Genomic DNA, 115343 nt, shown 5'->3' with positions numbered 1-115343 from the left:
TGAAGTCACGCACAACTTGGGCCATGGCGGCCCAGAGCAATGAGGCAAGGTTCATGGATTTACTGACGGGCATTGGCCTGGAACAACTGCGAATGTGGATTTGGATTCTGGTCATTGGTTTCGCCGTGGTGGCGGGGCTATGGCGGCGGCGCCAGCTAGTGGCAGTCGCCCTGGCCTCGGTGCTCTTATTCGCCACTGCCAGTGCCGGTGCCGGGATCTATATCCTGAAGCGGCCAGGTGATCCGCGGTGGACCGTGGGCGAGCCTCCGGTGAATGCCCCTGATCTTTCCGGAATACCAATTGTGGGCAAGCAACTGGCTCCCGTGGAATCTGCATTGGAATCGATTGCCGGGGGAGTGAATTCCTTCTGGGAATTCAATCAGGCTCTGCCGGTGGCCCTCGACTTCTTTGAACGCAGCGGCTGGGCCCTGCTCGCGGCGATTCCGCTGATCATCGCCATGATGATCAAGACCTTCAGGGCTGCCAGCCGCCGCCGGAAGGAACTGAAGGACCTCAGTGGTACCGTGGCGCAACTTCAATCCGAGCTTGCCGCGATCAAAGGGAACTTGCCTGAGCAGGGTACTGCGGCCGTGGCTCCAGAACAGGGCAGCCAACGGGATAACGCGCGCACTCGTAGATCGCGCCGGGGCGAATGAACATTCATTAGCCAGACGCGAAACGGCGCCGGACCTGTCCTGCAATGCTGGACAAGACCGGCGCCGTTCCCTGCCACCCGAGTGAGCTGGGGTAACTAGGCCAACGTCGCGGTATCGATTACGAAGCGGTAGCGGACATCGGATGCCAGCACGCGCTCGTAAGCCTCATTGATTTGCGTGGCACCGATGACCTCGATCTCTGCGCCAATGCCATGCTGGGCACAGAAATCCAGCATCTCCTGGGTTTCCTCGATGCCGCCGATCTGCGAACCTGCGAAGGAACGGCGTCCCCCGATCAAGGCGAAGGCATTGACGGGCAACGGTTCTGCCGGAGCACCAACGTTAACCATGGTGCCGTTCACGCGCAGCAGTCCGAGGTAGGCACTGACGTCGATGGAAGCGCTGACGGTGTTGATGATCAGGTCGAAGTTCTTCTGCAGATCCTTGAAGGTGTTCTCATCGCTGGTGGCCCGGTAGTCGGTTGCGCCCAGCTTCAGCCCATCATCCTTCTTCTTCAGCGACTGCGACAGAACGGTGACCTCAGCGCCCATGGCACTGGCGATCTTGACCGCCATGTGGCCCAGGCCGCCGAGTCCCACGACGGCAATCTTCTTGCCCGGCCCTGCATCCCAGTGCCTCAGCGGGGAGAAGGTGGTGATGCCGGCGCAAAGCAGGGGCGCGGCAACATCCAGATCGATGCCTTCAGGAATGTTCAGGGCGAAGTTCGCGGCAACCACGACATGCGTGGCGTAGCCACCTTGGGTCATGCTGCCATCACGGTCAAGAGCACCGTAGGTACCAACACTCTGCTCGCAGAATTGCTGGTCTCCGGCAAGGCAGTTCTCGCATTCCATGCAGGAATTGACCATGCAGCCCACGCCAACGCGGTCGCCCACCTTGTGCTTGGTTACCTCTGACCCGACTTCGGCAACGATGCCGGCAATTTCGTGGCCCGGCACTAGCGGGTAGGTCTGGTTTCCCCACTCACCACGCACCGTGTGGATGTCGGAGTGGCATATTCCGGAGAACTTGATATCAATCAGGATGTCCTGCGGACCCACAGCACGTCGTTCGATCTGCGTCGGGATGAGTCCTTCAGTCGCAGATGGAGCTGCGTAGGCGTTGACCATAGTTGTCATCGGTGTATTTCCTTTAGTTGTCTGGGAAAAGGACACGCTCTGCGCTAGGCATCGCCGCCTACCGAGAATGAGTCGGCAGAACTGGCAAAAGTCGAGACAAAGGCAATCAATTTGTATCAGTGGCTTTCGAGTCCAACGCTACAACAGCTGAATCTTCTCGCGCCGTTCGAGAGTAATTTTTTATGCGAGCGTTCAATCACAGATAGGCATCAACTGGTTTCCACCGGAACGAAAGAACGGCTGTCGGAATGACGAAAATCGCCATTCCAACAGCCGCCCGAGTACCAGCCGCGGCTGGACTCCGTTAGCCGTGGTTTCCGCGACGGCGCATAGCCATTGCGATGCCACCAACAGCGATCAGCGCCAGAGCGAGTCCGCCGGCCGTAAGCAGGGCGCCATTTGCACCAGTGTCCGCCAGCTCATCGCGGTGGTCCTTCTGCCGATCTTCAGTCCCACTCGGAGCATCCTCGGTGGAGCTGGCAGTCGGAGTACTCTCCTGAGTAGGTTCCGCCGTTGGTTCCTCGGAGGAATCTTCACTAGGCTCCGATGATGGATCCTCGGATGGTTCGTCGCTTGGCGAAGGCGATTCTTCTGCGCGATCGTACAATCCGAACCATGCGGAGACGGTGACGTTCGGTTCCTCTGCTGCTGGGCCAGCCGCGGCAGCCTTTGCGCCGTCGCTGTTTTCTTCTTGCTGCTCGCCAGTCAGGTAGTAAGTACCTGCGGTAAGACTGGAAACTCTGGAGTCATTGATTACCAAGGTTTCACCGTCGATGTCGTAATCGACAGCCGAGAGAATAGCTGGCGTTCCGTCTGCTGCCACGTATTCCAAATCGAAACTGAAATTATCGCTGGACACGGTTGGGAATCCGGCAGGGATGTCGAAGCGCAAGGCGTCGGATCCTGCTTCAGAAAGCAAGACTCCCAAACGGTTATCGATGATCTTAGACTGCAGATTCAGGACACTCTCGCCGGATAGAAGCGCAGAAATGGTATTTCCATTCGAGTCCTCCACCGTGATCAGAATCTGGTTGAAGTCCTTGACGCTGCCGCCGAAGGAATCATCATCCTTGATAACAAGCTGTCCATCCTTCACGGTGCCTTTGATGGTCTGAGGTTCCGAACTTGGCGAAGTGCGGTAGGTGACGACTGCTTCTCCTTCTTCAACATCTGCGTTGACGTTGAATGCGTAAATTCCTTCAGCAGGATCAGACGTGTCGCTGTCGTAGGCTAGGTTTTCTTCGCCGGGAGCTACTTGGTCGCCGGACTCCGGAGCTACTGCTTCGGGAACTTCGGTCGGCTCAGTTGTTGGATCAGTAGTCGGTTCTACTGTTGGTTCAGCAGTTGGCTCGGCTGTCGGTTCCTCGGTCGGTTCTACTGTTGGTTCAGCAGTTGGCTCGGCTGTAGGTTCTTCCGTCGGTTCTACTGTTGGTTCGGACGTTGGTTCCTCGGTCGGTTCTACGGTTGGTTCAGTAGTCGGCTCCGTTGTTGGTTCCTCGGTTGGTTCAGTAGTCGGCTCTGGCTGCTTGCCATAAAGCCCCATGTATACCGATGCGTTTTGTTCGTCAGTGGTGCCGCGGAAAGTTACCTGATATCCATCGCCTTCGGCGAACTCGGAAAGTATTGGATCCGAGATGGTTAGTTGTCCGTCAGAGATTTCCACATCGGTCAGCTCGACGTCAATGAAACCTCCGTTGGGGGCGTCTGGGGCGTCGCTGTAGTAGTTGATGGATACAGTCGCCTGGCTAAGCCAGGAAGGACCAGAAGAACTATCGAAAGACCAAACTTCTGATCCAACTGGCAAAAACGGAACCGCGTACTCTTGCCCTACTTTGCTAGTGATCAGCGAGATGCCTTGTTCAGGAACGTAGGGGACTCCACCGTGGTGCACCATATCCGGCCCGGCGTCTGGCCCCGTTGAAACGCTGAAGGATACCTGTCGTGATTGTTTGGACCACGTACTGTAACCATCTGGCGAATCGAGTGGACCGTTGAGGACGACCTGGCCGTTTTCGTACTTGGCTTCTTGGATGCCGCCGGTGTTGGGCACGGAAGAAGCACTCAGCCACACTTCGTCGCCTGATGAGACCAAACCGTTGTTGTCAGTGAGCACGACTACGCCGTTTGCAGGATCGGATTCGTCATAGTTGAAGGTCCAGAATTCTTGTCCCTTATCAACGACGGTAAATTCGTCGTAGTTGTAGATAGGGTATGCGGCTTGCTCTCCAGCAACCTGGTTCGATGCGCTTTGCGTTGCGGCGACGGCCGGGGCATATATCGCAGTCCCGCTAGCAACACCGCCTAGCGCAAGGGATCCGGCTGCTACGACAGCTAGGGGCAGACGTGCTTTGCGCACGATGCTTTTTCGAGTCTGGTTCACGATATAGCCTTCAGAATCAAGAAGATGCGGGCAAATACTGAATCTGCGACATTGCAGACTAAGTCCCTAGCCAGTAGATCACGATTCAGTTACCCTTTCAACCAACAACTGGATTTTTAATATCCACCCTTGCTGGCGGGGTTACGTGGCAATCTTCCGCTCGAATGCCAAGGCAAGCAGGGTCATTGCCTGTCAGGGCGAAGATCAGCAACTCTCCGGTGCGGCGAGTCGAAAACCGGTTCAATGCCGTCATTTCTTCATCCTTCTTTCTTCATCCTTCTTGGAGTCATCGCCATGCTGGCGCAAAGCTTCCCTGTAATGGCCTGTACGGGCAATGCCAGCCATAAGGATTAGTTGTGCACTCGGGATGCGATACGTCCAAGGGCCGATGCTGGCGCGCGACGATCGTCGGGGAACTGCGTCTTTTGCCAATTCCCGGTAGGCTAGTACCTGGGTCTGCATGTTCTATGCGGGCCCCAAAAGAAAATAACTCCCAGGGCTGACTGACCGTTGGTCCCGACCGCCAGTTTCGCGGTCCTCGGTAGTGACTTTCGCTAGGGCAAATATGCGCCTCAGCGCGGGTCTCGATCGAAGACCAGATCTGGGTAGGGCCACACGGTTCGCTCATCCACCACGTGGGAGCGATCGAAAGGAGCACCCCCTTAATGGAGGGTCCAGAAATCCAATTCGCCGAAGCACAGATCGACAACGGTCGCTACGGCACCCGCACCATTCGCTTCGAAACCGGCCGCATTGCCAAGCAGGCTGCAGGTTCGGCAATGGTCTACATCGATGACGAGACCGCACTGCTCTCGGCAACTACCGCTGGCAAGCACCCACGCGAAGGCTTCGACTTCTTCCCACTGACCGTGGACGTTGAAGAGCGCATGTACGCAGCCGGCCGCATCCCAGGCAGCTTCTTCCGCCGCGAAGGCCGCCCATCGACCGAAGCCATCCTGGCTTGCCGCCTGATGGACCGCCCACTGCGCCCAGCCTTCGTCAAGGGCCTGCGCAACGAGGTCCAGGTTGTCGTCACCGTGCTGTCCATCGAGCCAGATGAGCTGTACGACGTCGTAGCGATCAACGCTTCGTCGATGTCCACCCAGCTTTCGGGCCTGCCATTCTCCGGCCCAATCGGCGGCGTTCGCGTTGCACTGGTTGATGACGGAAACGGCGCACAGTGGGTTGCCTTCCCACGCCACTCCGAGCTGAAGAACGCTGTCTTCAACATGGTTGTTGCCGGCCGTATCGCTGGCGACGACGTTGCCATCATGATGGTGGAAGCTGAAGCTACCGACAACGCTTGGGAACTGATCAAGGAACGCGGCGTCCAGGCTCCAACCGAAGAGGTTGTCGCTGAAGGCCTTGAGGCTGCGAAGCCATTCATCAAGGTCCTGTGCGAGGCCCAGGCCGACCTGGCTGCTCGCGCTGCCAAGGAAACCGTTGAATTCCCGGTCTTCCGCGATTACGAAGAAGATGCCTTCACCGCTGTCGAGGCTGCTGCTTCGACCCGCTTGACGGAGATCTACACCATCGCTGACAAGCAGGAGCGCGACAACGCTGCCAGCGCATACAAGGAAGAGATCGTTGCATCGCTGGCTGGCGAAGGCAACGCTTTCGCAGGCCGCGAGGGTGAAATCTCCAAGGCATTTGGCGCTGTTACCAAGCACATCGTGCGCCAGCGCATCCTGACCGACCAGATCCGCATCGACGGCCGCGGCCTTGCTGACATCCGCCAGCTCTCCGCCGAGGTCGAGGTTCTGCCTCGCGTTCACGGTTCGGCAATCTTCGAGCGTGGCGAAACCCAGATCATGGGCGTTACCACCTTGAACATGCTGAAGATGGAACAGCAGATCGACTCGCTGTCGCCAGTGAAGACCAAGCGCTACATGCACAACTACAACTTCCCTCCATACTCGACCGGTGAAACCGGCCGTGTTGGTTCGCCTAAGCGCCGCGAAATCGGCCACGGCGCACTGGCTGAGCGCGCACTGGTTCCGGTGCTGCCTAGCCGCGAGGAATTCCCATACGCAATCCGCCAGGTCTCCGAGGCTTTGGGCTCCAACGGCTCGACCTCCATGGGCTCGGTTTGCGCATCGACCCTGTCGCTGCTGAACGCTGGCGTGCCGCTGAAGGCCGCTGTTGCAGGCATCGCCATGGGCCTGGTTTCGGACACCGTAGACGGCGAAACCCGTTACGCTGCCCTGACCGATATCCTCGGTGCCGAAGATGCCATGGGCGACATGGACTTCAAGGTTGCAGGTACCTCCGAGTTCGTTACCGCGATCCAGCTGGACACCAAGCTGGATGGTATTCCGGCATCGGTTCTGGCCGCCGCGCTGACCCAGGCTCGCGAAGCACGCCTGCACATCCTGAACGTTCTGAACCAGGCTATCGACGCTCCGGATGAACTGAACGTCAATGCTCCACGAATCATCTCCGTGAAGATTCCAGTGGACAAGATCGGCGAGGTCATCGGCCCTAAGGGCAAGATGATCAACCAGATCCAGGAAGACACCGGCGCTGACATCTCGATCGAAGATGACGGCACCGTGCTGATCGGCGCAACCAACGGCGAGTCCGCTGAAGCTGCCCGCTCGGCCATCAACGCTATTGCCAACCCTCAGGTTCCTGAGGTCGGCGAGCGTTACCTGGGTACCGTCGTGAAGCTGACCACCTTCGGTGCGTTCGTTTCGCTGACCCCGGGCAAGGATGGCCTGCTGCACATCTCCGAGCTGCGCAAGATCAACGATGGCAAGCGTGTCGAGGACGTCGAAGACGTCGTCGGCGTTGGCCAGAAGCTGCAGGTGGAGATCACCAAGATTGATGACCGCGGCAAGCTGTCGCTGGCTCCAGTCGTCGAGGAAGAAGCTGAAGAAGCAGTTGCTGCTGAGTAGTCTTTAGATTCTTGCTGAAAACCCCGATTCGCTTGCCGAATCGGGGTTTTTGCTTATTCTTGCCCGGGAGCAGGTTCCTGCCAAAGTCTTTGACGGTCCTGGTTGGAGGCAAGACCTGATGACACAGCCAATTGGACTCTCGCAGATCTTCTTCAAGTTCCAAAGCGCGTGCCGCTTGGCGGAGAGAACCTATCGCGGGGGCTCACGCTTCCGAATCAAGAATCATCGGCAGTGCCTCGCGAGAAATTCTGCGCAAGGCATTTCCACTGCGCCGCTCTGTCCTTTCGGACGACCTTAGTGGAGTTTCTCAGGCGCTAGCTGCCAGCCTGATGCCCAGTACCTTGCGGGCCGCAGCTAGCGCCGGACAACACGTGCTGTACCCCATTGCCGCTTTCCAGCCACGTTGGCTTTGGGCGGAGGCAAGCACTGACCTTAACCAGATAAAACCATCTGGGTCAGTTGGACTGCGGAGAGTTGAACCAGCGGTCCTAGTGTCCAGAGTGAACTCGTCCCAGTTCGCTGAGGCGCAGAGCCGCAGGCGGGAAGACGCTGATACTCCTGATTCGATCGTTGGCAACCTAGGATAGAAACGAGGAATAGAAAAAGTAGCCGTAGCGCAAATGGAGGACGTTGAACCAGTGGATATCGGGGGAACGAAACTGCAGCATCAGAATCTGCTGGTGACGCTGTACGGCCTGTATGGCGAATCGGCCAGTGGCTCTTTCCCTGTTTCTATCATCGTCGAGATGTTCGATGCCTTGGGTATCAGGTCGCAAGCAATCCGCTCCACCATTTCACGGTTGAAAAGCCGCGGCGTGCTAATTAACGAACGCGCAGGGAACGAATCCCAGTACCAGCTCTCCGCCGAGGTTATGGACAGCTTCCGGAAGGACGACCAACGGATCTTTGCTCCTTCGCGTTCAACCTCAGGGGACTCCCTGGTGCTGGCTATTTTCTCGGTACCCGAGAGCGAGCGGAATCGCCGGTACGAACTGCGCACCGAGCTGGCTAGCTTGGGGTTCGGGATGGTCTCTGGAGGGGTGGCCGTGGGGCCGCATCTGGCATTCGAGCAGGCTAAGGTCCGCTTGGATGCGCGAGGATTGTCCAAGTACGTCGAGTTCTTCAAGGCTGACTACATGTCGCCTGCCGATATCCGGGACAAGGTTGCCCAATGGTGGGATCTTGAAGCACTGGACCAGCAGTACACCGACTTCCTCCAGTTGTATGTCGGCCGCTTAGGAACGTGGCAGCAACGGCTAGCTGATCCCGTCGAGTCAGCCGAGCAGCGCTCGGAACTGGAGCGGGCAGCTTTCGCCTTCTATATTCCGATGCTCACGCGCTGGCGGCGATTCCCTTATCGGGATCCGAATTTGCCCTTCGAATACCTGCCTGATGGGTGGAAAGCTCCGCAAGCCAAGAAGACCTTCCTGGCGTTGCACGCACTGCTATCCCCGCATGCGGAGCTATACGCGAGTCGGCTACTCGGCTCGCGCGTCGACTAGTACCTGCCGCATCCAGGTCTGCACGGCCTGCCAATGATGCTGCTGCGGGTCGATGATTTCAAAGTGATCCAGCGACCGGTGGATCATTTGTTCCGGCAGAACGTTTCCGGCCAGGGAATCCAGGTATTCCCGCGTGTGCTCCAGCGGTACCCGGTCGTCGTTGAACCCGTGGACCAAGAGCGTTGGCACTGAAGGCGGTGGAGCCTGGATTGGCGAAGCATCGTGGTAGATTGCCGGAATCCCGGCCGGAGAATCGCCGAAATATTCCATTGCTGCACCATCGCCGAGGGATTCTGCATGCACCTTGGAAGCATCGGTGACTGGAGCGAGGCCTACCACGGCATCGGCGAAATTGGAGTTCAGCAGCGCCAATTGACCGCCGACCGAATGTCCGATAAGAATAGCTGCCTCGGATTGGCCCTGGTATCGCAACGAGCTGCGCACGAGCTGGATTGCCGCGGCCACATCGAAAGATGGGGTGGGCCACGGGTGGTCCGGACCGCGCCGGTATTCCACGTTGGCCACGCTCCAGCCAGAGCGCAGCAAATCGTCAGCCATCGGTTGCATCACGCTGGCGGTGATCCGCTGGCGCCAGTAGCCGCCGTGGACCAGGACCGCAGTGCCCAGGGAAGGCTGTTTGAACGGGTGCGCCAGGATGAAATGCTGGTCGGGATGATCCCCGTACTTGAGCAACTCGGACTCTCGCGTATTTTGCGGCACTGCGCTTTTTCCTTCCATCCTGCGGCGGCCGGCAGGAGTATCCCTGCCGGCCACGTAGTAATTTCTGCCAATGCTAGTCTGCGCCGGGTACGGATCCCGGTGGCAGGAAGTCCACGTCACGCAGTGCTGAGAGGCGGACAACTTCCTCCGGGTCAGACAAGTTGTGAAGCTCATCGAAGAGCGTGGACAGTTGTCCCGAAGGGCTTACCCAAAAGAGCGATTTGCCCGGTGCGCCATCCTTGACGTAGTAGGCGTGAGGAAGTCCCATGGGCATGCGGACGGTATCGCCAGGCCCGGCCTTGAACCATTCGCCGTCCAGGTACAGGGTGTAAGTGCCTTCCATTATGTAAATGTGCTCATCTTGCTTAGGGTGCACGTGCGGAGGCACACCGGTTCCAGTGGGATCAAGGGAAAGCCATGCAAAGCTGCTGGAACTCTCGACCTTGGAGAGATAGGTGTGGCCGAGGACATTCCACGTCTTGTTGCCCATTGATTCACTGGCCAAAGTTATGCCCTTGGGCAGATCGCCCAGAATGATTTCTTGGCCTTGCTGCTGTTCCATGATGACTCCTTAGCGGGTAGATGGCTGGTGCGTCCAGCATGGCATGAATCACATTAGATATGCAATAGGTCTTGCGATCGCAAAATTCGGTGTATATGATTTCTATCACTTCGGCCTATGCTGCCGGACTCTTCACTACCCTCGCAATTCACGCATCGCGGTCGATGGGACCCGTTGCTGCACTCTACGAGTAAGGCACCAATGTGAATACCACTCAGGTAAAAGGAATGAGCGTCTACACGCTTGGCACCGGAGGCGGCCCGATCGTTTCCAGTTCCCGTGCTGGCACCAGCACGGCGATTAGGGTCGATGGGGCAACCTACGTGATTGACTGCGGCATGGGAAGCATCCGCAATTACCGGTCGCATGCCGAATGGGGCGAATTGCGCGCGGTGCTGCTGACCCATCACCACTCGGACCACATCTACGATCTCGGCGCCTATCTGGTGACCGGGTGGCAGGTCCCGGGGGAGTCTTTCGCCCGGCCTATCCAAGTTTTCGGCCCTGGACGTCCCAATCGCATCCCCGCCCTTGGCCCGGAGCACGAGCAGCAGATCGCTTCGCGCGTCGCCGAGCGGGAAATGACCAGCACCGAAGAAATCGTCGATGCGCTGCTGGACAAGGTCTTCTCCTCCGACGTGGTGATCCGCATGGCCGATGAAGGCCGCGACGAACCCCACGAATGGATCCAGTCGCAGAACATCCAGATCCCCGAGGCATCCGGGGCCTGCGCAGTTGAAAATCGCCACCCGGAAATGGAGCCCTTTGAGATCTACCGAGATGAGCTGGTGGCGATCTCCGCGATTCTGGTCGACCACCGCTTGTGCTTCCCGGCATTCGCCTTCCGGATCGACTCGCGCTACGGTTCCGTCGTGGTCTCCGGAGACACCGCCTACTCCGAGAACTGCATCAGGCTCGCCCGCGGAGCTGACTTGCTGCTGCATGAGGTCATCGATCTGCCTGGCATCCTGGCGACATTCCCGGACGGCCCGACGCGCGATGGCATCGAAGTGCATTTGCGTGAATCGCACACGCCGTACAGCGAGGTGGGCAAGGTCGCCGCGAAAGCCGAAGTCGGCGCGCTGGTGCTGCATCACATCGTTCCCAACACCCCCGGTGCCGCTGATCTGGAAGCTATGCTGGAGACCGCACGCGGTGATTTCGCGGGGAATGTATCCATCGCCGAGGACAATGACGTCTTCAGCATCGGCCCGGCGGCGCTGGAACTCTCCGCGGCCGATTCCAAGGGGAGCTTGGTATGAGTACGACACGGAATCTCGCGGACCACACCTTGCGTGCGGCCATTGCCAACGGCAAAATGAACCGGCGCGCCTGGATGGTGACCGGCATGCTGGTACTCTTCCAGATCGTGAACTTCGCCGACAAAGCTGTCCTGGGGCTCGTGGCTGATCCCGCCATGCGCGAACTCGGGTTGACTGCCGGTCAGTTCGGCTTCATCGGCAGCGCCTTCTTCTTCCTCTTCGCCATTGTCGGCGTTATTGTCGGCTTCCTGGCCGGAAAGGTATCCACCCGCTGGATCTTGCTGACCATGGGCATTGCCTGGGCAGTCCTGCAGTTCCCGATGCTCTTCGGCGGAGGCGCGGCAATCCTGCTGGTCACACGCATCCTGCTGGGTGGAGCCGAGGGGCCGGCGACCCCCATTTCGCTGCAGCATGCCCACGGCTGGTTCAATGCGAAGGAACGTGGGCTGCCCAGTAGCGTCATCGCTGCCGGTTCAACCCTGGGGCCGATCCTCGCGGCTCCTGCCCTTGCATGGATCATCGCCAACCCGGCCCTGGGCTGGCGCTGGGCCTTCGGTTTCCTGGGGATCTTCGGGCTGCTCTGGAGCGTAGCGTGGCTGCTTCTGGGCCGCGACGGCCCGTACAGCCATTCCACGGCGGGCAAGGCACAGGCGAAAGCCGGTGCCATCTCGTTGGCGGAGGACCAGCAGCAGGCTGGGCAGAAACCGGAACCGGTCGCCGAATTCGACCTGCAGGGCAAGGGGAGCATTGCGGATTCCTCCGATCTGCTGAAAATCGTGCCGATTCGACGAGTCCTGGGCTCGTGGATGTTCGTGGCAGCGGTGCTCGCAGGTGCCGGCTGCTTCTGGGCGCAGGGTTTCTTGACCACGTGGTCCCCGAAATATCTGGGATCCGTCGTTGCCCTGACACCGGAAATGATCGGTTTGGTCTCCACCTTCCCCTGGGTGATCGGCGCTATCGCGCTGCTGGTTTTGGGCTTCGGCTCCCGCTACTTGATGAAGCGCGGCGTGACGGTTCGCTGGGCCATGGGCGCCCTGTTCGGCGCAACGTTGCTGATTTCCGGGGTCTGCTTCTCGATCTTGCCCTTCCTCTCCGGCTACGCCGCCGTGGCGATGCTGACTCTCGGTGCCGGTACGGCAATGATCTATCCCTTGGCTCCCACGGCAATCGCCTTCAGCGTCTGCTCCAGGCAGCGCGCGGCCCTCATGGCCACGCTCACTGGACTGGCTTCGGTGGGCGGCGTGGTCGCTCCCGCAATGGTCGGTGGCCTGATGGACAGCGCGGGCTATATTCCCAGCCCTAAGGGCGTGGCTGACTCGGCGGAGATGGCCGAGTTGCTGGCTCAGGGCATGAATGCCTCATTCGGGATGATCGGAATCTACCTGGTTGTTGTTGGCATCTTCTGCGTCTTGATGCTCAATCCGGACCGGACAGCGCGCAAGCTGCAGACCAGCTTCACGTTCACCGGCTAGCCAAGATCGCCCCGGATCGAGCTGCAGGATCCCATCGGCCAAGTCGCAACGGCCGATGGGATTCTGCTGCACATGGCGATCCGCGGCCTAGCTCCTATGGATGCCGGTGGGAGTGATGGCGCAGGAAGCATGGCCGCACTCAGGGCAGGCATTCATGGAATGCGCTGCAATGCCTGCATGGCTGGTTCGCCTTTTGGAAAATCCCTTTGCATTCCACCCGGCCATCGTTTCCCCGGTGCCAGCGCACTTGCATTTCGCAAGTGCGATCTTGCCGGCAAGCGGACCCTTGACAGGCCTGGGGGTGCTGGAAAAGGATAAAACCGTGGCACACCGCTGTGCGCGGTGTGCCACGGTTCAGGACGTTCGTGCTGGAAGGTGCGCAGAGCCAGGGCTAATCGGATGCGAAGGCCTGCTTGGCCTTGGCAGATCGGGCAGCATCTGGTTTGATGCGTGGTGGAATCATCGCCACGGAAATGGCGGCGACTACGCCGACGATGGCGAAGAATACGAAATTGAACTCGAAGCTGATGCCCGAAGCCGCGATCCAGCCGCCGATGATGGGGCCGGAGATGGCGCCGATGCGGGCGAAGGACAATGCCCAGCCCGTGGCCGTGCCGCGCTGCGCGGCCGGGTAGTAATCGGCAATGTATCCGGTGAGAACCAGCGACGTGGAAATCGAGCCGATGCCGGCGAAGGCCACGAAGAACAGATTGACCAGCATAGTATTGGGGAACATCAGCAGGAGGATGCCTCCCGCACCGAGCAGGTAGAAAATCACCAGAATGGTCTTCTGCCCGTACTTGTCGGCGAGGAAGCCCAGGGCCAGTCCGCCGGCGGCTGAGGCGAGGGAGAAGACCAGCAGGAATGTTAGCGAGGAACCGAGGTTGTACCCTGCGCTGCGCATGATCTGCGGCAGCCAGGTATTCAAGCCGTAGACCAGGACCATGCCGCAGAATAGCGAGATCCAGAAGAAGATGGTTGATCGCAAGTACGTTGCGGAGAACATGGAAGCCATGACCTGGCGCCAGGGGGCCTTGCCGGTGCGAACCGGTGGCGCCACGGGCTCGTAATCGGGGATGCTGTGCCGGGCGGCCAGTGCTTTGGCTTCGCTGATCCGCCCCTTGGATACCAGATATTCAAGGGATTCGGGAAGCATCCAGGCAACTAAGGGAAGTAGAACTACAGGTAATGCGCCCACCGCGATAACCCCGCGCCAACCTATCGCGGGCAGAAGCGACATAGCGACCAAGGCAGCGGCGACGATTCCCAGGGAATAGCCTGAGTACATGATGCCGTAGTTAAGTGAGCGTTTCTTGGGTGGCGAATACTCGATGGTCAGCGCGGCGGCCACCGGGATGATGCCGCCCATACCCAGTCCGCCGATCAGCCTGAAGAGGCCGAATATCTCGGGAGTAGGAGCTAGCGCGGCACCGGCTTGGGTGATTGTGAAGACTAGCATGGCCAGCAGGAGCATGCGCTTACGGCCGATGATGTCGCTGAGCGTGCCGATGAACAGTGCGCCGAAGAGCATGCCCACCAACGCGTAGGCTCCGAGGCCGCCGAGCTCCATGGGACTCAGCGACCATTCCTTGTATTCGGCCAATGCCGGGAGCACTGCACCGAGCACGCCGACGTCGTAGCCTTCGGCCAGGATGGCCAGCCAGCAGGCGAAGAGCACCATTGAAGTGGTTCGTTTGGGGATTTTCCAATCCGCGGCTGCGGGGGATTTCGGCATTTGTTCAATCTCCTTGTGTGGGTAGGGCGGAGTTCTTGGAACACCAATAGGATTATCACGTTAAAGTGACGTGCGTTACAATAGCTATACACTTTTTAATTAGGGGGATCTTGATGCCTACATTCGCGGGAATGGACGAATCCGGGCAGTTGTTGCAGCAGCTCGCCGCAGACTTCATTGCGTCGGGAATCGCAGGAACGGCGTTGGAGCGAACCATTGAATGGGTTGATACCGATGCTGCGGGGCATCATCATAATTCAGCCATCTTGCGCTTCGTCGAGGCGGCCGAAGCCAAACTGTTTCGCGAGGCTGGCGCGGAGTCCTACTTCGCCATCTCGCCACGAGTCCGCCATGAGGTCGACTATCGGGCCAAGCTGTATTTCGGCCAAGCGGTGACCACCGCGATTCGCGTGGAGAAGGTCGGGGCCAATTCGATGTCATTCGGATTCAAGGTCTGGGGGAGTGCGCACCAAGGGCGCGGGTTCGCGCTGGCCGCTGAAGGCCGTTTCGTGACAGTGTGCGTTCCAGTTGGCGGTGAGTCATCTGCCCCCTGGCCCCGTGAAATCCTCGCTGGCATTGATGCTGGTTCCTGAGCGCGGCACCGCGCTCCGTGCGAGCTGGTGGATATATGCGCGAGCCAGGTTTGCGGAACTAGGTCTTCGCCCCTGGTTCTCCTTCGGGTGACCTGTTGGCTAGCAGAGGTGGTGCTGGTAGATTGAAGCTAATTCCGCGAATGTGACGACCGTCAGGATCTCTCTATCGTCGGAATGTGTCCTGGACCGTCTCTGCCCAAGGAGAAACAATGCCTGCTGCCGAAGAAACTTGCACGAGCGCGATATTGTCCGCTCTGGCCTCCGGGACTGTCCAAGTCCATGACCTGACTGCCCCGCTGTCGGACAGGACTCCAACCTTAGTACTGCCCGATCCGTTCTCGAACCTCATTGATTTCAGTCTCGAAGAGGTCTCGGCCTACAACGAGCCCGGACCATACTGGAAGCACCACAATATCCATACTGGTGAGCACATCGGAACGCATATAGATGCGCCGATCCACTGGATTTCGGGACGAGGAGGCAAGGACGTGTCGCAGATTGATCCGCAACGCCTGGTAGGTCCGGCCGTCGTGTTGGACTTCAGATCCTTAGCAGCAGATGATCCGGATGTTCTCATCGATGTGCACCATTTGGAAACGTGGCAATCGGAATATGGGCGGTTTCCTTCCAACGCGTGGCTGCTTTTCCGCACCGGATGGGAGCAATACGGTGATGACAGGACAGCTTTCCTGAATGTCGATGCCACCGGATCGCATACTCCCGGGTTTACTGCGGAGTGCGCCAGATACATCGCCGAGAAGCTGGACATTTCCGGCATCGGCGTGGAAACGGTGGGGATCGATTCCGGCAATGCCGGAGCACTGGAGCCGCCATTCCCCATGCATTACTTCCTGCTCGGTGCAGACAAATACGGGATCACCTCGCTGAAGAACTTGGACAAGCTGCCCGTGTTCGGAGCGATGCTAGTGGTTGCCCCTCTGCCCATAGTTGGCGGTACCGGCGCACCGACCCGGGTGCTGGCATTAGCGCCCCAAAACACCAAGAAAATGGAGGCACAATCGTGAACGTTGCTGAACTGGTCGGCAAGACGCTGGCAAACTTGGGCGTAGGGCACGCTTTCGGCGTGGTGGGAAGCGGGAACTTTGATGTCACGAATGCACTGATTGCCAACGGGGTGCCATATACCGCAGCGCGGCATGAGGGCGGCGCAGCAACGATGGCCGATGCCTACTCACGGACCAGCGGCCAGATCGGCGTGGTCTCGGTGCACCAGGGGTGCGGCCTGACCAACGCGGCCACCGGCATTGGAGAAGCCGCCAAGTCACGCACCCCGATGATCGTGCTGGCCGCCGAAGCCGCCCCGAGCGCCGTGTATTCGAACTTCGCCATGGACCAGGGCTCCTTCTCAACCTCCGTCTACGCCGTCTCCGAACGAATCCACAGCGCCCGCACGGCAGTGGCCGATACAGTTCGCGCCTACCGCAGAGCAGTGAACGACCGGCGGACGGTTGTACTGAACCTGCCATTGAACATCCAAGGGCTCGAAGCTCCTGAATCCCCGGTGGCAGCCGAGGTGGTTCCGGCGGAGCCGGTCCGCCCCTCGCGTGCCGCGGTGCGAGCGCTGGCGGTATTGATCGAAAATGCCCGGCGCCCGGTGTTCGTCGCAGGGCGCGGCGGACGCGGGGCCAAGGCCGAAATCCTGGCGCTGGCCCGGCACAGCGGGGCGCTGGTGGCGACCTCGGCGGTGGCCAAGGGCCTGTTCAACGACGAGGAATTCAGTCTCGGGATCTCCGGCGGGTTCTCGTCGCCGCTGGCCGCCGAGTTGATTGCTGGAGCAGATCTGATTGTGGGCTTTGGCTGCGCGCTGAACATGTGGACCATGCGCCACGGACGGCTCATTTCCGAGGGCACCAAGGTAGTGCAGGTGGACCTGGAAGAGTCCGCCCTGGGGGCGAACCGGCGCATCGACTTGGGCGTGATCGGCGACTCGGCGCAAAGCGCACGCGATGCGCTGGAATATCTTGAAACGCAGAAGATGCCGGCGCGCGAAGGCTACCGCACCTCCGCGGTGAGCTAGCAGATCGCCGAGGGGGCCAACTGGAGCCAGGTAGCCTACCGGGACCTGTCCACAGACGACCGCATCGATCCGCGAACTCTGACCAAGTCGCTGGATGAGCTGCTGCCGGCCGAGCGCATCGTCAGCGTGGACTCGGGCAACTTCATGGGATACCCGAGCCAGTTTCTCGCCGTTCCAGACGAGCACGGTTTCTGCTTTACCCAGGCGTTCCAGGCGATCGGCCTGGGGCTCTACACGGCCATCGGAGCGGCTTTGGCGCAGCCCGGGCGCTTGCCGGTGCTCGGCACCGGAGACGGCGGATTCCACATGGCCATCGCCGAACTGGATACCGCGGTTCGGCTGAAGCTGCCAATGGTGTGCATCGTCTACAACGATGCCGCCTACGGGGCGGAGGTACATCATTTCGGCGATACGGGTACGGCACCGAATATGGACTCGGTGACCTTCCCTGACACCGATTTCGCAGCCATCGGCCGCGGTTTCGGAGCCGATGGCATCACGGTGCGCAAGCTGGAGGATCTTGACGCGGTAGCCAGCTGGCTCGGCTCGGATCCCACGGGGCCGCTGGTCATCGACGCGAAAATCGCTTCGGACGGCGGTGCGTGGTGGCTAGCGGAGGCATTCAAGGGGCACTAGCCCAGCCCTGGAACCGCGATTGCTGGTGGGTGGCCCCGGTGCGGCGCATGGTGCGCTGCGCCGGGGCTCGCTTGCACCTTCAAGGCGTCGCTGATCTTTTCAGGCTCGCGCGGCTGGCTTGAGCCGCCAGTCTCCTCATTCCCGGTGCCTGGACCTGCCTGTGCCAGCTTCATGCGCTTGCGCATCAGGAAGTACAGGGCAGAGACGGTCAAGGCGAAGGGAATGCCGAACAGCAACGTCATGGAGAATTGCTCGGTGAACAAGGTCGTGACCAGCAACGCGGCCATCAGCTGCGCCCCGGCCGCGGATCCAGCGGGATAGTACGGCAGGCGGTATTTAAGCGGTGCTGCACTGCGCCGATGGGAACGGCGGAAGAACAAGTGCGTGATGAAGATCAGCATCCAGGCCATCATTGCGCCGAACATCGACAGCGCCATCATTATTGTGAAACCGGATTCTGGATTCGATGCGTAGATGATGGCGGCCACGGCGATTCCGCCAGCCGAGAGCAGCAGGGCGTTGACCGGCGCGCCGTTCTTCTTCAACTTACCCAAGCTGCTCGGAGCCTGCCCGCCGCGGGATAGAGAGAACATCATTCGCGTGGAGATGTACAGCTGCGAGTTCATGGCGGAGAGCGCGGCGATGATGACCACGAAATGGAGAGTGGAATCGGCAAACGGAATGCCGATCACCCGCATCACCGTGACGAACGGGCTGTCGCCTTCGAGGATCTCGCTGACCGGTGCGATGGCAAGGATCAGCGACAGGGTCAGGATGCAGAAGAGGAAGAGTCTGAACAAGGTCACCTTGAAGGCCTTCTTCGCTGCGACTTCGGGATTTTTTACCTCACCGGCTGCGACGGCGATCATTTCGATGCTCAGGTAGGAGAAGATCGCCACGACAACGGCAAACCAGACACCTTGGGCCCCGCCCATGAAGAATCCGGATTCCGCGGTGTAGTTCTGGAATCCGAAATCATTGCCCCTCTGGCCGAAGACCAGATAGGCAGCAAGCAGGATGAACGCGGCAATAGCGAATTCCTTGGTGGCGGAGAACCAGTATTCCAGTGTGCCGAAGGCTTTGACATTGAACATATTCACCCCGATCAGCAAGGCCGATAGGCCGATGATCCGCACCACTGCGGGCAAATCCGGGAACCACATTCGCATGCAGCCGCCCACCGCCGTGATTTCGGTGCCTACGGCCAGTACGAGGCAGGACCAGTACAGGTATTTGAGCAGGAACCCGGTGAATGGGTTGATGTAGTGCTCGGCGAAGGCGCCGAAGGAGCCGGTGGTCGGGTGCGCCAGGATCATCTCGGCCAACGCCCCCATGAGCAGCACGGCGATCTACCCGCCGATGGCGCCGCCAAACGCAATCATGCTCAGCTGGCGCGAAGTTAGCTCCTTCGACAGGCCGGCTTCTCGCTGTGCGATTTGATCCAGGGAAGATTTCATTGAATTATCCAAAGGTGGTTTGGTGGCCGATTTGGGATCCGAGCCGAGCCGCCAAGCGGTTCCCGTGCCCGGCAAAAAGCCGCAGGATCGGCAGCCCAAACAGGGCCGCCAATCCTGCGGCTGGCAGCAACAGCTAAGCGCTGGTTACCAAATTGGAGGTTTCGGATTTCCTGGCCGGAATCCAGCGCAGGTGCGTTTGCTCCTGCTCCTCGGCTTCCCGAACCAGCGAGAGCCGCGGGCGGACCGCGTCGGTGCGGGCGGCGGGCGGCTTGCGGCGGCCGGCCTTGAAGGGCAGCGGCCAGGTTGCGCCGTCACCGCTATAGTCCTGCTCGGCGGCTGCCTGCAAGGTCCACTGCGGGTTGTACAGGTGGGTGCGGCCCAGTGCCACCAGGTCCGCTCGGCCTGCGAGCAGGATCGAGTTCACGTCGTCGTAGGAGGATACCGCGCCCACCGCGATCACCGAGACCCCTGCCTGGGCAGCGACCTGGTTGCGGATCTTGTCGGCGAACGGCGTCTGGTAGCTGCGCCCGAAAGCCGGCTTCTCGTCCTTCACGATCTGCCCCGACGAGACATCGATGAACTGGGCGCCGTGGGCGATGAAGGCCCGGGCGATGTCCACGGCATCTTCTTCGGTATTCCCGCCTGGCGACCAGTCGGTAGCCGAGATGCGCACGCCGATGGTCTTGCTTGCCGGCCAGGCTTCGCGGACCGCATCCAGGACCTCAAGCGGGTAGCGCAGCCGGTTCTCCAAGCCTCCGCCGTATTCGTCGGTGCGCTGATTGGACAGCGGCGAAAGGAAGGAAGAGAGCAAGTAGCCGTGGGCCATATGCACTTCCAGCACGTCGAATCCTGCCTCATCGGCGCGGCGTGCCGCGGCGGCGAACTGCTCGCGCACCTCGTCCATCTGCGCACGGTCCATTTCCACCGGCACATGGCAGCCTTCGCCATAGGGCAGTGCGCTGGGAGCGAGCACATCCCAGTTGCCTTCTTGCAGCGGCTGGTCGATGCCTTCCCACATCAGCTTCGTCGAACCCTTGCGACCCGAGTGGCCGAGCTGGGCGCCGATCTTGGCGTTCGAATTGCCGTGCACGTAGTCGGTCACGCGCTTCCAGGCAGCGGCCTGCTCATCGGTGTACAGGCCAGTGCAGCCCGGGGTGATGCGGCCGATATCGGAAACGCAGACCATTTCGGTCATCACCAGCCCGGCCCCTCCCATGGCCTTGGAGCCCAGATGGACCAGGTGGAAGTCCCCGGGCACCCCGTCGGTGGCCGAGTACATGTCCATGGACGAAACCACCACGCGGTTGGCCAGCTCGGTGTTGCCGAGCCTATGCGGCTGGAACATCGCCGGTGCAACGGAAGGTGAAGCGTTGAGCCGGGCGAAGTTCTCATCGACCTGCTGAGCGAATCCGGTATCCCGCAGCTTCAGGTTCTCGTAGGTGATGCGCCGGGAGCGGGTGAGCAAGTTGAAGCAGAACTGCACCGGGTCCTGGTCCTTGTACTGCCCGATGTTCTCGAACCATTCCAGCGAGGCCTGGGCCGCGCGCTGGGTGGATTCGACCACTGGGCGGCGCTCGGTCTCGTAGGCGGCCAGCGCCGAATCAACCTCGGCATGCTCATGCAGGCAGGCAGCCAGGGCCAGAGCGTCCTCCATGGCCAGCTTGGTGCCCGAGCCGATGGAGAAGTGGGCAGTGTGCGCGGCATCGCCCAGCAGGACGATGTTCCCATGGCGCCAGTTCTCGTTGCGCACCGTGGTGAAGTTGATCCACTTGGAGTTGTTAGTCAGCACCTGGTATCCGGCCAGTTCCTCGGCGAAGATCCCGGCCACCTTGTCCACCGACTTCTGGTCGCTCACGCCCGGGCCGAAGACCTCGTCCTCGGTCTCGTCGAATCCGGCCGCACGCCAGACGTCTTCGTGCATTTCCACGATGAAGGTCGAACCCTCGTCCGAGTACGGGTAGCCGTGGATCTGCATGGTTCCGGCATCGGTTTCCTTGACAAAGAACTTGAAGGCCTCGAAGACCTGGTCGGTGCCCAGCCACATGTACTTCGAGGTCCGCGGATCAAGGGAGGGCTTGAAGGAGTCCGCGTACTTGGTTCGCACCGCGGAGTTCAGCCCGTCAGCGGCCAGCACCAGGTCGTACTCGTCCGCCAGCTGCTCCACATCCGGGGCAACGGTGGAGAAGCGCACATCCACGCCCAGTTCGATGCAGCGGCGCTGCAGCAGCTGGAGCAGTTCCTTGCGGCTCATGGCCGCGAAGCCCTGGCCGCCCACGGTGTGCATCTGGCCGCGGAAGTGGATGTCGATATCGCTCCAGCGGGCGAAGCGCCGGGACATGTATTCGGCCACCACCGGATCGGCGTTGCCGATGCCGCCCAGGGTCTCATCGGAGAACACCACGCCGAAGCCGAAGGTGTCCGATGCGGCATTGCGTTCCCACACGGTGACATCGTGGTTCTCATCCAGCTGCTTCATCAGAGCCGCGAAGTACAGGCCGCCAGGGCCGCCGCCGATAACTGCAATCTTCATGGTGTGTCCTTTCATCAGCCCCGGAGGGCGATTGGGCCGGGGCCCGAAAAATATCTGGGGAGTTTATGCGACCGGGGAGCCGTTGAAGGCCTCGCGCAGCTTGAAATGCTGCAGCTTGCCGCTGGGATTGCGAGGCAGCTCGGTGACAAAGCGGATTTCCCGCGGGTACTTGTACGGGGCAATCGTGGCTTTGACGAAGTCCTGCAATTCCTTGGCCTTCGCCTCATCGGCTTCGGCGCCTTCGACCAGAACCACGAACGCGCAGACGATTGATCCGCGGTTCGGATCCGGGCGGGCGACCACCGCGTTTTCCAGCACATCGGGATGCTGGTCCAGGGCTTGCTCGACTTCCGGGCCGCCGATGTTATATCCGGAAGAGACGATCATGTTGTCGCTGCGCGCCTGGTAGGTGAAGAAACCGTCCTCGTCCCGGGAGAAGATGTCCCCGGTGATGTTCCAGCCGCTTTCGACGTAATTGCGCTGCCTCGGGTCATCGAGATAGCGGCAGCCGGTCGGCCCGATAACCGCCAGGCGCCCCGGCTCGTTGGCCGCGGCTTCGTTGCCCTCGGTATCCAGCACCGTGGCGCGGAAACCGGGAATGGCCTTGCCTGTGGTTCCCGGCTTGATGTCCTTGCCGGCGGCGGAGACGAACACGTGCAGCATTTCGGTGGAACCGATGCCGTTGACCAGTTCCAGCCCGGTTGCCTCCCTGACCTGGTGCCAGGTGTCGGCAGGCAGGTGCTCGCCGGCGGAGACCGCCACGCGCAGGGGCCTGAGCAGGTCGGCCTTGCCGTTCTTCAAGATGGCCCGGTAGGCGGTGGGGGCGGTGAACAGGATGGTTGCCCCGGCCGCGTGGGACTGCTCGGCCAATTGAACCGGGGTGGCGCGTTCGGTCAGCAGCGAGCTGGCGCCGAAGCGGAAGGGGAAGACCACTAGCCCGCCCAGTCCGAAGGTGAAAGCCAGCGGCGGGGAACCGGCGAAGACATCGTCCTTGGTGGGTTCCAGGATGTAGCGGGCAAAAGTGTCCGCATTGGCCAGGATGTCCCGGTGGAAATGCATGGTGATCTTAGGGACGCCAGTGGTTCCCGAAGTCGGTCCCAGCAATGCCACATCATCTGCGGCTGTGGCCACCGCGGTGAATTCGCCGGATTTGCCTGCTGCCTGCTGGGCCAGATCGTCGCGGGACGTGCCGCCGTAGCTGATGACCGGATAGCCGCCGCCGCTGGCCTTGAGCGCGTCCTCGGCGAAGCGGTAGTCGGTGATTAGCGCCACCGGGCCGGTCAGCGTGGCCAGCTTGGAGATTTCCGCAGCGCGCAGGGCAGCCATCGTGGTGACCACAACACCGCCGGCCTTGATCACTCCGAGCCAGCAAGCTACCAGCCATGCGTTGTTCGGACCGCGCAGCATTACCCGGTTGCCCGGCACCAAGCCATAGTCCTCGACCAGCACCTGGGCTACCTGGTTGGCCCGCTTGAGCAGCTGCCCGTAGCTCAGGCTGGTGCCATCCGGGGCCAGCAGCGCCGTGCGCTGGGCGCCGAACTTCTCGACGGACTGGTCGATCAGCACTTCGGCGGCATTGAGCCGGTCCGGGTACTGCAGCTCGGGCAAGGTGAATTCCAGCGTCGGCCACAATTCGGGGGATGGAAGATGGTCGCGGGTAAAGCTATCGACATGTGCAGAAGGTGAAAGTTCCATAAGGCAACTCCGTTGGCAGGTTCGGTGGGAAGTCCTAGTTGGCGTTCCGCCCGGGGCGGATCATTCCTTCTTGGGCTACGGTGGCCAGCAGCTTGCCATCGCGGGCATAGAAGCGCCCGATGGCCAGTCCGCGGTTGTCCTGGCTCGAAATGGCTTCCTGAGCGTAAAGCACCCAGTCGTCCATGCGCCCCTCGCGATGGAACCACATGGAATGGTCCAAGCTGGCGGTCACCAGGCCCTCATCGCCCCAGCTCAGCCCGAGGCCGCGCATGATCGGCTCCAGGATGGTGTAATCGCAGACATAGGCCAAGGCCGCCTTCTGAATCACCGCATCATCGGGCAGCGGTGAGAAGGCCCGGATCCAGACCGCTTGGCTGCCGGACTTTTCGCGCTCGCCGGGAAGGTAGATGGCTTCGGGAACATGGCGCATGTCGAAGCTGCGGCCGCCGGCCCAGTACTTGGCGGCGTCGCCCTCCACGCCCTGCAGGGCCTCGGCGGCGCTGGCCAGGGACTGCGGATCCAGATCCAGCGAAGCGCCGGGGGCATCGAGCGCGAATTCGGCCCCGTCTTCCGGAACGTGGAAAGAGCCTAGCGCGCAGTAGACCGGCTTGCCGTTCTGGAAGGCGCGCACCTGGCGGGTGGAATAGCCGCGGCCATCGCGCAGGTGCTCCACCTCGTAGCGGACCGGCTGGTGCATATCCACTGGCCGCAGGAAGTAGGAGTGCATGGAGTGCAGGCTGCGGTCGGTGCCTACCGACTTCATCAGTGACAGGGCGCCCTGGGCAACCATGTCGCCGCCGTAGGCCTTGGGCCAAGGCACGTACTGCGGGGTGGCGGTGAAAGCCTGGTCGAAGACTTCGGCATCGCATTCGGCCAGGTTGATGGCGTCCAGGAAGACCTGGGCGGACAATGCTGTGGTGCTCATGCTCGACGGTATCCTTCCAAGGATTCGTCGGCGACATCGGGCAGGTTGACCACGATGTTCTCCGGGGTCCGGGCGGTGAGCCACACCAGTTCCTCGGTGACCGACATGTTGGCCTCTACATGGGGCATGAATGGAGGGACGAAGACCCAGTCACCGGCCTTCATATCGGCGTACTGCTCGTAGTTCTCGCCGAAGTAGATCCGGCCGTGGCCGCGCAGCACGTAGCCGCCGGTTTCCGCTTCGCCATGGTGATGGGGCAGGGAACGGTAGCCCGGGACATTGGAGACTTGGCCGAACCAGATCTTGGTCGCGGGGGTGTGCTGGATGCTGACTCCCGAGACGCGGATGCAGTCCCCGGACTGGGCGGTGTTGGTGTCCTCGGATCCTGCCCGGGTGACTACGGGGACAACCTGGCCATTTTCCGAGGCATAGATCGAATTGTCGCCTTCGGTGCGGTAGGTTATGGGTGCTTCGGTCATGGTGTGCTCCTTCAATTTCGGTAGAGGGATGTTGCTGATGGTCATTGGGACAGGGCCGGGCTGTTCACTCGGAGCCGGAACCTGTTGGAGAGGATGCCGATGCCAGGGATTTCGGTTTCGAGCCGGTCCCCGTCAGCGAGGAAGCGAGGCGGAACCATGCCCATTCCGACTCCGCCGGGGGTCCCGGTCAGCACGATGTCCCCGGCACGCAGCGTGGTGAATTCGGAAATGTAGCTGACCAGCCGCGCCGCGGAGAACACCAGCGTCGAGGTGTTGCCGCGTTGCACTTCCTCGCCGTTGATGCGGCAGATGACCTCCGCGCCGGCCACCGGGTCGATCTCATCTGCCGTGGCCAGCACGGGACCCAGGGGAGTGGTGCCGTCGAAGGCCTTGCCTTGGAACCACTGCAAGGTCCGGCGCTGCCAGTCGCGCATCGAGATGTCGTTGGCTACCGTGTACCCGGCAATTGCGGACTGGGCTTCCTCCAGGGATGCCGAGGATGCATCTGATCCGAGCACCACTGCCAGTTCGGCTTCCCAATCCACATTGGATGAGGAAGCACTGCATATCTCGGCATCGGGATCAGCCAGGGTATCGGCGTACTTGGCGAACAATGTGGGATATTCGGGCAGTTCCCTTCCCATTTCCAGGATGTGGTCGCTGTAGTTCAGCCCGCAGCAGATCACCTTGGCGGGCGCTGGCAGCGGATTAAGCTGCCGGGCCTGCTCCGCGGGGATAAGATCGCCTGCGGTACTGGATTCCAGGGCTTCGGAGGCGATTGCTTTCCAGTCCTGGTGCTTGAGGAACTCGCTGAGATCGCCAGCTGGCAGGGGCAGATATCCCTGATCGGTCTGGATTGCCGCCAGGCTCTTCCCGCCGGCGTGGATCGTTGCGAGTTTCATGTGTGGATTCCCTTTGTCAGTTGGGTGAAAAGCTATGTGTCGACTTTTTTACCGCCGTCACGTAAGCTCAATGTAGCACGCATCACAAAGATGGCGCTAGAGCCAATTGGGGCAAATTTCATGCACCCGGTACAAGGAGTAGGAAATGACTGAAACCAAGTTGCACCGCAACGAGACAATCAACCCCGCATCCATGGCGAAGCCCTCTGGCTATGCCCACGGAGTCAAGGCGGGGGATACGGTCTACCTCGGCGGGCAAACCGCTCTGGACAAGGATATGAAGATCGTGCCCGGCGGCATCGTGGAACAGTTCAAGCAGGCATTCTCCAACGTGCTGACCACCTTGGTTGAAGCCGGGGGCCGCCCCGAGGACCTGACCAGCGTGACCATTTACTTGACCGATGTGGATGATTACATGGCCCATGGCAGGGAAATCGGGCGCCTTTGGCGCGAGATGGCCGGTTCGGAATATCCTGCGATGGCAGGGATCGGGGTAAGCCGGCTTTGGCAGCAGGAAGCCTTGATTGAAATCCAGGGCGTGGCTGTCATCCAGGACCGCAACTAGTCCCTGGATGCGGAACAGGGCTGCGAAACCAATTGGTTTCGCAGCCCTGTTCCTATCGGTCGAGGCGCAAAGATCAGCGTTGCTCGCCGATCACCCGCTGCACATGGCGCGAAGCCAGTGGCGACAGCAGCGTATGCAGGTCCTTGAACAGCGCTTCAGCCTTCAACGCGTTCCAATCCTCCGGGAGCAGCTCGGCCGGCAGCCCGGGATCGGAATAGGGGAATCGGCGCCACTGGGTAAGCAGGACCAGATGGTCCGCGAAGCCCTGGGCATCGATCTCAGGGCTGTGCTGCGTGCCGGCGCGTTCCTTCCAGAATTCCAACCGTCCCTGGTTCTCCTTCAGGAATTCGGAGTACATAGCTTCCAGGGTCCCTAAATCCCACCAGGAATCCAGGTTCTCGCGCAGCTGCGCGCCGCCGATGTGCTCGGCCAGGAAGAACTCGAAGTACTTGTCCAGGCCGTGCCGGGCGAAGTAGGCCAAGGCAGGATCCTTGGCATGTTCCGGTGCAATCCAGAGCCCGGGGACCACCGAACCGAAACCCATGCGCACCAGGGAGGAACGGATCTTGTGCCGGATGTTGCGCTGGGTTTCGGGGACCGTGAAGGTTGCCAGCAGCCAGCGGTCTTCGGCCGTTGCGCGGCGTGGATGGAAAATCCGCTCGTCGCCTTCGGCAAAGGTGGTCAGCACCGATTCGGACAACGAGTATCCGTTGCGACCGCGGACTTGCACGCTTTCGATGATGCCGCGCTTCTTCAATCGGGAAATCGAGGAACGAGTGCCTGCAGGCTCGACTCCCACGTCCTGCATCAGGGATATGATTGCCGCCACCTGCAAGGCGCCGCCGTGCTGGCGGGCATGCATGCCGAAAAGCGAAACGATCAGCTGGTGGTGGCGGGGCATGGAGAGCTCTGCTGCACCGACGTGTGGTTTTGCCTGTGCTGTCATGGAACAATCTCCGTTCGCTGCTGGTGTTTCAATTCTAGAGCTAACCTTCGGTGGAAGGTCCCGGCGGCAGTCTGCTACCCCAGGTGCTTGTCGTAGAACTCGCGCAGCTGGACGCTCTTCTGCTTGGCGATATCATCCCATTCGTCGATCGACGCCGAATCATCCGCGTAATCGGAAGGGATCTTGAAGATCTGCAGCGGCACGTTGAAGCGTTGGCAGATGCTTGCGTAGGCGTAGCCTTCCATATCGACCAACGAAGCGCCCAAGGACTTGATGTGGATACGCTGTTCGTCATTCGAGACGAACACATCGCCGGTAGCCATGGTGACCTGGAAATCAGGAAGCAGGATTGGACCGGTAGGGTCCACATCTACCGAGGGCAGCGGGAAATCATGCTGGATCAGTTTGGTGATCTGGTAAATGGTGTCCAAGCTCGGACGGTCTTCACCGGCATGGCCAACAACGCCAGCGGTGCCAAGCACGACGACGTTTTCGATGTTGCCTTCAGCAAGCGCGCCAGCCAAGGCTACCGACGCATTGACCTTGCCAACACCGGAAATCAGGTGCTCGACATCTGCAAAGGCTACGGCTTCGTCTGCATGCGCAAAGACGAGCAAGGACTTCTGGTCCGACATGAACTTCCCCTCTAAAGAAATCAGTTCGGGGATTGCTGCCCCGAACGTCCTAAGAAGTCTATCGGTTACCTCCCGCGATATACTCTCGATTCGCCAGACGGTGAGCAGATAGACTTTGCCTATGAGTGATATTGAACTTGCTGAAGTTGAAAGCTTTGCACTGGACCACACCAAGGTCAAGGCGCCGTATGTGCGCAAGATCGGGGTTGAGCACGGTCCCAAGGGAGACGCCATCTCCAACTACGACATCCGATTAGTACAGCCAAACCACGGTGAGATTCCCACGGCAGGTTTGCACACCATCGAGCACACCATGGCTGGTCTGCTGCGTACCCGCATCGATGGCCTGATCGATTTCTCGCCATTTGGCTGCCGCACCGGCTTCCATATGATCTTGTGGGGCGAGCCAACCCCAGAGGTCGTCGCCGCCGCCATCAAGAGTTCGCTGGAAGATATCGCGGAGAAGGTTACCTGGGAAGATGTTCCAGGAACCGAAGCCGTAAGCTGTGGCAACTACCGCGACCATTCCCTGCACTCTGCTCGCGAGTGGGCCAAGGTCGTCTTGGAGCAGGGCATCAGCCTTGATGCGTTCGATCGTTCCAAGCTTGCCTGAGCAATAGCTTGAGATCTGGAAATCCCGTGTGTTCCGTTTGGAACGTGCGGGATTTTCTTGCTTTGTTGTCCCTTCGCCGAAAGGAAATGATGGCCGCCGATTCGCCAACTTGCAGGATCCCGTCGGTAGCATGGAGACTATGCGCAGAGTTCACTTCTTAGCTGCAGCACTGCGCGCCGTGGCATTAGCTATCAGCGGATGCGAGAATTTCGATGCGGCTAGGACATCTAATATCGGCGAGGAATGCCAGTCGGCAATTCAAAAGCAGAACGAAGCCTGGTCTGATCATGAAACGCCGCAAATTAAGATTAGCGAAGCAGAGAAAATGGCGCTCAATGCTTGCAAGAACCTCGATGAGTGGAGCACTGCCGTCTCCTATAATCCCGGATCAATGGGATATCCGGAATTGAGCACAGAAAATGCAGCGAACACTGTTTATCTAGCCTGCGCTTCAAGTGACCCAGGACGGCAGACCCCAGTGTGCGCTGACGCCGAGAAACGCGGATATCTCGACGCAACTTAGCCCACCAACCGAGCTAGTGAGTATTGCCGCAGTCGCGGTCCGATCGCGTAATTTCCCAGAATGTGATGGCTCCGTCACCACTGAGCTATTGCTTTCAAACCGCGGTTCTATGGGAGAATGAAAGACAGTGTACTTAGCTTGAAATGGCTATTCTCGACGACTTAAGGACGTATATTCGTGGCCATGATTCCATTGCCGTTGCATTCGGTGGAGACCACGCAGTTTTCTCCGATTGACCCGGCGGACCCGACGTTGGTCCACCGAGGCGAAGGCGGCTCTGAAGTCCGGCGCAGCATCCTGCCCGGTGGCGTACGAGTCCTGACAGAAGCGATGCCCGGACAGCGGTCCACCACAGTGGGCTTCTGGGTACCGGTCGGTTCCCGCGACGAGGAATCAGGGCACTTCGGCTCCACGCACTTCCTGGAGCACCTGCTGTTCAAGGGCACTGCCAAGCGCACTGCCTTGGAAATCGCCCAGTCCTTCGATGCCGTGGGCGGCGAATCAAACGCAGCCACCGCCAAGGAATCGACCTGCTATTACGCCCGCGTCCTGGACACGGAGCTGCCAATGGCCCTTGAGGTCATCGCCGACATGGTTACCTCTGCAGTTATCGACCCGCAGGAATTGGAACAGGAACGCGGGGTGATCATCGAAGAGCTGGCCATGGATGCAGATGACGCGATGGATGTCGCCCACGAGCGGTTCGTTGCCAATGTCTTGGGCGATCACCCATTGGGACGTCCCATTGGAGGAACTCCTGAAGAGATCATGGAGATCTCCCGCGAGGCAGTCATGGAGCACTATCGTGCGCACTACCGCCCAAGCGAGTTGATTGTTACTGCCGCCGGATCCCTGGAGCACGACAAGCTGTGCGAGCTGCTTCTCAAGGCGCTGACCGAAGCAGGCTGGGAACTGGACCCGATGGCTGTGCCAGAACCACGCCGCATGGGTGAACCAGCGCAGATCACTTCGAAGGCCGGGCTGGAAGTAATCAACCGTCCGGGCGAGCAAGCCAACATCATCATGGGATGCTCCGGCATCACCGGACATGATGACCGCCGTCAGGTTCTCGCAGTGCTGAACGCTGTTCTCGGCGGCGGCATGAGCTCAAGGTTGTTCCAGGAAATTCGCGAGAAGCGTGGACTGGTGTACTCGACCTACTCCTTCTCCGCCGCCTACACCGATGCCGGCTACTTTGGCATGTACGCGGGCTGCGCCCCGGCTAAGGCTGCTCAGGTTATCGGGCTGCTGGGGGCCGAGCTTGATCGGTTGGCCAAGGACGGCATCACCGAAACTGAATTGGCGCAGGCCAAGGGCCAGCTATCTGGTGGAACGGTGCTGGCTCTGGAGGATCCAGGAAGCCGCATGTCCCGTTTGGGCCGGGCAGAAATGATTACCGGAGAATTCCAGGACATCGACGAAGCACTGTCTCGCGTCAATGCCGTCACGGCCCAGGAAGTTCAGGATCTGGCCCAGGAACTGGCCTCCAAGGATCGAGTGATCACCGTGGTGGGACCGTTTGAAAGTGAAGCCGACTTGGGCCTCTAGAGCTGGGTGCCGTGCCCCTGGAATCGAATCCGAGGATTTCGGTTCCAGGAGCATAACCGTTTTCTCTTGGTCATGCCGCGGCATCTACTAGCGCTGCAAGCTCGGGCGCATGAGAGAAATTGAACCCATGCGCACCCTGATGCATGACGGTGAGCTTGGCTTGCGGTGTTCTTGCGACCAGGCGAAGACCGAACTCGGGTGGAGACAGCGGATCCCGGGTGCCGCACACGACATCAATCGGGCAGTGCACCGTACGGAGCAAATCAACGGTGGAGTAGTCCAGCATCTGGGCGCAGCTTTTGGCCCACCACGGGATGCCGCAGCGCAAGTAATCGACGAGCAATATTGCCTTCACCGAGTTCAACTCGTGCGGGAAATCTTCAAAGAGCCGGCGGGCCTGCCTGAACAGCGTCGCTTCACGGTCGTTGACCGCAGGAGCCGCAATGACCAGGTGCTTGACCAGATCCGGCCACGCGCGAGCTAGCTCAATGGAAACCTGCGCGCCCATGGAATGCCCGAGGACGATAGCGTTCTCAACCTTCAGCTCGCGCAACGCCAATGCTACTTCGTGCGCGAAACGCGGTACGGTCACCGGGCGGCCATCATCCAGATTCTTGCCGTGGCCTGGAAGCTCGGGAACGATCACTCGATACTTCTTAGCCAAGATGTTGGCCAGCGGAGTGAAATAGCGGCTGGATGCTCCGAGACCATGAATCAGCACCACGTCGGGGCCATGGCCCGCGACACGAACCGAAAGCCTGGTCCTGAGGGATTCGGGCAATTGCCCAAAATAATCGTGGCGCACGCCAGCCTTTCATCGTGCGAAAAGTGCGCACACACTATCGGTAGGGAAAATCGGCACGCTCACCTGAAATGGCGAGACAGGCAAATAGGAATTAACCGCCCGCCCCGGTCGAATGCTGGGTAATAGCGGAACGAAGGTCTTCCGGGAAGAGCTCCTTCACGCCTTCCTCGTACTTGGAACCGTCATCTGGACGGCGCAGTTCCTGCCCGTCAATGCGGAATGGGAAGGCATCTGCCTGGGCAGCGGTGTCCGCCGCGTCCTGGCTATCGGGTGCGCAAGTAGCCCAGCCGTAGGTAGTGGAGTCCTCGATACGGAAAACCTCAACCTGGCAAGTCGGCGAATCGATGACCGTTCCCTGTTCTTGGACGACATCAATAATAGTTGCTCGCTCGTCATCGGAGAGGGTAATCGGTTCATCGCCTGAACCGCAGGAAGTGATTGCAAAGGCCGCGACAAGCGTTGCGCCGATGCCGAAACCAAAGCGCTTAATTTTATGACCCATGGCCCTGCTTACTACTTGGAGACTCCTGACACATATTTTTCCCCTATTTGCTAGGCAAAACAAGTTGGGCTGGCCGTAGGGAGCAAGCAGAAGCAAATATCTGGGAACTCGCCTCAGGGTATTCGCTGCAAAACTCGCGTGGGATCACGTAATCGTTGGCAAGGCAGGTGCCTGCAGGGCGATAGGCTTAAGCCCATGAGTGCACAGATCAAGGTGGCCGTGCTCGGCGCGGCCGGACGAATGGGCTCGGAAGCGGTCAAGGCCGTAACTGAGGCTGCAGACATGGAATTGGTAGCAAGCTTGGGAAGAGGCGACGATTTGTCGCAGATCCTTGAAGCCGGAGCAACGCACATCGTTGACCTTTCTGTGCCGGCATCCACCGAGGCCAATGTGCATTTTGCCGTCGAGAACGGGCTTCATGCAGTGGTTGGCACCACTGGCTGGGATGATGATCGCCGCGCGAATTTGGAAGGGCTGCTGGGCAAGCATCCGCAGGCAGGTGTGCTGATTGCGCCCAACTTCGCCCTGGGCTCGGTGCTCGCCAGCGCTTTCGCGGCTACGGCCGCCAAGTACTTCGAATCCGTAGAGATCATTGAGTTGCACCATCCGAATAAGGTGGACGCGCCTAGCGGCACCGCGGTGCGTACCGCTGAACTGATCGCGAAGTCGCGTGAAGCCGCTGGAGTCCCCGCGAGCCCGGACGCTACCGAGACCCAGCTCGATGGCGCCCGTGGCGCAGTCGTCGATGGAATCAACGTTCATTCGGTACGCCTGCGCGGCCTCGTAGCCCACCAGGAAGTGCTCTTTGGCGGCCCGGGGGAGCAGTTCACCTTGCGCCATGATTCCTTCGACCGTGCCTCGTTCATGCCAGGCGTTCTCCTGGGCCTGCGTACTGTTGGCTCCCGCCCGGGCCTGACCTATGGCCTTGATGGCTTCCTGGAGCTGGGCCAGTGAAAACGAAACTTTGGGTAGGCGGCATTCTGCTGCTGTTCGCGCTGTACATTGGAATGACCTTCACCCAGGCGATCCGTCTGCTGAAAACCGGGGAACTGGTCGCGCAGGTCATGGGCATTGCAATCCTGGTTATTCCTGCACTGTGCGTCTGGATCCTCATTCGCGAGGTGCTCTTCGGGCTGCGCACTGAGAAAATGGGCAAGTCCTTGGCCGCCTCAGGTGAGCTGCCAGAGGATCTTCCCCGCATGCCGTCGGGACGTTTCCTCCGTTCGGCCGCCGACGCTGATTTCCCTATCCATCAGCAGGATGTGGAAGAGAACCCGGAATCATGGAAATCCTGGTACCGTCTGGCACTGGCGTATGAAGCCTGCGGTGACAAGCCGCGCGCCCGCAAATCCATGCGTACTGCGATCGAATTCTGGCGAGCAGACCAGAAGGTCAGCCAGTAATTGCATAAAACAGCATCATGATGATGGCCCGGACTCACGAGAGTCCGGGTCATCGCTCTAGAACTTGCCCTTCGTTTCGGGGGTGCTGTCGGCTCCGCTAAACACCCGGACGCCATATTCCAAAGGGCCAGAGGCCTTGCTGAAGCCAAGCCAAATTCCGAAGACGGCCGTCGTTGCACAGAGAACCCACCAAATGGCCATTGGGTCCAAGTGGTCTTTCAGCGCCGGCAGCAAGATGATGTGCCCTGCATACAGGGTCAGCGGGGCCCGGCCGGCGCCGGCCAGAATCCGGCCGAGCGCACCCAGCCGACCAATGATCAGCTGGAACAGGCCGATGATAGCGACAGCGCAGGCGGCGTTGTGCAGCGTTGAGAGCGAAGAATTGCTGTGACCGGTCGGCAGCCAGAGATAGGCTGGATTGTCCAGGAACGGATCCAGATTGGCGCCCGGCAAACGCCCGGTGGTGATCATTGTGGGAACGAGGGATAACTCCAGGCCCAGTTCACGGGCTATGAGCCCGGCATTTTGCATGCTCACCGAATGGCCCACCCATTGGGTTGCCGCCGCGATAATCGAACCGCCCAATGCAAGCAGGCTCGCAGTCCTCGTGCTGTGCAGGTTGCATCTTGCGATGGCTATTCCAAGAAGGCCGAAACCGAACCAGACCATCAATGGGTAGTATCCGGTGACCGTTAGATCCTTGAGGAGCAGTTGCGGGGTGAGAATGTCGCCGAAGCTCGGATTATGGCCCAGCGAGTCCGCAATCCAGTTGCTGGCCAGCGGTCGCCAAAGAACCGGCATAAGCAGCAGCCAAAGGGCCGAGACTACCCAAATGGTTATTCTCGACAGCTTCAGCGCCAGTGGAAGCAATAGAAACAGTAGCCCATAGTGGACAAGAATGACCGCGATGGCTTCATTTACTGACCCAATTGCCATTCCGAGCACGGCAATAATTAATGCTCTCAGCACAAGGACTGAGTAAACCTTAGGGTGGGAAAAGCCCTTTCGAGCCAAGGATTTCGAGAGCAGAACCAGGGATAAACCCGCGAGCACCATGAACAGGACAGATGCTCGGCCGGAGGCGAAAGTCCCGGTAAATGTTGGGGAGTAGGCGGGTGCGCCGCTGGTTTCATAGAGCGCGAAAACGTGCGCGGCGAACATCCCGAGGATGGCGGCAAGCCGTGCCGCGTCCACGCCCAGCAACCGCTGGGAACTACCCAAATCGTTCATGGAATCATCGCACCACGAATTGCGCGGGGGATGCCAATGCAACATGCGCGAGTGTAGATTTAATGCCATGGCTACAAGTGCAATTGATAATCAGGCATACCCGTTCGGTACCGTGCTGACCGCTATGGTCACGCCCTTCGATGAAGCGGGTGAAGTCGATTACGCGATGGCTGCCAAACTGGCAACGAAGCTGGTTGACGATGGCTGCGACGGACTGGTCGTCACCGGCACCACCGGCGAGACCTCGACCCTGACCGATGAAGAGAACATCGAGATGTTCCGTACCGTCGCCGAGGCGGTGGGGGACCGTGCCGCAGTGCTGGCCGGTTCCACTACCAACGACACCCGTCACTCCATCAAGCTCTCGCTGGCTGCCAAGGAAGCGGGCGTAGACGGTGTGCTGTTGACCACCCCCTACTACAACAAGCCAAGCCAGGCCGGCGTCATCGCCCACGTCGAGGCCATCGCCGAAGCCGTTGAGCTGCCCATCATGCTCTACGACATCCCGGGACGCACCGGCATCGCGCTGGCGCCCGAGACCATCATTGAGCTGTCCAGGATTCCTCAGGTCATTGCGCTGAAGGACGCCAAGGCGGATTACCAGTCCACCACCACCGTGCTGGCCACAACCGATCTGCACGTGTACTCCGGCGACGATGGGCTGACTTTGCCGCTGATGGCGGCAGGTGCTGTCGGCGTGGTTTCGGTCACCGCTCACGTTGCGGCCGCTAAGTACCGTACGCTTGTTAATGCAATGCATGCAGGAGATCTGGCGACTGCACGCACCACACACTTTGAGCTGGACGCGATCCAGCGCGGCATCATGGGCCACATTCAGGGCGCCGTGGCCGCAAAATATGGACTTCACTGGCAGGGTGTCCTGCCGAACACCGTCGTCCGACTGCCGCTGTTGGCACCGTCGGACGCAGAGCTCGATGCCATCCGCGCGGACCTACGTGAAGGTGGATGGGATCTGTAACGAAAGGGACTAACCACATATGACTGAGAGTTCAGTAGGCAAGGCTGACGCTGCGCGTATGCAGACTCCGGCGAAGCTGAAGAAGGGAACAATGCGAATTGTTCCCCTCGGCGGCTTGGGCGAGGTCGGCCGAAACATGACCGTTTTCGAACTCAACGGGAAACTGTTGATCATCGACTGCGGCGTGCTCTTCCCCGAGGAGCACCAGCCTGGCGTGGATCTGATCCTGCCAGACTTCTCCTACATCAAGGACCGCTTGGACGACGTGGTGGGCCTCGTGCTGACCCACGGCCACGAGGACCACATCGGTGCTGTTCCGTACCTGTTGCGCCTGCGCGAAGACATCCCTTTGTACGGGTCGAAGCTGACCCTGGCCTTCGTCGAAGCAAAGCTGGCAGAACACCGCATCAAGGCCAACACCAATATCGTGGTGGAGGGCGAGATCGCGCAGGTTGGCAACTTCGAATGCGAGTTCGTAGCTGTGAACCACTCGATCCCGGATGCCTTGGCAGTATTCCTGCGCACCGAAGCCGGTACCGTGCTGCACACCGGCGACTTCAAGATGGACCAGCTGCCACTTGACGGCCGCATCACCGACCTGCGCCACTTCGCGCGCCTGGGCGAGGAAGGCGTGGACTTGTTCCTGCCGGACTCCACCAACGCCGAAGTTCCGGGCTTCACCGTTGCCGAACGCGAAATCGGCCCGGTACTCGAGGCCAAGTTCGCGCGCGCCCGCCGCCGCATCATCGTCGCTTCGTTCTCCTCGCACGTCCACCGCGTGCAGCAGGTTCTGGACGCCGCAGCGGTGCACGGCCGCAAGGTGGCCTTCATCGGCCGCTCGATGGTGCGCAATATGGGCATCGCCGAACGCTTGGGCTACCTCGAAGTGCCACAGGGTGTCCTGGTCGACCTGAAGCAGATCGATTCGCTGCCAGACCACAAGGTCGTGCTGATGTCCACCGGTTCGCAGGGCGAGCCGATGGCTGCACTGTCCCGCATGGCCAACGGCGAGCACAAGGTCCAGATCAACCCGGGCGACACCGTCATCCTGGCCTCCAGCCTGATCCCGGGCAACGAGAACTCGGTCTTCCGCGTGATCAACGGCCTGATGCGCTTGGGCGCCGAGGTCATCCACAAGGGCATGGCCAAGGTCCACGTTTCCGGTCACGCATCGGCTGGCGAATTGCTCTACTGCTACAACATCCTGCGCCCGAAGAACGTGCTTCCGGTGCACGGCGAAACCCGCCACCTGATTGCCAACGGCCGCCTGGCCGCGCAGGCCGGTGTCCCGGAGGACAACGTGCTGCTGGCAGACGACGGCTCGGTCATCGACATGAAGGACGGCGTTGCAAAGCTCGTTGGCCAGGTCGAATGCGGCTACGTCTACGTTGACGGTTCCAAGGTCGGCACCATCACCGATGATGACCTGAAGGACCGCGTCACCCTGGGTGAAGAAGGCTTCATCTCGGTCATCACCGTGATCAACCGCCAGAACGGCACGATCATCTCCGGCCCGGACATCCACGCACGTGGTGTAGCCGAAGAGGACTCGGTCTTCAACGAGATCAAGCCGAAGATCGCAGCTGCGATTATGGAAGCGGTGGGCAACAACCCGAACCACTCCACGCACCAGCTGCAGCAGATCACGCGCCGCGTTATCGGCTCGTGGGTATCGCGCAAGCTGCGTCGCCGCCCAATGATCGTTCCTGTAGTGCTCGAAGCCTAGGCTTCCAAAAATATTGCCTCGAACCAATTAAGGTTCGAGGCAATATTTTTATGGGAAATCAAGCGCAAGGCATGCACCACAGCTCAAGCGTCAGCCAAAGAAGCCCAGGTATGCAGGACTTGGCGAGTCATCGAGCTCGATTGCCGGGGCGGGACTTTGCAGCAGGATTTGCCCTGTTTGCGCGTCTACTACGACGACCGAATCCCACTGGTCCATATCGATCTGCTCCAGCACCTCGCCGGTGCGGGCTTCCATGGACACTGAGCTGTCCCAATCACCGGATGGGGCGACGTCTTGCTGGCCAGCGAGTGCCGGTGATGAGAGTGCCAGGGCGCCAACGATTAAGGTTGCCGTCGCGATGCCAATTGTGCGTATGCGCAAGGTCTTCTCCCAATGCAGTAAAGATGATTTTCACTGACTCTACCGATGTTCCCGAAGGAAACCGGGAACCACCACGCAGCCTGAAACTGGCTATTTCCCGGACATCTGGTGCTGTCACAGCACTTTTAAGGCAGAATTGGGCTCAACGCCAGCTCAAGGAGACGGAATATGCCCGGGCATCACCCAATGGGTTGGATCGAAGCCGCTGTGGAGGAATGTGCATGATTGAGTTCGATAAAGTTTCCAAGCACTATCCAGATGGCACCGTTGCCGTCAAGGATTTCAGCCTGCAAATTCCGGCCCACCGCACCACTGTCTTCGTCGGTTCCTCAGGCTGCGGCAAGACAACATTGCTGCGGATGATCAACCGCATGGTTGATCCGAGCAGCGGTACGCTCCGTATCGACGGCGAGGACATCGCCAGCAAGCCGGCGGTGGGCCTGCGCCGCAGCATCGGCTACGTGATGCAGAACTCCGGCCTGCTGCCTCATTTCACTGTCGCACAGAACATTGCGACCGTGCCGCGGCTCATGGGTGAAACGAGCAAGGCATCACGAGCGCGTGCCTTGGAACTGATGGGCACGGTTGGGCTGGCCGGCTCCATGGCCGACAGGTATCCGCATCAGCTCTCTGGAGGCCAGCAGCAACGCGTTGGCGTGGCACGCGGGTTGGCCGCCGATCCGAACATCCTGCTCATGGACGAGCCCTTCGGCGCCGTGGACCCTATCGTTCGCGCCGAGCTGCAAGAAGAATTGCTTCGTCTCCAAAGAGAACTCGATAAGACCATAGTCTTTGTCACCCACGATATTGATGAAGCCTTCCTCCTGGGGGACCAGGTGGTAATTCTGGCGGCGGGCGCACAGAAGCTCCAGGTCGGCAGCCCCAGCGAGATCATTGAAAATCCAGCCAATGATTTTGTCGCCTCCTTCATTGGTGCGCAGCGTGGGGCACGGGCGCTGAGCTTGAAGCAGACGGAGCACGGAACCGTCCTGGTTGATGCGCAAGGCCGGACTCAAGGCAAGCTGGTCGAGGATGGGTCTGTCCAGTGAACTGGGTCCTGGAAAATCTCGGACTCATTGGTTCGCTATCGCTGGAGCACCTGCGCCAGTCCCTGATAGCAATCATTCTCGGATTCATCCTGTCGATTCCGCTGGGTTGGGTGGCCTGGCGCTACAAACTGGTGCGCGGCCCGGTCGTGAGCATCACCGGATTGCTCTACACGATCCCTTCGCTGGCTCTGCTGATGATCCTGCCCGTACTCACCGGGATGAGCGCGATCAGCGAAGCCAATCTCATTCTCGCCTTGGCGATCTATGCGATAGCGATCATGGTGCGCAGCGTGGTCGATGGGCTGAACTCGGTGGACCCGGCAACCAGGTCGGCCGCAACTGCCATGGGCTACGGATCGGCACGCCGCTTCTTCGCTGTTGACCTTCCCTTGGCCGGTCCCGTAGTTCTGGCTGGTCTGCGAGTGACAGCGGTCAGCACCATCTCGCTGGCAACCGTCGGCATCCTGGTCGGGGTAACCAACTTGGGCTACCTGTTCACCAACGGTCTGCAGCGTCGCATCATTGAAGAAGTCCTGGCGGGGATCATCGCGGTGGCAGCGATCGCGTTGCTCGTTGACCTGTTGTTGCTCCTGGCCGGCCGTTGGCTGATGCCTTGGGCTGCTACGAGCACCAGGCAAAAACGAACTGCAGCGCAGCCATCCACGCAGAAGGTGTCCTCATGAATCTGATTTCCGATGCGCTGGCGTGGATCTTCGCTCCCGAGCAGTGGCAGGGCGATGGGGGACTGGCTAGCTTGCTGGGGCAGCACTTGCTGTTCACGGTGGCTGCTGTGCTGATTGCTAGCGCGATTGCCATCCCTGCGGGATGGGCCATTGGGCATACGGGGCGAGGAAGGGAATTGGCCGTCGGGCTGGCCGGCGTTGCGCGTGCGGTGCCATCCTTCGGACTGCTGATTCTGCTGGTGCTGCTTCTGGGAGTTCTGCACAAGCCAGAAGCGGCCATGCTGACCTTCGTCGTGCTGGCAATTCCATCACTGCTGGCCGGAGCCTATACCGGCTTCGAAGCAATTGACCGCAAGACCATCGATGCTGCCCGGGCCATGGGGATGACCGAATGGCAGATCCTTGTCAAGGTCGAGATCCCACTGGGACTTGCGCTGCTCGTAGGCGGGATCCGCTCCGCAGTGCTACAAGTGGTCGCCACCGTTACTGTTGCCGCCTACGTGAATCTCGGCGGCCTGGGATTGCCCATCATCACCGGCCTGAACCTGCGGCGCTTCGACATGGTCCTGGGCGGCGCCTTGATGGTTGCCGCGCTGGCCTTGGTGCTGGATTTGGCATTTGCCATCGCCCAGAAAGCGGCTGTACCCCACGGGCTGGGCGTGCCCTCGAAGAAGAAGAAAACTTACCAAGATACCGATGACTCAATCACCCGCGAAAGGGAAATGTCATGAGAACCAAGAAGATATTGTCCACGAGTGCTCTCGTGCTGGCCGGAAGCCTCGCACTCGCTGGATGCTCCGGTGCGGATCCGTTGGCCACCGAAAGCGATGCCACCCGGGAGGGTGGGGAAGCGATCGTTGTCGGTTCGCAGGCCTACTATTCCAATGAAATCGTTGCTGAGATCTATGCCCAGGCGCTTGAGGGAGCCGGCATGGAGGTGGAACGGAAATTCAGCATCGGGCAGCGCGATGCCTACATGCCCCAGCTGGAAGACGGCAGTATTGATGTCTTCCCTGAATACACCGGCAACCTGCTGCAGTTCTACAAGGAAGACACCGAAGCACGCTCCGCCGATGAGGTGTACAGCGAGCTGAAGGAATCCTTGCCGGAATCATTGGCCGTGCTCGAAGCCGCGCCAGCTTCGGATCAGGACTCCTACACGGTGACCAAGGAATTCGCTGAAGCCAATAAGCTTGCGAGCATCGAGGATTTGGCCGGCATTTCCGAACCCTTGACCGTGGGCGGCCCGCCTGAATTGGCGCAACGCCCCTATGGACCCAAGGGCTTGGAGAGCGCATATGGCGTCAAGGCCGAATTCTCGGCAACTGGCGACACGACCGTTGAAGACCTGGCCGCCGGCACGGTGAATGTCGCCAACGTCTTTACCGCGGATCCGCGGATCCAGACGGAGGACTTGGTAGTCCTTGAAGACCCGAAGTCGCTATTCCTGGCATCGAATGTGGTGCCATTGGTGGCCGCTGATCAATCCGGGGAATTGGCAGAAGTCCTGAATCCGGTCAGCGAAAAACTGACAGCGCAGGTTCTGGTGGACCTCAACGTGCAGAGCACCGTGGACAAGAAGTCTGCCGCCGACATCGCTTCGGCATGGCTGACTTCCGAGGGGCTGTAGCCCGGCAAGCCAGCATCAGAACATAGCTTCACCGCAGCCGCACCGCCCACGCAATGACGGGCAGTGCGGCTGCTTTTCCTTGTCCGGAAACGGCAGCGGCTTGGCTGAGGGGTATTCCGTGGCTTGCTCGTTTTGACAATTGATAATGATTCTCATTAGTGTTTAGCACTGTTGGCAGAGGAGCTCGCCGGATCTCGGCGGCCGAGGCCTGCCCGCCATGAATGGAGCACTGATAGATGAAAAAACTCAATCCCTGGAAGTTGGCCGTGCCGGTTGCCATCCTGGCCCTAGCCACCGGATGCGGCGCGCCAGCCGGATCTGCCAGCGGTGCACCGCAGGGCACCGGCGCCAAGAGCATTTCCCTGGACAGTTGCGGAAGGCAGGTCGTCTTCGACAAGGCGCCGGACAGCGTTCTTGCAGTCGGGTCGGAAGCCCCGGCCCTGCTGGCCGCCGCTGGAGCGGGAGACAAGCTCACGCACTACGCAGGCAGCTGGCAGGTGCCTTTCGACGAAGAAACCATGGCGGCAGTGCGCAACGCGGAGCGGATTACCGAGGACTCGCATGATGTCTCCTACGAAATGATCCTGGACTCGGGAGCAGACGTGGTGATCGGCACCGATATCGCTGCTGGAATCGATCTCGACTCGTTGGCTGAACGCCTGGAAAGCGCCGGAGTGAAGATGCTGACCGTCAGTGGATATTGCGCCGGATTCGAGGATCGATCCACCGGCGGGCTGAGCGGCTTCGACCAGATCTACAAGGACGTCCAGTCCTACGGCCAGCTCTTCGGCACCGAGCAGGCGGCCGAGGACTCCGTGCAGCAGATGCGAGCACGCGTCGAGCAAGCCGCGCGCAGCGTCAAGCAGGAAAGCCAGCAGCGCGGGATGCCGCTGTACGTGCCCACCGCAGGCACCTTGGGATCCTACGGCCATGAATCGCTGGTTGCCGAGCAGATGGAACTGCTTGGCCTTCAGAACGTCTTCAACGACGTGCCCAAGCGCTACTTCGAGCCCTCCACCGAAGAACTCGTGAACAGCGGCGCCGACAAGGTCTTCGCCATGTACCTCCCGACAGGCTCCTCGAACTTGGAAACCGACCAGCAGGTCATCGAGGCGCTGCGCGACCGCCCCGAATTGGCCGGATTGCCCGCCATCGAGCAGGACAGCGCCATCGTGCCGCTGAACTACTACTATTCCTCGCCCGGTCCGCTGGCAGTGGACGGGGTCGAGCTGATCGCCGACCGGCTGGCCCGTTGATGAGCCAGCCAGCGGCGCTGCGCCGGCAAGCGGCCTCATCGCGCCGCGTGGCCCGCCCGGGGCACGGACGCGGCCCCAACCGCGGCCTGGTCCGGGGCGCCACCCCCGTGGAATTCGTCAAGCTCAGTCCGGCATCGAATACCACCGTGCTGGTGACCAGCCGGCACCCCGCGGCGCACTACCGCAGCATCGCTGACCGGCTGCTGCGCGCCGAGCATGTGCACGCCGAGCAAGTCGGGTTCATCCTGCCTCCCAGCTCGCCCCGGGCCCAGGCCCGGCTGCACATGGCCGGTGGCGAATTCTGCGCCAATGCCGCGTTGTCGCTGGCCGCGCTGCAGGCCGCGCGCCGCGCCCGCAGCGGCCCGCTTGAGCTGCTGATCGAAGCCTCCGGCGCCGCGCAGCTGCTGGGCTGCCGGGTCGAGCCGGCCGGTGCCGCCTACCGCTGCCAGCTGAAGATGCCCTGGCCGCTGCGCATCGACCCGTACCCGTTCCCGGGCGTCGCCGGCGCCGGGCTGGTGCGCTACGCCGATGCGGTGCATCTGGTCGCCGAATGCGACGTCTCGGATCCCCAGCTGCGCGGGCATGCGCAGCAGCTGGCCCTGGATCTGGGCGCCAGCGAGGCGGTGTCCGTCGTGGGCATCATGCTCTACGATCCGGCCCGCGGGCAGCTGGCCCCGCTGGTCAGCGTCCCGGCGCTGGGCAGCCTCATCTGGGAGGGCAGCTGCGGCTCGGGAAGCGCCGCGCTGGGCGCCTACCTGGCAGCGAAAACCGGGGCTCCGGTCAATGCCAGCGTGAAACAGCCCGGAGGCACCGTGCAGGTGCACGCCGATGGCAGCCGCGCCAAGACCACCGCGCTGCAGATCAGCACCGAAGTAAGCATCGTGGCCGAAGGGACTGCATATATCCATGACTGAAACACCACTGGCCACCCAGGCCGCCGCCGCCGGCCTGGCCGGCGTGCTGCACGGCTACCTCGGACGGTTCGCCGAAGCCGCCCGAGACTACGACGGATCGACGCGGCACGCGGCGGCGCTCGAAGAGCTGCTGGCCGGCTATGCGCAGCTGGTCACCGACCCGGCCAATGAACCGGGCTATGCCCAGATGGCCGCCACCGACCAGGGCACGGCGCTGGTGGCGGCGCTGCGCACCGAATCGGCGCGCTGCGTCGCAGTCATCGAGAAGTACCGGGCGCTGCGCCTGCTCGAAGGCCGCAGCGGAGCCGAGGGCTACTTCGCCAACATCGAATCGTGCATCGCCGGGGAATTCGGCGCCGTCGCCCCGGACTCCAGCTCCAAGGTGCTGCTGGTCGGTTCGGGTTCCTTCCCGATGACCCTGCTGAACCTGGCCTCGCGCACCGGGGCCAGCGCCGTGGGGATCGACATCGATCCCGAAGCGCTGGAGCTGGGCCGCCGGGTCGTGGCGCAGCTGGGGCAGGGCCTGGACATCGGCCTGCAGGGCGATCAAATCCACCAGCTGGACTTCCTGCCGCAGGCCACGCACATCGTCTTCAGCTCCACGGTGGCCGTGAAATACGAGCTGCTGCACCAGCTGCACGCGCGCACCCGGCAGGACGTAGTGGTCGCGATGCGCTTCGGCGACGGGCTGAAGTCGCTGTTCAACTACCCGATGCAACCAGTGGACCCCCGGCGGTGGCAGCTGGACGGAACGATCCGCCAGCCCGGGCAGGTCTTCGACATCGCGCTGTAAACCAAGGCGCGCACGAGAACGGAAAGCAATTAGCCCATGGATGAACTGGGAAATATCCTCATTGCCGGAACCGGACCGGTTGCGGTGCAAAGCGCCGTGCTGCTCGGGGCGCTGCCCGGGGAACTGGGCATTGCCGGGCGCGCCTCGCAGCGCTGCGCCGCCTTCTTCGACGCGGTGGAGGCCAACGCCGGCACCGCCCGCGTCCAGGTGCAAAACCCCTCCCATGCCGCACTGGCCGGGCAGGTGCGCATCGAGCACCGCTACCGCGGCTACCAGCAGGTGCGCGGCGGCTGGGACACCCTGGTACTGGCGGCCACCGCCGACGCCTACCTGCCGGTGCTGCGCGAACTGCCGCCGGGGGTGCTCGCATCGCTGGCGCGGATCGTGCTGCTCTCGCCCACGCTGGGCTCGGCGGCACTGGTGCGCGAATTCGCCCGCCGCAGCGGCGCCGACCCGGAAATCATCAGCTTCTCCAGCTATCTGGGGGACACCCGGCAGGTGGAGGGGACCGGCGGAGCGCTGGTGCTGACCGCCGGCGCCAAGGCCCGCATCTACGCCGGCTCCATTGGCGGGGCCACGCCCGCGCTGCAGCGTCTGCGTGCGGTGCATGCCGCAGCCGGCACCGAAGTGCAGCTGGCGGGATCGCCGGTTGAAGCCGAGGCGCGGAACATGTCGCTGTACGTGCATCCGGCCCTGTTCTTCAACGAGCTGGCGCTGCGCGCGGTCTTCGCTCCCGCCCCGCCCGTCCAGTACGTCTACAAGCTCTATCCCGAAGGCCCGGTCACCCCGGCGCTGATCCACTCCATGGCCGAGGCCTGGCGGGAACTGTCGGCCATCACCGCCGCACTGGGCGGCCAGCCGGTCAACCTGCTGGCCTTCATGCTCGATGACGGGTATCCGGTGCACCCCCAGAGCATCGACCCGGGGAAAGCGGCCAGCTTCGAGCAGCTGCCGGCCATCGAGCAGGAGTACCTGCTCTACGTGCGCTACGCCTCGCTGCTCATCGACCCCTTCTCGCAGCCCGACGCGCAGGGCCGCTACTTCGACTTCTCGGCCATCGCCTTCCGCCCGGTCTTCCGCGATGACCAGGGCCAGTGGGATGTGCCGCGGATGCCCAAGGAAGACTACTACCGCACCAGGATCATCGCCGGCCTGGCCCGGGAACTGGCCGTGGCCTGCCCGATGATCGACGCGCTGCTCGCCGCCTACGAAGACGCCCTGGTGCAAGCGGCCTCGGCCCGGGAGGGCCAGGGCTGCTCGCCGGCCTTCGCGGTGCAGGATTTCGCCGAGGACCTGGCCATGATCAGCGCCGGAATCGGGAGTGCGGCATGAGCCAGCCAGAAGTCGAAACAGCGCAGCAGCTGCCCAGCGAACGGCGCATCATCGCCGAGATCTGGCCGGCGCTGCTGGCCTCGGCGCTGGGCCTGCTGCCCTTCACGGTGCTGAGCACCTTCCTGGTGCCCATCGCCGACTGGGCCGGGGCCGGCTATGCCGAAACCGGCACCCTGCGCGGGCTGGCCGGCGTCGGCGCGGTGCTCGCCGGGGTTGCGCTGGCCCCGCTGATCGGGCGCATCGCCCCGGGCACCGTCGCCGCCGCGGCGCTGGGGCTGATGGGCGCCGCCGCCATCGCGGGGACCTTCTCGGGCCTGGCGGCACTGGCAGTTTTCTGCCTGGCCACCGGGGTGTCCAACGCGCTGCTCTACCCGGCGCTGTCCACCGCGGCCGCGGACCGCTTCGGCACCACCCCGGCCGCGGGCCGGGCAGCCACCTTGGTGATGACGGCCCAGACCCTGGCCTCCACGATCGGCGCGCCGCTGCTGGTGCTGCCGGCGATGTTCTGGGGCTGGCAGGGAAACCTGGTCGCCATCGCCGCCATCAGCATCGCCCTGATCCCGGCGGTGCTGCGCTACGGCCGCCACGGCGCCGGGCACTGCGCCGCAGACCCGGCTCCGGCTCCAGCCCGGCTGGGCTACCTGGCTGCCTTCCGCACCCTGGCCGGCGTGCCCGGAGCCCGGGCGCTGCTGCTGGTCTCCTTCGGCCGCGCCGGCGCCTTCATGGGGCACCTGGCCTTCCTGGCCCCGCTGTACGCGGAGAAGTTCGCGCTGACCGCCAGCTGGTTCGCGTTCATCTGGTCGGTCAGCGGCGGAGCCTTCTTCCTGGGGCACCTGCTGGCCGGGCGGATGCTCAACGCCGGGGATTCGCAGCGGCGCACCCGTGCGGTGATGGTTTTCAGCCTGGGCATTTCGCTGGTGGCGCTGTTCGGCGTCTACCTCTCACCGGTGCTGCCGCTGGCGGTGGCCGGCACGGCGCTGCTTTCGGCCAGCCACGCGGTGGTCGCGGCCGCCGTGATGAGCCTGCTGGTGAGCCGTTGCACGCAGGTGCGCGGCACCGCGCTGAGCCTGAACGCGGCCGGCATGTCCCTGGGCCTGTTCCTGGGCACAGCGGCCTCCGGAGCGGCGCTGGCCACCGCCGGATACCTGGCCGCCGCGGCCGTGCTTGGCGCATTGACCCTGATTGCGCTGGGTGCCGCACTGGGCCTGCGCACCGATTCCATTGGCGAAACCCCCGAAAGGCAACCATGACCCCGTTGGAACCTGCATTGCGAGAACCCCGGGAACCGCTGGCCTGCGCCGGCGATGACCTGGACCATGACCGGCGGGCCCGGCACACCTGGCTGTGGATCGCCGGGCTGCTGGCCGCGCTGCTGGCCACCTTGCCGGTGGCCGTAGGGCTCGGCCCGGTGTCCATCGAGCCGGGCGCCGTGCTGCAGATCCTCAAGGCGCACCTTTCCGGGATATCCGCACATGGCGCGTTCAGCGCCTCCGATGAGTCCATCGTCCTGCTGCTGCGCGTACCGCGGGTGCTGCTGGGTGCCGCCGTCGGGGCCGGGCTGGCCCTGGCCGGGGTGGCGCTGCAGGCGCTGACCCGCAACATCCTGGCCGAACCCTACCTGCTGGGCGTGACCTCCGGGGCCTCCACGCTCTCGGCGGCCGCGATCCTCTTCGGCGCCACCGCCGGCATCGGCACGGCCTCGCTGGCGACGAGCGCCTTTGCCGGCGCGCTGGCCGCCGGGATCTTCGTCTACCTGCTGGCGCGGGTCGGTTCGGAGATGACGTCCACCCGGCTGGTGCTGGCCGGGGTGTCCGTGGGCTATGTGCTGCACGCGCTCACCTCGCTGCTGATCTTCGCTTCGGATGATCCCAATGCGGGCCGTTCGGTGCTTTTCTGGACGCTGGGTTCACTGGCGCAGGCGACCGGGCAATCGGCAATGATCACCTGGATCGTGGTGCTCGGGACCGCCACGCTGCTGGCTTATTGGTCGCGGCCGCTGGACGCGCTGGCCATCGGCGATGGCACCGCGCAAGCGCTGGGAATATCTCCGGCCAAGCTGCGTGCGGCCGTCATGGTGGTGACCGCGGTGTGCGTGGGCGCGCTGGTCGCGTCCTCCGGCGGCATCGGATTCGTCGGGCTGGTGATTCCGCACGTAGCCCGGCTGTGCGTCGGTGCCACGCACCGCACCCTGATTCCGGTAGCCGCTCTGCTCGGCGCGATCTTCCTGGTCTGGGCCGATGTGCTGGCCCGGACGGCCATGGCACCGCAGGAATTGCCGCTGGGAATCGTCACCGCATTGCTCGGCGCCCCGCTGCTGTTCGCGCTGGTCCGCAAGCTCAATGCGGCCCAATAGGAACCAAGGACCTGGAAGAAGGCAAGAACCATGATTACTGCTACAGATATTTCGGTGGGCTATGGCGGAAAGCTGGTCATTGAATCGGCGGGGCTGCAGGCCGGCCCCGGGGAAGTGGTGGGGCTGATCGGCCCCAACGGCAGCGGCAAGTCCACCCTGCTGCGCACGCTCTATGCGGCGCTGCGGCCCACGGCAGGGCTGGTGCTCGTGGACGAACGCCCCGTCACCGAGCTGCGCGGCAACGAACTGGCCCGCAGGATTGCCGTCGTGGCCCAGGAAACACCGAGCGAACTGCCGGTCAGTGTCGCCGAAATGGTGCTCCTGGGCAGGGTTGCGCACCGCAAGGCGCTGGCCGCCTTTGCCCGCGAGGACCACCAGGCAGTTGCCTCGGCATTGTCCCGGGTCGGCGCCCGGCACTTGGCCGACCGCCGCTACTCGACCCTGTCCGGCGGCGAAAAGCAGCGCGTGCTGGTTGCCCGGACACTGGCCCAGCAGGCCGAGCACCTGCTACTGGATGAACCCACCAACCACCTGGATATCCGCTACCAGCATGAGCTGCTGCGCATGGTCGGGGAACTGGGAACCACCACGGTGGTGGTGCTGCACGATTTGAACCTGGCCGCCCGCTACTGCAGCAAGCTGGTCATGCTGGCCAACGGCGGGGTCATCGCTTCGGGGACGCCCCAGGAGGTGCTGAAACCTGAACTTCTGCTGCAGGTCTACGGGATCCATGCGCAGCCGGTGCTCGTGAACGGCATCGTGCAACTGGTCTTCAGCCTGGCAGATGAGCCAGCACTGCAACATAGTGGCAGTCCAGTGCCCGGATGATAGCCTGCCCGGTAGGCAAGCAATGGCCAAGCGCCTGCCTGCCGTGCCCCAGCATTGACCGTGAAAGGTACCACTGCCATGACGAATTCCGCCGCAATCGAGGCAGACAAGCACTACGATCTGATCATCCTCGGCACAGGTTCTGGCAACTCCATTCCGGGTCCAGAATTCGATGGAAAATCCATTGCCATCATCGAGAAGGGCGCTTTCGGCGGTACCTGCCTGAATGTCGGCTGCATCCCCACCAAGATGTATGTCTACGCCGCAGACGTCGCCCTGGAAACCAGGCAAGCGGCAAGGCTCGGAATCGATGCCCAGGTCAATTCCGTGGACTGGCCAGGCATCGTGAGCAGGGTCTTCGATAAGCGCATCGATCCCATTGCCCAGGGCGGCGAAGACTACCGCCGTGGCGGGCAGACACCGAATATCGACGTCTACGACCAGCACGCGCGTTTTGTCGGCGAGCGCACGCTGCGTACCGGGCAGGGAACAGAAGCCAGGACCATCAGCGCGGACCAGATTGTCCTGGCCGCCGGTTCACGCCCCTTCATTCCGCAGGAAATCATCGATTCGGGCGTGGCCTTCCACACCAACGAGGACATCATGCGCTTGGCCCGCCAGCCCAAGTCCATCGTGATCATCGGCGGCGGCTACATTGCCATGGAGTTCGCCCACGTTTTCGAAGCACTGGGCACCAAGGTCACCATCCTGGCCCGCTCCGAACTCATGCGCCAGCTGGATGCCGATCTGCGCGAGCCATTCAACCAGATGGCCGCAGAACGCTATGACGTTCGCAAGGGCAGGACCGTGATCAGTGCCGTGCAGGAGCCCGACGGGGTAGCACTGACCCTGGATGACGGCTCCACCGCCAGTGCAGAAGTGCTGCTCGTGGCCACGGGGCGCATCCCCAACGGCGACCAGCTGGATCTGGACCGTGCGGGCATCGACTCCGAGGACGGACGGGTCAGCGTGGACGAATACGGCCGTTCGACGTCTGCCGAGGGCATCTGGGCGCTGGGCGATATTTCCTCGCCCTTCTTGCTCAAGCATGTGGCCAACGCGGAAATGCGCGCGGTGCGCCACAACCTGCTGAACCCGCAGAACATGAAGAAGATGCCGCATGAGCACGTGCCGGCGGCGGTCTTCACCCACCCGCAGATCGCCTACGTCGGAATGACCGAGGAAGAAGCCCGCGAGGCCGGGCATGCCATTACCGCCAAGGTGCAGAAGTACGGGGATGTGGCCTACGGCTGGGCGATGGAAGACAGCACCGGTATCGCAAAGCTCATCGCTGATAGGGAAACCGGCAAGCTGCTGGGCGCGCACTACATGGGACCGCAAGCTTCAACGCTGATCCAGCAGATGATTACGGTCATGGCCTTCGGACTGGATGTGCGCGAGGTCGCCACGCAGCAGTACTGGATCCACCCGGCCTTGCCGGAGGTCACCGAGAACGCATTGCTCGGCCTGGACTTCTCCTAGCGGCGGTTTTTCGGACCGGCGGCGAACGGATGATAGCTGGCAGCAGAACCCGAAAGGCAGTAGCAAATAGCGCCTGTTCGTCCTAGGGTGGAGCCATGAATGGGAAAACTTCAAGGACCGTGGCCTCGATGACCCGAAGCATGTTCGCGATCGCTGCCGGGGCAGGCATGGTCCTGGGGATGCTGGCGGTGCTCTGGATGTTCTGGCCGATCCGCGAGAACGGCTATGGCGGCAGCCTGGGCGATCTGGGCCTCCCGCTGGCATACGGCGCGGTTGCCGGAGTGCTGATGGGGCTTGTCTGCTGCAGCGGTGCGTATGCGGCCATTGAGATCCAGGCCATGGGGAACCAGCCGGCCACAGCTGCCAGGCAATCGGCCGCTGCCGGAATCGGCGCGGTCCTCGCGGCACTGCTTCCGGCGTTGGCCATAGCCGCGCTGGGCCTGGGCGAAATCGATCCGGCCCCGTTCCTAGGCGCGGCCCTGGGGTTCCTGGCAGTGTGCTTTGCCTCGGGCTTCGCCATCCGGGCTGGGCTCAACCGCTGCGCGGCCCGCGGCTGAGGCCATCCGGGCTCCGCGGCCAGGCGCTGGCTGGCTACTGGCTGGAAGCTGCTGGCAGTGCAGGGCGTGCTGTGGCACTTTTGGAAGCGGGCGCTTGGCCCAAGCGCCCGGCACGAAAGCAGACCAGGAGTGCAAATGAAGTTCAAGAGCCATCTCGCCGCATGCGCCGTGGCCGGCCTGCTGGCCGGGGCGGTGGGGCTGGCCGGAATCCCGGGGGCCCACGCCAGCGGCACGACCTACACCCAAGAGGTCTCCAGCGCCGCTACCTGCGCCATGATGGAAACCGCCACGGTGGATGCCTTCAAGACGTCCGGGTACGAAGTCGGCAGCCACGCCTGCCTGGGAGGCAATGGCCGCTACATCTTGGTGATCGAGTACTCGCAATAGTTCCCGGGCGCCACGTGACGATTATCTAGCTGCTGGCGCATCCCGTGCAGACGTGTAAATTCGGGGTGCATCCAGCCGGGGGCGATACCCTTGGAGTATGGCCCCACGTACCCAGTCTCAGGGGACGAAGAAGACCGCGGCGCGCAAACCCAAGGCGCCTGGCTCCTCGTCCTCCAAGAAAACGCCCGAGAACCCGGATGCGGAACTCGCCCTGCCGCTGCGCGCAATACGCAGCGTGTGGATGGGCATTGCCCGGATCTTCGGAGGCGCATTCCGCCGCATCGGCGGAACCGTCAAGCCTGACTACGAGCTGCGCCGCGACGGCACCGGACTGTTCCTCGCGCTGATCTCGATGATCGTCGCGATCATCGAATGGTGGGGCCTGCGCGATGCGGGCTGGTTCGGCACCGGCGTGCACGCGGTCGCCGGCGGCACCCTGGGCTTCATGGCCGTGCTGCTGCCGGTGATCTTGTTCATCGGCGCCTTCCGGCTCTTCCGCTACCCGGAGGCGGTCACCGCGAACAACCGCATCGGCATCGGCCTGCTGATCATGACGCTCTCCGGCTCGTCCATCGCCTCGCTGGCCAACGGCTCGCCAGCGGTCTCCGACGATTTCCAGGCCCTCTGGAATGCCGGCGGCATGGCCGGTTCCATCCTGGGCACCCCGCTGGGCCTGCTGATCTCGGTCCCGGGCGCCATGGCCGTGTTCATCTTCCTGGTGGTCATGTCCATCCTGATCGTCACCGCCACGCCATTTACGCAGATCCCTTCGCGCGTGCGTTCGGGCTACAACCGCCTGCTCGGCCAGGACCCGGACGCACCCCGTGCCGCCCGCCCCACGGCCGCAGTGGAACTTGATCCAGCCGGCGAGGACCATGACCAGTCCTACCTCTACCCGCAGGACGAGGCTCCGGCCCCCGCTGCCAGGAAGAAGAAGCCCGGCTTCTTCGAACGCCGGGCCGCGGCCGCCCGCAAGGTCACCGAGGTCTACGACGTGGACGGCGGCGAGCACGCTGAACGCCCCGGCGATGTCGCCTACGACAAGGCGGTCATCGGCCAGGATGATCCTGCCGAGCAGTCCACCGGCGCGATGCCTGCCGTCAACCGCAACTCCGGCAAGATCTTCGACGCCGACGAGGCCGCCACCCAGGCCATCGCCCGCCCGGACTTCGAGTCCGCCGCCGCCCCGGCCCAGGAAGACACCGCCACGGTGGCCATCACGAAGCCCTCCGGTCCTCCGCCTGGGGTCAAGCGCCCGACCAAGGCCGAATCCGAGATGGCCGAGATCATGGCCAATATCGGGCTCAAGGCCGAACCCGAGGCCACCACCTCCGCGATGGACCAGGTCTCCTCGCGCGCCGCCGGGCTCGCCGCATCCCCGCAGGCCCCGATCCCCGCGCGCAGCGAGCAGCTGCAGCTGTCCGGGGATGTCACCTACACCCTGCCCGAGGAGCACTACCTTCCTGCTGGCCCGCCGGCCAAGGAAGCCTCCGAGGCCAACCAGGTGGTAGTCGATGCGCTGACCAACACCCTGCAGCAGTTCAAGGTCGACGCCAAGGTCACCGGGTTCTCCCGCGGGCCCACGGTGACCCGCTACGAGATCGAGCTGGCTCCGGGCACCAAGGTGGAGAAGGTCACCGCGCTGTCCAAGAACATCTCCTACGCGGTGGCTTCCTCGGATGTGCGCATCCTCTCGCCGATTCCGGGCAAGTCCGCCATCGGCATCGAGATCCCGAATACCGACAAGGAAGTCGTGGCGCTGGGCGATGTGCTGCGCAGCTCCAATGCCCGCAAGACCGAGCACCCGATGGTGATGGGCGTGGGCAAGGACGTGGAAGGCGGCTTCGTCGTGGCCAACCTGGCCAAGATGCCGCACCTGCTGGTGGCAGGCGCCACCGGCGCGGGCAAGTCCTCGTTCGTGAACTCGATGATCACCTCGATCCTGATGCGCTCCACCCCGGACGAGGTGCGCATGGTCATGGTCGACCCCAAGCGCGTGGAGCTGACCGCCTACGAAGGCGTGCCGCACCTGATCACCCCGATCATCACCAACCCGAAGAAGGCCGCCGAGGCACTGGGCTGGGTGGTCCGCGAAATGGACACCCGCTACGACGATCTGGCCAACTTCGGTTTCAAGCACATCGACGACTTCAACAAGGCGGTCAAGGCTGGCAAGGTGCACCCTCCGGAGGGTTCCAAGCGCGTGCTCAAGCCCTACCCGTACCTGCTGGTGATCGTCGATGAGCTCGCCGACTTGATGATGGTCGCCCCGCGCGATGTCGAAGAGTCCATCGTGCGCATCACCCAGCTGGCGCGTGCCGCCGGCATCCACCTGGTGCTGGCCACCCAGCGCCCCTCGGTGGATGTGGTCACCGGCTTGATCAAGGCCAACGTGCCCTCGCGCATGGCCTTCGCGACCTCATCGGTCACTGACTCCCGCGTGGTCCTGGACCAGCCCGGGGCCGAGAAGCTGCTGGGCCAGGGCGACGCCCTGTTCCTGCCGATGGGCACCTCCAAGCCGATGCGCGTGCAGGGCGCCTGGGTGACCGAATCCGAAATCCACCGCGTGGTCGAGCACGTCAAGAGCCAGCTGAAGCCCGAGTACCGGGAAGACGTGATCCCGGCTGCCGAGAAGAAGAAGCAGATCGATGAGGACATCGGAGACGATCTGGATCTGCTGCTGCAGGCTACCGAGCTCGTGGTCACCAGCCAGTTCGGCTCCACCTCGATGCTGCAGCGCAAGCTGCGCGTGGGCTTCGCCAAGGCCGGACGCCTGATGGACCTGATGGAATCGCGGGGCGTGGTCGGCCCTTCCGAGGGCTCCAAGGCCCGCGATGTGCTGATCCAGCCCGATGACCTGCCCATGGTCCTGGCCGCGATGCGCGGCGATGACCCGGCGACCAGCACCCCGTCGGCCACCGAGGCCGCGCTGGTGGCCGAAGCCAACGTGAACCACGCCGAGCCGGTCACCGACTATGCCGAGGACCTGGTTGCCAAGGATCTGGAAGATCGCCCGCAAGCCGTCGACTACTTCGATGGCTCCGACGAACCTGGCGAAGACGCCTGGGACCTGACAGGAAGAAACTGAAACCCATGAGCGAGCAAGCTGGCCGCAGTGCCCAGCCACCGGTACCGACGCTGAACATCGCCAACGTGCTCACTACCATCCGCATCATCATGGTGCCTTTCTTCGTCTGGGCCCTGATGGCCGATAACCACGAGCAAGGCCTGTGGCGCTGCGTCGCGCTGGGACTTTTCGTGGTGGCCATGTATACCGACAAGCTCGACGGGGACCTGGCGCGTAGCCGCGGGCTGGTCACCAACTTCGGCAAGATCGCGGACCCGATCGCCGACAAGCTGCTCACCGGTTCGGCGCTGGTTTGCTTCTCGATCCTGGCCGAGCTGCCTTGGTGGGTCACCATCGTGATCCTGGTGCGCGAATGGGGCATCACCTTGCTGCGCGTGGTGGTCATCCGCTACGGCGTGATTGCCGCGAATATGGGCGGCAAGATCAAGACCGTGCTGCAGGCCATCGTGATCGGCCTGTACCTGCTGCCCTACACCCACACCATCGACTGGCTGGGCACCGTGGCGTGGTACCTGATGCTGCTGACTCTGGCCGTCACCGTGGTCACCGGACTGGAATACCTGGTCAAGGCCGGCCAGCTGGCAGCCGCGGCCAAGAAGCAGAAGTAGGGCCGGCACCATGAAGCCCCAGGCACCCGAGGTGATCGCCAAGGCCATTGAAGGCGATGTGCAGCTGGCTACGGCCGAATCGCTGACCGCTGGCATGATTGCCGCGCGCCTGGCCGAGGTGCCCGGCGCCTCGGCGGTGCTGCGCGGGGGAGTTGTCAGCTATTCCTCGGCGGTGAAGTCATCGCTGCTGGGCGTCGACGAGATGCTGCTTGCCTCCCACGGATCGGTGCATCCCGAGGTTGCCCGGCAGATGGCCGTAGGGGCGCAGCGTGCCTGCGGTGCAGACGCGGCGATTTCTGCAACCGGGGTCGCTGGACCGGACCCGCACGATGGCAAGGCGGTGGGAACCGTGTATATTGGGTGGGCCATGGGCGCTGACTCGGGATCCGAAGTCCACCACTTCGTGGGAGACCGGGCACAGATCCGCGAGCAGAGCACCCTGGCGGCACTTCACCAGTTCGCTGCCATCTTGGATAAAGCTTCTTCACAGTAAGACGCGAAATACTCTTCTTCCCGAGATGTTACGCAAAAATCACGGCAAATGTGGCGTAGGTCGCATTTAAGTGATTAGGGTGAATGTACGGGAACAAAATCGTATGACCTGTCGTTGTACGAATTGCAGGGCCGCAAGGATGGCCCCCGTATTTGATTAGATCTTCGAGATGGACCTAGGAGCAGAGGCTAAATTCATGGTCAAGCAACCCGTAACTGTCAATGGTGTCGTCCGTTGGCGCGATATGGGAGAAGCCCATATGGTCCAGCCCGAGAAGGAGGAGCACAAAATGGTAGTACTCCGTCATGAAATCGGCGATGTTCTGCGCGACGTCCGTCAGCGCCAGGGACGTACCCTTCGCGAGGTTTCGCATAGCGCACGTGTTTCCCTTGGCTACCTGTCCGAGGTTGAGCGTGGCCAGAAGGAAGCCTCTTCGGAGCTGCTCTCCTCGATCTGCGTGGCACTGGAAATCCCATTGTCCCTGATGCTCCGTGAAGTATCCGAGCGCGTTGCCCTGGCAGAGGGCATTGCTATCCCGGATACCGTTCCTACGGATATGGCCAACGAGTTTGCAGCCAAGAGCGGCAACAAGCCATTGGCCTCGGTCTAGAACCAAATTTTTTAGGGCTACCGCTACTCAGTAATCGAGACCGCCGGCAGCCGTGCAAGGAGCCTGCGCGAAATGCGTGGGCTCCTTGCCTATGCGTGGGAGAATAATTAGGTGAAAATCAGCGATTTCTGGCGCAACATGGAAAACGAGTTCGGCGCGCGGTACTCCCACGTGCTGGCCGATTCCATGGCCCTTACCGAACTTGGCAGCCTTACCGCCGCGCAGGCGCTGGACAAGGGCGTCAAGCCCAAGCAGATTTGGGAAGCCCTGTGCAGGGCGCAAGATATTCCGGCCGAACGCTGGCTTGGCGTGGATATCGAGCCGAAGGAATCGTAGCGATTCCGTTCGAAAGTCCCGGCACTGGATCTTCGAACATGCCGTGTTGAATTTCGAACACCTGTTCGGATAGGGTTATCCTGGAAGCAACGCAGGAAACTGCACCAAGAACTTAAGCACTGAGACTGTCCACACTTGAGGGCTATCGGAGTCCAAAGTGTCGGTGGGCAAGCATACTGTCTATTGCAGGACAAAATTCATGAGCAAGTACGTAGCAGGCTTGCAAGAGCAAAGGTGAACCATGGCAGCAAAAAATGATCGGGAAAAGGCGCTAGAGGCTGTCCTGGGCCAAATCGACAAGGCCTACGGCAAGGGCTCGGTCATGCGCCTGGGCGATGAAACCCGTGCACCCATTGAAGTAATTCCTACCGGTTCGGTTGCCTTGGATGTCGCCCTTGGCATTGGCGGCCTGCCACGCGGCCGCGTGGTGGAAATCTACGGCCCTGAGTCCTCGGGTAAAACCACGGTTGCCCTGCATGCAGTCGCCAGCGCGCAGAAGGCCGGCGGCGTTGCGGCATTCATCGATGCTGAGCACGCGCTTGATCCGGAATACGCCAAGAAGCTGGGCGTCGACACCGACGCACTGCTGGTCTCCCAGCCGGATACCGGTGAGCAGGCCCTGGAAATCATGGATATGCTCGTGGGCTCCGGCGCGCTGGATATCATCGTCATCGACTCCGTGGCAGCACTGGTTCCACGCGCCGAAATCGAAGGCGAAATGGGTGACAGCCATGTCGGCCTGCAGGCCCGCTTGATGTCCCAGGCTCTGCGCAAGATCACCGGCCGCCTCTCGGCCTCGAAGACTACCGCAATCTTCATCAACCAGCTGCGTGAAAAGATTGGCGTCTTCTTCGGCAGCCCGGAAACCACCACTGGTGGCAAGGCGCTGAAGTTCTACGCGTCGGTCCGCATCGACATCCGCCGCATTGAGACCCTGAAAGAGGGCACCAACGCGGTCGGCAACCGCACCCGCTGCAAGGTCGTCAAGAACAAGATGGCTCCTCCTTTCAAGCAGGCTGAGTTCGACATCCTGTACGGCCACGGCATCTCCCGCGAAGGTTCGCTCATCGATATGGGTGTCGAGCACAACCTGGTCAAGAAGTCCGGCGCCTGGTTCACCTACGACGGGGACCAGCTGGGCCAGGGCAAGGAAAACGCCCGCCGCTTCCTGCGCGACAACCCGGATCTGGCCGACGAACTCGAGCGCCAGATCTTGCAGAAGCTCGGCGTTCTGCCACAGGAAGAAGTTGAAGAAGACGAGACCGAACTGCGAGTCGTCGAGGGCGATAAGTAGTGGCCCCAGGCTTCCAGCGACGTAGCGTCCGACCCGGAAAGAATTCCGGGTCGGACGCTACGTCCGTTTCCAAAGAGTTCCAAGGGGATCCCGAGGACATGCCGGACTGGGCAAAACCCAGCCCGGAAGAAGTGGAAGCACAAGCGGCTGAGGAATCAGCTAGGCGGGAACGCGCCGCCCGGCGCGCCGCAACCCCAGCCATGCCAGCGGGCAGCACCTCCCGCACCATTGCCAGCTTCCCGGAGGAATCCAGGAAACCGGGCAGTGTTGAAGAGCTGCGTGCGGCGATGGAACAGATTGTTGCCGCGCCCGCACCGGCCAAACCCTCGAAGCAGGAACGCCGCGAAGCACGCGAAGCGAGAAAAGCGGCGCGCGAAGCCGGGGAGCCCGAAGAGCTCAGCGATGACCAGTGGCGGGAGAAGGCGCGTGGCATTTTGCTGCGCCAGCTCACAGCCAGCGACAAGACCGCGAAACAGCTCAAGGACAAGCTTCTTGACAACCAATGCCCTGAGGATATCGCTGATGAAGTCATCGACCGGTATGCCGAGATCAATCTCGTTGATGATGAACGCTTTGCGAAATCGTGGGTAGTTGCCCGCGCGCGCTCGCGCGGATTGGCCCGTGGGGCGATCAAGCGCGAGCTGCGCACCAAGGGCGTGGACGACGAACTGGCCGCTGAAGCGCTTGAGCAAATTGATGATGAGGCCGAGGAGCAGCGGGCCCGTGAACTGGTTCGCGCGAAACTTCGCCCGGAATCCATGGGCGCAGATCGGGATAGGGCATTACGCCGACTAGTAGGGATGCTGGGGCGTAAAGGCTACAACGGCGGCTTGGCCTTCAAGGTCGCGCGCGAAGAATGGGAAGAGCGCTTCGGTAGCCGCTACTAATTGCGCTTCGGATCCTGGGCAGGTGCTTTGCTGCGGCGTCCAAGCCAATCATCAATGCCCTGGTATGCCCATAGGATCAAGGCGGCGATCCCGGCAAGCACCGAGCCAACACCGATATTGAACAGCAGGTCATCGGTCTCGTGGTCCATCGGCGGGAGGAGGCCGATGGCGATCGGGATGGCGAAAAGGAAAAGCGCGGATAATCCGGCCATCCAGATATGGAAGACCTTCATGCCGCGTGACAAGCGCAATGGGCGGGATTTCTCGGGTTCCGGCTGAGGGCGGGGCGAATGGTTTTCCACGGAAATCTCTCTCATAGGCCGAATTGGCTAGTAGATAGTCTAATTCAATCCTAACCCTTCCGAGGGAAGCGGTGAATCCGACGATTAGCGGGCACGCGCTGCGAACAGCACGCAGGAGCGCGTCCCAGGGTCACCTGTATTTCAGCAGTACCCAATCTTCGGTAATCTTGAAGAGTGACTGAGCAACATACCTTGAGCAACATCGGCAGTGGAGAACTACCCCGTACCTATGAAGTACGTACCTTCGGCTGCCAAATGAACGTGCACGATTCCGAGCGGCTCTCCGGTCTCCTGGAAGATGCGGGCCTAAGCCGCAAATCCGAAGAGCTGGCCGAAGAAGCAGCCGACGTTGTCGTCTTCAATACCTGCGCAGTGCGTGAAAACGCAGACAACAAGCTCTATGGGCATCTGGGCCTGCTGAAGAACCTGAAGGCCGAACGCCCCAATATGCAAATTGCTGTCGGCGGGTGCCTTGCCCAGAAGGACCGGGACACCATCGTCAAGAAAGCCCCATGGGTAGACGTGGTGTTCGGCACGCACAATATCGGTTCGTTGCCTACGCTGCTGGCCCGCTCGCGCCACAACCAGGAGGCGCAGCTGGAGATCCTGGAATCACTGGATGTCTTCCCATCCACCTTGCCGACCCGGCGCGAATCCGTGTACGCAGGCTGGGTCTCCATTTCCGTGGGTTGCAACAATACCTGCACCTTCTGCATCGTCCCATCCTTGCGCGGCAAGGAGCGCGATCGCCGCCCGGGCGAGATCCTCGCCGAAATCCAGGCCCTGGTCGATGATGGGGCCATCGAAGTGACCCTGCTGGGCCAGAACGTGAATTCCTACGGCGTGGAATTCGGAGACCGCTTGGCCTTCGGCAAGTTGCTGCGCGCTTGCGGCGAAATAGAAGGACTCGAACGCGTGCGCTTCACCAGCCCGCACCCAGCGGCCTTCACCGACGACGTCATCGATGCCATGGCCGAGACCCCGAACGTGATGCCGCAGCTGCACATGCCGCTGCAGTCCGGCTCGGACAGGGTCCTCAAGGAAATGCGCCGCTCCTACCGGTCCAAGAAATTCCTGGGCATCCTGGAAAAGGTTCGCGAACGCATCCCGCATGCGGCAATCACCACCGACATCATCGTTGGCTTCCCGGGCGAAACCGAAGAGGACTTCCAAGCCACGCTCGACGTGGTTGAAGCGTCGCGATTCTCCTCGGCATTCACCTTCCAGTATTCCAAGCGGCCGGGCACACCGGCAGCCGAACTTGAAGACCAGCTTCCCAAGGCCGTCGTCCAGGAACGCTACGAGCGCCTGACCGCGCTCCAGGACCGCATTGCCAAGGAAGAGAATGCGAAGCAGCTGGGCCGTACCGTAGAAGTGATGGCCACCGAGCAGTCCGGACGCAAGTCCGGGGAAACCCGGCGCCTGTCCGGACGCTCGCAGGACCAGCGCCTGGTGCACTTCTCTGTGCCTGACGGAGCCCAAGCCCCGCGCCCAGGCGATCTGGTCACCCTGCCCATTACCGAAGTGGCATCATTCCACCTGATTTCCGATCCCACCGCTGACCAGTACTCCCTGCGCCGTTCGCGTGCCGGGGATGCCTGGGACCGTGCCCAAGCCGAAAGCTGCGGGGTACCTTCCCCAGCTGCGAACGGTTCCATCGGCCGCACGAGCTTGGGCATGCCAACCTTGAAAGTGCGTAGCTAAGTACATGACCAATTCGAAGCTGCCGGTCATCGCCATCGTCGGGCCCACCGGCACCGGCAAGTCAGATTTGGCTATTGCCCTGGCCCGGGAACTGGGCGGGGAAATCGTCAATTCAGATGCCCTGCAGTTCTACCGCGGCATGGATATCGGCACCGCGAAGCTGCCGGTGGATGAACGTGGCGGCATCGAGCATCATTTGCTCGACACCATGGCCATCACCGAGGAAGCGTCCGTCGCGGCCTTCCAAGCCCAAGCCCGCGACCACTTCGCCCGAATCCGGGCCCGCGGCAAGATTCCGGTGATGGTCGGCGGCTCTGGACTGTATGTGCGCGCAGCACTTGACGTCATCGATTTCCCGCCGACGGATCCCGGGGTCAGGAAACGGCTGGAGGCTGAGGTCGAGGCCGAAGGCGACGGACCCCTGCGCCGCCGATTGGCCGAGGTGGACCCGGTGTCAGCTGGGCGCAACCTGGATTTGCGCCGCGCGATCCGGGCCCTTGAAGTCTACGAGATTTCCGGACGGGCCTTCAGCTCTTTCATGCCGCAACGCGAGTATGCCGCACCGGCAATCCAGATCGGTTTGAACTATGACCGGCATGCATTGCACGAAGCCCTGGAGGCCCGCGTGCACAAGATGGATGCCATGGGATTAGCCGAAGAAGTCGCAGGACTTCTTGAACAAGGATTACGCGAAGGCAAGACCGCTTCGCGTGCCATCGGGTACCAGCAGTACATTGACTACTTGGATGGGCAGATTACCCGAGCCGAAGCCATCGACCAGACGATCATCGCCACGCGCAAGTTCGCGCGACGGCAAATCACCTGGTTCAATGCAGACCAGCGGGTCAACTGGCTGAACCCGATCGAACCGGGACTGCTGGAAAAAACGCTGAAGATCATTGGCTAGCCAATATACGCAGGAAAACTCTAGGAGCATAGATGTACCGCACCGAACTAGGACAGCTGGCTGGACAACATTTTGCCAAGGGCCACGCAACCGGCAACGACTTCGTACTGGTTGCAGACCCTGAATCAAAGCTCGACATCACCGCCGAACAGGTAGCGGCCCTGTGCCATCGCCGCTTCGGCATTGGCGGCGACGGGCTCATCCGTGCCGTGCCAACCTCCAAGGTTCCGGGATACGAAGAGCAGTTCCTGGAGAACCCCAAGGCCTACTGGTTCATGGATTACCGGAATAACGACGGTTCCATCGCCGAAATGTGCGGCAATGGCGTGCGTGCCTTCGCGCACTACCTGATTGCCGAGGGTCTGGTGAGCCTCCAGGTGGGGCAAAGCTTCCAGATCGGCAGCCGTGCAGGGGTCAAGGAAATTACCCGACTGGTCGATGGCTACGCAGTGAACCTGGGTCCTTGGGGCCTGATCTTCGAGCAGGACGCGGCCGAAAAATCCGTGGACTCCATGGTCAAGCCGCGTGGCTGGGAACAGGCCCTGCCTGCCTTGAGCATCACCATGGGCAACCCGCACACCGTTGTGGCGTTGCCCGATGCCCGAATGCTCGAAGAATTGGACCTGTTCCAGGCACCAGAGGTATCTCCCGTTCCTGCCCACGGCACCAACGTGGAATTCGTGGTTCCATCCGAACCGCTGATTGAAGAAGACGGAGTTGCCCAGGTCCAGATGCGCGTCCATGAACGCGGGGTAGGAGAGACCCTCTCTTGCGGTACCGGTGCCTGCGCGGCTGCGGCTGCCGTACGCTACTGGGCGCGCAGCACCGCGCTGATCAACCAGTGGGCTGTTGCGGTGCCAGGCGGCGTGGTCGGCGTTGAATTCCGCGGCAATGCAAGCGGTGGAGAAGATACGATCCTCAGCGGCCCCGCGGATCTGGTGGCACGCGGGGTCCTCGGTGCGCAGTAGAACTGAACCGGTTCTTCGCAGAACCGCAGATTGGCTCGGCTAGCCAATCTGCGGTTTGCCTTCGGTCCTCTAGGCCGGGCGCGCTACCTTCAGCACGCGGAAGGCCTTGGCGGTCGCTTCGCGGGTGATCTTCCATTCCGAGGGAAGCTGCTCAACCAGCCACTTCTGCAACGAGTCACTGCCAAGGTTCTTCTGCACCACCATCCAGGCCTCGCCGCCCGGGGCCAAACGCGGCAACCACAGCATCAGCAGCTCATGCAGGGCATCCTTGCCGATGCGAATGGGCGGGTTGGACCAGATGGTGTCGAATTCCAGGTTCGGATCCACGGATTCAGGAGTGCCGACAACAACGTTGGACAAGCCCAACGCCGTGGCGTTCAAGCGGGCCAGATCGATGGAACGCTCATTGACGTCGACGCCGTAGACCTCGGACTGCGGGGACTGCTCGGCAGCGGCCAAGGTGATGGGCCCCCAGCCGCACCCGATATCCAGGATGCGTCCACGAGGGGCCGGGACGTACTGCAGCAATACCGCTGTGCCCTTATCCAGCCCGGCAGGGGAGAAAATGCCGGAGGCCGTCTGCACTTTGCGCAGCGAGCCATTGAGCTCGACTTCGATGGTGCGACGTTCGTCTGCCGAGGCCGGGCTGGCGGTGAAGTAGTGATCCGAGGTCATAGGCAAAGTTTATCGCCCAGTACGGTTACCCCAAAGAACAGGGTCGCCAACGTGAGCAAAGCGATATAGGCACGACGCGATATCACTGATAGAGTTTTCCCTATGACTTTCATTTTCGTCTAATACGTAATCCTCTTGGTTACCCGCGATTCCACGAGCTGGCCGTGCACTTCTTGCGCGCCCACCTGCATGAATCAGCAGACAGCAAAGTCATTTCCCCTTCTTGGCAGTTCTTCTTTTTGGAACCCCGCATTCGCCTTTGCTCACCGGTAACCATGCATTCACCTGTCTGCTCATAGACCTTTACTCCTTGCAAAGGACCACGAATGTTTGATGAACCAACCGAAACTGAACGCGCCACGTCGCAAAGTGGGGCCTACCCGCACTATTCTGGAAAGCGAAGTACTTCTAAGGAGACCATGACTAACTCCGAGTCACACGAGCACGATTCGGCATCTATGGATGATGCCCAGATCCAGGCCGCCATCGATCGAATCCTCGCAGCCGACGATGCGCAGAGCCCGCAGGTCCAGCACTTCGGCGAAGAAGAGAGTTCCATCTTCGCCGGGCAAGCCTCTGCACTGAACCGTTTTTCCTCCGGCCTCACCCATTTCGACGGGGACCAGGAAGACTTGGACGACCGCCGTGCGCTGCGCCGTGTCGCAGGCCTGTCCACGGAACTGGAAGACGTCACCGAAGTCGAGTACCGCCAGTTGCGCCTGGAACGCGTTGTGCTGGCTGGCATCTGGAGCGACGGCACCGTCACCGACGCCGAGAATTCCCTGCGTGAGCTCGCCGCTTTGGCGGAGACCGCTGGCTCGGAGGTCCTGGACGGGCTGGTGCAGCGCCGCAGCAAGCCGGACCCCTCGACTTTCCTCGGCTCGGGCAAGGCTGAAGAGCTGCGCGGAATTGTTGCTTCCACTGGTGCCGATACCGTGGTTGTCGATGCAGAGCTGGCTCCTTCGCAGCGTCGCGCCTTGGAGGATATCGTCAAGGTCAAGGTGATCGACCGCACCAGCCTGATCCTGGATATCTTTGCGCAGCATGCCCAGTCGCGAGAGGGCAAGGCGCAGGTTGAACTGGCCCAGCTCGAATACCTGCTGCCGCGCCTTCGCGGTTGGGGAGAATCGATGTCCCGCCAGGCCGGTGGCCGCGTGGGTGCCGCCGGTGGCGGTATCGGTTCGCGTGGACCGGGTGAAACCAAGATTGAAATGGACCGCCGCCGCATTCGCGACCGCATGGCGAAGCTGCGCCGCGAGATCAAGGCCATGAAGCCTGCGCGCGAAGCCAAGCGTGCCAACCGCAAGCGCAATGAGGTTCCGGCCGTAGCTATTGCCGGCTACACCAACGCTGGCAAGTCATCGCTGCTTAACCGACTGACCAACGCCGGTGTGCTGGTGGAGAACGCGCTGTTCGCTACCCTGGACCCGACCGTTCGCCAGTCGGCGACCGAAGACGGGCTGACCTACACCCTGGCCGATACCGTGGGATTCGTTTCCAACCTTCCGACCCAGCTGGTGGAAGCCTTCCGTTCCACTTTGGAGGAAATCGCCGATTCGGATCTCATCCTGCACGTCGTTGACGGGTCCCATCCGGATCCCGAAGGGCAGATCCAGGCCGTGCGTACCGTGCTCGGCGAAGTCGACGCGTTGAACATCCCAGAGATCATCGTGGTGAATAAGGCCGATGTGGCTGATCCGTTCGTTATCGAACGCATCCGCAACAAGGAATCCAACACCGTGGTTGTCTCTGCGCATACCGGTGAAGGCATCCAGGAGCTGCTGGAAAAGATCAGCTCCTCGATTCCACGCCCCGGAGTCCAGCTTGAGGTACTCATTCCCTACAACCGGGGGGATTTGATCGCCAAGCTGCATCAGAGCGAATCCGAGATCCTGGAAAGCGAACACCTGGAGGAGGGCACCCGGCTGATCGTCAAGGTGCGCGATTCCTTTGCTGCAGAGTTGGAGACCTTCAACCTTCATGGATAAGCAAGAGCAGGCCCTGGGGCTCCTGGAGGCCGCGGTCACTTCCATGGGCGGCGCCATGCGCACCGGCCAGCAGGAAATGGTCAAGCACGTGGTCAGCGCGTTGGAAGACGAGAAGCATTTGCTGGTGCAGGCCGGTACCGGAACGGGCAAGTCCATGGGCTACCTGATTCCGGCACTGGCCCACGCGCAAACCAGCGCCAAGCCAGTGATCGTCTCCACCGCGACATTGGCGCTGCAATCGCAGATTGTCGGCCGTGACGTACCGCGATTACTCGACTCGCTCAAGGGCAAGCTCTCGCGCCCGATGGATGTCGCGCTGCTCAAGGGGCGCTCGAACTACCTGTGCCAGTACAAGCTCGGCGGCGGATACCCGGATGACGAAGGCACTCTTTTTTCCATGGACGAGCCGGCAATACCTGCCGGCACCACTTACTCGCCGCTGGCTAGCGAAGTAATGAAACTGCGTGAATGGGCCGAAGAGACCGACACCGGTGACCGCGATGAACTGGTGCCCGGGGTTAGTGACAAGGCGTGGAAGCAGGTCTCGGTTTCGGCCATGGAGTGCCTCGGCTCGCAGAAGTGCCCGATGGCGGACGAATGCTTCTCGGAAATGGCGCGTGCCCGTGCCGCCGAGTCCGACGTGGTCATTACGAACCATGCGCTGCTGGCGGTTTCGGCCTTCGAGGGGCTTTCGGTTCTCCCGGACTTCGAAGTAGCGATCATCGATGAGGCCCACGAACTGCAAGATCGCGTGACCAGCTCGGTTTCGGGCGCGCTCTCCTCGCGCATGGTGCTTACCGCCGCTGGCGGTGCCAAGCGCCATTGCGGTATCAATGCGGATGAGATGGTCAAGGCCGCAAACCGCCTGGAAAAGTCGTTGACCGGGTTGCCGACAGGCTTGCTGGAACATGGTCTGCGCGAAGACATGGGCATTGCCCTGAACGACATCGTGGAGCAGGCCCGGCTGGCTCTGGCGCTGTCCAAGCCCGAAGCCAACGCACCGGCCGATGGCGGCCGCCAGACTGCCCGCTCCCAGCTGCAGGCAGTGATGGATGATGCGATTCGCATGCTCGAATCCGAAGAACGCCGCGAGGTCCTGTACACCACCCGTCCGCGGGAGTTTGTCGAAGGCCGGGGCTACGTCGAGGCCGATGAAAGCCAGCCGGCAACCTTGAACGTGGCACCGTTGTCGGTGGCCGGCAAGTTGCGCGAGGGCCTCTTCGACGGGCGCACGGTCGTATTGACCAGCGCCACCTTGGCCGTTGGCTCGCAGTTCGACTCGGTAGCAGGCTCCTTGGGCCTGATGGGCGCCGGCGCTCCATCATGGACCGGCGTAGATGTTGGCAGCCCTTTCGATTACCCCAAGCAGGGCATCCTCTACGTGGCCAAGCACCTGCCCAAGCCAGGACGCCAACTGGCGGCGGAGACGCTGGATGAGATCGAAGATCTCATCAAGGCCTCCGGTGGCGGCGCCTTGGCGCTGTTCACTTCCAAGCGTTCCGCCGAGGAAGCGGCAAGCATCTTGCGCGAGCGCTTGGACGTGGAAATCTTGTGCCAGGGTGAAGCCAGCATGAAGTCGCTGGTCGAACAGTTCAGCAGCGAACGCGACACCTGCCTGTTTGGAACCATGACCTTGTGGCAGGGCGTGGACGTGCCAGGCGATTCTTGCAGGCTGGTCATCATCGACAAGATTCCTTTCCCGCGCCCGGATGATCCTATCTCCAAGGCCCGTTCCGAGGACGTGGCCAAGCATGGCGGCAATGGCTTCATGCAGGTTGCCGCCACCCATGCGGCGATTCGCCTGGCCCAGGGCGCTGGGCGCTTGATTCGTTCGGTCGGGGATAAGGGCGTTGTGGCGATCCTTGATTCGCGCATGGCCACGGCGCGGTATGGCAGCTTCTTGAAAGCTACCCTGCCGCCGATGTGGCCGACTGTCGATAAGAAGGTCATCACTGGTGTTCTCAAGCGTTTGAACCCGGGCGGGAAATAGCCGCAGCCAGAATGTGAACTTGAGCTGTCCTTCGGGACAGCTCAAGTTCTTTAACCGGTACCAGCATGATGCTTCCAGATGCACTAAGGTCTGTGACAAGAACTGATGAAGCTCGAATCGGAAGGCACCATGGAGTCCATGCAGGAATTGGCGCACCAAGCCGCGATCGACACCCACCAGCGGTTCGGGCATCGCCTCATGGGGTTGCCCGGAACGTGGATTGGGCAGAGCTACAGCAAAGCGCATCGGTTGCGCGACGGAAGCATGCTCAGCAATCTCAATGGTTTCGCGCACCCGCTTGCGGAGTGGAACTATTGGTGGCAGGCGCACTATCTGGATGCCATCATCGATGAGGGCCGCTCGTACTGGGACGAAGGCAACGAACACCGGGCGCGCGAAGCGCTTGCCCGGGCCAACGGCTTATTGCGCGGCATTCGAATTCGAAACTTCGGGATCTTGCCCAACTACTTCTTCGACGACATGGCTTGGCTTGCCCTGGCCTGCGGCCGCCTGTCAGAGTTCACCCAGCTGGCGATGGGACACAGGAGCCGTCCTGCCGAGGCGGCAGTTAGGACGCTGGGACGGCAGCTCCATGCCGGCATGGATGGGGTGCTGGACGGCGGCCTGTACTGGTCCAGAAAGCGGGATTTCAAGAACACGCCAGCCAATGCGCCGGCGGCACTGTTCTTTGCCCGTACCGGGGAGAAAGAGACCGCGCGAGAGCTTCTCCAGTGGCTGGAAAAGAATCTGTTCAGCGTGGAGCGAGGACTGTATCTGGACGGACTGCGGTTGACCACGCAGGGGCACACCGTGGAACCAGCGGTCTACACCTATAACCAGGGCCTGGTTCTCGGGGCATTGCTTGAGCTTGGCGAGCCTGCTGATCTGGCTCACGCTCAAGTACTGATCGATGCCACCACGAAATCGCTGTCAACTGCTGCCGGGGTCCTCTCGTTCAACAGCGGGGGAGACGGCAACCTGTTCGCGGGGATACTCTGCCGATATCTTGCCCTCGCCGGTAATGATGTCCGCTTGGAAGCCCGGAGCCGGGAGCAGGCCAGAAGGCTGGTCATGGCAACGGCGCGCCATCTGGCTGACCAGGAACCACGCCGGCTTTCGGCGGCAATCCAACGCTGGATGATCTTCTCGGCGGCCGCTCAATTCGAGTTGAACGCCGGCCAATAGCGGGTTAAACGAGAATTGCGCTGGTGCCGAGCACCAGCGCAATGACCGTACGTATTCTAGAGAGAGCGCATCACCGAGACGACGCGTCCCATGATCGTTGCGGCATCACCCAAAATTGGTTCGTAGCGCGAGTTCTGCGGAAGCAGCCAGGTATGCCCGTCACGCTGCCGGAAAGTCTTTACCGTGGCTTCCTCATCGAGCAGGGCAGCTACGATGTCGCCGTTGTCCGCCGTCTGCTGGCGGCGGACAACTACCCAGTCGCCATCGCAAATCGCAGCGTCAACCATTGAATCGCCGGAAACCTTGAGCATGAACAGTTCGCCGTGGCCTACGAGCTGACGAGGCAACGAGAAAACATCCTCGACGGACTGTTCGGCAAGGATCGGACCGCCGGCAGCGATACGGCCAACCAGGGGAACCATGGTGGTGTCAGCGGAAGTGCTCAATTCAATGATCTTGGCGTCTTCGCTGGCATCTGGCTCGACCGGCTTCGAAACTTCGGCCTTCTCGGCGTCTTCGGCCAGCTGCAGAGGCAGCAGGATTTCCATTGCGCGCGGACGGCGTGGATCTCGACGGATATAGCCGAGCTTTTCCAGCTGGCTCAGCTGGTGGGTGACGCTCGAAAGGCTCTTGAGCCCCACTGCGTCACCAATCTCACGCATCGATGGTGGATAACCGTTCTTGCCGATTGACCGCTGGATCGTCTCCAGGATCTTCTTTTGGCGAATCGTCAGCGAACGTGCATTCGATCGGGGAGTGCGTTGTGAAGCTGACATGAGATTTTGCCTTCCCTAGCAATCATTCGAAAGTTCGTAAGTCCAAACTGTCGGCGCTAGATGGTGAGATGTTTTCATTGCTCGTCTACTTCGAAATCTTAGTAGATAAGCGAGCTTCTTTCAAAGATTTGTTCGAAAACTTCTGGACAAGTTCCGCAAACCTCTGTTAGAACAGATATACGAGGTTCGAACAAGTTTTCGAATCTATGCTTTCGAATACAAATTCGCATCACTTGAATTTCTTGAGGAGACAAAGTCATGGCAACCGTCGCACTTGACTCAAATCAGACCCAGGCACCACTGAAGATCCGCATCAACCGTCGCGGATGGGCCGTGCTTGTGGGTATGCCCATTTTCGCACTCACCATCGCCGCAGCTTTCTTCATCTCCATGTTTGCCTCTGACGCGCATGCCGCAGCCGATACTCCTGTTGGAGTCGGAACCGTTGATGTCACCGTTATTCCAGGGGATACGCTGTGGAGCCTGGCCCGGGATTACGCCACCGGTTACGACGTGACCTCGGCAGTGGGCCACATCGCCGAACTCAATGCCCTGACCGGCAGCGAAATCCAGGTCGGCGAAACCCTCTCGATTCCGGTCCTTGCCGGCTAGCTTCCCCAGCCTGCTTCGAGTTTGTTACCTGTGGCCGTAGCGGATTCACCGGCAGGCGCGCTGCACACGTAGACTTGATGCGTGAATGACCGCAGTGAACTTTTGAGTCAGCTGCCCTTGCGTGAGAATCTCCGCGGGCTATCCCCTTATGGCGCACCACAAATTGACGTGCCCATCCAGCTGAACGTCAACGAGAACACCCATCCGTTGCCACCGACAGTCGTCGATGCCATTGCCCAAGAGGTGGCCAAGGCGGCGGCAACGTTGAACAGGTATCCGGACCGCGAGTTCACCGAGCTTCGCGAACTCCTAGCCGATTACCTCGGCCACTCGCTCACCAAGGACAATATCTGGGCCGCTAACGGTTCCAATGAAATCCTGCAGCAAATCCTGCAAGCCTTTGGCGGCCCCGGCCGTGCCGTGATGAGCTTCGGCCCTACCTACTCCATGTACCCGCTGCTTGCCAGTGGTACTGACACGAAATATATCGCCGGTGAACGCGCCGCAGATTTCACCTTGTCCGCCGATTCCGCAGCCGCACAGGTTCGCGAGCACAAGCCGAACATCGTTTTCCTTTGCTCTCCGAATAACCCCACCGGCACGGCCCTTGGCCTTGACGTCATCACCGCGGTATATGAAGCCATGAGCGAGCATAACGGCATGGTGATCGTGGATGAGGCGTACGCCGAGTTCTCCTTGGCCAGCACCACCTCGGCGCTGAGCCTGCTCGAAGGCCGCCAGCGGCTGATCGTCTCGCGCACCATGTCCAAGGCTTTCGGTCTGGCCGGTGCGCGCGTAGGCTACCTGGCCGCTGCGCCAGAAGTCACCGATGCCATCCGCTTGGTGCGACTGCCGTACCACCTGTCGGCAGTGACCCAGGCAACCGCCATCGCGGCCTTGAAGAACATCGAGTTGCTGTTGGCCCAGGTCGAGGACATCAAGTCCCAGCGGGACCGCATCGTCGCGCGCCTGAAGGAACTTGGCCTCAAGCCATCGGTCTCCGACTCCAACTTCGTCTTCTTCGGTGGCGTCGAAGACCCCCACAAGATTTGGGAAGGCCTGTTGGAAGCCGGCATCATCATCCGCGACAATGGAATCCCGGGAACCTTGCGTGTTACGGCAGGAACCGAATCGGAAACCACAGCCTTCTTGGAACGACTTGCCGAACTGCTCGGCTCGCAGAAGTAATCAAAGACAAGCGAAGGAAGACATGTCTGCCGAATTGATTGGCGCACGTCGCGCCCGCATGGAACGCGTGACCAGCGAATCGTCCGTATTCGTTGAACTGGACCTCGATGGCACCGGTGTCTCTGAGATCAGCACCTCGGTGCCGTTCTACGACCACATGCTGACTGCGCTATCCAAGCATTCGCTCATCGATCTCACCGTGCGTGCCACCGGCGATACCCACATCGACGTTCACCACACCGTCGAGGACACCGCGATCACCATTGGCGAAGTACTGCGCGTGGCACTGGGCAACAAGGCCGGCATCCGCCGCTTCGGCACCTCCTACGCTCCACTGGACGAAGCCCTGTCCCGTTCGGTAGTCGATGTGTCTGGCCGGCCATACCTCGTGCACTCGGGCGAGCCTGCGGGCCAGGAATACCACCTGATCGGTGGTCACTTCACCGGTTCGATGACCCGTCACGTCTTCGAAGCCATCACTTTCCACGCACAGATCTGCGCTCACATCGAGGTGCTCTCGGGTCGCGACCCGCACCATATCGTTGAAGCGCAGTTCAAGTCCTTCGCGCGCGCCTTGCGCGAAGCGGTAGAGCGCGATGAGCGCATGGGCGACAAGATCCCATCCACGAAGGGTGCACTGTAAGTGGAAAAGAAAACAGTAGTTGTCCTGGATTATGGTTCCGGCAACGTCCGCTCCGCTGTGCGCGCTTTGGAAGCCGCCGGCGCTGAAGTGGAACTGACCGCAGATCCGAAGAAGATCGTGGCCGCCGACGGCCTGGTAGTCCCCGGTGTTGGCGCCTACGCCTCGGTCATGGAGCAGCTGGCCAAAACCGGTTCCCTGCGCTGGATCGGTCGCCGCATCGCCGGTGGCCTGCCGGTTTTGGGTATCTGCGTGGGACACCAGGTCTTCTTTGAAGAAGGCGTGGAACACGGTGTGAAAACCGAAGGCATTGGCGAATGGCCGGGCAAGGTTGAACGCCTGCAGTCGGATGTCATCCCGCACATGGGCTGGAACACGGTACGCCCGCCGGAAGGATCCAAGCTGTTCGCCGGCATCGAGGGTGAACGTTTCTACTTCGTGCACTCCTACGCTGTTCAGAAGTGGGAATTCGACGTAACCCAGCCAGCGATGACTCCGCCACAGGTGACCTGGTCGACGCACGGAACGCCCTTCGTGGCCGCCGTCGAGAACGGCCCGCTATCGGCAGTGCAGTTCCACCCGGAGAAGTCCGGGGACGCTGGCGCGCAGCTGCTTCGCAACTGGTTGGGGACGCTCTAGGCATGTGGACCCTCATTTTGGGCGTTGTCGGGGCCTTCCTGATTGGCGGAGCCATTTCGCTGAAGAGCCAGAAGGCCCATATCTCATGGATCATCGCGCTGTGGGTACTTGCAGGCCTGAGCCTGATCGCAGCCTGGTCCTTGACCTACTAATCACATTACTTCTTCACTAAGGACATCATGAGCGAGCAACCAATCCTCGAACTTTTGCCTGCAGTAGATATCGCTGGCGGACAGGCAGTGCGCCTGGTCCAGGGCGAAGCCGGTTCCGAGACCGGATACGGCGACCCGCTGGAAGCTGCGCTCTCCTGGCAGAACGCCGGCGCTGAATGGCTGCACCTGGTCGACCTGGACGCAGCCTTTGACCGTGGCAGCAATGTTGAGATTGTCCAGCGCATTGCCAAGGAACTGGATATCAAGGTCGAGCTCTCCGGCGGTATCCGCGATGACGCTTCACTTGACCGGGCCCTGGAATTCGGCGCTACCCGCGTCAACCTCGGAACCGCCGCGCTGGAGAACCCGGAATGGACCAAGCAGGCCATTGCCCGCCACGGCGACAAGATCGCCGTGGGCATGGACGTGCGCGGAACCACCTTGTCCGGCCACGGCTGGACCAAGGACGGAGGCGACCTGTGGGATGTTCTGGCCCGCCTCGAAGATGCCGGATGCGCCCGATACGTCGTCACCGACGTGACCAAGGACGGCACCCTGCGCGGACCGAACGTTGAACTATTGCGCGAAATCGCTGCCAAGACCAGCAAGCCGATTGTCGCCTCGGGCGGCATCTCCTCGCTCGAAGATCTCCGGGTCTTGCGCGAGCTGGTTCCAGAAGGCATCGAAGGAGCCATCATGGGCAAGGCGCTGTACTCGGGCCAATTCACCTTGCAAGAAGCGCTCGATGTAGCAGGTCGCCGCTAGGCCCCATGCTGCAGCAGGGAAAGACGATTCAGAAGCTCGCGCTTTTGAATCGTCTTTTTTATTCGTGAAAGCGGATCCCTGTCTTTCCCTCCTCGGGCCCGCGACTGCGCGCAGGTGCTGGGAAAGAAATCTGAAATCATCGGATAGGGGTGTCCAAGCTCATGACTGCAGTTTTGAAACTTCCCTCCAACAACCCCGAAACCACCGATAGCATGGAGCTATGAGTACCGAGCAACCTGAATCTGCACCCAAACGCCACCTGCCGGGACATATTGTCGCTGCACTGGCGCAGGCAGGCTCTAGCACCGACTCTGCCGGTCAGGACTGGGAAGGCCGGGACCTGAGCGGTGAAGGCAACCCCCTGCATAATTTCGACAAGGACGACGGCAAGCCCGACGCCAACGTCGTTGCCGCACTGGCGGCCTTGCGCGATGGCAGCGCAGGGGAGGGCGAGGTGCACAAATCCTTGTCCGAAGCACGCGTTTTCGTTGCGGTGGTAGCCCAGCTCGGCGAAGAAGCCATGACGGAACACGGCTTCGCATCCGACAAGGAAGCCGATATGGCGCTGGTGAAGATCAAGGCTCCAGATGGCCGCATGGCCCTGCCGATCTTCACGACCGTCGAACGATTGCAGGCTTGGCACAAGGAAGCTCGACCAGTGGCGGTTTACGCCCCGCGGGCGGCCCTCTCGGCAGTCAGCGAGGAATGCCAGCTGCTGGTGCTCGATCCCGGAGGCGAATTCACCTTCGTGCTTCGACGACCGGGGGTCTGGAACCTGGCCAAGCAGATCGACTGGATTCCGAGCTATCAGAACCAGCAGGTCGCCAACCTGGTGCAGGATGCAACCGAAGGCTTTGGCCAGTTGCAGACCGTCAAGGTTGCCCCGGGCAGGGGAGTCGGCTCACGCAGCAAGGACGGGCAAGTGGTCCTTGGCGGAGGTCCCGGACCGGAACTGAACTTGCAGTTTGTTTTTGCTCCCGGAACGAGCGAGAACGACGCTCGCGAGACGACTCGCGCAATCCACGGACGTTTGTCCCAAAACACCGAATTCACTGAAGCAGTGGATTCCCTCGAACTCAGTTTGCACAGCGCGCCGAACTAAACCGGCGGGCTCCTTTCGACCAGACAAGGAACTTTCCGGGCATGAAAAGCTATTGGCAGATTTTGCGTCAACCGCAGATCTCACTTCTGTTGCTGATTGGCATGATTGCCCGACTTCCGCACTCCGCATTGAGCATGCTGCTGCTCCTGCACCTGGTGAACAACCTCGGCCAATCCTGGGTTTCGGCCGGTCTGGTCACGGCCGTCATGACCTTGGGCATCGCCATTGGCGCCCCGTGGCGCGGTGCCCGCGTAGATGTCTGGGGATTGCGCCGCGCGATGATCCCATCGGTGATCGTCGAAACACTCGTCTGGTGCACGGTGCCGCATGTTCCACTGGTCTGGGTGTACCCGCTGGCCTTCATCGGCGGACTCTTCGCGCTACCGGTCTTCTCCGTGGTGCGTACCGCGCTGGGCATCATGACCACCGGCGAACAACGCCGTACCGCCTTCGCCTTGGATGCAACCGCCACCGAACTGGTGTTCATCGTCGGACCTGCAAGCGCCGGCATTGTCGCCACCCAGATCAGCAGCGTCATTGGATTGAGCGTTATCGGCGTGACCTCGACGGTTGCCGGGTTGGCGCTGATGATCCTGAATCCGCCAACGCGCAGCGATGATCCCAAGGCGATCGCCTCGCGGGCCAACGTGCACGAGGAACGCTTGGGCGCGGAGGCCAGCTTCATTGCGGCCGCGCCGATGGGTGTACCCGAAGTCGAGGGCGAGCTGATCGCAGCCGGCATGAAGTCTGCCCGCGCCCGCATCAAGCAGCGTGGCCGCAACTTCAAGAACCGTTTCAACTGGGTCAGCGCCTCGGTGCTGGCAGTATTCATTGCCGCGGCCGGAGCAGGCATGCTGCTCACCGGCACAGAAGTGGCCATCGTGGCCGAACTGGACGCGTCGGCGCAGAGCCACCAACTGGGTCTGGTGTTCTTCTTCTGGTGCGGAGCCTCGCTGGTCGGCGGCCTGATCTACGGGTCGATGAAGCGGGTTATTTCTCCACTGGTGCTGCTGCTGAGCATGGCCGTGCTGACGATCCCCATGTACTTCGCGTGGGATACCTGGTCATTGGCGCTGTTTTCCGCACTCCCCGGCTTCCTGTGCGCGCCAACGCTGTCGGCGGCCTCTGAGTGGCTCACCGACTTGGTGGCCGAAAAGCGTCGCGGCGAAGCCATGGGCTGGTATGGCTCTGCGATGACCGCTGGCACCGCGTTGGGATCGCCGATCACCGGCATATTCGTCGACAACCTCGGACCCGCCCCGGCCTTCCTTGGCATCGGCGCGATGGCTGCAGTGGTCGTGGTGATTGCCCTGATCGCCCAGCAGATCCGCCGCCGCGTTCGCCGCGCCCGCCGCCGTCGCCTGGAAACGATCGCCTAGGCTCGTGGAGCTGCCCTGAGCCGCGAGTACATGTACATGTCCCTGCGTGCGGTGCCCACCTGTTCCCAGCTGCGCAGCAACCCTTCACGCTGGAAGCCGCACGCTTCAGCGGCCCGCCACGACCCCTCGTTCCACGGCTCCACGTAGAGCTCGATCCGGTCGATTCCCGGATGCTCCAATGCCCAGGCGCCGAGCGCTGCCAACGCGTGCTTGGCAATGCCGCGCCTGCGGTGCTCCGGTGCGATCCAGTATCCGATGCTGGCCCTGCCGTGGTCGGCATTGCGCAGCCACAAGCCGATTTGCCCAACGGCACGATCCGTGGCCGTTTCGGCTATGGCAAATGAATACCCGCTGCCCTCGGCCACCCGGCGGTGCTGGCGCTCGATGAATGCCGCATAGCCGGCTTCAGTTCCTTGCGCCGGGACCGTGGTGATTTGCGTAATGTAGGGGTCCGTGGAGGCCTGCCTCACGGCAGGAATGTCGCTGGGCTGGAAGGGGCGGAGCCGGAAAGCGCCGGCGTCGATCACTGGTTGTTCGAGCATCTGCATGATTCCAACCTAGCGTGGTGATCCAAACAACAATGGACCCGTTTCCCTGGGGAAACGAGTCCATGATGTTAATCTCTTAAAATTCAGCCAATATTACCTAGTTGACCGGTCCGGTGAACTTCTCGCCCGGGCCCTTGCCTGGTGCATCCGGGATGATTGAAGCTTCGCGGAAGGCCAGCTGCAGGCTGCGCAGGCCGTCACGCAAAGGCGCTGCGTGCTGCGAGCCGATCTCAGGCGCACCGGCGGTGACTAGGCCTGCCAGTGCGGTGATCAGCTTGCGGGCCTCATCGAGATCCTTCAGCTCATTGGCATCTTCGCCCTCTGCAAGTCCGCACTTGACTGCTGCTGCACTCATCAGGTGGACGGCGGCCGTGGTGATGATTTCAACGGCTGCAACTTCTGCGATATCGCGCACCTGCTGGTCGACAGCGTGCTGGTGCGAGTTGGTGTCTTCGTTAGTCATACTGCTAAGCTTGTCACAGACCGACTCGATGCCGGTACTTCTCGCAGTTCTCCAGCTAGCACTGGATGAGGGATTCGTACTAGTATTGAGCCATGCAAGTGGAGGCCAACTCCCACCCGCTGTCGCCGTTTCCAGGCTTCCGGGTATTTCGGCAGGATTGCAGCAATGCATTCCCCAAGCGCTTACGCAGGAGCAATCCCGTGTTCGGCTTTGTCGTTCTTTTTGGCCTTCGCCTGCAATCGCAGACGGGGGCCTTCTTTGTTTGCGGTCATGGATTACGAATTTCAGGAGTGACACATCAGCGATCCACGCATTAATGAGCGCATTCGCGTGCCAGAGGTACGTCTCGTCGGCCCTAATGGCGAGCAGGTAGGCATCGTCCGTATCGAGGACGCGCTTCGTCTTGCTCTCGAGTCCGATCTGGACTTGGTCGAGGTGGCACCCAGCGCCAAGCCTCCAGTGTGCAAATTGATGGATTTCGGCAAGTACAAGTACGAAGCCGCTGTCAAGGCTCGCGAAGCTCGTAAGAACCAGACCAACACGGTCTTGAAGGAAGTCCGCTTCCGCCTGAAGATCGACACCCACGACTACGAGACCAAGGTCGGCCACGCACTGCGCTTCCTGGGCGCCGGCGACAAGGTCAAGGCCATGATCCAGTTCCGTGGTCGTGAGCAGCAGCGTCCAGAGATGGGCATTCGCTTGCTTGAAAAGTTTGCAGCAGACGTCGCCGAAGTTGGAATCATTGAATCCAGCCCGCGCATCGATGGCCGAAACATGGTCATGGTTGTTGGTCCGCTGAAGAACAAGGCAGAGGCTCGCCGCGAACAGCAGCAGAAGTCGGGTGGTCGCAGCGCGGCCAAGCGCAAGATCCGCACCGACGCGCCGGCTGAGACCGAGGGCCAGAATGTCGCAGCTTCCATGGATGATGAAGCCCGCGCCAAGTTGGAGCAGGCACGTCAGGCAGCTGAAGGCGACGCCTAGCCAAGCCTGTTGGGCTTTCGAGCCCGTCACCGTTCACGGTGAAGGATCTTCTTCCGGGAAGGTCCAACTACAAGAGAACAACAGCGGTCACCTTTATCGGGGCCCGCTTCGGATGATCCCCACCCGGTGCTTTACCGGGTGGAGCACGTAAGGAGAACGGCAGCTATGCCGAAGTTCAAGACTCACAGTGGCGCCAAGAAGCGCTTCAAGCTCACCGGTAGCGGTAAGCTCGCTCGCCAGCAGGCCAACCGTCGCCACTACCTGGAGCACAAGTCCTCGCGCGTTACCCGTCGCCTGGCTTCTGACCAGATCGTCGCTAAGGCCGATGTAAAGACCATCAAGCGGATGCTGGGCCTCTAAGCTCTCCCTTTCGCAATACGGGGAAGCAATACCCCACCACCCATAGATTTCACCCATCCCGCAAAATCGCGGGCACTGGGGAACTGACTTGAAGGAGTACACACGTGGCACGTGTGAAGCGGGCAGTAAACGCCCACAAGAAGCGTCGCGTCGTTCTGGAACGCGCAAAGGGTTACCGCGGTCAGCGTTCGCGCCTGTACCGTAAGGCCAAGGAGCAGCTGCTCCACTCGTTCGTTTACAGCTTCAACGACCGCCGTAAGCGCAAGGGCGACTTCCGCCGCCTGTGGATCCAGCGCATCAACGCTGCATCCCGCGCCAACGGCATGACCTACAACCGTCTGATCCAGGGCCTGAAGGCTGCTCAGATCGAGGTTGACCGTCGTATGCTCGCAGAGCTGGCTGTTTCGGACTCGAACGCTTTCGCTACCCTGGTGAAGCTTGCCAAGGATGCCCTTCCAGCTGACGTCAACGCCCCAAAGGCTGCCGCTGCTGAGGTTGCTGCACCTAAGGCTGCCAAGGCTCCAAAGGCTGCTGCCAAGTCCGTCGAGGGCGAAGGCGTAGTCAAGGCCGTTGAAGGCGAAGACGCACCTGAGGGCTTCATCATCAAGGGCAACGCTGGCTCGAACAAGTACCACGTTCCAGGCTCGACCTGGTACGACCAGACCGAAGCCGAGTTCTGGTTCAACTCCATCGAAGCTGCCAAAGCTGCAGGCTTCGAACCAGCTGGCGGCGAATCCCGTCAGCAGATGAAGTAAATCTCTTCTCCCTTTGACCTTTGAGCTGAGGCTCAGGTAGGACAGATCACACCGAAGGGTGGGTCCCGCGCACAGCGCGGACCCGCCCTTTGCGTGTTTCTACCGGTATTCTCGAGACATGAGCAGTTTTCCTCCAGAAGTGATGTCCAATCCACGCGCCGAACGAGTCAAGGCCATCGCGCGTCTGGCCAAGAGCAAGGGACGCGAAGCCACCGGCGAATACCTCGTCGAGGGCCCGCAGGCGGTACGCGAAGCACTCAAGGCCCATCTGGAGGACGATAACCTGGTCCAGGGCGTCTATGTTGTCGGCGGCTTTCTGGAGAGCCACGAAGAATTCGTGCAGCTGCTCGATAGCGCCAAGGTCCCAACCCGCATCGTCACCGGCGAAGTGCTGCACGCCATGGCTGACACCCAGACCCCGCAGGGCATCCTTGCCGTCGTCGCCATGTCCCAGCCGCAGCTGAGCGAAGTGCTGGACAGCAAGCCGAAGCTGATCGCCGTGCTCTGCCGCATCCAGGACCCGGGCAACGCCGGCACCATTCTGCGTGCCGCCGATGCCGCCGGAGCCGATGCGGTGATCCTGACCAAGGGCAGCGTGGATATCTACAACCCGAAGGCCGTGCGCTCCACCGCCGGCTCGCTGTTCCACGTACCGGTGCTGAACAACATCGAATTCGACCACCTGGTCGCCGCCGCGAAGACCACCGGAAGCCAGATCCTGGCCGCCGACGGCTATGCTGCCCACAACCTGGACACCCTGCAGGATGCCGCCGTGCTGCGTGCGAGCCAGCCGGGCACCGAAGCGCCAGAAGGCCAGCCGGTGCTGGAAGCGCCAACCCTGTGGCTGTTCGGCAATGAAGGCCAGGGGCTGGAGGAGCACGAGAAGGACGCCGCCGACTACCGCGTTGCTGTGCCGCTCTACGGTGTTGCCGAATCCCTGAACGTGGGTACCGCATCCACCGTCTGCCTGTACGCTTCGGCCCGCGCCCAGCGCTCAGCGAATCGGAGCGCACTGGACTCCCATGGCAGCTGAACTCAAGCAAATTGTTGCCGTGGCCATCGTCGATGACCTCGCCCGGCCCACCAGGCTCCTGGCCGCGCGCCGCAACCGCCCTCAAGCCCTTGCCGGGCTCTGGGAATTCCCCGGTGGAAAAGTCGAACCCGGCGAGAGCGAAGTCCAGGCCGTGCACCGCGAGCTGCGCGAGGAACTCGGGGTGCAGATGCGTCTTGGCGCGCCCATCCCAGGCCCGCATCCCCAAGGGTGGCAGCTGAACGAGAAGGCTGCCATGCGCATGTGGTTCGCCCAGATCACCGAGGGCGAGCCAGCGACCCTGGACGGGCATGACCAGCTGGCCTGGCTGGAACTCGATGACTCGCTGTCCGCCCTCGTCCCGTGGATTCCGGCCGATGCGCCGATCGTGGCGGCATGCCTGGCCCAGGCACGTGCCGGGGCGCAGCACTAAACACCCGTAAGCTTGTTACCGCGCCAACTTCTGGCACTGTGCCTATAGCCGATATTTTGAGGAGCACTTTTCGTGAAGCGATTTATGAGCGTTATCGCTCTGGCCTTCGCCGCCGTCCTAGCACTTTCTGGTTGCGTCAACATGAACGCAGAAGTCAACGTCTTGGGCAAAGACAAGGTCGCCGGGGCCATGCAGTTGACCCTGCACAAGTCGACGCTCAATGGCGTCAGCTTTGAAGAAGTCCTCGAGAGCCAGATCGACATCGAAATGATGGAACAGCAGCTGGGGGACCAGTGGAGCTACAGCAACATCGATGATGGCGAAAACGTCGGCCTGCGCTTTGAAACCACCAGCCCGATGACCTACGTCCAGCTGGCTGACGCATTCCGCGTCTTCGGCTTCGAGATCAACCTGGGCGATGACGGGAAGGAATACTCCTTCTCGATGCCGGGCGACAAAGCCACCGTGGATTCTTCCTTCACCGAAGCGAACCTGCACGTCACCTTCCCCGGCGCAGTCACCTCGCACACCCCGGGTACCGTCGAGCACCACACCGTCACCTTCGACATGATCAAGGGCGCCGCCGCCTACCAGGCCACCGCCAAGGTTGACCACACCATGTTCTACTCCGCAGTATTCGGCGGGGCACTGCTGGTTTTGACCTTCGTCTTCGTTGCCGCTTTCGCGCCAAAGGGTGCCAAGGAATCGCATTAATGAGCAGCAATCCTGCTTCAAGGTAAGAAGCTTCACGCCAAGGGCCCGTCATCGGTGAAACGATCACGGGCCCTTAGCCATAGAATGGAAGCAAAGTGTTCTACGCGTAAGTACAAGATAAGAGTAAGGATCGATCGATCCCATGTCTGATCAGACAACTGAACAAGCTCCTGTCGGGGAGTCCAATGTTCCGCACCCAACCGATGAAGCCGGCATCCAGGGCGCGGTCGACGCCGCCCTGGCAGCCATCCAGGCCGCTGGCGACCTGAACGAGCTGAAGGAAGCGCGCCTGGCCCACACCGGCGAGAAGTCCGCGCTGTCCCTGGCCAACCGCCAGATCGGCAAGCTGGACAAGACCCAGAAGGCTGTTGCCGGCAAGCTCGTCGGCGGTGCCCGCGGACGGGTCAACAAGGCCCTGGCTGCCCGCACCACCGTGCTCGAAGAAGCCGAAGCCGCCCGCATCCTGGTCGAAGAAACCGTGGATGTCACCGCCGCCGCCCGCCGCCGCAGCGTTGGCGCCCGCCACCCGCTTTCGGTCCTGCAGGACCGTGTATCCGACATCTTCGTCGGCATGGGCTGGGAAATCGCCGAGGGCCCGGAAGTCGAATCCGAATGGTTCAACTTCGACGCGCTGAACTTCAAGCCGGACCATCCTGCCCGCGAAATGCAGGACACCTTCTTCGTGGAGCCTGCCGACGCGCACCTGGTGCTGCGTACCCACACCTCCCCGGTGCAGGTCCGCTCGATGCTCGAGCGCGATGTGCCGGTCTACGTGCTGTGCCCTGGGCGCACCTTCCGCACCGATGAGCTCGATGCCACCCACACTCCGGTTTTCCACCAGTTCGAAGGCCTGGCCGTGGACAAGGGCCTGACCATGGCCGACCTGCGCGGTACCCTGGAGCACTTCGCCCGGCAGATGTTCGGCGCCGAAGCGCAGATCCGCCTGCGCCCTGCCTACTTCCCGTTCACCGAACCATCGGCAGAGCTGGACATCTGGCACCCAGGTGCCAAGGGCGGACCGCGCTGGATCGAGTGGGGCGGCTGCGGCATGATCAACCCGAACGTGCTGCGCGCAGCTGGTATTGATCCCGAAGAGTACTCCGGCTTCGCCTTCGGCATGGGCATCGAGCGCACGCTCATGTTCCGCAACGATGTCCCAGACATGCACGACATGATCGAGGGCGACATCCGTTTCAGCCAGCACTTCGGGATGGAGATCTAAGCAATGCGTATTCCACTATCTTGGCTGCGCGAGTACGCGCAGGTACCAGCCGACGCATCGGCTGAAGACGTCATGGCAGACCTGGTCAAGGTCGGCCTCGAAGAAGAAGATGTCCACCGCCCAAGCGATGAGCTCTCGGGCCCGATCGTGGTCGGCCAGGTGATTTCCCTGGAAAAGGAAGTTGCCTCCAATGGCAAGACCATCAACTGGTGCCAGGTTCGCGTGGTTCCAGAAGGTACCGAGCAGACCCTGACCGGCAAGGGCATCGACCCCTCGGGCGTGCAGGGCATCGTGTGCGGTGCGCACAACTTCGTGGAAGGCGACAAGGTCGTTGTCACCCTGCCCGGCGCCGTGCTGCCAGGGGACTTCAAGATCTCCCCGCGCAAGACCTATGGCCACACCTCGGCGGGCATGATCGCTTCCTCCCGCGAGCTGGGCATCGGCGAAGACCACGACGGCATCATGGTCCTGTCCAAGCTGGGCCTGGACCCGGAACTGGGCACCGACGTCTTCGAGCTCTTCGGCCTGGATGACCAGGCGGCGGAGATCAACGTGACCCCGGACCGCGGCTACTGCTTCTCGATCCGCGGCGTAGCGCGCGAATACGCGCTGGCCACCGGCACCTCCTTCACCGATCCCGCATCGATCGTGACCGTTTCGGAAGCCACCGAAGCCGGCCATGAGGTAGTGCTTCGCGACGAAGCGCCGATCTACGGCGTACCGGGCTGCACCCGCTTCGTGACCCGCGAGGTCACCGGCATCAACCCGAGCCTCCCGACCCCGCGCTGGATGGCTTCGCGCCTGCAGCTGGCCGGCATGCGCTCGATCTCGCTGGTAGTCGATATCTCCAACTACGTCATGCTGGAACTCGGCGCGCCACTGCACTTCTACGATGCTGACAAGCTGGCCGGTGCGATTACCGTGCGCCGCGCCAACGCCGGCGAAAAGCTGGTGACCTTGGATGCCAAGGAACGCGAGCTGTCGGTCGAGGACCTGCTGATCACCGATGATTCCGGCGCCATTGGCATTGCCGGCGTCATGGGCGGCGCGGCCACCGAGGTCTCGGATTCGACCAGCCGCGTGCTGATCGAAGCTGCGCACTTCGACACCGTGTCCATCGGCCGTTCGCGCCGTCGCCACAAGCTGCCTTCTGAAGCCTCCAAGCGCTTCGAACGCGGCGTGGACCCACGCATCATGCAGATCGCGGCCCAGCGTGCCGTGGACCTGCTGGTGCAGCTGGCCGGCGGCACCGAAACCGCCAAGGCCACCGACGCGGGCCAGATTCCTGCCGACACCCAGATCCAGCTGCCGGCAGGTTTCGCTGGAGCCTTGATCGGCGTGGACTACACCGATGAGCAGACCATCACCGCGCTGGAAGGCATCGGCGCGAGCGTTGAGCAGAACGCCGAGGGCTTCCTGGTCACTGCACCAAGCTGGCGCCCGGATTTGGACATCAAGGAAGACCTGGTCGAGGAAGTAGCCCGTGTTGTCGGCTATGACAAGATCCCGGCGACCTTGCCTGTGGCCCCTCCGGGCCGTGGCCTGACCCGCGCCCAGTCCCAGCGCCGCCGCCTGCTGCAGGGCTTGGCAGATGCAGGGCTGACCGAGGTCTTGAACTACCCATTCGTTTCCGAAGCGCAGAACAGCACCTTTGGCGCTGCGCAAGCCGGTACCGAGGTCAAGGCCATTTCGCTGGCCAACCCGATTTCCAAGGAATTCCGCTTCCTGCGCACCTCGCTGCTGCCGGGCCTGCTGGACACCGCTCGCCGCAACATCGGCCGTGGCTTCCGCGACCTGGCGCTGTATGAAGGCGGCCTCGTCTTCCTGCCAGGTACGCAGCTGGGCTCCTCGGTTCTGCCTCCGCTAGGTGAAAAGCCAAGCGATGAGGTCCTGGCCGAACTGTTCAACGGCGTCCCTGACCAGCCATGGCACCTGGCCGCGGTTCTCACCGGCCGCGAAGCATCGGCTGCGGCTGGCTTCGCACCGCGTGCCTGGGACTGGGCCGACGCGCTGGATGCGGCGCACTGCGCGGCAGATGTCCTCGGCGTTGAGCTTGAGGTTGCCCAGGGCAGCCACCAGGCCTTCCACCCGGGCCGTGTTGCAGTACTGAAGGTTTCCGGGCAGGTCGTTGGCTACGCCGGTGAACTGCACCCGCAGCTGCTCAAGGACCAGGACCTGCCAGCACGTACCGTGGCCATGGAACTGAATGCTGCCGCACTGATGGCTGCTGCACCTGCAGTGGTTGTTGCCCAGCAGCACCTGTCCGCCCAGCCGCTGGCTACCCAGGACGTGGCCTTGGTTGTCGACCAGGACGTCGTGGCTGGCGATGTGCTTGCCGCCCTTCGCGAAGGCGCCGGTGAACTGCTCGAAGACATCGCGCTGTTCGACGTGTACCAGGGCCAGGGCATCGAAGACGGCAAGAAGTCGTTGGCCTTCGGCCTGAGGTTCCGTGCCGCCGACCGCACCCTGACCGCCGACGAGGCGTCCGAGGCTCGTGCCGCGGCGGTGGCTGCGGCTACCGAGAAGTTCGGCGCTTCCCAGCGCTAGGCTTTTGGCCTGCCAGATGCCCTGCTGCTCTCCTGATGCTCGGGAAGCGGCAGGGCATTTTGCCTTGTCGCCATGCCCGGGTTGGCCAGGTTGAGGACTACACTTGATCTGGGATATCCCGACAATGCGACTAGATGAGGGAAGAGGCTTGAAGTGAAGGGAATGCGTTCATGCGGTGCCGTGCTGCTGGTGTTCTTCCTCGGGATCCTGGCCGTTGCCGTCCTCATCGCGGCAGGCTGGGCAGCGGTGCTGTTTATCCAGCGTGGCGCCGGGACCCACCTCGAAGAACCTGCGACCCCGAGCGCTACGGTCGAGGAAGAAGCACCCGATAGGCTCCGCCCATCGGAAACCTACACGCCCTAGCTGGCTGGCGGCACCGGCACAGTGGGAAGAACCCGTGTCAGGGTTATGAGCCCAGGGCCTTCCTTCGCCTGCGCGATGAACCCGTAACGGGCAAGCACTTTCAGCGAGGCGATATTCGAGGCCTCGGCACGAGCGATAAATGCGCTTCGACCGGTTTCCTGCAATTGCGCGAGCCCCTCGCTGACTATTGCCTTCGCCAAGCCTTGGCCCCAGCATTCCGGGGCGATCCAATAGCCGATTTCGGTGGCATGCCTGCGTTCGGTAGCAGTGAAAAGTCCAACCGGAGAATTCTGGCGGCGCGCGATAAACCAGGAGATCTCCGGACTGCTCAGGGCATGTTCCACGCGTTGCGCGGTGTGCTCCGGGCTCCAGGTGCTTCCGTCGCCGATATGGGCCATGACGCGTTCGTCTGCAGCCAGGCGCGCAACGAAATCTGCATCCGCCTCGGTCATTGGCGTTAGCAGCAGTGAAGGACCCATGGGTTCAGCCTATGCGGGAACGAAGCGCGCGCAAACTTGTTTCATTGGCGGTAGCTTTCCCGAAAAGGCACAAGGCCAGCCCTAGATGCGGGATTCCGCTGCTGCTATCGCCAGACGCGAAGATGCGAGTTGATCTTCAGGGGCGTTCAGCGTCTGCCTTAGGGATAGGGAACTGCGGAAACAGTCCAGGGCTTGGCCGATCAGGCCCCGGTCGAAATAGAGCTTGCCATGGTGTTGCAGGGCAAAAGCTTCAAGGGTGGCGGCGACGTGTTTCTCTGCAGTGCAGGAGCAGTCCCTATTCTGAATAGACGCTCGCGCTGACTCAAAGATTGCCTGGGCGAGTTCGAAACGACCCTGCCAATGCAGAACATGGGCTAAGCGAAGCGCTGCAGCAACGCCAGAATAGGGCAGTGCATTGCTGCTCGCGAAATCCTGGCTGGCAAAGCCGCTTCGACGCAGGCAGCTCCATGCCAGCTCTTCGGCTTCTTCCAGTCGCCCGGTCATTCTCAGCCACGCGATGCGTTCTGCTTCGCCTGGTGTCCCGAGTTCTTCAAGCTGGAGGATTCTTGCCTCCACAGCTGAAACGTCGGTAACAATTTCACGCAGCGTCTGTGGATCAATCGAGTATTCCGCTGCAACGGGTTCTTGGCTTGTCGAGTTGGCAGTCATGTCCGAATCCACGTTTGCGCTCCAATCCTTTCAAACTCTTCCAATTACTGGGCCGATCCCTGTATGCGCGTAGCCATATGTTTTTCCAGTTCTTCATCGACGCGAGCACGCCATGAAGGCAACCAGTTTCTGATCTGCAAATTCATCACTGATGCACAGAGGAATTGATCAACGCCGAAAAGATTAGCCAGATCAGCTATTGCAGTGTCCCAGTCTGTAGCCTGATCCACTATGGCAAAAACTTCATCACGGCGTTCTAATGCCATTTTCATTACTTCAAGGGTTTCTTCGGTGGGAGATTTCGCTGGATTGGCCATGAGCCTATCCTGCCAGACCTTTGGAAACTGACGTGAATGGAAATTTCGGGTGATTTAAGCCTGCACCTAACGCTTATCTGGAGGTCCCATTCATGGACAAGAACTAGATATCGGAGCATGCTGAAGGCATGAGAATGGATGGACGTGTTGACGCGGCCACGCCGGATCCACGCATAGCACAAGCAGAACAACTCAAGCTCATGCCTGTTGCGATAATGGGACTGCGCGCACAGCCTCTGGTGGACGATGCGGGATACCTGAGTATTCAAGACAGCTATGATGACCATGGTCTGTGCGATATGAGTGTGTCTGTCAGCTACACCCTTTGGGACGCTGCGGATGATCGATCGAAATTCCTGGGTGGCTTGGAGCAAGGTGCAGTCGAAGGGGTGGTGCCTGGCTCCGTTCACCAGTACAAGCGGCCGCGGTGGCTGGAAGAATACGTCCGTCGCATGAACTATCCGCAATTATTCGAAGCTGTGAGAACTACCTGGACTCGCGATTCGGAAGCAGGTCAGACTTTGGCCGCAGCGTTAACTGATCACGCTAACTACGTACTTATCAACCAATTTCGGCAGGAGCTCGGATTGCTTCAGGAATCGTCGGCGATACCGCCGATGATGTTGACCGAGAAGACGGTCAACGGCCACGCAGAGGTCCAGATTGAGGATAGTAAAACCGCAGGTGCTGAGATCGACACCGACCCGTACGTCTACGCGGCCGGGGTGGAATTTCCTAGCGGCGCACTCATGACCGCGGTCCTGCCGCGCAAGTACTTGCATCAGCTGGAGCTGCGATTTGCGGCTCGCCCGCAAGGAAGGGGATCAGCCGCCTAGAGGCGAGCATTTCTTTTGATAGACCGCTTCATGCTCGACCGGCACAAAGCCGAGTTTCTCATTGATCGCATGCATCCATGTATTCTGGTCGTCGCTGCTTGTTCTTACCCGGTGAATCGTCCCCAGGCGTTTGGCAACGTCCAGGCTAGCTGCCTTCACCGCTGTCCCGAGCTGATGTCCTCGATGCTGGCGAAGAACGAGCGTCCCCTCGATATTCGAAGGGCTCTCCGGTGCCGGCGCAACAACAAGGCAGGTCCACGCAGCCACGTCACCGTGCTTGTCCAGCGCAATGGATTCAATGGCCGTGGAACCTTGGGCGATCCATTGCGTGATTTCCTGAGCGTATTCTTCCGCGGAAACCGCTGACTCGCTCCAGCCTAATTCGCCATTTGGAGCCTGCGCATCTACGAGCCCCTTGATTTGTCCAACTTGTTTTCGCAGGTGCTCCGGAACGCCGTTGACGTGGGTCGAAACTTCGTAGCCACGAGTGGCTCCTTGGCGCCAAAGAGTCCAGGAATCAAGGTCCAGCTCCAGCACGGTTTCAGTAGTAGCTACGTGGTAGCCAAGCGGGGCAACGAATTCCTGTTCCAGGGCACCAAGTTCAGCGGAAGTGCGGCGGTAGGCGCTGGAGACGAATCGTTTCACCGACGAAGGGCTAATCTCTTCAGCAGCGGAAACTAGCGCGCTTCCGATGGAACGCGACTGGTGGATGGGATCGACCCAAACATAGATCCACGACGTGTCGGGAGCGGAGTGGTGGGTCATCGATGCCGAGAAGCCGAGTAAGGAAGAACCTTCCCAAGCGCCGCGGAGGTTCTTGCTCCATCCGTCAGCGGCACGCCACTGGAGCATTCGAGCCTCGACACCGATTCCTTGCCAACCAGGACGTGCCTTCTCGTTCGCGGCAGCCTCGATTCGGCTGGCAGCGCGAAGCGCGTCGTCGTCGAAAACGCTGAGGCTGCCAATTCGCATGCCAACATCTTATGGCCTCGCTTCGCTGAATTCCGCCAGGCGCTGCCGGAAGATGATAATGAACGGGAAAAATTCATGGGGCGCACGCGGCGCACCGAAAACCCTTCTAGGATCGATGCATGAGTACTACTTCGAATAGCATTCGTCGCGCCAGATCAGGCGATACCGCGGAGATCTACCGTCTGGCGCGTCTGTTTACGCCGAGTTTAGGGCTGGACGCAGAAGACTTTGAAAAGAATTTCCAGTCGCTGGTACATGATTCCAGCTGGTTCATCTGCGTTGCCGAATCCGTCCAGGGGCTATCGGGCTATGCGGCGGCCCAGGACTACGGACGGGGGCTGCGCGCCCCGTTCACCGTTGGCCGATTGCATGACCTATTTGTGGCACCTGCCGCCAGGCGCACGGGTACCGGAAAGAAGCTGGTTGAAGAAGTTTTCCACTGGGCTAGGCAACGCACGGTTCCGATGATATTGGACTGGCAAGCCACCCCCGAATCAATTGCCTTCTACGAGTCCTTCGGGATGGAATCCGACTTCACCGGGGACTTTCCGCAATGCCCCGGATTCAGCCTGGACTTGCGCCCGCGGCAGTAGCTTCAAAACAAAAGCAGGGAACGGCGAAAGCTCGCCGTTCCCTGCTGAAATTCAAATACTTTACTTGGCTGCGCCAGCGGTAACTGGTGGCAGATCCGACCATGGGAAGGTAATCCACTTGTCGGTGCGGCGCCATTCGTAATCCGGGACCATGATGGTGCGCGGCTTGGTGTACAGGCAGACGGTCTTGACCTCGGCGCCCCAAGCGGACACCAGATCGACAACCTTTTCAAGGGTGCGGCCGGAGTCGGAGACATCGTCAACGATCAGGATCTTCTTGTCGCGCAGGTGGCCATCGTCCAGCATTGGAGGAAGAACCACTGGCTCCGGCAGGACGGTGCCGATGCCGGTGTAGAACTCCACGTTCAGCGCACCGCAGGCCTTGACGCCCAGAGCGTAGGAAATCGAGCCGGCCAGCAGCAGGCCGCCTCGTGCTACTGCCAGAACGATGTCCGGCTCGAAGCCGTCGTCGACAATGGTCTGTGCCAGTTCGCGGGAAGCTTCACCGAAGGTGTCCCAAGTGAGGATCTCGCGCTCTGGTTCTGAAAGGACGGATGCCCCGGAATCGTCAATGCTAGTCATTCTGCAATTTTAGCCCCGAATTTGGTGCGGTGCTGTCCAGTTCAAACCAATCGATCATTTTTTCCTCCCATGCCCGGAGGATTCCCATCCGTTGATTAGGCATGAATAGGCATGCAACGCACCTGCTTGAGGAATCCATCACTTTTCGGCGAATCCCGGTTGGAACAAGCGCGTTGCGGCCCCAATGCGCCGAAAGCCGCCTTAAGGATGATCGATGCCACACCCCGGCTCGCTAGGATAGGAGAAAGGCCATCAGCCGGAGATAACCCGGAACTCGAAAGAAGGAGACGCATCGTGGGCCCACGAACCCGGAGCATTCGAATAGCCGGTACCGCAGCGGCACTTTCCCTGGGGCTGGCTGGCGCCCTGCCTGCCGCGCAAGCTGCCACCGGTGTGCAGGTCGTGGCCGGGCAGAACCTGGAATCGGTCACCATCGAGGATTCCACCGGCAAGCTCAATGAGCAGCGGCTGCGTGATGCACTGGACGAGCTCGATTTCAACGAGCCCACGGATGTGGCAATCTACGCCCGCAACGGAGAATACTCCGATGACATCAACACCAAGACGCTGGAATACGCCAAGTCATCCCATCCGGAATGGATATCCGGGAAGCCCGAAGACTACGGCGACTACTGGGCCGACGGCCTGTTCATCATCACCTTGTCCATCGAAGGAGAAGGAGATGGACAGATCGGCACGTACTTCGGCGAAGACCGCAAGGTCTCAGAGAGCTCCATGGAGAGCATCCACGAAGCCGGCTACGACGACTTCAACCTATCCCGGTGGACCGACGGCGTCATTGCGGTAGCCGATCAGGCGGCCGTGATCATGAATCGGCCCTGGTACCAGCACCCGGCCTTGTGGATATCCACGGGCGTCGGAGGCCTCGTGGCTGCCATTATCGGCGGCGTCGCACTGCACACTCGGTCAACGCGGCGGAAAACCTTCGCGGAAGAACTGCATCAAGGGACCTTGCACCTGACCAACGTCACGATGGATCTGGAAGAAACCGAATTGGCGGCTCGTACGCTGCCGTCGGCTTCAGAGCATGCAGCCGAGCTGGAGCAGCGCTTCACCAAGTTCATGGCCAAATACCGTGCTTGTTTTGAAGCGCAGCAGGCACTGGAAGACTCGGGCAAGAAGGAACGGTCCGGCTCCGAAGGCGTTCGCTTCGCCAAGGAGTTCCGCGAAACAGCGCAGTCCCTGGACCTGACCGATGACGCCATCATTGCCGCGGCGGCGCTTTATACCCGTTCAGCATCCTGGGAAGAGGCGTGGCATGCACAGACCGAGCCGCTAGAAGAGGACCTGGACGAGATCAGGGAGTTGCTCAACGACGTAGAGCCGGAACTGATGGGCAGCGCGGCCGCCTTGGCTTCCTACCGGGAAATGGCAACCACGCAGCTCGGCGAACTGTCAGTGCAGCTGAAGGAAGAATCGATCACGGTGGATCAAGCGCTCGATGGATTATCGGCGTTGCGTGCCGAATTGACCGAGAAGCTGGATATCTTCGCCCAAGCTCAAATCGAAGTGTATGCGGAAAGTGCCGAAGAGAAGGCCGACATGCAATCGGCATTGAAGAAATCCCGCTACGAATCCGGGGCATATGACGGCCGTTCCGGCACCATCCTGGACGTTTTGAATCCCGCATCGATGTATTGGCGCGTGGGTGGCTACCACCACGGATATTCCGCGGGCGTCAGCGCAGTGGCCGAGTCGCGTGAAGCAGCCAGCTCGTCGGGCGGAGTCTCCGGCGGATACTCTGGTGGCGGAAGCTTCTCCGGCGCTGGCGGATCTTCGCGCTTCTGATGGAAGGCAACGATATCTTCGCAGAGCTGCTGCCGTCTTCGGTGCATGTGGTCCAGTCGCGCTCCGAGCTGGAAGACGGCCGATCCTATAGGGAAGAAGAACGGTACATCGCCGAGGCGGTGCCTGCGCGGCAGCAGGAATTCCGTACCGTCCGTGTCTGCGCTCGCCGAGCGCTGGCACAGCTGGGCCATGCGGGCGTTGCCTTGGTTCCAGATCAAAAACGGGCACCGATCTGGCCAGCTGGAGTGGTGGGGAGCATGACCCATTGCGCTGGCTTCCGTGCAGCGGCAGTAGCCTCCACCAGCGATATTCGCGGCCTTGGCATCGACGCCGAACTGCATGCTCCGCTGCCGGCAGAAATCCTCGACATCATCTTGCTTCCCGAAGAGCAGGCGATGGCCGCCGAGCTATCGGCGCACCATCCGCACATCGCCTGGGATCGGCTGATTTTCAGCGCCAAGGAAAGCGTCTTCAAGGCGTGGTTCCCGCTGACCAGGCAGTGGCTGGATTTCCTGGAATGCGAGATTCGCGTCGATGCGCAGTCCCGCCGTTTCCACGCCGGAATCCGGGCTACGGGACCGGTTGCCGCGCAGCATGCTCTCGCATCGATGAGCGGACGCTGGATCGCCGAAGGGCCGCGCGGCCAAGGGCTGCTGGGGACCTGCGTTATCGTTCCCTAGCAGCGGTGCACCGGGAACGGATCTAGAATTCTTCGCCGTGGGTAATCACCTTGGCCGCGCGGCCCACGATTTTCGGATCGGGGGAGCCCACCAGGTGGTGGTCCTTGCCCTTGTACTCGAAAAGGTTCAGCACGTGGCGCATCGCCTGCAACCGGGCGCGCTTCTTGTCGTTGGACTTCACCACGGTCCACGGGGCATGCTCCGTATCGGTCTTGAGGAACATTTCCTTTTTGGCTTGGGTGTACTTTTCCCACTTATCCAGGGACTCGAGATCCATGGGCGAGAGCTTCCACTGGCGCACCGGATCGATGCGGCGGATGGTGAATCGCGTCAGCTGCTCGCTGGCGGACACCGAGAACCAGAACTTCACCAGGTCGATGCCCTCGTCGACGACCATCTTCTCGAAGGCGGGAGTCTGCTCCAGGAAGTGGTCCACCTGGGTTTCGGTGCAAAATCCCATCACGCGTTCGACGCCGGCACGGTTGTACCAGGAGCGGTCGAAGAGCACGATCTCGCCAGCCGAAGGGAAGTGCTGCACATAGCGCTGGTAGTACCACTGGGTGGACTCGCGCTCGCTCGGCTTTTCCAAAGCCACCACGCGGGCGCCACGCGGGTTCAGGTGTTCGGTGAAACGCTTGATCGTGCCGCCCTTGCCGGCCGCATCACGGCCTTCGAAAACGATCATGATCCGGCGGCCATGGGCTTTCGCCCATTTCTGCAGTTTCAGCAGCTCGATCTGCAGTGCCCGCTTTTCAGCCTCGTAGGTGGCGCGATCCAGTTTCTGGAAATACGGGTAGTTCTCCCGCCAGGTATCGACGATGCTTCCATCGGCGCGGACCAGCACCGGATCGTCATCGTCGTTATCGAGGACGGAATAGCCCTGGAAGGCTTCATCGAGCAGGGGGATCTCTACAGTCATGCAATGACCGTAGAGCCATCCGGTGAACAGCTTGTGAATAAATGCTGAACAAGACCAAGCCAGAGGGTTGTTTGTGATGAAGGACAACAGCCCTGCGGTCCTGGCCGGAACATCATGGCGCCGTGCGCCGATCAGGCAGGGAAGGGCGGAAGCGCCTCGGAAAACAGCCATGCGTCCAGGATGTCCTGGATCTCTTCCGCCGGTGCGTAGTGGCCCAATAGGTCAGCGAACTTCTGCGTGCTCACCGTCGAATGCTGATGCGTGGCGGTCCATTGGCGAAGCATCGTGTAGAAGTCCGTTTCGCCCAGCCGCCTCATCAGCGCATACAGGGCCAGCGCTCCGCGCTTGTACACCCGGTCATCGAACATGTCCTGGGGCCCGGGGTCCCCGACCATGATGTCCTGCGGCAAGCCTTCGAGCATGGCCCACGCGTGGCGGGCACGCTCGTCCAACGCCATCACCTGGGCTTCTTCGGAGTACACCCATTCGCTGAAGCAAGCGAAACCCTCGTTGAGCCAGATATCCTTCCAGCGCCCCGGAGTCAGGGAGTTGCCGAACCACTGGTGCGCGAACTCGTGGGCGATCAGGCGCTGGGCTTCCCACTGCAGCGACAAGTGGTTCTTGCCGAAGATGCTCAGGCCCTGGGCTTCGAGCGGGATCTCCAGCTCGTCATCGACCACGACGATCTTGTAGCTCTCGAACGGGTACGGGCCGAATTTCCGCTCGAACAGCTCGGCCATCGCCGTCTGCTTCGCGAACGCGCCGCGCACCGGCACCTCGGTTCCCGGAACCGAGTAGGCCACCAGGTGGCCGCCTTCATCGAAAGGAATCTGGCTATAACGGCCGATCTGCACGGTGGCGAGGTAGCTGGCCATCGGCTCACGCTGCTCGTAGACCCACGTCTCGCGGCTGGCCGACCGACGATGGTCCACCAGCTGGCCATTGGCCACGACGCGGTATCCGGCATCCGCCGAGATCTCGAAGCGGTAGCTGGACTTGTGGCTGGGGTGGTCGTTGCACGGGTACCAGGTCGAGGCGCCTACTGGCTGGCCGGAGACCAGGATGCCATCGGTGAGCTCTTCCCAGCCAAGCTCGCCCCACAGCCCGTCTTCTGCCTGCGGGCTGCCGGCATAGCGCAGGTTCAGCTCCACGCGCTCGCCGGCTTTCACCACTTCTGGCAGGGAAACGACCATCCGGTGGTGCTTCTTGGCCACCGGCACCTTGCGCCCCTGGCAGGTGGCCTTGATGATCTTCAATCCGCTGAGGTTCAACGCGACCTCATTGATATCCTCCACGGCGCGGATGCGCAGCATGGCCCGGCCATCAAGCAGGTTGCTGGCGAGCTTGATGGCCAACGACAGGTCATAGTGCTCCACCGTGTACGTCGGGGACCCATGGTGCTTGGTGTACTCATCGAGTATGCGGTGGGGCATCGGCGGGGAATCCTCAGGCTTGTTGGTCAGCCGGTTGCTCGGCTTTGGTCTCGGGTTCGATGTTCCAGCGTACCGCCGGATTGCCGCGCCAGTAGGTATTTGCCGGAAGCACCTCGCCGCGCAGCACCAGGCTGGCTGGCCCGGTGGTGGTGCCTTCGGAGATCCGCGCGGCGGGCAGGATGACGCTGTGCGGGCCGAGCGTTGCCCCGGCGCCCAGGGACACCGCGTCGATGGACATGATCCGGTCGTGGAACAGGTGGGTTTGCAGGACACTGCCGCGGTTCACCGTGGCGTGGTCTTCCAATGCCACCAGGTCCGCTTCCGGGAACCAGTAGCTCTCGCACCACACGCCATGGCCGATCTTTGCCCCCTGCGCGCGCAGGAACCAGACCAAGGCCGGGGTGCCCGAAGCCAAACGGGCGAACCATTGGGCGCAGACCAGCTCGGTGAAGGAATCCACCATTTCGGTGCGCCAAATGAAGGAACTCCACAATGCGTGCTCGCCCGGGCGAATCACGCCAACCACTAGCCACTTGGCGGCGACCGCCACCAGGGCGGCGACTGCTCCGGCCAGGACCAGCACCGCGCCGGAAAGCAGGATCGCGACCAGCGGGTTGAAGTAGGTGGTCAACGCGGACAGTGCCCAAAGCACGCCGCCGGCAATTCCGACCGTGGTGAACACCGCGAGGCCACGGGTCAGCTCCCACCCCGCCCGCATCGCCTTGAGCTTCAGGGTTGGGCGGTAGGTCAGATCCGATTCGCCTTCCACGGTGGTGCGGCGCAGCTTGTGCGGGGGCGAGCCGATCCACGAGGTGCCGGCCTTCATCTTCTTCGGCGTGGCCGACAGCACCGCGATCAGCGAGCGCTTGGGCACCCGGCGCCCGGCATGCAGGATGCCGGAGTTGCCCAGGAAGGCCTTCTTGCCCACGCGAACCGGGGCAATGTGCATCCAGCCGCCACCGAGCTCATAGGAAGCAACCATGGTGTCATCGGCCAGGAACGCACCCGAGGAAATGGTGGTCATCTTCGGAATCAGCAGCACCGTGGAGATCTCCACGTCGCGGCCCACCTTGGCACCGAGCAGGCGCAGCCAGATCGGGGTGAAGAGCGAGGCGTAGAGCGGGAAGAGCAGGTCGCGGGCGGTATCCAAGACGCGTTCGGTAGCCCAGGCCTGCCAGCCAACGCGGGAAGTGACCGGATGCCAGCCCTCTGCCAGGCCGATGGAAAGCAGTCGGACAATGGCGATGGTCAGCACCATGGTGGCCAGGAACCACACGGTGGCGCCCAGCAGCACGGCCGGAATGAACCGCCAGCCGATCCCGGCCAGCGATTGCGCGCTGCCAAGTACCGGGGCAATGGCCAGCAACGCGGCAATCACCGGAAGCCACTGTGCGAGGTTCAACGCCATGGAACCGATGCCGCCCAGGATACGGGGCAGCGCCTTGTGCTCCGGTTCCTGCGTTGGCCACTTCCGCTTGGCCTTGCCTTCGCGCTGCGCCGGCGAACCGGCATAGCGGGAATGGCTGCGGGCCTGGCCGTAGACCGCGGATCCCGCTTCAACGATGGTGTGCGCACCGATGGCCGCCCCGGGGGCCAGGGTGCTGCGGGCGCCGATGGAGGCATGGGCGCCGATCTCAATGGTGCCCACGTGCAGCTTGTCCCCGTCGATCCAGTAGCCCGAGATATCCACCTCGGGCTCGATGGAAGCTCCGGGGCCGACTCGCAGCATCCCGGTGACCGGTGGCAGGGTGTGCATGGTCGCGGTGCGGTCGATCTGCGCACCGAGCATCCGCGCATACCAAGGCAGCAGCGGAGCGGACGCCAAGGACACCGGATCGACCACGTCGGCGATGTGCTGGGCCAGCCAGAGGCGCAGGTGCACCGAACCCGAGCGGGGGTAGGTCCCCGGTTTCAAGCCGCGGAGCAAGAGCTTCGTGGCCGCGATGGACAGGCCCATGCGCCCTACCGGGGTCACGAAGACCAGCCAGAGGCCGGCAAGCACGTACCACGGGGTCGGCAGGTGCGCCTCGAAAACACCGAGGAACACCAGCAACAGGTGTCCGAGCATGAGGTAGGTGAACCAGCGCAGGCCCGAGAGGATGAACAGCGGCACGGCGGCCAGGGATTGCGCCCATTGGGTTCCCCGCTGGGTGCGCTTGACCGTGCGCGGCTGCGCCGGCGTCACGGATGGCTGCTGGCCGCCGAGGTATTCGAGCAGTGCGCCAAAACGGGGGTAGTCGTAGAGCTGCGCGACGGTCAGGTCCGGGTAGCGGACACGCAGTGCCGAAACCAGCTGGGCCGCGGCCAGCGACCCGCCACCGGAAGCGAAGAAATCGGCGTCCAGGCCGGCGGCCGAAGCGCCCAGCGCGCCGCGCCAAGCTTCGGCAATAAACTGCCCGGTCTCATCGAGTTCGGGCAGGCCGGAGCCCTCGGCAGCCAGTTCGGCGCCCGGCAGCGGCCACGGCAGCGCATTGCGGTCCACCTTGCCGCTGGTCTTCATCGGCAGGCTGCCCATCACCGCCAGGATCGGCACCATCGGCGCTGGCAGGTCGGCGAGCAAGCGGGTGCGCGCTGCCCCCAGATCGTAGTTTTCGGCTGCCTGCAGGTAGCCGACCAGGACCTTGTTGCCGGTGGCGGTCTCGCGTACCGCTACCGCCGCGGAAGAAACTTCGGGAAGGGAGTTGAGCGCGGCGTCGATTTCGCCCAGCTCGATACGCCGACCGCCGATCTTCACCTGGTCATCCACGCGGCCGATGAAGACCAGGCCCAGCGGGTCATTGATGACCATATCGCCCGAGCGGTAGGCGCGCTCCCATCCCAAGGTGGGCATCGGCGCGTACTTCTCGGCATCCTTTTCCGGATCCAGGTAGCGGGCCAGGCCCACGCCGCCGATGATCAGCTCCCCGGATTCGCCCTCGGCGACCGGGATCCCCTCGGTATCAACCACCGCCAGATCCCAACCGTCCAGCGGCAGGCCGATGCGCACCGGCACGCTGCCGTCCATGGTGGCGCCGCAGGCTACCACGGTCGCTTCGGTCGGTCCGTAGGTGTTCCAGACTTCGCGGCCTTCGGTGGCTAGCCGCCCGGCCAGTTCCGGCGGGCAGGCCTCGCCGCCGAAAATCAGCAGGCGCACCGAGTCCAGGGCCTGCGCCGGCCACAGCGCCGCCAGGGTGGGCACGGTGGAAACGGCGGTAATGGAACGGGAAATCAGCCACGGGCCCAGGTCCATGCCGCTGCGCACCAGGGCGCGCGGGGCCGGGACCAGGCAGGAGCCGTTGCGCCAGGCGATCCACATTTCCTCGCAGGAGGCATCGAAGGCGACCGAGAGCCCGGCGAGCACCCGGTCGGTGGTGTTCAGCGGATCGCCGGGAAGGAACATCTTCGCTTCGGCATCCACGAAGGCCGCTGCCGAACGGTGGGTGACCGCGACGCCCTTGGGCTTGCCGGTGGAACCGGAGGTGAAGATGATCCATGCGTCATCTTCCAGGCCGGGCATTCGCGGGTTCGCAAAGGGCTTGGGGCGCTGGCTATCGGCCACGACAGTATCGCGTCCCTTGATGATGCCCGCGACTTCGGCCTCGGTGAACACGGTCTTGGCGCGCTCGTCGGGGTCATCGGCATCGACCGGGACATAGGCGGCCCCGACCCACATGATCGCGAGGATCCATTCGTACAGGTGCCGGGTGCCCGATTCAACGCGCACGCCGATGCGGTCGCCGGCGCCCAGGCCCTGGGCATGCAGCCGCCGGGCCTTGTTCTTGACCTCTTCGAGCAGCTCCGCGTAGCTCTCTACGCGTTCGCCGTCGTCAATGGCCGGCGCATCGGGATGAGCCTGGGCGGTGGCCTGCAGGATGTCCATGAGGGTGCGCGCAGCCGGCGCCAGGGTTCCGGAGGGGAACTGGGGTGGATGGATTGGTGCATCCGGCGCTGGAGTTCGTTCGTTGTCCATGCTGATCGGATCCGTCCCTTCACTATGAGTGCAAGATGGGTCGCTGGGGGAGAGCGTCCCAGAAGTGAAGTGGATCCTGGAGGGGTGGAACGCAAGGGTTCCAGTCACCATTAAAGCGTGTTACGGGTTAAGAGCGGAAAAATTTGATTGAAGTGTCATGCATCTCTCAACTGCTGCGGACCGGCGGCAGCAACGAGCCGCGGTGGATGCCGGCATCGCCCCGGTGCTTTCGGGGCAGATGCCGGCATGCCCAGGCTGCCGGTGCCCGGCCATCGCTAGGGAACCAGGATGACCTTGCCGGTGGTGGCGCGCGATTCCAGCGCGGCATGGGCCGCGGCAGCTTCGGCCAGCGGGAATTCGGCGCCGATGCGCACATCAATGTCCCCGGTGGCGACCCAGCCGAAGATATCGCCGAAGCGCCAGTGCAGCTCCTGCTCGGTGGCCAGGAAGTCATCGAGCTTCGGCCGGGTCACGCTCAGCGAACCGCCAGCGTTCAGCCGCTGCAGGTTGAAGTCCGGGACCTGGCCGCTGGCCCCGCCGAAGAGCACCAGGGTGCCGCGCCGGCGCAGGGCTGCCAGCGAGGTCTCGAAGGTGTCCTTGCCGATGCCGTCGTAGACCGCGTGCACGCCCGCGCCGCCGGTGACCTGCGCGACGGTGTCCGCCACCTGGTCGTAATCCACCACGTAGTCGGCTCCGGCCGCCTTGGCCAGGTCCTTCTTTTCCTGCGTGGAGGCGGTGGTGATCACGGTGGCGCCCTTGAGCTTGAGCAGCTGGGTGAGGATCAGGCCCACACCGCCAGCGCCCGCGTAGGTCAAGACGGTATCGCCGGAGCGCACCATGTAGCTCGAATGCACCAGGTAGTGCGCGGTCATGCCCTGCAGCGGCAGCGCGGCGGCGATGTGCAGGTTCACCGCATCGGGCACCTTGCCCGCGCGCTTGGCTTCCACCAGCGCGTACTGGGCGTAGCCCCGGGAACCGGAGGCGGTGGCCACCCGGTCGCCCACCTGGTAATTCTGCACGCCCTCGCCGATCTGCTCCACCACGCCGGAGAATTCGCTGCCCGGGGTGAAGGGGTAGTCCACCGTGTACACGCCGCTGCGCTGGTAGGTTTCGATGAAGTTCACGCCGGTGGCCGCGACCTTCACCAGCAGCTGGCCCGGGCCCGGGGCAGGGACCGGGATCTGATCCGGGACCAGCCCGCTGGCATCGGTCGGTTCGTGAACCACAATGGCTTGCTGCTGCATAGTGCCGCGCTCCTTAGCTGCGTGTTTCGATCCCGGCACGCGATGCCGGGACGGTCTCTAGGGCCAGTTTAGGACTTCGGAGCGCTGCGCGGGCACCGTGGGGCGGATGTCGGGTTACGTGACGAAGAATTTTATGAATATTTATTAGCCTGCATGAATATTTCGCGGTAGAATCAGGTCATGACGATTTCAGTAGCTGTTTCCGGCGCCAGTGGATACGCCGGTGGCGAGGTCCTGCGCATCCTCGCGGCCCACCCAGAAGTAGAGATTGGCGCGATCACCGCGCATTCGCAGGCCGGGCAGCGGCTCGGCTCGATCGCCCCGCACCTGCATGCGCTCGCCGATCGCGTCCTGCTGGACACCACCGTGGAAAACCTCGCCGGGCACGACGTCGTGTTCCTGGCCCTGCCGCACGGCGCATCGGCCGCCGTGGCCGCGGCGCTGCCCGAATCCACCCTGGTCATCGACGCCGGCGCGGACCACCGGCTGGAATCCGCCGAAGCCTGGGAGAAATTCTACGGCTCGGCGCATGCCGGCTTCTGGCCCTATGGCCTGCCCGAACTTCCCGGTGCGCGCGAAAAGCTGGTGGGCACCAAGCGCGTGGCCGTCCCGGGCTGCTACCCGACCGGCGCGCAGCTGGCCCTGGCTCCGGGCTTCGCCGCTGGCCTGCTGGAAGCCGACGACGTGGTCATCGTCTCCGCCTCGGGCACCTCGGGCGCCGGCAAGTCGCTGAAGCCCAACCTGCTGGGCAGCGAAACCATGGGCTCGATGAGCACCTACGGGGTGGGCGGGTCCCACCGCCACATCCCGGAAATGGAACAGGGCTTCTCCCAGCTCGCCGGCGAACCGGTCACCGTCTCCTTCACCCCCACCCTGGCCCCGATGCCGCGCGGCATCCTGACCACCGCCACCGCCAAGGCCAAGCCCGAGGTGAGCGAAGCGCAGCTGCGCGAAGCCTGGTCCGCGGCCTATGCCGACGAGCTCTTCGTGCACCTGCTGCCCGAGGGCCAATGGCCGACCACCGGCGCGGTGCAGGGATCGAACCACGTCCAGCTGCAGCTGGCCTTCGACACCCACGCCAACCGCGTGATCGTCACCGCCGCACTGGATAATCTCACCAAGGGCACCGCAGGTGCCGCGGTCCAGTCGATGAACATCGCACTGGGACTGGAAGAAAACACCGGATTGCTCATGCAAGGAGTTGCACCGTGAGCCTCGCGCACACCAACACCCACCCATCCGCTGCCGCCACCGGGGTCACCGCACCGGCAGGCTTCGCCGCCGCCGGCGTCCCGGCAGGCCTGAAGTCCACCGGCAAGAACGACGTGGTCGTGGTCAAGAACCTCGGCCCGCAGTTCACCGCCGCCGGCGTATTCACCTCCAACCGCGTGGCCGCCGCCCCGGTGCACTGGTCCAAGCAGGTGCTGGCCGACGGCCGCATCGACGCCGTGGTGCTCAACTCCGGCGGGGCCAACGCCTGCACCGGCGCCGAAGGCTTCGCGAACACCCACAAGACCGCCGAATACGCCGCGCAGCTGCTCTCGGTTTCCGCCGGCGACGTGGCCGTGGCGTCCACCGGGCTGATCGGGATGCAGCTGCCCATGGACAAGCTGCTGCCCGGGGTCCAGGCCGCCGCCGGGGCGCTGGCCGAGAACCAGAACGCGGCCGATGCGGCCGCCGCGGGCATCATGACCACCGACACCGTGCCGAAGCTGGTCTCCCGCATCGTCGGGGCACCGGGTTCCGGCCAGGTCATCATCGGCGGCATGGCCAAGGGCGCGGGCATGCTCGCCCCGGCGCTGGCCACCATGCTGGTGGTGCTCACCACCGATGCGGTGCTGACCTCCGCACAGGCCGATGCCGCGTTGCGCGCCGCCACCGCGATGAGCTTCGACCGCGCGGACTCCGATGGCTGCATGTCCACCAACGACACCGTGCTGCTGCTGGCCTCCGGCGCCTCGGGCGCCGCCCCGGACTTGGCCGAGTTCACCGCGGCGCTGACCGACGCCTGCTGCGAGCTGGCCGCGAAGCTGATCGAGGACGCCGAAGGCGCGGAGCACACCATCGCGATCCGCACCTTCAATGCCGCTACCGAGGCCGACGCCCTGGAAGTCTCCAAGGCCGTCTCGCGCTCCAACCTGGTCAAGACCGCGGTCTTCGGCAAGGACCCGAACTGGGGCCGGGTGCTCTCCGAGGTCGGCACCACCAAGGCCGCGTTCGAACCCGATGAGCTGAACGTGTCGATCAACTCCGTGATGGTCTGCAAGAACGGCGGGGTGGGCGAGGACCGCAGCCTGGTTTCGCTCGAAGAACGCAACGTGTTGATCGAGATCGACCTGAACGCGGGCACCGAACAAGCCACCGTGCTGACCAACGACCTGACCCACGACTACGTCCACGAGAACTCCGCCTACTCCAGCTAGGCAGAAACTAGGAACACTCCCATGGCCCACACCGCCCGCACCAACCTGGGCATCGCCCAGTCCAAGGCCGAAGCGCTCATCGAGGCGCTGCCCTGGATCCAGCGCTTCGCCGGGACCACGATGGTCATCAAATACGGTGGCAACGCGATGGTCAACGACGAACTGCGCCGCGCCTTCGCCGAGGACATCGTGTTCCTGCGCCACGCCGGGATCAACCCGGTGGTGGTGCACGGCGGGGGACCGCAGATCAACAGGATGCTCGACACCCTCGGGATCGAATCCGAATTCCGCGGCGGGCTGCGGGTGACCACCCCCGAGGCCATGGACGTGGTGCGGATGGTGCTCACCGGCCAGGTGCAGCGCGACCTGGTCGGCCTGATCAACTCGCACGGGCCCTACTCGGTGGGCATGTCCGGCGAGGACGGCGCCACCTTGCAGGCAGTGCGCACCGGCACCGTCGTCGACGGCCTGCCCGTGGACCTGGGGCTGGTCGGCGAGGTCACCACCGTGCGCACCGACCAGGTGGACTCGCTGGTGGATGCCGGGATGATCCCGGTCATCTCCACCGTCGCCCCGGAGTTCGACGAATCCGGCGAGCCCACCGGCGCGGTGCTGAACGTCAACGCGGATACCGCCGCGGCCGCGCTGGCCACCGCGCTGGGCGCCGCCAAGCTGGTGATCCTCACCGACGTGGAGGGCCTGTACGCCGCCTGGCCGGACAAGTCCTCGCTGATCAGCTCGATCACCAACGACGAGCTGCGCACCATGCTTCCGTCGCTGGAATCGGGCATGATCCCGAAAATGGGCGCCTGCCTCAAAGCCGTCGACGGGGGCGTGGGCCAGGCCCACATCGTCGATGGCCGCGCCCCGCACTCGATGCTGCTGGAAATCTTCACCACCGCCGGCGTGGGCACCCAGGTGCTCCCGGCCTCCGCACAAAAGAAGGACGCCAAGTGAGCGAGCACGCCGCTGAAACCACCTCCTCCGCCCTGGCTGGAACCGCTGAAGCTGCCGGGCTGGCGCAGCTGTCCTCGGCCGCCCTGGCCGAACGCTACTCCAGCTCCCTGCTCGGCGTCTTCGGCACCCCGCAGCGCGTGCTGGTGCGCGGGGCCGGCTGCCATGTCTGGGATGCCGATGGCCACCAGTACCTGGATCTGCTCGGCGGCATCGCGGTCAACACCCTGGGCCACGGGCACCCGCTGCTGGCTTCCGTGATCAGCAGCCAGCTGTCCACCCTGGGCCATGTCTCGAACTTCTTCACTTCCCCCAGCCAGATCGCGCTGGCCGAGAAGCTGCTGGACATCTCCGCCGCCCCGGCCGGCTCCAAGGTCTTCTTCGCCAACTCCGGCACCGAAGCCAATGAGGCCGCGCTGAAGCTGACCCGGCGCAACGCCGGCACGCCGCAGGCCCCGCGCACCAAGGTGATCGCCCTGGAGCACTCCTTCCACGGCCGCACCCTGGGCGCGCTGTCGCTGACCTACAAGGAAAAGTACCGCGCACCCTTCGCCCCGCTGCCCGAAAACGTCAGCTGGATCCCGGCCGGGGACATCGACGCGCTGCGTGACGCGGTGGACGAAACCGTCGCGGCGGTCTTCATCGAGCCGATCCAGGGCGAAGCCGGCGTGAAGATGCTCTCCGCGCAGTACTTGCAGGCCGCCCGCGACATCACCCGCGAAGCCGGCGCCCTGCTGGTCTTCGACGAGGTGCAGACCGGCATGGGCCGCACCGGGGCGTTCTTCGCCTCGGCCCCGGTGATCCCGGATGTGATGACCCTGGCCAAGGGCCTGGGCGGAGGCTTCCCGATCGGGGCGATGATCGTGTTCGGCGAGCAGAACACCGCCTGGCTGGCCCCGGGCGACCACGGCACCACCTTCGGCGGCAACCCGGTGGCCTGCGCCGCCGGCCTGGCCGTCATCCACACCATCGAATCCCAGAACCTGCTGGCCCATGTGCGCGCCACCGGCGACTGGCTGCGCGAGCAGCTGGCAGGCGTCGAGGGCATTGCCGCCGTGCGCGGCGCCGGGCTGCTCACCGCCTTCGAACTGGCCGCCGCCAACGCGCCGAAGCTGGTCGCCGCGGCGCTGGATGCCGGATTCATCGTGAACGCCACCGACGAGAAGACCATCCGCCTGGCCCCGCCGCTGGTGATCACCACCGAGCAGCTGGGCACCCTGATCGCGGCCCTGCCGCAGCTGATCAGCGCCGCCAGCTAGCGGCCGGCAGCAACTTCGCGACCACCCCCTGCGACAGCAAAGGACTAACACCATGAGCGCAACCCGCCACTTCCTGACCGACCTGGATTTCACCCCCGACGAGCAGTCCAAGGTGCTGGACCTGGCCGCGGCGATGAAGGCCGACAAGTACGGCTACCAGCCGTTCGCCGGCCCGCAGAGCGTCGCGGTCTTCTTCGACAAGACCTCCACCCGCACCCGCGTGTCCTTCCACGCCGGCATCGCCGAACTCGGCGGCTCGCCGCTGATCATCAACTCCGCCGATTCGCAGCTGGGCCACAAGGAGTCCATCGCCGATTCCGCCAAGGTGCTTGAGCGCATGGTCTCCACCATCGTGTGGCGCACCTTCGCCCAGTCCGGCCTGGAAGAAATGGCCGCGAACTCTTCGGTTCCGGTGATCAACGCGCTATCGGACGACTACCACCCCTGCCAGCTGATCGCCGACCTGCTCACCGTGCGCGAGCACAAGGGCAAGACCGCCGGGCTGACCATGGCCTACCTGGGCGACGCGGCCAACAACATGGCCAACTCCTACCTGCTGGCCGGGGTCACCGCCGGCATGCACGTGCGCATCGCCGGCCCCGAGGGCTACCTGCCCGAAGCCCGCATCATCGAGGCCGCGCAGCAGCGCGCCGCGCTGACCGGGGGATCGGCCACGATCACCACCGATGCCGCCGCCGCGCTGCAAGACGCCGACGTGGTCGTCACCGACACCTGGGTGTCCATGGGCCAGGAAGCCGAGAAAGCCGAACGCCAGCAGCTGTTCACCGGCTACTCGGTGACCGCCGAAGCCATGAAGCTGGCCAAGGACGACGCGATCGTGCTGCATTGCCTGCCGGCCTACCGCGGCTACGAGATCGACGCCGAGGTCATCGACGGCCCGCAGTCGGTCGTGTTCGACGAGGCCGAGAACCGCGTGCACGCGCAGAAGGCCGTGATGGCCTGGCTGATGGTCGCCTCCGGCCTGGCCGAAGATCCACGAGTGGAGCTCTAGGATGTCCGCCCAGCCAAGCACCAAAACCGCCCGCCAGGCCCGCATCCGCGCGTTCCTGGGCAACAACTCGGTCAAGTCCCAGGCCGAGCTGCTCGGCCTGCTCAAGGACGACGGGCTGGAAGTCACCCAGGCCACGCTCTCGCGCGACCTGGTGGAAATCGGAGCGGTGCGCATCCGCGACAATTCCGGGCAGCTGATCTACGCGGTGCGCCAGGAAGGCGGGGACCGTTCCCCGAAGACCGCGATCACCCAGGAAGTGCTCGACGCGCGCCTGGCCAAGATCTGCGCCGAGCAGCTGGTCACCGCCGAGGCCTCCGGGAATATCGTGGTGCTGCGCACCCCGCCGGGCGCGGCGAACCTGCTGGCCCTGGCCATCGACCACTCGCAGATGCCCTCGATCCTGGGCTGCATCGCGGGGGATGACACCATCATGGTCACCACCCGCGCGGCCGACGGCGGCGCCGAAGTGGCCGCCCGCTTCCTGCAGCTGGCCGAACCGCGCTGACCGGCGCCGCCAGGTGATCGGGCGCCTGCCGCCGCGAACTTTTCCACAGTCCGCGGCGGCTCTGCCATGCCCGTCGAGATGGCGCCCGATGATCGGGGCATGGAACCACTTCAGAGCGCCAGCTCCACGAGCACCGCGGGACCCGCGCTGGCCGCCAGCCTGGGGACCGTGGCGCAGCAGCTGGCCAGCGGCACCCCGCTGGACACCGCCAGCTTGCTGCGCGCCGAAGCCGCGTGCCTGTTGCTGTTCCAGAACCTCTGCGCCCAGGCCTCGAGCTGTGCCGATCCGCGCCTCGCGCTGGCCCACGCCCACTTCGCCGAAGCCTTCAGCCGGCAAGCTTCCCGCACCGTCGTCATGGCGGCAAGCCAGGTGGAGACCAGCGCCGCCCACGCCCTGGACCTCGCCGAATTCGACCACCTGCGCGCGGGCACCACCGATTTCAGCGCCCCTGCGCAATTCGCGCCCGGCCGCACCCTCTACCTCGATGCGGCCACCGTCCTGTCCCAGATGCTGGATGTGAATTATTTCGAGGCCGACCGCCGCGTCAAGGACGCCCATCTGGTCCACGCCCGCAAGGATATCGCCGGCGCCGCCTGCGCCCCGCGTTTCACCCTGCTCGCAGAACACTTCGCCGGCACCCCCGCCCCAGGCACGCCAGTCGCAGATCCGTCCACGGAGGCCTTGATGTCGCCGGCCGGCTGGGCCCTGCCTGGCCTGCACAGCACGCCGGATCCCCGCGAGGTGCTGAAAACCGCCCGCGCGCTGGACAAGTTCGAACCCGAAGACACCACCTTCGACGGCCTGCCCACCACGGCCACTGCCAAGGCCGCCGACGGCACCTTGCTCGAGGAGCATGCCGCCGCGCACCTGAGGGAAGACCAGATCCGCATCCGGCAGAAGCGCATCAATGGCTTGATCAAGGAGTACAAGGACGCGCACGACCAGGCTCCGACCCCGAAGCTGGGCCTCTTCCGCGGCAAGGTGGTCAACGGGGTCCATGAATTCATCGTCCGTGTCCGGGAGATCGACGCGGAACTCTGGGAATCGCTGATCACGCAGGCCGACAACAAGCGCACCAAGGCCGGCGCCGCCGCCCGCCAGGCCGCAGGCGCCGCCAGCGACAGCCCTTCCGGCGATGAGCACGGCGATACCGCAGAGCCGCCTTCCAGCGGACACCCCGGCCCGGAGCCCGACCCCGGCCCGGAGCCCGACCCCGGCCCGGAGCCCGACCCCGGCCCGGAGCCCGACCCCGGCCCGGAATCCGACGGCGGCGAGCATGCGCCTGATGGCAAGGCCGAGTGGGAAGAACCCGCGGAGCACCTCTGGAACAGCGACCAACCTGCTCCGGACTGGGCGGGCGTTGGCCTGCCAGCTCCTGCGGATGATGCCACGCCAGATCCCGACCCGCCGAACCCGCCGGGCACACCACTGCCGGGCTTGCCGGCAACTTGTTCGGTGCCCGAACGCCGGCTCAATGCGCTGAACGCAATCCTGCGCAATATCGGGCCCGACAGCCGGGGCAAGCGCATCACCCCCGAAATCGTGGTGCACGCGCGCTTCGAGGATCTCCAGGATCTCGCATCGCTCACCGGCATCAGCGCGCACGGCGTGAGAATTTCCGCGCCCCAGTTGCGCACCATGCTGTGCGAAGCCAAGGTGATCAGCCCGATCTACAACGCGGACGGGGTGATCATGGATATTGGCCGCGACGCCCGGCTCTTCCCGCGCTGGATGAAACTTGCCGCCCGCGACCGGGACGGCGGCTGCCTGGTCCCAGGCTGCACGGCAGACCCGGCACTGATCGAATTCCACCATTTCAAGCCGTGGGCCAAGGGCGGCCATACCCGACTCCAGGACTGTTGCCCGCTCTGCGCGCTGCACCACACCATGGTCCACAGCGGCTACCTGAAACTGGTCAAGATCAAGAGCCTGCCCCATGTCATCCTGCCCAAGCATCTGGATCCGCAGCAGCTGCCGCGGCGCAACACCTATTTCGCCCGCACCTAGCTGCCCGACCTCGCAAAACTGCCGCGCCCTCGACTAGGAGTGCGCGGCAGAATTCGTGCGTTAATGCCATTCGGATCCGGTCAGGCGGCAATATCCTCCACGGCATCCAGCGAGAAGGCCCGCTCGAAGGCGGCCTGGACCTCATCGGTATGCGCGACCAGGATGATCTTGTGGATCGGCGAAATATGCTTATTGGTCTCGATCCACCGGCTGATCGCTGCATGGGCGATGCTGGCAACCTGCTCAGGATCCCACCCGAACGCCCCTGCGCCAATCGCCGGGAACGCGACCGAGTGGGCCTCGTGGCGGGCCGCGACATACAGGGAGTTCACGAAGCAGTCATCGAGGATCTTGGGGTTCGGCTTGATCAGCGCCAAGTTGGGGGCCGCGGTGTGGACGACCCACTTGGCATGCAGGTTGCCGGCCTTGGTGACGACGGCAATGCCCGAAGGAATCCCGTCGGGGTAGCGGTTGGCCCGGATTTCCCGGCAGGCGGCCAGCAGGCTGGGACCAGCAGCTGCATGGATCGCGCCGTCGACGCCGCCTCCACCGAGCAGCGAAGGATTGGCCGCATTGACGATGGCATCAACATGAAGGGTGGTGATATCACCCCGGTACAGCTGGATTTCCATTGGGTACCTCCGAGGAACGTTCCGTATCGGCTCTATGATCACACCATACGCCCGGGCGCTGAGTACTGGAAGAGGCAAAACTTAAGGTTTCCTGCGGGTTCCGGAGCCTGGCCAGGCCGCGCTGAGCAGGCCGCTGCGATAAGCATGTGATGCATGAATCGGCACACCGTTGCATAAATATGAGTTACATTGCATAAAGCTTTGCTAGAGTAGGGTGCAACGTCAATTTTCTCCGGCAGAAAGGAACGGGCCATGGCCTCGTCAACAAATGAAGGATCGCTCTGGGGCGGTCGCTTCTCCGGCGGCCCAGCGGATGCAATGGCAGCGCTGAGCAAGTCCACCCACTTCGACTGGCGCCTGGCCAGCTACGATATTGCCGGATCCCGTGCCCATGCCAAGGTGCTGAACCGCGCGGGCCTGCTCACCGATGCCGAGCTGGCAGACATGATCGCCGCCCTGGACCAGCTCGAAGCCGACGTCATCTCCGAGGCCTATGTCGCAGCGCCAACCGACGAAGACGTCCACGGCTCGCTGGAACGCGGCCTGCTGGAGCGCGCCGGCACCGCCCTGGGCGGCAAGCTGCGCGCCGGCCGGTCGCGCAATGACCAGATCGCCACCCTGGGCCGGATGTTCCTGCGCGACCACGCGCGGATCATCGCCCGCGGCGTGATCGACACCCTTGACGCCATGGTCGAGCAGGCCAAGGCGCACCCCTATGCGCCGATGCCCGGGCGCACCCACCTGCAGCATGCCCAGCCGATCCTGCTCTCGCACCTGCTGCTGGCCTACTCCTGGCCGCTGCTGCGCGACGTGCAGCGCCTGGTCGACTGGGACAAGCGTGCCGCCGTGTCGCCCTATGGTTCCGGTGCGCTGGCCGGCCAGACCCTGGGCCTGGATCCGAACTTCGTCGCCGCCGAGCTGGGCTTCGACTCGGCCGTGCACAACTCGATCGACGGCACCGCCGCCCGCGACGTGTTCGCCGAATTCTCCTGGATCGCGGCCATGATCGGCGTTGACCTCTCGCGCGTCTCGGAGGAGGTCATCCTCTGGGCCACCAAGGAATTCAGCTTCGTGAAGCTGCACGACTCCTTCTCCACCGGCTCCTCGATCATGCCGCAGAAGAAGAACCCCGATATCGCCGAGCTGGCCCGCGGCAAGGCAGGGCGCCTGATCGGCGACCTGACCGGCCTGCTGGCTACCCTCAAGGCCTTGCCCCTGGCCTACAACCGCGACTTGCAGGAAGACAAGGAACCGGTGTTCGACGCCGCGGACACCCTGGAAATCCTGCTGCCGGCGGTCGCCGGAATGATGGGCACCTTGACCTTCAACACCGAGCGCATGGCGGATCTGGCCCCGCAGGGCTTCGCCTTGGCGACCGACATCGCCGAATGGCTGGTCCGCCAGGGCGTGCCGTTCCGCGATGCCCACGAGCTCTCCGGTGCTGCGGTGCAGCTGGCCGAATCGCGCGGCGTGGAACTGTGGGACCTGACCGACGAGGAATACGCCGGCATCTCCGAGCACCTGACCCCGGCGGTGCGCGAGGTGCTCTCCACCGAGGGTTCGCTGAACGCCCGCAACGGCCAGGGCGGCACCGCGCCGAGCGCGGTTGCAGCGCAGCTCGCCGAGTTCGAGCGCCAGCTCGACCAGATCAAGGCCTGGGCCAAGTAGCACCAGGCAGGGCCAAGCGGCCGCCGCGCGGGAAGAATCCTGCCCGGCGGCCGCTTGCGCGTTAACCACGGCTTCGAGCCCTTGCGCATTTGCGCCCGGTTCGCGCTAAAGTGTGATTCATGACTCGATTCCTGGCCCCTGCCGAACTCATCGCGCAGGTCACCACCGCATTGGATGAACTTTCCGTACAGGTGCGGGAGGTTCCCGACACCCAGTACAGCAAGCCCAGTTCGCTGCCGGGCTGGAGCACCGCCCAGTTGATCGCGCATCTGGCCTCCTTCGCGAAGGCCGCCGTGCGCCAGTTCGAGAACGCGGGAGCCCAGCGGCCGCCGTTGATGTACGACGGGGGCGCCGAGGGCCGGATCGAGGCGATCAACATGACCGCGCTGATGCGCCCGGAGTCCCTGCGCGCCCTGGCCGCCGACGCGTTGGCCCAGTTGCGCGCCACCCTGCCTGGGGCCGAAGCCACGTGGGAGCAGCCGGTGGGGTACCGCCCGGGGGCCAAGGCCGCGGACCTGATGTACGCGACCTGGCGCGAGATGCTGATCCACGCCACCGACCTGGACGAATTCCTGCGCCCGGCCGCCAGCTGGCCGCCGGCATTCAGCGCGCATCTGTTCCGGGCGCTCGAAGCCCGCGTTCCGGATGGAACCCGTCTGGTGCTGCAGCCGCATGGCAAACCCCGGATCGTGCTCGGGGACGGGGCGAAATCGTGGGTGCTCTCGGGCACCGATTTCGACTTGGCCGCATGGATGGCCGGACGCCCCGCGGCCGGGCCGGTGCAGGTTACCGCGGCCGCCGACGGGGCCGCGGACCCGCAGCTGCTGCCCTGGCCCAGCGATCGCTTGATGAACCGCTAGCCTGGATGGTTAACCGCCGTACCGCATGGACACCGCCCAAAATGTGCTCATGATTATGCACGATCGTGCGGCGTGCGGCGCGCGAAGGGACTAAAATTACTAGGCGTGACTACTTCTGAGAGCATTAGCGACCTGCTGGATCGACTGTGCGAGATCGTGCCCGACTACCCGCAGCCAGGGATCTCCTTCAAGGACCTCACCCCGGTCTTCGCCGACCCGACCGGCCTGCGCCGCATGGTCGACGAGCTGATCGCCCCCTTCGAGGGGCAGTTCGACATCGTCGCGGGCCTCGAAGCCCGCGGTTTCGTGCTGGCGGCGGCCGCGGCCTACGCCTCGGGCAAGGGCATGCTGACCATCCGCAAGGCCGGCAAGCTGCCGCGCGAGGTCTACCGAGACGAGTACACCTTGGAATACGGCACCAGCTGCCTGGAGGTGCACAAGGACGAGATCGCCCCGGGCACCCGCGTGCTGATCCTCGACGATGTGCTGGCCACCGGCGGCACCGTGGGTTCAGCGGTCCGCCTGCTGGAGCAGACCGGTGCCAGGATCGCCGGCGTCGGCGTCGTGCTGGAACTCGATGGCCTCGAAGGACGGGCCAAGCTCCCGGGGCACAAGGTGCTCTCCTTGCAGGTCGTCCACTCCTGAGCCGGACAGCGCGGTGCCGAAGCGGCAGCCGGGAAGCGGCGCGCAGGTAACAAACCGCCACGCTTCCACGCCGCTGGCGAACAGCCCGGCAGCGGGCCCGGCCAGCGCTTGGCACCGGTGCGCACGATTACCTGCGCCGGGCCAAAGGCGCGTATCATTATCTGTCCTGTGTTTTTACGTGGGAACCGTTTTACGTAGGGCCCTGTGCTTTGCGCAGGGGCACATTTTGAGCGCGAGGGGAAACTGGGTTGACCGATACGATCGAGGCCGATCTGTTAGCTGAATCCGACTATGTGGGCCGCCTGTACGCGCGGCTGGACGAGTTGCGCGCCGAAAAGGTGGAGCAGCTTGAGCGCACCCGGGCCCAGGGGGCGGTGGGCACCTTCCAGAACATGTCCGAACGCGACTCTTTCGCCACCCTCTACGAGGACCGGATTGCCCAGCTCGACGCCGTCGAGGACCGCCTGGTCTTCGGCCGCCTGGATATGGCAGCCAACGGCCAGGGGCAGCAGTCCGGCAACGGCTCATCCTCCGGCGCCCCCCGCTACATCGGCCGCATCGGCCTGTCCGACGAGGACCTGAACCGGCTGATGATCGACTGGCGCGCCAGCGAAGCAGCCCCCTTCTACCAGGCGACCGCGCTGAATCCGCGCGGGGTGCGCCGCCGCCGCCACCTGATGCTCAAGGGCCGGACCGTGGCCGGCATCGAGGACGACGTGCTCGACGAGACCTGGCTGGATGAGGGGCACACCCACCACGGCGAGGGCGCGCTGATGGCCGCTTTGCGCGAGAAGCGCACCGGCCGCATGGGCGATATCGTCGGCACCATCCAGGCCGAGCAGGATGCGATCATCCGCGCGCAGCTGCCCGGCGCCGTCGTGGTCCAGGGCGGCCCGGGCACCGGCAAGACCGCCGTCGCCCTGCACCGCGCGGCGTTCCTGCTCTACGAGTACCGCGAACGGCTGAAGAACGCCGGGGTGCTGATCGTCGGCCCGTCCACTTCCTTCATGCGCTACATCGAGCGCGTACTGCCCTCGCTGGGCGAGACCGGCGTGGTCATGTCCTCGGTGGGCGAGCTCTACCACGGCATCCACGCCGTGCCGGAAACCAACCGCACCGTCGCCCGGCTCAAGGGCCAGCTGTCCATGGCCAAGGTGATCGCCACTGCGGTGCGCAACCGCCAGCGGCTGATTCCGGAAACCCGCACCGTGGTGGTGGAGGGAACCCGCCTGACCCTGACCCCGAAGATGGTCAAGAACGCGCGCGAACGCGCCCGCCACACCCACAAGCCCTACAACGAGGCGCGCGAAACCTTCGTCAAGGTGCTGGTGGGCGACCTGGCCGAGCAGCTGCGCCGCAAGCTGGAGGAATCGGCCGGGCAGTCCTCGACCACCGACCGTTCCTACCTGCCCCAGGAAGTGCGCGAATCGCACGATGTGCGCGTGGCGCTGAACCTGTGCTGGATGCCGATGACCCCGCAGCAGCTGGTGGCCGAGCTCTTCGCCACCCCGCACCTGCTGGCCGCCGCCGCGCCGCACCTGAAGGAAAAGGACCGCGACGCCCTGTACCGCCGGGCCGGCTCGCCGTTCACCGAGGCCGATGTGCCGCTGCTCGATGAGGCATCCGGGCTGCTTGGCGAGTTCGCCGACCCGCTGGCCGGCACGCACACCGCCCAGTACGAGGCCGACGTGGAAAATGCCAAGGCCGCGCTGCGCAATATGCACACCATGCTGGAAAACGCCGGCATCGACGGAGTGGTCACCGCGGAGCAGGTGGCCGGGGTGAACCAGGAAACTGCGGCCCGGCTCACGGCCGCCGAACGCGCCGTCGCCGATCGCACCTGGGCCTACGGGCACATCGTGGTCGACGAGGCGCAGGAGCTTTCGCCGATGCAATGGCGCCTGCTGGTTCGCCGCTGCCCGATGAAGTCCTTCACCATCGTGGGCGACATCGCCCAGACCTCGGCCGCCTCGGGCGCCAGCAGCTGGTCCCAGGCCCTGGAGCCGTTCTTCGGTGAGCGCTTCGAGCTCGAAGAGCTGACCGTCAACTACCGCACCCCGGCGCAGATCGCCGACGCGGCGGTGCGCGTGGCCCAGGCCGCCGGCCTGCGGATCACCACCCCGCAGGCGGTCCGCGAAGGCGACTGGCCACCGGTGCTGACCAAAACCACCGAGGCCGAAGTCCAGGACGCGGTCCTGGCCGCGCTGGGCGAAGAGCTGGAGTACTCGGCCGGGGGACTGCAGGCGATCATCGTGCCGCAGCAGGATCTGGCCCGCATCCGCGCGGCGGTCCAGGACGTGCATGGCGACCGCGTTGGCGCCGGTTCGGGCGGATTGAGCCAGGACATCGTGGTGATCACCGCGCGCGAGTCCAAGGGCCTGGAATTCGACGGCGTGCTGATCCTGGAACCGGCCGAGCTGGTCGACGAGGTGGACGGCGGCGTGGGCGATTTGTATGTGGCGATGACCCGTACTACCCAGCGCCTGCGCGTGGTCCACACCCGCGAACTGCCTGAAGGCCTGGAAGGCTAGCAGCGCACCGCGGGGTCGGCTATGTGACCAAGGGGCGGGCCGGGGAAGTGGCACGAGCCTGCCACCAAGCGATAACCTTAAACCCATGCGCCGGGAAGGCAACCCCAACTCCCGGTGCGATCACAGGTGCACGCAAGCAGCAACGCGGGCACTCGGGGCAGAACGAAGACAGAAAATGGTCACAGTGAGCATGTCTGATACGAAGCAGAATCCCGTGATTGCGGGACAGAGCAACGACGCATCTTTCGAGAACGTCTGGCAGGAACTCAAGTGGCGCGGCCTGGTGCACGTGTCCACCGACGAAACCGAGCTGGAACGAGCCCTGTCCGAAGAGTCTGTCACCTACTATTGCGGGTTCGATCCCACTGCGCCGTCCCTGCACCTGGGCAACCTGGTGCAGCTGCTGAATATGCGCCGCCTGCAGCTGGCCGGCCACAAGCCGCTGGCCCTGGTTGGCGGTTCCACCGGCCTGATCGGCGACCCGCGCCAAACTGCGGAGCGCACCTTGAACACCAGGGAGACGGTGACCGAGTGGGTCGCCAAGCTCCAGGCGCAGGTTTCCCGCTTCCTCTCCGATGAGGGCGAGAACGCGGTGCAGCTGGTCAACAACCTGGACTGGACGCAGCAGCTGTCGGCCTTGGACTTCTTGCGCGATGTGGGCAAGTACTTCCGCGTGGGCACGATGATCAAGAAGGAGATCGTCGCCGCGCGACTGAACTCCGACGAGGGCATCAGCTACACCGAGTTCTCCTACCAGGTGCTGCAGGGCTACGACTTCCTGGAGCTGAACCGCCAGTACGGCTGCACCCTGCAGACCGGCGGCTCGGACCAGTGGGGCAACCTGACCAGTGGCACCGACCTGATCCGCAAGGTCCAGGGCAATTCGGTGCACGCCTACGGCACCCCGCTGATCACCAACTCCGATGGCACCAAGTTCGGCAAGTCCGAGGGCAACGCCATCTGGCTGGATGCCGAAATGTGCAGCCCGTACACCTTCTACCAGTTCTGGCTGAACACCTCCGACGCGGATGTGATCGACCGCTTGAAGGTGTTCACCTTCCTGACCCGCGAGCAGATCGCGGAACTGGCAACCGAAGTTGCAGAGCGCCCGTTCAAGCGCGTCGCCCAGCGCACCTTGGCCTGGGAAGTCACTTCCCTGGTTCACGGTGTGCAGGCTACCGAGCAGGTGATCGCCGCTTCGGCTGCGGTCTTCGGCAATGGCGATCTGGGCGCGATTGATCTTCCTACCCTGGAATCGGTTATCGCGGAGCTGCCATCGGCGAAGGTTGCTGCGGACGATCTGGGCATTTTGAATGTCCTGGTTGCCTCAGGCCTGAGCAAGTCATTGTCCGAAGCACGCCGTACGGTCACTGAAGGTGGCGCCTACGTCAATAACGGCAAGGTTGGCGGCATCGAAACTGAACTGGCCGAGGCGGACTTCCTGCATGGCCGCTACGCGATCGTGCGCCGCGGCAAGAAGAACATGGCAGTGGCTGAACTGGCTAAGTAGGGCCCAGCAACTACTGCACTACACGAAACCGCCGGAAAAGCTTGTGAACCAAGACACTTTTCTGGCGGTTTTGTTGTACCTAATTATGAAAGTCCCTAGTCAAGGTCGGATTAGAGGCTGAAATTCGACCCGTAGGCCGATTTTGCGTCATGGCTGAACCCGTGTAGAGTTTTATCTCGCGCCGCTGATCCGGACAGCCTGAAAGGGCGAAACGGAAACGGCGGGGTGAACAAGACTGAAACGTCGAGTTGACAACGGTCAACTTGGTGGTAAGCTTGTAAAGTTGCTCCGGAGCGAAGCAGTCATCGAAGGATTGATGGTTGTGGTGTCGAGAGTGTTTGTTGTTTGAGAACTCAATAGTGTGCCAAGTTTGTTGATACCGAATATTTTTATTTGGTGAATACATAACATTTGCTTGAGGCATTGCACCCCCGTGCAGTGTTCTTGAGTG

At 62.6% G+C, this 115343-nt stretch carries 108 protein-coding genes and 1 pseudogene; 76 read left to right on the top strand and 33 right to left on the bottom strand.

Annotation, left to right across the window (positions count from 1 at the left end; translation table 11 throughout):
• The first annotated feature begins 53 nt into the window (after positions 1-53).
• Positions 54-656, top strand: a complete 603-nt coding sequence (locus tag AAZQ98_RS08840) for a hypothetical protein (RefSeq protein ID WP_434691488.1) — start codon at positions 54-56, stop codon at positions 654-656.
• 95 nt (positions 657-751) lie between these two features.
• Here AAZQ98_RS08840 and AAZQ98_RS08835 read toward each other — a convergent pair whose 3' ends face one another.
• From AAZQ98_RS08835 to AAZQ98_RS08825, 3 genes are all read right to left on the bottom strand, one after another.
• Positions 752-1795 (bottom strand): NAD(P)-dependent alcohol dehydrogenase, encoded by a 1044-nt coding sequence (locus tag AAZQ98_RS08835; protein WP_434691487.1) that lies wholly within the window; start codon positions 1793-1795, stop codon positions 752-754.
• A gap of 304 nt (positions 1796-2099) precedes the next feature.
• A complete protein-coding gene (locus AAZQ98_RS08830; RefSeq protein WP_434691484.1) occupies positions 2100-4175 on the bottom strand; it encodes a PT domain-containing protein in 2076 nt (691 codons plus the stop codon).
• Positions 4176-4272: 97 nt separating this feature from the next.
• A complete protein-coding gene (locus AAZQ98_RS08825; protein WP_434691483.1) occupies positions 4273-4428 on the bottom strand; it encodes a hypothetical protein in 156 nt (51 codons plus the stop codon).
• Positions 4429-4840: 412 nt separating this feature from the next.
• On the opposite strand from AAZQ98_RS08825, the gene AAZQ98_RS08820 reads away from it, so the two are divergent.
• Entirely contained in the window at positions 4841-7072 is a 2232-nt protein-coding gene (locus AAZQ98_RS08820) for a polyribonucleotide nucleotidyltransferase (protein ID WP_133832978.1), read from the top strand.
• 620 nt (positions 7073-7692) lie between these two features.
• Positions 7693-8574 carry a PaaX family transcriptional regulator gene (locus tag AAZQ98_RS08815; protein ID WP_434691482.1) on the top strand — a complete coding sequence of 294 codons (882 nt, stop codon included), beginning with the start codon at positions 7693-7695 and terminating at the stop codon, positions 8572-8574.
• Here the strand turns inward: AAZQ98_RS08815 and AAZQ98_RS08810 are convergent.
• Both AAZQ98_RS08810 and AAZQ98_RS08805 read right to left on the bottom strand, forming a co-directional pair.
• The gene (locus AAZQ98_RS08810; protein WP_434691479.1) at positions 8551-9294 is read right to left on the bottom strand and encodes an alpha/beta hydrolase; all 744 of its coding nucleotides are present in this window, start codon (positions 9292-9294) and stop codon (positions 8551-8553) included. The genes AAZQ98_RS08815 and AAZQ98_RS08810 overlap by 24 nt on opposite strands.
• Positions 9295-9367: 73 nt before the next feature.
• Positions 9368-9856: a cupin domain-containing protein gene (locus tag AAZQ98_RS08805; protein ID WP_105658208.1), complete on the bottom strand. Its 489-nt coding sequence runs from the start codon at positions 9854-9856 to the stop codon at positions 9368-9370.
• A 227-nt stretch (positions 9857-10083) separates the two neighbouring features.
• Between AAZQ98_RS08805 and AAZQ98_RS08800 the strand changes: the two genes are divergently transcribed.
• Both AAZQ98_RS08800 and AAZQ98_RS08795 read left to right on the top strand, forming a co-directional pair.
• Positions 10084-11118: an MBL fold metallo-hydrolase gene (locus AAZQ98_RS08800; RefSeq protein ID WP_434691477.1), complete on the top strand. Its 1035-nt coding sequence runs from the start codon at positions 10084-10086 to the stop codon at positions 11116-11118.
• Positions 11115-12590, top strand: coding sequence for an MFS transporter (locus AAZQ98_RS08795; RefSeq protein ID WP_434691475.1), 1476 nt, complete (start codon positions 11115-11117; stop codon positions 12588-12590). Before AAZQ98_RS08800 ends, AAZQ98_RS08795 begins: the two co-directional genes overlap by 4 nt.
• A gap of 391 nt (positions 12591-12981) precedes the next feature.
• On the opposite strand, the gene AAZQ98_RS08790 is transcribed toward AAZQ98_RS08795, so the two are convergent.
• On the bottom strand, positions 12982-14325 hold the full coding sequence (locus AAZQ98_RS08790) for an MFS transporter (RefSeq protein WP_332489234.1): 1344 nt from the start codon (positions 14323-14325) through the stop codon (positions 12982-12984).
• A gap of 113 nt (positions 14326-14438) precedes the next feature.
• On the opposite strand from AAZQ98_RS08790, the gene AAZQ98_RS08785 reads away from it, so the two are divergent.
• From AAZQ98_RS08785 to AAZQ98_RS08775, 3 genes and pseudogenes are all read left to right on the top strand, one after another.
• Complete coding sequence (locus AAZQ98_RS08785; protein ID WP_434691471.1) at positions 14439-14918, top strand: acyl-CoA thioesterase; 480 nt, start codon at positions 14439-14441, stop codon at positions 14916-14918.
• 209 nt (positions 14919-15127) lie between these two features.
• Positions 15128-15943, top strand: a complete 816-nt coding sequence (locus AAZQ98_RS08780; protein ID WP_434691470.1) for a cyclase family protein — start codon at positions 15128-15130, stop codon at positions 15941-15943.
• Positions 15940-17592 (top strand): annotated as a pseudogene (locus tag AAZQ98_RS08775) (thiamine pyrophosphate-binding protein). Before AAZQ98_RS08780 ends, AAZQ98_RS08775 begins: the two are co-directional and overlap by 4 nt.
• On the opposite strand, the gene AAZQ98_RS08770 reads toward AAZQ98_RS08775, so the two are convergent.
• The 6 genes from AAZQ98_RS08770 to AAZQ98_RS08745 all read right to left on the bottom strand — a co-directional run bounded on the left by AAZQ98_RS08770 (position 17589) and on the right by AAZQ98_RS08745 (position 25580).
• The gene (locus AAZQ98_RS08770; RefSeq protein WP_434692129.1) at positions 17589-18926 is read right to left on the bottom strand and encodes an amino acid permease; all 1338 of its coding nucleotides are present in this window, start codon (positions 18924-18926) and stop codon (positions 17589-17591) included. The pseudogene AAZQ98_RS08775 and the gene AAZQ98_RS08770 sit on opposite strands and share 4 nt — an antisense overlap.
• Before the next feature lie 256 nt (positions 18927-19182).
• Positions 19183-21579: a bifunctional salicylyl-CoA 5-hydroxylase/oxidoreductase gene (locus AAZQ98_RS08765; protein WP_434691467.1), complete on the bottom strand. Its 2397-nt coding sequence runs from the start codon at positions 21577-21579 to the stop codon at positions 19183-19185.
• 63 nt (positions 21580-21642) lie between these two features.
• Positions 21643-23274 carry an AMP-binding protein gene (locus AAZQ98_RS08760; RefSeq protein ID WP_434691465.1) on the bottom strand — a complete coding sequence of 544 codons (1632 nt, stop codon included), beginning with the start codon at positions 23272-23274 and terminating at the stop codon, positions 21643-21645.
• A 34-nt stretch (positions 23275-23308) separates the two neighbouring features.
• Positions 23309-24199, bottom strand: a complete 891-nt coding sequence (locus AAZQ98_RS08755; protein ID WP_434691462.1) for an acyl-CoA thioesterase — start codon at positions 24197-24199, stop codon at positions 23309-23311.
• Positions 24196-24678 (bottom strand): cupin domain-containing protein, encoded by a 483-nt coding sequence (locus AAZQ98_RS08750; RefSeq protein ID WP_105658199.1) that lies wholly within the window; start codon positions 24676-24678, stop codon positions 24196-24198. Before AAZQ98_RS08750 ends, AAZQ98_RS08755 begins: the two co-directional genes overlap by 4 nt.
• Before the next feature lie 41 nt (positions 24679-24719).
• A complete protein-coding gene (locus AAZQ98_RS08745) occupies positions 24720-25580 on the bottom strand; it encodes a fumarylacetoacetate hydrolase family protein (protein WP_434691459.1) in 861 nt (286 codons plus the stop codon).
• Positions 25581-25725: 145 nt separating this feature from the next.
• Here AAZQ98_RS08745 and AAZQ98_RS08740 point away from each other — a divergent pair, with 145 nt between their 5' ends.
• Positions 25726-26145, top strand: coding sequence for a RidA family protein (locus AAZQ98_RS08740; RefSeq protein ID WP_105661857.1), 420 nt, complete (start codon positions 25726-25728; stop codon positions 26143-26145).
• Between the two features lie 73 nt (positions 26146-26218).
• Here the strand turns inward: AAZQ98_RS08740 and AAZQ98_RS08735 are convergent, their stop codons facing one another.
• Both AAZQ98_RS08735 and AAZQ98_RS08730 read right to left on the bottom strand, forming a co-directional pair.
• Positions 26219-27091, bottom strand: coding sequence for a PaaX family transcriptional regulator (locus AAZQ98_RS08735; protein ID WP_434691455.1), 873 nt, complete (start codon positions 27089-27091; stop codon positions 26219-26221).
• A 74-nt stretch (positions 27092-27165) separates the two neighbouring features.
• Positions 27166-27726, bottom strand: a complete 561-nt coding sequence (locus AAZQ98_RS08730; RefSeq protein ID WP_434691454.1) for a purine-nucleoside phosphorylase — start codon at positions 27724-27726, stop codon at positions 27166-27168.
• A 121-nt stretch (positions 27727-27847) separates the two neighbouring features.
• Between AAZQ98_RS08730 and AAZQ98_RS08725 the strand changes: the two genes are divergently transcribed.
• The 3 genes from AAZQ98_RS08725 to AAZQ98_RS08715 all read left to right on the top strand — a co-directional run bounded on the left by AAZQ98_RS08725 (position 27848) and on the right by AAZQ98_RS08715 (position 30410).
• Positions 27848-28339 carry an S-ribosylhomocysteine lyase gene (locus AAZQ98_RS08725; protein WP_105661860.1) on the top strand — a complete coding sequence of 164 codons (492 nt, stop codon included), beginning with the start codon at positions 27848-27850 and terminating at the stop codon, positions 28337-28339.
• A 28-nt stretch (positions 28340-28367) separates the two neighbouring features.
• Complete coding sequence (locus tag AAZQ98_RS08720; protein WP_146112930.1) at positions 28368-28862, top strand: hypothetical protein; 495 nt, start codon at positions 28368-28370, stop codon at positions 28860-28862.
• A gap of 177 nt (positions 28863-29039) precedes the next feature.
• Entirely contained in the window at positions 29040-30410 is a 1371-nt protein-coding gene (locus AAZQ98_RS08715; protein WP_332487865.1) for a M16 family metallopeptidase, read from the top strand.
• Between the two features lie 70 nt (positions 30411-30480).
• Here AAZQ98_RS08715 and AAZQ98_RS08710 read toward each other — a convergent pair whose 3' ends face one another.
• Both AAZQ98_RS08710 and AAZQ98_RS08705 read right to left on the bottom strand, forming a co-directional pair.
• On the bottom strand, positions 30481-31191 hold the full coding sequence (locus tag AAZQ98_RS08710) for an alpha/beta fold hydrolase (protein ID WP_434691451.1): 711 nt from the start codon (positions 31189-31191) through the stop codon (positions 30481-30483).
• Positions 31192-31306: 115 nt separating this feature from the next.
• Positions 31307-31717, bottom strand: coding sequence for a hypothetical protein (locus tag AAZQ98_RS08705; RefSeq protein ID WP_434691448.1), 411 nt, complete (start codon positions 31715-31717; stop codon positions 31307-31309).
• 195 nt (positions 31718-31912) lie between these two features.
• On the opposite strand from AAZQ98_RS08705, the gene dapB reads away from it, so the two are divergent.
• Both dapB and AAZQ98_RS08695 read left to right on the top strand, forming a co-directional pair.
• Positions 31913-32671, top strand: coding sequence for a 4-hydroxy-tetrahydrodipicolinate reductase (dapB, locus tag AAZQ98_RS08700; RefSeq protein WP_105658191.1), 759 nt, complete (start codon positions 31913-31915; stop codon positions 32669-32671).
• The gene (locus AAZQ98_RS08695; protein WP_133832973.1) at positions 32668-33120 is read left to right on the top strand and encodes a tetratricopeptide repeat protein; all 453 of its coding nucleotides are present in this window, start codon (positions 32668-32670) and stop codon (positions 33118-33120) included. Before dapB ends, AAZQ98_RS08695 begins: the two co-directional genes overlap by 4 nt.
• Positions 33121-33177: 57 nt before the next feature.
• Here AAZQ98_RS08695 and AAZQ98_RS08690 read toward each other — a convergent pair whose 3' ends face one another.
• Positions 33178-34350, bottom strand: a complete 1173-nt coding sequence (locus tag AAZQ98_RS08690) for a heparan-alpha-glucosaminide N-acetyltransferase domain-containing protein (protein ID WP_434691445.1) — start codon at positions 34348-34350, stop codon at positions 33178-33180.
• Between the two features lie 67 nt (positions 34351-34417).
• Between AAZQ98_RS08690 and dapA the strand changes: the two genes are divergently transcribed.
• Entirely contained in the window at positions 34418-35329 is a 912-nt protein-coding gene (gene dapA / locus AAZQ98_RS08685; RefSeq protein WP_105658188.1) for a 4-hydroxy-tetrahydrodipicolinate synthase, read from the top strand.
• A 19-nt stretch (positions 35330-35348) separates the two neighbouring features.
• Positions 35349-37055, top strand: coding sequence for a ribonuclease J (locus AAZQ98_RS08680; RefSeq protein ID WP_105658187.1), 1707 nt, complete (start codon positions 35349-35351; stop codon positions 37053-37055).
• Positions 37056-37145: 90 nt separating this feature from the next.
• Here AAZQ98_RS08680 and AAZQ98_RS08675 read toward each other — a convergent pair whose 3' ends face one another.
• Positions 37146-37436, bottom strand: coding sequence for a hypothetical protein (locus tag AAZQ98_RS08675; protein ID WP_426735031.1), 291 nt, complete (start codon positions 37434-37436; stop codon positions 37146-37148).
• A 221-nt stretch (positions 37437-37657) separates the two neighbouring features.
• Between AAZQ98_RS08675 and AAZQ98_RS08670 the strand changes: the two genes are divergently transcribed.
• From AAZQ98_RS08670 to AAZQ98_RS08570, 21 genes are all read left to right on the top strand, one after another.
• Positions 37658-38485 (top strand): ABC transporter ATP-binding protein, encoded by an 828-nt coding sequence (locus AAZQ98_RS08670; protein ID WP_332504421.1) that lies wholly within the window; start codon positions 37658-37660, stop codon positions 38483-38485.
• Positions 38482-39168 (top strand): ABC transporter permease, encoded by a 687-nt coding sequence (locus tag AAZQ98_RS08665; protein ID WP_332731422.1) that lies wholly within the window; start codon positions 38482-38484, stop codon positions 39166-39168. Before AAZQ98_RS08670 ends, AAZQ98_RS08665 begins: the two co-directional genes overlap by 4 nt.
• Positions 39165-39899 carry an ABC transporter permease gene (locus AAZQ98_RS08660; RefSeq protein WP_426735027.1) on the top strand — a complete coding sequence of 245 codons (735 nt, stop codon included), beginning with the start codon at positions 39165-39167 and terminating at the stop codon, positions 39897-39899. Before AAZQ98_RS08665 ends, AAZQ98_RS08660 begins: the two co-directional genes overlap by 4 nt.
• Positions 39896-40798 carry an ABC transporter substrate-binding protein gene (locus tag AAZQ98_RS08655; RefSeq protein WP_402735581.1) on the top strand — a complete coding sequence of 301 codons (903 nt, stop codon included), beginning with the start codon at positions 39896-39898 and terminating at the stop codon, positions 40796-40798. The genes AAZQ98_RS08660 and AAZQ98_RS08655 overlap by 4 nt, the downstream gene beginning before the upstream one ends.
• Before the next feature lie 236 nt (positions 40799-41034).
• Complete coding sequence (locus AAZQ98_RS08650; RefSeq protein WP_332594695.1) at positions 41035-42054, top strand: ABC transporter substrate-binding protein; 1020 nt, start codon at positions 41035-41037, stop codon at positions 42052-42054.
• Entirely contained in the window at positions 42054-42968 is a 915-nt protein-coding gene (locus AAZQ98_RS08645) for a hypothetical protein (protein WP_434691439.1), read from the top strand. The genes AAZQ98_RS08650 and AAZQ98_RS08645 overlap by 1 nt, the downstream gene beginning before the upstream one ends.
• Positions 42961-43761 (top strand): class I SAM-dependent methyltransferase, encoded by an 801-nt coding sequence (locus AAZQ98_RS08640; RefSeq protein ID WP_434691438.1) that lies wholly within the window; start codon positions 42961-42963, stop codon positions 43759-43761. Before AAZQ98_RS08645 ends, AAZQ98_RS08640 begins: the two co-directional genes overlap by 8 nt.
• A 36-nt stretch (positions 43762-43797) precedes the next feature.
• On the top strand, positions 43798-45093 hold the full coding sequence (locus AAZQ98_RS08635; protein WP_434691436.1) for an opine metallophore biosynthesis dehydrogenase: 1296 nt from the start codon (positions 43798-43800) through the stop codon (positions 45091-45093).
• Positions 45090-46343, top strand: a complete 1254-nt coding sequence (locus AAZQ98_RS08630) for an MFS transporter (RefSeq protein WP_434691435.1) — start codon at positions 45090-45092, stop codon at positions 46341-46343. Before AAZQ98_RS08635 ends, AAZQ98_RS08630 begins: the two co-directional genes overlap by 4 nt.
• A complete protein-coding gene (locus AAZQ98_RS08625; RefSeq protein WP_434691434.1) occupies positions 46340-47446 on the top strand; it encodes a FecCD family ABC transporter permease in 1107 nt (368 codons plus the stop codon). Before AAZQ98_RS08630 ends, AAZQ98_RS08625 begins: the two co-directional genes overlap by 4 nt.
• 30 nt (positions 47447-47476) lie before the next feature.
• Positions 47477-48274, top strand: coding sequence for an ABC transporter ATP-binding protein (locus tag AAZQ98_RS08620; protein ID WP_434691433.1), 798 nt, complete (start codon positions 47477-47479; stop codon positions 48272-48274).
• A 78-nt stretch (positions 48275-48352) separates the two neighbouring features.
• Positions 48353-49756, top strand: a complete 1404-nt coding sequence (gene mtr / locus AAZQ98_RS08615) for a mycothione reductase (RefSeq protein ID WP_434691432.1) — start codon at positions 48353-48355, stop codon at positions 49754-49756.
• A 95-nt stretch (positions 49757-49851) separates the two neighbouring features.
• Complete coding sequence (locus tag AAZQ98_RS08610; RefSeq protein WP_434691429.1) at positions 49852-50313, top strand: hypothetical protein; 462 nt, start codon at positions 49852-49854, stop codon at positions 50311-50313.
• Positions 50314-50448: 135 nt separating this feature from the next.
• Positions 50449-50700, top strand: a complete 252-nt coding sequence (locus AAZQ98_RS08605; protein WP_434691426.1) for a hypothetical protein — start codon at positions 50449-50451, stop codon at positions 50698-50700.
• Between the two features lie 97 nt (positions 50701-50797).
• On the top strand, positions 50798-53788 hold the full coding sequence (locus AAZQ98_RS08600) for a DNA translocase FtsK 4TM domain-containing protein (protein ID WP_434691424.1): 2991 nt from the start codon (positions 50798-50800) through the stop codon (positions 53786-53788).
• 5 nt (positions 53789-53793) lie between these two features.
• Positions 53794-54396, top strand: a complete 603-nt coding sequence (gene pgsA, locus AAZQ98_RS08595) for a CDP-diacylglycerol--glycerol-3-phosphate 3-phosphatidyltransferase (RefSeq protein ID WP_434691423.1) — start codon at positions 53794-53796, stop codon at positions 54394-54396.
• A 10-nt stretch (positions 54397-54406) separates the two neighbouring features.
• Complete coding sequence (locus AAZQ98_RS08590) at positions 54407-54889, top strand: CinA family protein (protein WP_434691420.1); 483 nt, start codon at positions 54407-54409, stop codon at positions 54887-54889.
• Between the two features lie 196 nt (positions 54890-55085).
• Positions 55086-55499: a helix-turn-helix domain-containing protein gene (locus AAZQ98_RS08585; protein ID WP_105658240.1), complete on the top strand. Its 414-nt coding sequence runs from the start codon at positions 55086-55088 to the stop codon at positions 55497-55499.
• 111 nt (positions 55500-55610) lie between these two features.
• Positions 55611-55835, top strand: a complete 225-nt coding sequence (locus tag AAZQ98_RS08580; RefSeq protein ID WP_434691417.1) for a DUF3046 domain-containing protein — start codon at positions 55611-55613, stop codon at positions 55833-55835.
• A 241-nt stretch (positions 55836-56076) separates the two neighbouring features.
• Positions 56077-57129, top strand: a complete 1053-nt coding sequence (gene recA / locus AAZQ98_RS08575; RefSeq protein WP_105658167.1) for a recombinase RecA — start codon at positions 56077-56079, stop codon at positions 57127-57129.
• A gap of 98 nt (positions 57130-57227) precedes the next feature.
• On the top strand, positions 57228-58016 hold the full coding sequence (locus tag AAZQ98_RS08570; protein WP_105658166.1) for a regulatory protein RecX: 789 nt from the start codon (positions 57228-57230) through the stop codon (positions 58014-58016).
• Here AAZQ98_RS08570 and AAZQ98_RS08565 read toward each other — a convergent pair.
• Positions 58013-58333 (bottom strand): hypothetical protein, encoded by a 321-nt coding sequence (locus AAZQ98_RS08565; RefSeq protein ID WP_434691413.1) that lies wholly within the window; start codon positions 58331-58333, stop codon positions 58013-58015. The genes AAZQ98_RS08570 and AAZQ98_RS08565 overlap by 4 nt on opposite strands.
• A 159-nt stretch (positions 58334-58492) precedes the next feature.
• Between AAZQ98_RS08565 and miaB the strand changes: the two genes are divergently transcribed.
• From miaB to dapF, 3 genes are read left to right on the top strand one after another with little or no spacing between them, the layout of a single operon-like run.
• Positions 58493-60022 (top strand): tRNA (N6-isopentenyl adenosine(37)-C2)-methylthiotransferase MiaB, encoded by a 1530-nt coding sequence (gene miaB, locus AAZQ98_RS08560; protein WP_105658164.1) that lies wholly within the window; start codon positions 58493-58495, stop codon positions 60020-60022.
• Between the two features lie 4 nt (positions 60023-60026).
• A complete protein-coding gene (gene miaA / locus AAZQ98_RS08555) occupies positions 60027-60929 on the top strand; it encodes a tRNA (adenosine(37)-N6)-dimethylallyltransferase MiaA (protein WP_434691411.1) in 903 nt (300 codons plus the stop codon).
• A gap of 32 nt (positions 60930-60961) precedes the next feature.
• The gene (dapF, locus tag AAZQ98_RS08550; protein WP_434691409.1) at positions 60962-61897 is read left to right on the top strand and encodes a diaminopimelate epimerase; all 936 of its coding nucleotides are present in this window, start codon (positions 60962-60964) and stop codon (positions 61895-61897) included.
• Between the two features lie 69 nt (positions 61898-61966).
• Here dapF and AAZQ98_RS08545 read toward each other — a convergent pair whose 3' ends face one another.
• Positions 61967-62572, bottom strand: a complete 606-nt coding sequence (locus tag AAZQ98_RS08545; RefSeq protein WP_105658161.1) for a class I SAM-dependent methyltransferase — start codon at positions 62570-62572, stop codon at positions 61967-61969.
• A 326-nt stretch (positions 62573-62898) separates the two neighbouring features.
• Between AAZQ98_RS08545 and hflX the strand changes: the two genes are divergently transcribed.
• The 3 genes from hflX to AAZQ98_RS08530 all read left to right on the top strand — a co-directional run bounded on the left by hflX (position 62899) and on the right by AAZQ98_RS08530 (position 67735).
• On the top strand, positions 62899-64560 hold the full coding sequence (gene hflX / locus AAZQ98_RS08540; RefSeq protein WP_434691407.1) for a GTPase HflX: 1662 nt from the start codon (positions 62899-62901) through the stop codon (positions 64558-64560).
• Positions 64553-66550, top strand: a complete 1998-nt coding sequence (locus AAZQ98_RS08535) for an ATP-dependent DNA helicase (RefSeq protein WP_434691404.1) — start codon at positions 64553-64555, stop codon at positions 66548-66550. The genes hflX and AAZQ98_RS08535 overlap by 8 nt, the downstream gene beginning before the upstream one ends.
• 105 nt (positions 66551-66655) lie before the next feature.
• The gene (locus AAZQ98_RS08530; protein ID WP_434691403.1) at positions 66656-67735 is read left to right on the top strand and encodes a glycoside hydrolase family 76 protein; all 1080 of its coding nucleotides are present in this window, start codon (positions 66656-66658) and stop codon (positions 67733-67735) included.
• Between the two features lie 56 nt (positions 67736-67791).
• On the opposite strand, the gene lexA is transcribed toward AAZQ98_RS08530, so the two are convergent.
• Positions 67792-68511 (bottom strand): transcriptional repressor LexA, encoded by a 720-nt coding sequence (gene lexA / locus AAZQ98_RS08525; RefSeq protein ID WP_105658157.1) that lies wholly within the window; start codon positions 68509-68511, stop codon positions 67792-67794.
• Between the two features lie 258 nt (positions 68512-68769).
• Between lexA and AAZQ98_RS08520 the strand changes: the two genes are divergently transcribed.
• The 8 genes from AAZQ98_RS08520 (at position 68770) to AAZQ98_RS08485 (ending at position 74988) form a co-directional block, all read left to right on the top strand.
• A complete protein-coding gene (locus AAZQ98_RS08520) occupies positions 68770-69123 on the top strand; it encodes a LysM peptidoglycan-binding domain-containing protein (RefSeq protein ID WP_105658156.1) in 354 nt (117 codons plus the stop codon).
• Between the two features lie 81 nt (positions 69124-69204).
• Entirely contained in the window at positions 69205-70311 is a 1107-nt protein-coding gene (locus AAZQ98_RS08515) for a histidinol-phosphate transaminase (RefSeq protein ID WP_105661883.1), read from the top strand.
• A 22-nt stretch (positions 70312-70333) separates the two neighbouring features.
• Positions 70334-70954, top strand: a complete 621-nt coding sequence (gene hisB, locus AAZQ98_RS08510) for an imidazoleglycerol-phosphate dehydratase HisB (protein ID WP_013348471.1) — start codon at positions 70334-70336, stop codon at positions 70952-70954.
• On the top strand, positions 70955-71590 hold the full coding sequence (gene hisH / locus AAZQ98_RS08505) for an imidazole glycerol phosphate synthase subunit HisH (RefSeq protein WP_105658154.1): 636 nt from the start codon (positions 70955-70957) through the stop codon (positions 71588-71590).
• Between the two features lie 2 nt (positions 71591-71592).
• A complete protein-coding gene (locus tag AAZQ98_RS08500) occupies positions 71593-71742 on the top strand; it encodes a hypothetical protein (RefSeq protein WP_166650645.1) in 150 nt (49 codons plus the stop codon).
• A gap of 27 nt (positions 71743-71769) precedes the next feature.
• Entirely contained in the window at positions 71770-72507 is a 738-nt protein-coding gene (priA, locus tag AAZQ98_RS08495) for a bifunctional 1-(5-phosphoribosyl)-5-((5-phosphoribosylamino)methylideneamino)imidazole-4-carboxamide isomerase/phosphoribosylanthranilate isomerase PriA (protein WP_105658153.1), read from the top strand.
• Between the two features lie 220 nt (positions 72508-72727).
• The gene (locus AAZQ98_RS08490) at positions 72728-73609 is read left to right on the top strand and encodes an SseB family protein (protein WP_434691397.1); all 882 of its coding nucleotides are present in this window, start codon (positions 72728-72730) and stop codon (positions 73607-73609) included.
• Positions 73610-73650: 41 nt separating this feature from the next.
• Complete coding sequence (locus AAZQ98_RS08485) at positions 73651-74988, top strand: MFS transporter (RefSeq protein WP_105658151.1); 1338 nt, start codon at positions 73651-73653, stop codon at positions 74986-74988.
• Here AAZQ98_RS08485 and AAZQ98_RS08480 read toward each other — a convergent pair.
• Both AAZQ98_RS08480 and AAZQ98_RS08475 read right to left on the bottom strand, forming a co-directional pair.
• Positions 74985-75530, bottom strand: coding sequence for a GNAT family N-acetyltransferase (locus AAZQ98_RS08480; RefSeq protein ID WP_400342864.1), 546 nt, complete (start codon positions 75528-75530; stop codon positions 74985-74987). The two genes, AAZQ98_RS08485 and AAZQ98_RS08480, sit on opposite strands and share 4 nt — an antisense overlap.
• A gap of 103 nt (positions 75531-75633) precedes the next feature.
• A complete protein-coding gene (locus AAZQ98_RS08475; protein WP_013348478.1) occupies positions 75634-75999 on the bottom strand; it encodes a DUF1844 domain-containing protein in 366 nt (121 codons plus the stop codon).
• Between the two features lie 330 nt (positions 76000-76329).
• On the opposite strand from AAZQ98_RS08475, the gene infC reads away from it, so the two are divergent.
• The 9 genes from infC (at position 76330) to AAZQ98_RS08430 (ending at position 84404) form a co-directional block, all read left to right on the top strand.
• Positions 76330-76980 (top strand): translation initiation factor IF-3, encoded by a 651-nt coding sequence (infC, locus tag AAZQ98_RS08470; RefSeq protein ID WP_388023856.1) that lies wholly within the window; start codon positions 76330-76332, stop codon positions 76978-76980.
• A 165-nt stretch (positions 76981-77145) separates the two neighbouring features.
• Positions 77146-77340, top strand: a complete 195-nt coding sequence (gene rpmI, locus AAZQ98_RS08465) for a 50S ribosomal protein L35 (protein ID WP_013348480.1) — start codon at positions 77146-77148, stop codon at positions 77338-77340.
• A 104-nt stretch (positions 77341-77444) separates the two neighbouring features.
• On the top strand, positions 77445-78095 hold the full coding sequence (gene rplT / locus AAZQ98_RS08460) for a 50S ribosomal protein L20, sunset domain variant (protein ID WP_105658148.1): 651 nt from the start codon (positions 77445-77447) through the stop codon (positions 78093-78095).
• A gap of 118 nt (positions 78096-78213) precedes the next feature.
• The gene (locus tag AAZQ98_RS08455; protein WP_434691391.1) at positions 78214-79128 is read left to right on the top strand and encodes a TrmH family RNA methyltransferase; all 915 of its coding nucleotides are present in this window, start codon (positions 78214-78216) and stop codon (positions 79126-79128) included.
• Complete coding sequence (locus AAZQ98_RS08450) at positions 79118-79558, top strand: (deoxy)nucleoside triphosphate pyrophosphohydrolase (protein WP_434691389.1); 441 nt, start codon at positions 79118-79120, stop codon at positions 79556-79558. The genes AAZQ98_RS08455 and AAZQ98_RS08450 overlap by 11 nt, the downstream gene beginning before the upstream one ends.
• Before the next feature lie 72 nt (positions 79559-79630).
• Positions 79631-80272, top strand: a complete 642-nt coding sequence (locus tag AAZQ98_RS08445) for an LppM family (lipo)protein (protein ID WP_400342868.1) — start codon at positions 79631-79633, stop codon at positions 80270-80272.
• A gap of 142 nt (positions 80273-80414) precedes the next feature.
• Positions 80415-81494, top strand: a complete 1080-nt coding sequence (pheS, locus tag AAZQ98_RS08440) for a phenylalanine--tRNA ligase subunit alpha (RefSeq protein WP_105661889.1) — start codon at positions 80415-80417, stop codon at positions 81492-81494.
• A 3-nt stretch (positions 81495-81497) separates the two neighbouring features.
• The gene (gene pheT, locus AAZQ98_RS08435; RefSeq protein ID WP_434691387.1) at positions 81498-84041 is read left to right on the top strand and encodes a phenylalanine--tRNA ligase subunit beta; all 2544 of its coding nucleotides are present in this window, start codon (positions 81498-81500) and stop codon (positions 84039-84041) included.
• Positions 84042-84194: 153 nt separating this feature from the next.
• On the top strand, positions 84195-84404 hold the full coding sequence (locus AAZQ98_RS08430) for a hypothetical protein (protein WP_434691386.1): 210 nt from the start codon (positions 84195-84197) through the stop codon (positions 84402-84404).
• Here AAZQ98_RS08430 and AAZQ98_RS08425 read toward each other — a convergent pair.
• The 3 genes from AAZQ98_RS08425 to AAZQ98_RS08415 all read right to left on the bottom strand — a co-directional run bounded on the left by AAZQ98_RS08425 (position 84401) and on the right by AAZQ98_RS08415 (position 85869).
• Complete coding sequence (locus AAZQ98_RS08425; protein WP_434691383.1) at positions 84401-84883, bottom strand: GNAT family N-acetyltransferase; 483 nt, start codon at positions 84881-84883, stop codon at positions 84401-84403. The two genes, AAZQ98_RS08430 and AAZQ98_RS08425, sit on opposite strands and share 4 nt — an antisense overlap.
• Positions 84884-84964: 81 nt before the next feature.
• Positions 84965-85552 (bottom strand): hypothetical protein, encoded by a 588-nt coding sequence (locus AAZQ98_RS08420; protein ID WP_434691382.1) that lies wholly within the window; start codon positions 85550-85552, stop codon positions 84965-84967.
• Positions 85553-85596: 44 nt separating this feature from the next.
• A complete protein-coding gene (locus AAZQ98_RS08415; RefSeq protein ID WP_434691379.1) occupies positions 85597-85869 on the bottom strand; it encodes a hypothetical protein in 273 nt (90 codons plus the stop codon).
• 134 nt (positions 85870-86003) lie between these two features.
• On the opposite strand from AAZQ98_RS08415, the gene AAZQ98_RS08410 reads away from it, so the two are divergent.
• On the top strand, positions 86004-86705 hold the full coding sequence (locus AAZQ98_RS08410; protein ID WP_434691377.1) for a hypothetical protein: 702 nt from the start codon (positions 86004-86006) through the stop codon (positions 86703-86705).
• Here the strand turns inward: AAZQ98_RS08410 and AAZQ98_RS08405 are convergent.
• A complete protein-coding gene (locus tag AAZQ98_RS08405; RefSeq protein WP_434691374.1) occupies positions 86694-87677 on the bottom strand; it encodes a GNAT family N-acetyltransferase in 984 nt (327 codons plus the stop codon). The two genes, AAZQ98_RS08410 and AAZQ98_RS08405, sit on opposite strands and share 12 nt — an antisense overlap.
• 119 nt (positions 87678-87796) lie before the next feature.
• On the opposite strand from AAZQ98_RS08405, the gene AAZQ98_RS08400 reads away from it, so the two are divergent.
• Entirely contained in the window at positions 87797-88270 is a 474-nt protein-coding gene (locus AAZQ98_RS08400) for a GNAT family N-acetyltransferase (RefSeq protein ID WP_434691372.1), read from the top strand.
• A 60-nt stretch (positions 88271-88330) separates the two neighbouring features.
• Here the strand turns inward: AAZQ98_RS08400 and AAZQ98_RS08395 are convergent, their stop codons facing one another.
• Entirely contained in the window at positions 88331-88852 is a 522-nt protein-coding gene (locus AAZQ98_RS08395) for a phosphoribosyltransferase (protein WP_105658140.1), read from the bottom strand.
• A gap of 294 nt (positions 88853-89146) precedes the next feature.
• Between AAZQ98_RS08395 and AAZQ98_RS08390 the strand changes: the two genes are divergently transcribed.
• Entirely contained in the window at positions 89147-90661 is a 1515-nt protein-coding gene (locus tag AAZQ98_RS08390; protein ID WP_434691369.1) for a DUF5129 domain-containing protein, read from the top strand.
• Entirely contained in the window at positions 90661-91341 is a 681-nt protein-coding gene (locus AAZQ98_RS08385) for a 4'-phosphopantetheinyl transferase family protein (protein ID WP_434691366.1), read from the top strand. Before AAZQ98_RS08390 ends, AAZQ98_RS08385 begins: the two co-directional genes overlap by 1 nt.
• A gap of 22 nt (positions 91342-91363) precedes the next feature.
• On the opposite strand, the gene ppk2 is transcribed toward AAZQ98_RS08385, so the two are convergent.
• From ppk2 to AAZQ98_RS08365, 4 genes are all read right to left on the bottom strand, one after another.
• A complete protein-coding gene (ppk2, locus tag AAZQ98_RS08380; protein WP_105658137.1) occupies positions 91364-92260 on the bottom strand; it encodes a polyphosphate kinase 2 in 897 nt (298 codons plus the stop codon).
• Positions 92261-92391: 131 nt separating this feature from the next.
• A complete protein-coding gene (locus AAZQ98_RS08375) occupies positions 92392-93693 on the bottom strand; it encodes a M1 family metallopeptidase (protein WP_434691363.1) in 1302 nt (433 codons plus the stop codon).
• 13 nt (positions 93694-93706) lie between these two features.
• The gene (locus tag AAZQ98_RS08370; RefSeq protein ID WP_434691361.1) at positions 93707-97642 is read right to left on the bottom strand and encodes a Pls/PosA family non-ribosomal peptide synthetase; all 3936 of its coding nucleotides are present in this window, start codon (positions 97640-97642) and stop codon (positions 93707-93709) included.
• A gap of 275 nt (positions 97643-97917) precedes the next feature.
• Positions 97918-98886, bottom strand: a complete 969-nt coding sequence (locus tag AAZQ98_RS08365) for a quinone oxidoreductase family protein (RefSeq protein ID WP_434691358.1) — start codon at positions 98884-98886, stop codon at positions 97918-97920.
• A gap of 180 nt (positions 98887-99066) precedes the next feature.
• Here AAZQ98_RS08365 and argC point away from each other — a divergent pair, with 180 nt between their 5' ends.
• From argC to AAZQ98_RS08330, 7 genes are all read left to right on the top strand, one after another.
• Positions 99067-100098, top strand: coding sequence for an N-acetyl-gamma-glutamyl-phosphate reductase (argC, locus tag AAZQ98_RS08360; RefSeq protein ID WP_332487948.1), 1032 nt, complete (start codon positions 99067-99069; stop codon positions 100096-100098).
• Entirely contained in the window at positions 100095-101309 is a 1215-nt protein-coding gene (argJ, locus tag AAZQ98_RS08355) for a bifunctional glutamate N-acetyltransferase/amino-acid acetyltransferase ArgJ (protein WP_434691356.1), read from the top strand. Before argC ends, argJ begins: the two co-directional genes overlap by 4 nt.
• Positions 101310-101330: 21 nt before the next feature.
• Positions 101331-102266: an acetylglutamate kinase gene (gene argB, locus AAZQ98_RS08350; RefSeq protein WP_426734976.1), complete on the top strand. Its 936-nt coding sequence runs from the start codon at positions 101331-101333 to the stop codon at positions 102264-102266.
• Positions 102263-103522: an acetylornithine transaminase gene (locus AAZQ98_RS08345; RefSeq protein WP_434691354.1), complete on the top strand. Its 1260-nt coding sequence runs from the start codon at positions 102263-102265 to the stop codon at positions 103520-103522. Before argB ends, AAZQ98_RS08345 begins: the two co-directional genes overlap by 4 nt.
• A 52-nt stretch (positions 103523-103574) precedes the next feature.
• Positions 103575-104534 (top strand): ornithine carbamoyltransferase, encoded by a 960-nt coding sequence (gene argF / locus AAZQ98_RS08340; protein ID WP_105658130.1) that lies wholly within the window; start codon positions 103575-103577, stop codon positions 104532-104534.
• A gap of 1 nt (position 104535) precedes the next feature.
• Positions 104536-105039: an arginine repressor gene (locus tag AAZQ98_RS08335; RefSeq protein ID WP_105658129.1), complete on the top strand. Its 504-nt coding sequence runs from the start codon at positions 104536-104538 to the stop codon at positions 105037-105039.
• A gap of 99 nt (positions 105040-105138) precedes the next feature.
• Positions 105139-107046: an HNH endonuclease signature motif containing protein gene (locus tag AAZQ98_RS08330; protein ID WP_434691352.1), complete on the top strand. Its 1908-nt coding sequence runs from the start codon at positions 105139-105141 to the stop codon at positions 107044-107046.
• Positions 107047-107126: 80 nt separating this feature from the next.
• On the opposite strand, the gene AAZQ98_RS08325 is transcribed toward AAZQ98_RS08330, so the two are convergent.
• Positions 107127-107678, bottom strand: a complete 552-nt coding sequence (locus tag AAZQ98_RS08325) for a macro domain-containing protein (RefSeq protein WP_105661899.1) — start codon at positions 107676-107678, stop codon at positions 107127-107129.
• 252 nt (positions 107679-107930) lie between these two features.
• Between AAZQ98_RS08325 and argH the strand changes: the two genes are divergently transcribed.
• The 5 genes from argH to tyrS all read left to right on the top strand — a co-directional run bounded on the left by argH (position 107931) and on the right by tyrS (position 114892).
• The gene (gene argH, locus AAZQ98_RS08320; RefSeq protein WP_105658126.1) at positions 107931-109346 is read left to right on the top strand and encodes an argininosuccinate lyase; all 1416 of its coding nucleotides are present in this window, start codon (positions 107931-107933) and stop codon (positions 109344-109346) included.
• A 119-nt stretch (positions 109347-109465) separates the two neighbouring features.
• Entirely contained in the window at positions 109466-110206 is a 741-nt protein-coding gene (locus AAZQ98_RS08315; RefSeq protein ID WP_434691350.1) for a maleylpyruvate isomerase family mycothiol-dependent enzyme, read from the top strand.
• A gap of 105 nt (positions 110207-110311) precedes the next feature.
• Complete coding sequence (locus AAZQ98_RS08310; protein WP_105658124.1) at positions 110312-110851, top strand: adenine phosphoribosyltransferase; 540 nt, start codon at positions 110312-110314, stop codon at positions 110849-110851.
• 248 nt (positions 110852-111099) lie between these two features.
• Positions 111100-113382, top strand: a complete 2283-nt coding sequence (locus AAZQ98_RS08305) for a HelD family protein (protein WP_434691347.1) — start codon at positions 111100-111102, stop codon at positions 113380-113382.
• A gap of 190 nt (positions 113383-113572) precedes the next feature.
• The gene (gene tyrS, locus AAZQ98_RS08300) at positions 113573-114892 is read left to right on the top strand and encodes a tyrosine--tRNA ligase (RefSeq protein ID WP_105658122.1); all 1320 of its coding nucleotides are present in this window, start codon (positions 113573-113575) and stop codon (positions 114890-114892) included.
• Positions 114893-115343 lie beyond the last annotated feature (451 nt).

The sequence above is a fragment of the Glutamicibacter sp. Je.9.36 genome (assembly GCF_051129975.1).
Lineage (GTDB): Bacteria > Actinomycetota > Actinomycetes > Actinomycetales > Micrococcaceae > Glutamicibacter.
This window is presented reverse-complemented; position numbering and strand designations above follow the sequence as displayed.

Coding starts and splice junctions, on each gene's coding strand:
- AAZQ98_RS08840 (WP_434691488.1), top strand. CDS start 54: ATGGATTTACTGACGGGCATTGGCCTGGAACAACTGCGAATGTGGATT.
- AAZQ98_RS08835 (WP_434691487.1), bottom strand. CDS start 1,795: ATGACAACTATGGTCAACGCCTACGCAGCTCCATCTGCGACTGAAGGA.
- AAZQ98_RS08825 (WP_434691483.1), bottom strand. CDS start 4,428: ATGACGGCATTGAACCGGTTTTCGACTCGCCGCACCGGAGAGTTGCTG.
- AAZQ98_RS08820 (WP_133832978.1), top strand. CDS start 4,841: ATGGAGGGTCCAGAAATCCAATTCGCCGAAGCACAGATCGACAACGGT.
- AAZQ98_RS08815 (WP_434691482.1), top strand. CDS start 7,693: ATGGAGGACGTTGAACCAGTGGATATCGGGGGAACGAAACTGCAGCAT.
- AAZQ98_RS08805 (WP_105658208.1), bottom strand. CDS start 9,856: ATGGAACAGCAGCAAGGCCAAGAAATCATTCTGGGCGATCTGCCCAAG.
- AAZQ98_RS08800 (WP_434691477.1), top strand. CDS start 10,084: ATGAGCGTCTACACGCTTGGCACCGGAGGCGGCCCGATCGTTTCCAGT.
- AAZQ98_RS08795 (WP_434691475.1), top strand. CDS start 11,115: ATGAGTACGACACGGAATCTCGCGGACCACACCTTGCGTGCGGCCATT.
- AAZQ98_RS08790 (WP_332489234.1), bottom strand. CDS start 14,325: ATGCCGAAATCCCCCGCAGCCGCGGATTGGAAAATCCCCAAACGAACC.
- AAZQ98_RS08785 (WP_434691471.1), top strand. CDS start 14,439: ATGCCTACATTCGCGGGAATGGACGAATCCGGGCAGTTGTTGCAGCAG.
- AAZQ98_RS08780 (WP_434691470.1), top strand. CDS start 15,128: ATGCCTGCTGCCGAAGAAACTTGCACGAGCGCGATATTGTCCGCTCTG.
- AAZQ98_RS08770 (WP_434692129.1), bottom strand. CDS start 18,926: ATGGGGGCGTTGGCCGAGATGATCCTGGCGCACCCGACCACCGGCTCC.
- AAZQ98_RS08765 (WP_434691467.1), bottom strand. CDS start 21,579: ATGAAGATTGCAGTTATCGGCGGCGGCCCTGGCGGCCTGTACTTCGCG.
- AAZQ98_RS08760 (WP_434691465.1), bottom strand. CDS start 23,274: ATGGAACTTTCACCTTCTGCACATGTCGATAGCTTTACCCGCGACCAT.
- AAZQ98_RS08755 (WP_434691462.1), bottom strand. CDS start 24,199: ATGAGCACCACAGCATTGTCCGCCCAGGTCTTCCTGGACGCCATCAAC.
- AAZQ98_RS08750 (WP_105658199.1), bottom strand. CDS start 24,678: ATGACCGAAGCACCCATAACCTACCGCACCGAAGGCGACAATTCGATC.
- AAZQ98_RS08745 (WP_434691459.1), bottom strand. CDS start 25,580: ATGAAACTCGCAACGATCCACGCCGGCGGGAAGAGCCTGGCGGCAATC.
- AAZQ98_RS08740 (WP_105661857.1), top strand. CDS start 25,726: ATGACTGAAACCAAGTTGCACCGCAACGAGACAATCAACCCCGCATCC.
- AAZQ98_RS08735 (WP_434691455.1), bottom strand. CDS start 27,091: ATGACAGCACAGGCAAAACCACACGTCGGTGCAGCAGAGCTCTCCATG.
- AAZQ98_RS08730 (WP_434691454.1), bottom strand. CDS start 27,726: ATGTCGGACCAGAAGTCCTTGCTCGTCTTTGCGCATGCAGACGAAGCC.
- AAZQ98_RS08725 (WP_105661860.1), top strand. CDS start 27,848: ATGAGTGATATTGAACTTGCTGAAGTTGAAAGCTTTGCACTGGACCAC.
- AAZQ98_RS08705 (WP_434691448.1), bottom strand. CDS start 31,717: ATGGGTCATAAAATTAAGCGCTTTGGTTTCGGCATCGGCGCAACGCTT.
- dapB (WP_105658191.1), top strand. CDS start 31,913: ATGAGTGCACAGATCAAGGTGGCCGTGCTCGGCGCGGCCGGACGAATG.
- AAZQ98_RS08690 (WP_434691445.1), bottom strand. CDS start 34,350: ATGAACGATTTGGGTAGTTCCCAGCGGTTGCTGGGCGTGGACGCGGCA.
- dapA (WP_105658188.1), top strand. CDS start 34,418: ATGGCTACAAGTGCAATTGATAATCAGGCATACCCGTTCGGTACCGTG.
- AAZQ98_RS08680 (WP_105658187.1), top strand. CDS start 35,349: ATGACTGAGAGTTCAGTAGGCAAGGCTGACGCTGCGCGTATGCAGACT.
- AAZQ98_RS08670 (WP_332504421.1), top strand. CDS start 37,658: ATGATTGAGTTCGATAAAGTTTCCAAGCACTATCCAGATGGCACCGTT.
- AAZQ98_RS08660 (WP_426735027.1), top strand. CDS start 39,165: ATGAATCTGATTTCCGATGCGCTGGCGTGGATCTTCGCTCCCGAGCAG.
- AAZQ98_RS08655 (WP_402735581.1), top strand. CDS start 39,896: ATGAGAACCAAGAAGATATTGTCCACGAGTGCTCTCGTGCTGGCCGGA.
- AAZQ98_RS08650 (WP_332594695.1), top strand. CDS start 41,035: ATGAAAAAACTCAATCCCTGGAAGTTGGCCGTGCCGGTTGCCATCCTG.
- AAZQ98_RS08645 (WP_434691439.1), top strand. CDS start 42,054: ATGAGCCAGCCAGCGGCGCTGCGCCGGCAAGCGGCCTCATCGCGCCGC.
- AAZQ98_RS08640 (WP_434691438.1), top strand. CDS start 42,961: ATGACTGAAACACCACTGGCCACCCAGGCCGCCGCCGCCGGCCTGGCC.
- AAZQ98_RS08635 (WP_434691436.1), top strand. CDS start 43,798: ATGGATGAACTGGGAAATATCCTCATTGCCGGAACCGGACCGGTTGCG.
- AAZQ98_RS08630 (WP_434691435.1), top strand. CDS start 45,090: ATGAGCCAGCCAGAAGTCGAAACAGCGCAGCAGCTGCCCAGCGAACGG.
- AAZQ98_RS08625 (WP_434691434.1), top strand. CDS start 46,340: ATGACCCCGTTGGAACCTGCATTGCGAGAACCCCGGGAACCGCTGGCC.
- AAZQ98_RS08620 (WP_434691433.1), top strand. CDS start 47,477: ATGATTACTGCTACAGATATTTCGGTGGGCTATGGCGGAAAGCTGGTC.
- mtr (WP_434691432.1), top strand. CDS start 48,353: ATGACGAATTCCGCCGCAATCGAGGCAGACAAGCACTACGATCTGATC.
- AAZQ98_RS08610 (WP_434691429.1), top strand. CDS start 49,852: ATGAATGGGAAAACTTCAAGGACCGTGGCCTCGATGACCCGAAGCATG.
- AAZQ98_RS08605 (WP_434691426.1), top strand. CDS start 50,449: ATGAAGTTCAAGAGCCATCTCGCCGCATGCGCCGTGGCCGGCCTGCTG.
- AAZQ98_RS08600 (WP_434691424.1), top strand. CDS start 50,798: ATGGCCCCACGTACCCAGTCTCAGGGGACGAAGAAGACCGCGGCGCGC.
- pgsA (WP_434691423.1), top strand. CDS start 53,794: ATGAGCGAGCAAGCTGGCCGCAGTGCCCAGCCACCGGTACCGACGCTG.
- AAZQ98_RS08590 (WP_434691420.1), top strand. CDS start 54,407: ATGAAGCCCCAGGCACCCGAGGTGATCGCCAAGGCCATTGAAGGCGAT.
- AAZQ98_RS08585 (WP_105658240.1), top strand. CDS start 55,086: ATGGTCAAGCAACCCGTAACTGTCAATGGTGTCGTCCGTTGGCGCGAT.
- recA (WP_105658167.1), top strand. CDS start 56,077: ATGGCAGCAAAAAATGATCGGGAAAAGGCGCTAGAGGCTGTCCTGGGC.
- AAZQ98_RS08570 (WP_105658166.1), top strand. CDS start 57,228: ATGCCGGACTGGGCAAAACCCAGCCCGGAAGAAGTGGAAGCACAAGCG.
- AAZQ98_RS08565 (WP_434691413.1), bottom strand. CDS start 58,333: ATGAGAGAGATTTCCGTGGAAAACCATTCGCCCCGCCCTCAGCCGGAA.
- miaA (WP_434691411.1), top strand. CDS start 60,027: ATGACCAATTCGAAGCTGCCGGTCATCGCCATCGTCGGGCCCACCGGC.
- dapF (WP_434691409.1), top strand. CDS start 60,962: ATGTACCGCACCGAACTAGGACAGCTGGCTGGACAACATTTTGCCAAG.
- AAZQ98_RS08545 (WP_105658161.1), bottom strand. CDS start 62,572: ATGACCTCGGATCACTACTTCACCGCCAGCCCGGCCTCGGCAGACGAA.
- hflX (WP_434691407.1), top strand. CDS start 62,899: ATGTTTGATGAACCAACCGAAACTGAACGCGCCACGTCGCAAAGTGGG.
- AAZQ98_RS08535 (WP_434691404.1), top strand. CDS start 64,553: ATGGATAAGCAAGAGCAGGCCCTGGGGCTCCTGGAGGCCGCGGTCACT.
- AAZQ98_RS08530 (WP_434691403.1), top strand. CDS start 66,656: ATGAAGCTCGAATCGGAAGGCACCATGGAGTCCATGCAGGAATTGGCG.
- lexA (WP_105658157.1), bottom strand. CDS start 68,511: ATGTCAGCTTCACAACGCACTCCCCGATCGAATGCACGTTCGCTGACG.
- AAZQ98_RS08520 (WP_105658156.1), top strand. CDS start 68,770: ATGGCAACCGTCGCACTTGACTCAAATCAGACCCAGGCACCACTGAAG.
- hisB (WP_013348471.1), top strand. CDS start 70,334: ATGTCTGCCGAATTGATTGGCGCACGTCGCGCCCGCATGGAACGCGTG.
- AAZQ98_RS08500 (WP_166650645.1), top strand. CDS start 71,593: ATGTGGACCCTCATTTTGGGCGTTGTCGGGGCCTTCCTGATTGGCGGA.
- priA (WP_105658153.1), top strand. CDS start 71,770: ATGAGCGAGCAACCAATCCTCGAACTTTTGCCTGCAGTAGATATCGCT.
- AAZQ98_RS08490 (WP_434691397.1), top strand. CDS start 72,728: ATGAGTACCGAGCAACCTGAATCTGCACCCAAACGCCACCTGCCGGGA.
- AAZQ98_RS08485 (WP_105658151.1), top strand. CDS start 73,651: ATGAAAAGCTATTGGCAGATTTTGCGTCAACCGCAGATCTCACTTCTG.
- AAZQ98_RS08480 (WP_400342864.1), bottom strand. CDS start 75,530: ATGCTCGAACAACCAGTGATCGACGCCGGCGCTTTCCGGCTCCGCCCC.
- AAZQ98_RS08475 (WP_013348478.1), bottom strand. CDS start 75,999: ATGACTAACGAAGACACCAACTCGCACCAGCACGCTGTCGACCAGCAG.
- rpmI (WP_013348480.1), top strand. CDS start 77,146: ATGCCGAAGTTCAAGACTCACAGTGGCGCCAAGAAGCGCTTCAAGCTC.
- AAZQ98_RS08455 (WP_434691391.1), top strand. CDS start 78,214: ATGAGCAGTTTTCCTCCAGAAGTGATGTCCAATCCACGCGCCGAACGA.
- AAZQ98_RS08450 (WP_434691389.1), top strand. CDS start 79,118: ATGGCAGCTGAACTCAAGCAAATTGTTGCCGTGGCCATCGTCGATGAC.
- pheS (WP_105661889.1), top strand. CDS start 80,415: ATGTCTGATCAGACAACTGAACAAGCTCCTGTCGGGGAGTCCAATGTT.
- pheT (WP_434691387.1), top strand. CDS start 81,498: ATGCGTATTCCACTATCTTGGCTGCGCGAGTACGCGCAGGTACCAGCC.
- AAZQ98_RS08425 (WP_434691383.1), bottom strand. CDS start 84,883: ATGGGTCCTTCACTGCTGCTAACGCCAATGACCGAGGCGGATGCAGAT.
- AAZQ98_RS08420 (WP_434691382.1), bottom strand. CDS start 85,552: ATGACTGCCAACTCGACAAGCCAAGAACCCGTTGCAGCGGAATACTCG.
- AAZQ98_RS08415 (WP_434691379.1), bottom strand. CDS start 85,869: ATGGCCAATCCAGCGAAATCTCCCACCGAAGAAACCCTTGAAGTAATG.
- AAZQ98_RS08410 (WP_434691377.1), top strand. CDS start 86,004: ATGGATGGACGTGTTGACGCGGCCACGCCGGATCCACGCATAGCACAA.
- AAZQ98_RS08405 (WP_434691374.1), bottom strand. CDS start 87,677: ATGCGAATTGGCAGCCTCAGCGTTTTCGACGACGACGCGCTTCGCGCT.
- AAZQ98_RS08400 (WP_434691372.1), top strand. CDS start 87,797: ATGAGTACTACTTCGAATAGCATTCGTCGCGCCAGATCAGGCGATACC.
- AAZQ98_RS08395 (WP_105658140.1), bottom strand. CDS start 88,852: ATGACTAGCATTGACGATTCCGGGGCATCCGTCCTTTCAGAACCAGAG.
- AAZQ98_RS08385 (WP_434691366.1), top strand. CDS start 90,661: ATGGAAGGCAACGATATCTTCGCAGAGCTGCTGCCGTCTTCGGTGCAT.
- ppk2 (WP_105658137.1), bottom strand. CDS start 92,260: ATGACTGTAGAGATCCCCCTGCTCGATGAAGCCTTCCAGGGCTATTCC.
- AAZQ98_RS08375 (WP_434691363.1), bottom strand. CDS start 93,693: ATGCCCCACCGCATACTCGATGAGTACACCAAGCACCATGGGTCCCCG.
- AAZQ98_RS08370 (WP_434691361.1), bottom strand. CDS start 97,642: ATGGACAACGAACGAACTCCAGCGCCGGATGCACCAATCCATCCACCC.
- AAZQ98_RS08365 (WP_434691358.1), bottom strand. CDS start 98,886: ATGCAGCAGCAAGCCATTGTGGTTCACGAACCGACCGATGCCAGCGGG.
- argC (WP_332487948.1), top strand. CDS start 99,067: ATGACGATTTCAGTAGCTGTTTCCGGCGCCAGTGGATACGCCGGTGGC.
- argB (WP_426734976.1), top strand. CDS start 101,331: ATGGCCCACACCGCCCGCACCAACCTGGGCATCGCCCAGTCCAAGGCC.
- argF (WP_105658130.1), top strand. CDS start 103,575: ATGAGCGCAACCCGCCACTTCCTGACCGACCTGGATTTCACCCCCGAC.
- AAZQ98_RS08335 (WP_105658129.1), top strand. CDS start 104,536: ATGTCCGCCCAGCCAAGCACCAAAACCGCCCGCCAGGCCCGCATCCGC.
- AAZQ98_RS08330 (WP_434691352.1), top strand. CDS start 105,139: ATGGAACCACTTCAGAGCGCCAGCTCCACGAGCACCGCGGGACCCGCG.
- AAZQ98_RS08325 (WP_105661899.1), bottom strand. CDS start 107,678: ATGGAAATCCAGCTGTACCGGGGTGATATCACCACCCTTCATGTTGAT.
- argH (WP_105658126.1), top strand. CDS start 107,931: ATGGCCTCGTCAACAAATGAAGGATCGCTCTGGGGCGGTCGCTTCTCC.
- AAZQ98_RS08315 (WP_434691350.1), top strand. CDS start 109,466: ATGACTCGATTCCTGGCCCCTGCCGAACTCATCGCGCAGGTCACCACC.
- tyrS (WP_105658122.1), top strand. CDS start 113,573: ATGTCTGATACGAAGCAGAATCCCGTGATTGCGGGACAGAGCAACGAC.